We start from the raw sequence: 109503 nt of genomic DNA on the forward strand, positions 1-109503 counted from the left end.
AGGTCATCGTCAAGATTAAATTCCGAAACCCCATTTGCGAAAGCAGGTGGGGTTTTGTTTTGGGCGCTCGGAAAGTATTGAGAGGTTCGCTCGTCGGCCTGCACGACGATTATCCCCGACAAATTTGCACAGTTATTTCTGAAACAGACCACTAGAATAGGCACCTAACCTTTTTTAGAGTACGAGCCCTATCTATGCCCGATCCAGTTGATGCCATTGAGGTATCGGATCTACCACTGGACGATCTGGTGGCATGCCATGAGTGCGACTTGCTGATGCGTAAACCCGCGCTCGCCCTCGGTGAAAAAGCCCAATGCCCACGTTGTGGTTACGAGTTGTACGCTCACCGCCACAATGTCGTGGAGCGCAGCCTCGCCTTGGTGCTCGCCGCGTTGTTGTTGTACATCCCCGCGAACTTTCTGCCGATCATGCAGCTCAATCTACTCGGGCAGTCCTCGGAGGATACCGTCTGGAGCGGCGTAGTCGGCTTGTTCGATACCGGCATGCAAGGCGTTGCAGCCGTCGTATTCCTGTGCAGCATGGCGATTCCTTTGCTCAAGCTACTGTGTCAATTGACCGTGCTACTCAGCATTCGTTGGAAGGTCGGGCGAAGTTACGGTCTGCTGCTATACCGCATTTACCATCACATGAAAGATTGGGGGATGTTGGAGGTCTACCTCATGGGAGTGCTGGTGGCGATCGTCAAACTCGCCGACATGGCCTCCATTACGATAGGCCTGGGTCTGGTCTGCTTCGTCAGTTTATTAATGGTTCAAGTTCTGCTTGAGGTGGTGATGTCGCCCCACCAAATCTGGCAAGCGCTTTCAGGAGAGGATGATCATGCGGGCGATTGATGCAGGCATTCTGATTTGTACCGAATGCCATGAATTGAACAAACAAGAACCGGATGCGGACGAGCAGACCTGCACCCGTTGCGGTGCGCTCGTGCATGCACGTCGCCCCAATAGCCTCACGCGTACCTGGGCCCTGCTGATCACCGCCGCGATTCTGTATATCCCCGCCAACCTGTTACCGATCATGACCATCAATTCACTCGGCCAGGGCAGCCCCAGCACCATCATGTCCGGGGTGATAGAACTGGTTCAGCACGGTATGTTTCCCATCGCCGCTGTCGTATTTATCGCCAGTATCCTGGTACCGACATTCAAGCTGGTGGGCATTGGTCTGCTACTGTTTTCGGTGCAGCGTCACCAACCGCTGTCCGCGCAACAACGTATTGTGATGTACCGTTTTATCGAGTTCATTGGACGTTGGTCCATGTTGGACATCTTCGTGATCGCCATTCTGGTGGCGGTCGTAAACTTTGGACGGCTTGCCAGCGTCGAGGCTAACCTCGGTGCGGCGGCGTTCGCCAGTGTGGTGATCTTGACGATGCTTGCCGCAGTAACTTTCGATCCCCGACTGATTTGGGATAACACGGAGTCGGACGACGACCATGAGTGATTTGCCTAAAGCTAAAACACGCCCAGCTTCCAACTGGTCGGCCATTTGGGTGTTGCCCCTGATCGCCTTGATCATCGGTGGCTGGCTGGGATGGCGCGCCTATTCACAACAGGGCATCGAGATCCAGGTGCGCTTCGAAAGCGGCGAAGGTATTCAGGTCAACAAGACTGAAGTGGTCTACAAAGGCATGCCGGTGGGCAAGGTCAAGGCGCTGGCCCTGGACGACGAAGGCAACAATCGCGGGGTGATCGCCACCATCGAGATGAACAAGGATGTCGATCAATACCTCAAGACCAACACGCGCTTCTGGTTGGTCAAGCCCAGTGTCAGCCTTGCCGGCATCACCGGTCTGGAAACCCTGGTTTCGGGTAACTACATCGCCGCCAGCCCTGGCGATGGCGAGCCGACACGCAAGTTCAAGGCGCTGTCCGAGGAACCGCCGTTATCGGACGCCAAACCCGGTCTGCACCTGACCATCAAGGCCGACCGTCTCGGTTCGTTGAACCGTGGCAGTCCCGTGTTCTACAAACAGATCCAGGTCGGCCAGGTCAAAAGCTACCTGCTGTCCGAGGACCAGAGCACCGTCGAAATCAAGGTCTACATCGAGCCGACCTACGCCAGCCTGGTGCGTAAACACACGCGCTTCTGGAACGCCAGCGGCATCAGCATCGACGCCAACCTGTCCGGCGTAAAAGTGCGCAGCGAATCACTCTCCAGCATCGTCGCTGGCGGTATCGCTTTCGCCACACCCGAAAACCGCAAAGACAGCCCACCCACCGATCCGAGCCTGCCCTTCCGTCTGTACGAAGACTTCGATGCCGCCGCCGCCGGCATCCGCGTCAAGGTCAAGCTCACCGACTTCGAGGGCTTGCAGGCTGGACGTACGCCGGTGATGTACAAAGGCATCCAGGTCGGTACCCTCAAAACCCTGAAGATAGACCCGGACCTCTCCAGCGCCAACGCGGAGCTGACCCTCGACCCCTTGGCCGAAGACTATCTGGTACAGGACACCCAATTCTGGGTGGTCAAGCCTTCCATCTCCCTGGCCGGCATCACAGGCCTGGAAGCGCTGGTAAAAGGTAACTACATCGCTGTTCGTCCGGGTGACAAAGGGACTGCACCCCAGCGCGAATATGTGGCCCGCGCCAAGGCGCCACCGCTGGATCTGCGCTCCCCGGGCCTGCACATGGTGCTGTTCACCGACAGCCTCGGGTCTTTGGATGTCGGCAGTCCGATCCTCTACAAACAGGTCAAGGTCGGCTCGGTGCAGAGCTACCAGTTCTCGCGTAAGAACAAGCAACTGGTGATCGGTGTTCACATCGAGAAGGAATACGAAAACCTGGTGAACGGCTCAACGCGGTTCTGGAATGCCAGCGGTGTCACGCTGACCGGAGGTCTTACTGGTGGCATCCAGGTCAAGAGTGAATCCCTGGCCAGCCTGATGGCCGGGGGCATCGCCTTCGAAACGCCGGAGCCAAACGTACCGCTGAAAAAGCGCATCCCGCGTTTCCGCCTGTTCGCTGACCGCGAGGCCGCGAATCAACACGGTACGCTGATCACTCTCAAGGTTGACCGCGCTGATGGCCTGCGCCCTGGCACTGCCGTGCGTTTCAAAGGCCTGGATGTGGGCAAGGTCGAAAGCGTCGACCTCAGTGCCGACATGCAATCGGTGCTGCTCAGTGCACGTATTACCCAAGTGGCGGACCGAATTGCGCGCGTCGGCACTCAGTTCTGGATCGTCAAGCCTGAGTTGGGCTTGATGAAGACTTCCAACCTGGAAACCCTGGTCACCGGTCAGTACATCGAAGTGCAGCCGGCAGCGAAAAGTGCAGGCCCACAAAAGAGTTTCGTCGCCCTGGACCAACCGCCCGAAGCCGTCCATCAGGAACAAGGCTTGAGCCTGGTCCTCAGCGCCGCGCGGCGTGGATCGCTGAAAGAGGGCGTACCGGTCACCTACCGCGAAGTCACCGTGGGCAAAGTCACCGGCTACGAGTTGGGCCAGACCGCCGACCGCGTGTTGGTGCACATTCTGATCGAGCCCAAATACGCGCCGCTGGTGCGCAGCGGTAGCCGCTTCTGGAACACCAGTGGGTTTGGCCTGGACTTCGGCTTATTCAAAGGCGCGACCGTACGCACTGAGTCTCTGGAAACCCTGGTCGCCGGTGGCATTGCCTTTGCCACCCCGGACGGCGAGCGCATGGGCAATGCTGCGCGACCGCAGCAGACCTTCCCGCTGTTCGACAAGTTTGAAGATGAATGGCTGACCTGGGCGCCTAAAATTCCGCTCGGTAAGTAGACCCAGGCGCCGCCATCGGGGGCTTGCTCCCGATGAGACCGGCACAGACACAAAAAAGGCCCCTGGATTCTCCCCAGGGGCCTTTGTGTTTCAGCGGAAAAAATTAAACCTCATCCAGCTCCGGTTCATCCGCCTGCACATTCACAGTGGCCTTCACCACATCGTGACGACGGATGTACTTCCAGTCCGCCTCATCGATGTAGATCCCGTTCGGCCCGCTGCCGCCTTCCAGGTCGATCGCCACCTGGGCGGACACCTGTGGCTTCACACTGGCCAGAATCGGCACAAAGCCCAGTTGCAGGCTGGTTTCCAACAGCGCTGCCTGGTTCTTTTCATCGATGTCTGCCGCTTCATCGAGGTAGTACGGCAAACGCACGCGCCCGGCCTGGTCGCGGTCCATCAAGTGCAGCAACAAGTACATGTTGGTCAGCGCCTTGATGGTCATGGTCGTGCCGTTGGAGGCCGCGCCATCGATGTCGGTGTGAATCACCGGCTGGCCATGCACCTTGGTGATTTCGAACGCCAGCTCGAACAAATCCTTGAGGCCCAGTTGGTTATGGTTGGCCGCCACCAGGCGGGCCAGGTACTCCTTGGCCTCTTCGTTCTTGTTGTCTTGCTCGGCGCTCTGGCTGAGGTCGAATACCGACAGGGTTTCGCCTTCTTCATACTGACCGGCACTGTGGATAATCTGGTCGATATGCTTGAGCGCTTCCTTGTTCGGCGCCAGTACGATGCGGAAGCTTTGCAGGTTGGACACCTGGCGCTTGTTGATCTCGCGGTTGAACAACGCCAACTGGTGTTCCAGGCTGTCGTAGTCGCTGCGGATATTGCGCAAGGTCCGTGCGATATCGGTGACGGCTGCGCGGCGTGCCTTGCCCAGCGTCAGCGCCTCGTCGGTACGGTGTGCATAGGCGTTGATCAGCAGTTGCAGGCGGCGCTCGACGTCGTCCTCGCTGTCGAACTTGGCCACCCCCTTGAGACGCACCTGAGCATACAGCGCCTCGATCTGGCCATCGGCGCGCAGCAGGCCCTGCCAACTGTCCTGATAGTCGTTGAGCAGCGGCAGCAGGTTGTCCATGGAATCGTCGACCGGGTCCATGAACGGCGTGCCGAACGGCAGGTCCGCCGGCAGCAACTGGCGACGGCGCAAGGCGTCATCCAGCGTTCGTTGCTTGGCTTCCATATCACCGATCTGGCGACCGACCAGTTGCAGCTTGGCCGACAGTTGCTGGACGCGTTCGGTGAAGGCGTCGCTGGAGCGCTTCAATTCATCCTGCGCCGCTTCCATCTGCGCCAGGTTTTCCAGCTTCTCGCCTTCTTCGGCGCTCAGGGTTTGCGCGCGACGGAAGTCTTCCAGGGCCTTTTGCGCATCCAGCACTTGCTGATACAGCGCTTCGGTCTGGGTCTTGCTCGCCGCGCGGTCAGACGCTACCGCCTGCTGCGTCTTGAGCTGCTTGAGTTCTTTCTCCAGACGTTCCTTCTGGTCACGCAAGGCCGCGCGGTCCGCCAGAGCCTGCAATGCCGGCGGCTCGATGTGCGAGATGTCAATGGACAGCCCCGGCACTTCAAAGCGCTCACCCTTGAAACCATCGAGGATCTGCTCCAGGGATTTGACCCACTGGCCGTCCTCATCCAGCGTGATGCCATGCTCGCCCAACGGCAGGCTGAACAACGCGCTGTTGAACAGGCGCATCAGGCGCTCGACATCCTGCTGCGAGAATTCTTCGCGCAGCTTGGCGTAACTGTTGTTATCCGCGTGATCGAGTTGCTGCCTGACCGACTTCAACCGTTTTTCCAGGTCGCGCAGACGCTCGTCCAGATCTTCGGCGCTGAACTGCCGCGACTGTGCCAGAGCACCCGCGAGTTCATCGTGAGCATCCTTGGCCGCCAGCAATTGCTGTTCCAGCACTTTCACGTCATCGACCAGGGCAAAGCGATGCTTGAGCACCGACAGCTCGCCCAGCCAGCGCTGGATGCCGCTGATTTCGCGCTCCAGGCGCATCAGCTCCTGGGTACCGCCACGCTGGTCGTTCTGCAGCGCGTCCTGCTCGTTGCGGTAGTGCTCGGCCTGGATAGTCAGCTCCTCCTTGCGTGCACTTGCGTAGTCCGACCAGGTGCCCAGCAGCGAATCCAGCAGCGGCGACAGGCGATGCAGTTTGCCGCGCAGGATGTCGCGCTGTTTCACGCCATTGGCCAGTGCCTCGACCAACGGGCCGGCGGCGACCAGTGAGTTGTAGTCCTGTTCCATGCGTCGTACATCGCGGAAGGCTTCTTCACATGCGGCGATGTAATCCACGCTGCCGGAACGCAGGCTGTGTTCGAAGGCATCCAGAAACAATTGCTTGAGCTTGGCCGCGGTGATTTCGCGCATGTGCAGCAGGTTGATAAACAGCGCGCGGAAGGTCTTAAGGCTCTGTTCGCTGGTGGAACGCAACGGGATCAGTGTCAGGTCCAGCGGGATTGACGTGTGGCCGCCGACCAGCAAACGGCGCAGTTCATCGGGCTTGAGTTCGTAGGCTTTCAGGCCTTCGCGCTCAAGGTTGGTGAACAGCTCTTTCTGACGCAGGCAGGTGTCGTTCTTCTGGTAGTGAGCCAGGTCCAGCTTGCCCGCGTAGGCAAAGAACTGGTGACCGAAACCGCCGCCGGGGCCGCGACCGACCACGCCAATGACATGCGGGCCATGGGGCAGGGAGACTTCCACCAGGATGTAGCTGGTGTCGGTAGCAAAGTAGAAGCGTCGCGATTGTTCCAGGGTGTACTTGCCGAAACTCATGTCCGACATGCGCGCCAGGATCGGGAACTGCAAGGCGTTGATCGACGCGGATTTACCCAGGTTGTTGGCGCCATACACCGACAACGGTTCTTCCAGCGGGAACAAACCCAGGCTGTAACCGGCGGTATTCAATAGGGCGAAGCGGCGGATGCCGTAGCGTTCCTTGCTCATGCATCGGTCTCCTGTTCTTCGGCAATGGCGCGGGCCAGGGCGTCTTCTTCGCTTTCGTCTGCAAAGTCGCTCAAGTCGAGCGGGTCATCGGTCTTCAGCAGTTTTTCATCGCTGTCTTCGTCGATGATCACTGGCGCAGGCAACGGCAACACACTGTGCACGCTGGCCGCCAGGTCACGGTCCTGCTGCACCGACAGGCACACGTCGAGGAAACGGTGCATGGGCGGCAGGAAGCGATAGATGCCGCTGTCTTCGCTGGCAAAACCCAGCTGGGTCATGCGGCGCATGATTTTTTCTTCGAGTTCTTCCTGGGTCTGCACTTCGGCCTGGATAAACAGGTCGCGGTATTTTTCCAGCAGGGACGGCAACTCATCGCGGCCCAGGCTGCCACCGTCGAGCACGGCGATCGGGTCACGGCCCTGATCGGCCAGGTGCTCGACGATGATGAAGGTGAACAGCGCCAGGCGCTGGGCGGTCTTGTTCACCTGCGCGCTGGCGATGGCGGAGTCCGGTACGAAATAGTAGAAACCACGGGTATCGCAGACCAGCTCAAAGCCCAGCGCTTTGAACAGCGTGCGGTACTGGTCCTGGAAGTTCGACAGTTGCGTGTACAGCTCCGGGTCACGGCGGCTGACGTGGTAACCCTTGAACAGCTCGCGAAAGATCGGCGCCAGTTGGGACAGTTCGGAAAGATCAAGATGCATAAGGGGTGCTCGCAGAAGTCTCGGCCGCATCAGGGCTGGCCGGGAGCAGGGCGAATGAGCGCAGGCTGACCTGATGCTCGTGTGTGTGGTAGTCGCGGCGTTCCAGGCGCTCGCGTTTGAAGCGTTTTTCCCGCGAGAGGCGCGAGAACCAGTACAGCAATTCGTCGGTGGCGCCGTCCGGTTCCTGCTCCAGCAGCCAGGTCATCAGGTCCGGCATTGGCAGCGCGTCTTCGCAGCGCTCGAGCATTTCCTTGACCGTGCGCGGCGCGCGCTGGGCTTCGCCCTTGTGGGATTTGTGCGCCTTGGGAAAACGCGCCGGTTTCGGCTCGAAATTCGCCAGTGCATACACATAGGCTTCGACCTGGCTGGCACTGCCGAGGAACGTACTTTGCGGCCGGGTGAACATCGGCATCGCGGCCTGTGGGACCGCATCCAGCCCTTTACGGCGGATGGCCGATAAGGCGAGCGCTGCGCCACGGGTGACGGCATTGTGCCGGCGCGCCTCTTCACGCAGTGGCAGCAGCAGCTCCCGCGCATGGCGCAACGTCAACTGGGCGCTGGTCTGCATTTCGAGGATGCGCGCGTGGGTGCGCAGCAGCATGTCGTCGTCCACTAGGTGGCCGAGGCGCTGTTGCTCGGTGAGCATGCGCAGCAGTACGTTTTCCACCTTGCGCACGCCTTGCTCGAAGGCGCCGTCGGCGTTCACCAGTTGGATCATTGGTTCGACGTATTCGTCCCAGGTTGCCAGGACTTCGGCGTAACGCTGGCGCAATGGGATCTGGCGGTCGCTGGTCTTGGCGCGGTCGGCCACGGCGGCGAGGGCCTGTTCGTCGTTGGCGAGTTTTTTCAGTACATCGCGCACGCGCATGTCCAACAGGCGCAGTTGACGGGCCAGGTCGTGGCCGTCGCGGATGTCGAAGGCATCCTGGATATAACCGGCCAGGCGCTCGAGGTGGCGCAGGTAGGCTTCAATCTCCAGGCACAGGCCGAGCCGGTGCTCCTTGCGCAGGTACGCCAGGAAGTCGTGGATTTGTGCGTTGAGCTCGAAACGGTTCGGGCTCTTGGCGACGGGCACCAGGATATCCAGGCGGATCCACACGTCCAGCAGGCTGGTGATGTCCTGGGGCGTGCTGTCCAATTGTTGGGCGGCCAGTTGCGCGCGCAGCTCGCCGAGGCTCAGGGTGCCTTGGTCGAAGTGTTCGCACAGTGGCTCAAGTAAGGCCCAGTGTTCGGCGAGGGCGCGCAGGACGCGCTTGGGTTCGATCATGGGAATGGCCGGCTGGTTGGCGATTAAAAGTCGCGATTGTACTGCATCAGGCGCGGGATTTATCCACAGCCGGTCAGTGCGCAGTGGGCGATTGTTACCGAACAGCGGTAGAATCCTCGCTCTTAACTTATCCACAAGTGGCCGAGCTGTGCTTATCGAGTCCCGACGTCGCGCTTACTTGACCGCCATGCAGGTGGTCAACTGGCTGCCCCGCACTGAACTGCCGTTTGCCGCGCCGTCGCGGCCGCAGCTGCTGCAGGCGCTTGAGCCCTATGAGGCGTTCGAGTCGTCGGGCGAGGAGGCCGCCGCGCCGGTGGCGCTGGTCAAGCCTGAGGCCCAGGCGCGCCCGGTGGTCGAGCGGGCCAGGATCGAGGTGCCGCGCCCGTCCGCCGTGGCCAAGCCTGTGGTTGCCGAAGAGGCTGTCACGGTGGTCAAGGCGCCCGTCGTGCCGCCGCCGCGCTTTGCCCTGCAATTGCTGCGCGCCGGTCGCTGCCTGCTGTTGGTGGAATTGCCCACCGGCGAGCGTTTCCAGACCCGCGACCCTGCCTACATGCTGCTCAAAGACATGTTGCGCGCCGCCGGCCTGCCCGACAGCCCGCAAATTGTCGGCGACCCGGTGCGCTGGCCGCTGCTGGTACGCGGCAACATGGACCAGGGCCCCGAAGCGGCGCGAGATTTTGTACAGGGTTTTGTTTCGGCGCGCCTGGAAGACGAACCCTGTGTGTGCCTGTGGCTGATCGGCCTGCCCGCCGTACGGTTTGCCGGCGAGGCGAATGCCGAAGCCTGGTACCGCGAGCTGCAGGTCGAAGGCCTGGGTTCGGTGTGGGCCCTGCCGGGCCTGGAATTATTAATGGAAGAGCCACAGCGTAAGGCTGATGTCTGGCAAGCCATGCGCCGGCTGATGGCGCGCTGGAAAACAACCGATGAGTGAGGCTTTATCTTTCCGCCCGATGACCGAGGCCGACCTCGATGCCGTGCTGAAAATCGAATACGCGGCGTTCAGCCATCCCTGGACGCGCGGGATCTTTCTCGACGGGCTGGGCAAGTACCAGATCTGGCTGATGTTCGAAGGTGAGCAGCAGGTGGGGCACGGCGTGGTGCAGATCATCCTCGATGAGGCGCACCTGCTGAACATCACCGTCAAACCGGAAAACCAGGGGCGTGGTCTGGGGCTGGCGCTTTTGGAGCACCTGATGTCCCGCGCTTACGCAGCGAACGCTCGGGAGTGCTTCCTGGAGGTGCGTGACAGCAATACCGGCGCGTTTCGCCTGTATGAGCGCTATGGCTTCAACGAGATTGGCCGTCGGCGGGACTATTACCCCGCGGTCGGTGGCCGCGAAGATGCGGTGGTCATGGCTTGCACGCTCGTCGATTAAACACAGCGCCAATGTGGGAAGGGGGCTTGCTCCCGATAGCGGTGTATCAGTGACCTATCAGTCCCTGACCCCTGCTATCGGGAGCAAGCCCCTCCCACATTTCAATCAGCGCTTGCCGTTGAGCGGGTCCAGATCGGCCAGCTCGGCCTCATCCAATCCGTTTCCGCCGCCGATGTCATCTTCACCAACGACGCTCAAGTCATAGTCCGCCGCGTTATCTTCACCTTCCTCCCGCGCATCCCGCGCACCGTCCTCATGGATCAGCGTTTCCGGGCTCATATCGTCATCGGTCGACTCATGGTCATCCGTCGACGCCCCGGTCAGCCCAGCCTCGCGTACCCGTTCGCCGGGCATCAGATGGTCGCGTTCGCGGCGCGGCAGTTCGTCGCCGATTTCCGCTGTCTGGTCCTGCTCGTCAAAATCCAGCTCACGCATCTCACCCATGCGGTCTTCATTGTCATCAATCGGTTCGGGCTGGGTAGCGCCGTAGGGACGTCGTGATTCAGTCATGGCCAATCCTCATACTGTGGGGCATATAGTGTGTGGACAGGCACAGCTACCCAAAGATTCAAGCTGATTGGCGTTCGGCGTGACCTGGACGACGGGTCGTCAGTCACACACCTGCGCATCATTCCTGAGGCTTTCCTGATGAACGAACTACAAGACCTGCTTGATAACAACGAACGCTGGGCGGATGCGATCAAACAGGAAGATCCCGAATTCTTCGCCAAGCTCGCCCGCCAGCAAACCCCGGAATACCTGTGGATTGGCTGCTCCGATGCCCGCGTACCGGCCAACGAGATCGTCGGCATGCTGCCGGGTGATCTGTTCGTACACCGCAACGTCGCCAACGTCGTGCTGCACACCGACCTCAACTGCCTGTCGGTGATCCAGTACGCGGTCGATGTACTCAAGGTCAAACACATCCTCGTGACCGGCCACTACGGCTGCGGCGGCGTGCGGGCCTCGATGCAGGACCGCCAGTTCGGCCTGATCGACGGCTGGCTGCGTACCATCCGTGACCTCTACTACGAAAACCGCGACGTGCTGGCTCAGTTGCCAACCGAAGAGGAGCGCGTGGACCGCATGTGCGAGCTGAACGTGATTCAGCAGGTGGCCAACGTCGGTCATACCAGCATTGTGCAAAACGCCTGGCACCGTGGGCAGAGCCTGTCGATCCATGGCTGCATCTACGGCATCAAGGATGGTCGCTGGAAGAGCTTGAACACGACCATCAGTGGCTTCGAGCAACTGCCGCCGCAATATCGCCTGCGCCCGTTGGGCGAAGCCTAAGGCCGTTTGCGCATCCGCCACTGAGCCATGAACGCCTGCCCTTCGGCGTTCAACGACTCCTGGCTGCCGGTGATCCAGCCCCGGCAGTTCAGCTCGCCGCATTGGCAGGCGAACTGCCGGAACAGGGCGTCCTCGGTGCTGGCGTAGTCCAGGGTCAGCAGGGCGCCGGCGGCGATGGGCACCAGGGTCCAAAGCTCCAGGTAGGTGGTGTCGAAGAATACATTCGGGTTGCAGGAATGCTGCAACCGGCCGCAGAACCAACAATCGTACAAGTGGATGCGTGGCGATAGCTGCAGCGTGTGCAGACGGCGTTCGCCCACGGCATAGCCGGAGACTTTGGCGATGCGTATACGCCCGTCCAGGGCTCGGCGAGCCTTGATGCCACCCTCCTTGTCAGCCGCGGTCGGCACGACCCGAAATAACTCGGTCGACGGGTAGCCGTGTTCAATCAACAGCGTCTTGAAGGGGTAAAGACAGTCACTGACAGCGGTATTGGCCTTATCCAGGGGGCGAGTCTTCATAACTCTCCTTGGTTAGGCTGCATCGACCTGCGAGTGGTGCTTGACTTCCAGTCTTGCAGCGGATGGACTCAGCTCAAGACTCGCTTAACTTGGATCCGATTTCTACTGTCAAATATGACAGTAGAAGTCGATCGTTTTTTGTGCGGCTTATAGCGCTGGAACCGTGATTGTGGGGGTTGGCGCTGCGTTCTTCAGCTGTTTCAACTGAGTTTTGATCGCTGGCGTAGCGCATTTGGCATTCGCCTGCTCCGGGCTCAGCTCGCGCACCGAGGTGTAGAACAACTCGCAGGTCTGCTCCTTGCGCGTGACTTGCCAGGTGTTCATGCAGGCCTTGAGCAGTACATTCGGGTCGCTCGCCGGCTTCTGGCCCATTCCCGCCTGCCAGCAAGCGGCGCTCAAATCCTGGCCCATCACCTTCAAGCCGGCATCGTCGGCCTTTTGCTCGTTGCCTTCATAGGTCGCGGGGTCGGCGGCATACCAGATATAGCTGGGATGGTTAGAGCCCAATACCGAAACGCTTCTGCCGGTTTCCGGGCTGATCTGCGCCAGGCCCAGTACGCCTACGGTTTGCCCGTATTGCTGTTTGATCCAGTTGCGCACCGGCGCGCCGAACGCCACCATCGGCAACGAGCCGGTGGGGCGCAGGCTCAGTTCCTTGACCATGCGCGTCTGGTAATCGGTGAAATAGCTGTAGACACCCTCCAGGTCTTTGCCCGCGTTGGACGGCGCCGCGATGGGAGCGATATCGATGATGGTCTGGTAGGCCGCTGTCTCGGCCATCGGTACGCCGTTGTCGGTGAGCAACGCGGCCCAGCGGTCGGTGGTTTTGGATTCCAGATAATCCTGGGCCTGGGTCAGCGAGTAGTCCGGTGGGAAGTGCAGCAACTCAATACTCTTGCGATTTTCCAGGGCCATGCCCAACGGCAGGAACAGGTACCAGTTATAGGCCCATTTGCCATCGCTGTTGAGTTTGCTGGCGCCCTGGTAGGCGAGGTCGGCGGTATCGAGCAGCATCGTCAGGGGCTGGCCATAATTGTCGGGCACGCCGCTGAAGGTGGCCGTTATCTGTCCCTCATGGACCTTGACGCTGACCTTGGCTCGGCTGTAGCCGTCGCGCTGCACACTCTGGTTCAGGTAGTGCTCGGCGGTCTGCTCCAGCGTCCAGGGCCGAACACAGATCACGTTGCAATTATTGGGATAAGCGAACAACTGGGTGACGCGTTGCGTGCTGCCCAGGGGTACTTCGACGTCCGCCTGTACGACCGCACTGGCCATCAGTGCGGCCAGGGCTAGGGACAGCCTGGTCGGTTTGAACATAATTGATTCCTTGTCAGCGAAAGCCCGTCTGCGCGGGTTGAAGGCCCACTCCCACACAGTAGCGGTTGACCAGGAAAACCGCGTGCTAAATCGCCGGGCATGTCGCTATTGGATAAGCGTCCTATAGGTTAAACAGCAGCGCATTAGTCAAATCGCCCATGGGCTTCTGTCCGCGTGCAGTCATGGCATCATCGCGCTGCTTGAGGCCATCCAGGGTCTCCAGTCCGAATACCCGGGTGATCAAACGCAGGATCGACGCAGTGTCGTACACCGTATGGTCCACCGTGCCTTTTCGCGCGAACGGCGACACCACCAGCGCCGGAACCCGTGTGCCTGGGCCCCAGCGGTCGCCTTTGGGCGGCGCCACGTGGTCCCACCAGCCGCCGTTTTCATCGACCGTCACCACCACCACCATGTTTTTCCACTGTGGGCTTTCCTGCAGCACTTTCAAGGCGCGCGCGATATGGCGGTCGCCCGAGGCCACGTCGGCGTAACCGGCGTGCATGTTCAGGTTGCCCTGGGGTTTGTAGAAGGTCACGGCCGGCAGCTTGCCCGCCTGTGCGTCGGCAAAGAATTTGTTGGTGCTGGACTCATCGCCCAGGCCGGCGTCGCGCAGGCGCTTGTTACGCTCGGCGCGGTTCTCGGGCCCCTGTTGCTTGAAATAGTTGAACGGCTGATGGTGGTACTGGAAATTCGGGATTTTCGGGATGCCGCCCGAGTCCTTGAATTGATCCAGCGTCGCCTGCCAGGCGCCCGCGTACCAGGCCCAGTCCACGTTCTTTTTCGACAGCTTGTCGCCGATGTGCTCGTGGGTTTGCGGCACCAGCACGTTGGGCAGGTCGGCCTTGGCGTAGTCCGGTTTTTCCGGGTCGCGAATCCAGGTCGGCCAGTACGGCGGGGCCAGGGTATTCACGGCGTAACCGTCCGGGGTCAACGCGCTGGGGCCGAACTGCGGCGGGCCGGCCATGGCGCTGGCCGGGGATTTTTCCAGAGGCTTGAGGCGCGTGTCGGTCGGGTCGTCGCTTTGCAGCGTGGCGATCTGCGCCTTGGCCACCGATTGCGCGGCATTCGGGTAGACCGGTGCGGTGGCGCTGATCAGGTATTGATGGTTCAGGAACGAGCCGCCGAACGCACCCTGGAAGAAGTTATCGCAGAGCACAAATTCCTTGGCCACGTCCCACAGGCGCAGGGCGTAACGGCTCTGGGCGTAATGGCCCATCACCAGGCCGCCGGAATCGGCCCAGGCGACAAAACCGTCGTTCTTGCCGCCGTTGATCTGCATCTGGTTCTGGTAAAACACGTGCCATAGGTCGCGGGTGACCAGGCTCAAGGGCAGGTCTTCACCATTCGGGCCTTTGAGGGCATAGGGCGCGTTGGGCAGGTTGTCCTGAAATTGCACTTCGCTGGGGTACGTGACCCCGTCCACCGTTTGCGGGCCGACCTGCAGTACGCCGCCCCAGGACGGGGGCAGGGTGGACAAGACGCTGCCATCGCGGTCGCGTTGCTGGTAATCGTTGGCCTTAAGGGCCGACAGTGGTTTCTCAACGCCTGGGAAGTCAGCAAATAAATTATTGAAACTGCGGTTCTCGGCATAGATCACCACCACGGTTTTCACCTGGTCGCGCAGGGCTTTGTCCAATTCTTGTGGGGTCAGCGGCCGCGTCACCGGTTTGCCCGGTGTTTCGCTGGTATTGCCGCAGGCACTCAAGGTCGCGCCAACCCCCAGCACCGCCGCGCCTGCGAGGAAGCGTCGACGGCTGGTGTCTACCGCCGGTTGGATGGCGGAATCGGAGGAAGGGCGGTCTTCGTGCTCATCACTCATTGCGGAGAGTCCTTGGCGAGTTGTTGCAAGATATTTCGCAGGACGGTAGCAATGCAATGTGACGGAATTAAGGCAGCCTCAAGTCCCAAGCTTCAAGCGGCAAGCTTGAAGCTGACAACTTGAAGCTTTTCGCTGCTTCTAAGGCATCACCGGCGGCAAATACTTCAACGTCGTCCCCAGCGCCCACAACAAAAACAGCACCAACGGCGTGTGCACCAGCAACTGCACAAACGAAAATCCGATCAAGTCCCGCGCTTTCAGCCCCAGCACGCCCAGCAGCGGCAGCATATAGAAAGGGTTGATCAAATTCGGCAGCGCTTCGGCGGCGTTGTAGATCTGTACCGACCAGCCCAGGTGGTATTGCAGGTCATTGGCCACTTGCATCACGTATGGCGCTTCGATGATCCACTTGCCGCCGCCCGACGGGATAAAGAAGCCCAGCACCGCCGAGTACACGCCCATCAGCAGCGCGTAGGTATCGTGTGATGCGATGGAGGTGAAGAAGGTCGAGATATGGTGCGCCAGGGTCTGGCCGTCGCCGCCCTTGACCACGGTCATCAGTGCGGCGATCGAGCCGTACAGTGGGAACTGGATCAGCACACCGGTGGTGGTCGGCACCGCACGGGCCACGGCATCGAGGAAGCTGCGCGGGCGCCAGTGCAGCAGTGCGCCGACCATGATGAACAGGAAATTATAGGTATTGAGCCCCGAAATCGCGCTGATTGCCGGCTTGGTCGAGAACTCATGGAACAGCCAACCGGCCGCCAGCAGCGCCAGCAAAATCGTCAGCAGCGGGCTGTGTTCCAGCCATTCGCCGGGGCGGCTCGGCGCTTGTGGCTTGGGCAGGTTGAAGGCCGGGTCGACACCGCAAGCCTTGGCGTCTCGTGCGCTGTTCGGGCCGGGCGCGGTGGCATAGGCGATGATCAGCGACACCACGATCAACGCCAGCAGCAGTACGCCGGATTGCCACAGGAAGATGGTCTCGGTGAAGGGGATCATCCCCGTGATCGACAAGATCGACGGCGGCAAACTGCCCGGGTTGGCCTGCAACTGCGCGGCCGACGACGACAAGCCCAGCGCCCACACGGCACCGAGGCCCAGATAAGCCGCGGCACCGGCCGCGCGGTAGTCCATGCGCAAATCGGTACGGCGGGCCAGCGCGCGTACCAGCAAGCCGCCGAACACCAGGGACAGGCCCCAGTTGAGCAGTGAGGCGACCATGGAAATCAACGCCACCCATGCCACGGCGGAGCGGCCGTTTTTCGGGATGCGCGCCAGGCGGTCAATCAACTTCACTGCCGGCGGCGAGCTGGCGACCACGTATCCACCGATCACCACAAAGGCCATCTGCATGGTGAACGGGATCAGGCTCCAGAACCCATCGCCAAACGCCTTGGCGGCGTCGGTCGGTGCGGCGCCCATGCCCAGGGTCGCCACGGCGACGATGATCACCGCAAGCGCGGCGAATACCCAGGAGTCAGGGAACCAGCGCTCGGCGAAATTGGAGCAGCGCAGGGCAAAACGGGCATAGCGGCTTTCTTCGATAGCGTCGGCCACGAGACATACCTCTTGTAATTATTAGGATGGCGGCAGTTTTCGCGCATGTTCCTCCACGTCAATTGATATGGGAATGCAGTTATCTTCATCGATCCATGAGGAAAACAAATATATCTGCCGCGATTGCCATCACCCGGCTCAGCTCATAACCTGCACGCCATTTTTGTTTGTCTGCCGAGCCTTGCCATGACTGCCACCTTTTCCCCGCAGGCGCAGCGTTTCTCTCGCTCCGACTACAAAACCCTGGGCCTGGCCGCCCTGGGCGGGGCCCTGGAAATCTACGACTTCATTATTTTCGTGTTTTTCGCGCTGACCCTCAGCCAACTGTTCTTCCCGCCCGAAATGCCCGAGTGGCTGCGCCTGCTGCAAAGCTTCGGCATCTTCGTCACCGGCTACCTGGCGCGCCCGTTGGGCGGCATCCTGATGGCGCACTTTGCCGATCACTTGGGACGCAAGCGCGTGTTCAGCCTCAGCATCCTGATGATGGCGTTGCCCTGCCTGCTGATCGGGATCATGCCGACCTACGCGCAAATCGGTTATTTCGCACCGTTGATCCTGCTGGTACTGCGCGTGCTGCAAGGCGCTGCGGTGGGTGGCGAAGTGCCCAGCGCTTGGACCTTCGTGGCCGAGCACGCACCACGCCATCATCGGGGTTATGCCTTGGGGTTCCTGCAAGCCGGCCTGACATTTGGCTACCTGCTCGGCGCACTGACGGCAACATGCCTGGCGCAAATCTTCACCCCCGCCGAAATCCTCGACTACGCCTGGCGTTTTCCCTTCCTGCTCGGCGGTGTGTTCGGCGTGATCGGCGTGTGGCTGCGCCGCTGGCTCAGCGAAACCCCGGTGTTCCTCGAAATGCAGGCGCGCCGCCAGGCAGCCGCTGAGCTGCCGCTGCGCACCGTACTGCGCGACCACCGCGCGGTGTTGTTGCCGGCGATGATTCTCACCTGCGTGCTCACCTCTGCCGTGGTGGTCCTCGTCGTCATCACCCCGACCATGATGCAAAAAACCTTCGGCATGAGCCCCAGCTACACCTTCGCCTTGAGCGCCTTGGGCATCGTGTTCCTGAACATCGGCTGCGTGCTCGCCGGCCTGCTGGTGGACCGCATCGGTGCCTGGCGCGCGGTACTGGTCTACAGCCTGTTGCTGCCGGTGGGGGTGTTTATCCTGTACGCCAGCCTGATCAGCGGCGGCGTCTGGTTGGGCGCGGCCTATGCCGTGGCGGGCTTGAGTTGCGGCGTGGTGGGCGCGGTGCCGTCGGTGATGGTCGGGCTGTTTCCGGTGCAGGTAAGGGTGTCGGGGATCTCCTTCACCTACAACATTGCCTATGCGCTGTGGGCGAGCACCACGCCGCTGATGCTGATCGCGCTGATGCCCACCAGCCCGTGGATTTGCGTGGGGTATTGCGTGGTGATGGGGGCGGTGGGGGTGGGGAGTGTGGCGCTGTTTGGCAAGCGCCACGCGTTGGCTGCCTAGGGGTAGTCAAGTCAGAAAATGCCAAAGCACCAACGTCCCCACCAACCCGACCACCGACACAATCGTCTGCAACACCGACCACACCCAGATCGTCTGTTTCAACTGCAAGCCAAAGTACTCGCGCACCATCCAGAACCCGGCGTCGTTGACGTGGCAGAAGAACACCGAGCCTGCGCCAATTGCCAGCGCCACCAGTGAGCTTTGGGTGGCCGCCAACCCGGCCATCATCGGTGCGAGGATACCGGCCGTGGTGGTGGTCGCGACGGTCGCCGAGCCGGTGGCCTGGCGCAGTGCAACGGCGATCAGCCAGGCCAGCAGCAGGTACGGCATGTGTGCGCCTTCGGCGACTTTGCTGATGGTCTGGCTCACGCCGGCGTCAAGCAGGGTTTGCTTGAGGCCGCCGCCGGCGCCGATGGTCAGCAGCAGCACGGCGATGGGCGCGAGGGCCTTGCGCAGGGTGTTGCCGACGTCGGTGCGCGGCATGCCGGCGGCCCAGCCCAGGCAGATCACGGCGGCGATTACCGCCAGGCCGAGGGCGATCAGCGGTTCGCCGAGGAACTTCAGGGTCAGGCCGACGGGATTTTCCGCCGGCAGCGCGACTTTGGCCAAGGTGCTGCCCAGCATCAAGATCACCGGCAACAGAATGATCAGCAACGACACGCCAAAACTTGGCTGGCGCGGGGCCTTGGGCGGGGCGCTGAACAGTGCGCCAATGTCCGCCGGTTCATCCACTAGCAGGCGCTTGGACAGCCAATTGCCATAGATCGGGCCGGCAAGTATCACCGCCGGTACCGCCAGGCAAAAGCCCAGCAACATGGTCAGGCCCAGGTCGGCGTGCAATGCGCCCACCGCGATCAGCGGCCCCGGATGCGGCGGCATCAAGGCGTGCAGGGTGGTCATGCCCGCCAAGGCCGGAATGGCGATTTTCAGCAACGGCTGGTTCGAACGTTTGGCCATCACGAAGATGATCGGCACCATCATCACCAGGCCCACTTCAAAAAACAGCGGCAAACCGATCACCATCGCCACCAGCGCCATCACCCACGGTAATGACTTGCCCTTGCCCAACCCCAGCAGGGTCGTGGCGATGCGGTCGGCTGCGCCAGACTCGGCCATCAGCGCGCCGAGCATCGCGCCCAGGGCGATGATGATCCCGGCTTCACCCAGGATCGCCCCGGCGCCTTTGCTGAAGGCCTTGGCCACTTCCTCCGGCGGCAGCCCGGCGCCGACACCGGCGATAAAGGTGCCGATCAGGATCGACAGGAACGGCGGCAACTTGGTCGCACTGATCAGCACGATGATGCTGGCGATGGCCAACAGTACGCAGAACATCAAGCGGGTGTCGTGAACCATCCACGCAACAGTCGATAACTCCAAGATGGGACTCCTCATCGAACAGGTTAGGGAAATTGTTTCTTTATGTTTCTTGGTTGAAAAGCATACCTGATAACGCCTGACACAGAGCCCTTGCTGTCGACTTTGTAATCGTTGCTCCACCGCCCTGATAAGTCGCGACCGCTACCTTTTCCGGGCTTGGACTTTATGGTCGTGGAACTCTCGTTATGGCAATTTTCGTTAAAAAACTCATAGGGGCGACGCTGCTGTGGGCGGTCATCGGCGCTGCCCAGGCGCAACCCCTGACGCTCGATGCCGCCCTGCAAACCGCTTTCGCCAACAACCCGGACCTGGCCGCCGCGCAATGGGAAATCGACATCGCCGCCGGTGATCGCCAACAGGCCGGGCTGATCCCCAACCCGGTCGCCTCCTGGCAGGCCGAAGACACCCGGCGCAACAGCCGCACCACCACCGTCACCCTCAGCCAGACCCTGGAACTGGGCGGCAAACGCGGCGCGCGCATCGACGTGGCCTCTCGCGCCCAGGACGCCGCAGGATTGACCCTGCAACAGCGTCGCAACACGTTGCGCGCCGATGTGATCGACAGCTATTACCTCGCCCTTCGCGCCCAGGAGCGCCTCGACCTCGCACAACGCTCCCTGGCCCTGGCCGAACGCGGCCTGGTGGTCGCTGACAGCCGCGTCGCCGCCGGCAAGTCATCCCCGGTGGAAGCCACCCGCGCGCAGGTGCAGGTGGCGGAAATTCGCCTGGAAGTCAACCGCGCGCGCATCGACCTCACCGACGCTTATCGGCGCGTGGCGGCCAGCACCGGTAACGCCGCCACCGACTTCGAGTCCGTTGCCCCGCCAAGCCAATCCACACCGGCGTTGCCGTCCGCGGCGCAATTGCTCGCGCGCCTTGAACAAACCGCTGAACTGCGCCTGGCCGAGCTGCAGATCATGCAAAGCGAAGCCAATGTGGGCCTGGAAAAAGCCCAACGTATTCCTGATGTAGACGTGTCCATCGGCAGCCAATACGACGCCAGCGTGCGCGAGCGGGTGAACCTGGTCGGCGTATCCCTGCCGATCCCGCTGTTCAACCGCAACCAGGGCAATGTGCTTGCTGCCACGCGCCGTGCGGACCAGGCCCGTGACCTGCGCAACGCCACCGAACTGCGTCTGCGCACCGAAACCCGCCAGGCCCTGGACCTGTGGCAAACCGCCGAGAGCGAAGTGCGCGCCTTCAACCAGCAGATCCTTCCCGCCGCTCAACGCGCGGTGGACGCCGCCAGCCGTGGCTTCGAGATGGGCAAGTTCAACTTCCTCGATGTGCTCGACGCCCAACGCACGCTGATCGCCGCGCGCACCCAATACCTGGCCGCCACCGCCCAGGCCACTGACGCCTGGTTGCGCCTCGAACGAATTTACGGCGACCTCACCCTTTTTTGATTTTCGGGAGATCTACATGCACAACAAACACGGCGTGATGGTTGCCGTCGTCCTGGGCCTGCTGCTTTCGAGCGTTGCACACGCCGACGAAGACGAGCGCGCAATCGAACTCACCGCGCAGCAAATCGAGGCCGCCGGCATACAACTGGATCAGGCCCGACCGCGGCCGATCAATACGCTGCTGACACTGCCGGGCGAGGTGCGTTTCGACGAGGACCGCACCTCGCATATCGTGCCGCGTGCGGCCGGTGTCGTGGAGGCGGTGACGGTCAACCTCGGTCAATCAGTGGAAAAAGGTCAGCTGTTGGCAGTGATCGCCAGCCAGCAGATTTCCGATCAGCGCAGTGAACTGGTCGCCAGCGAGCGGCGGCTTGAACTGGCGCGTACCACCTTCCAGCGCGAGCGTCAGTTGTGGCAGGACGGAATTTCCGCCGAGCAGGATTACCTGCTGGCGCGCCAGGCCCTGCAAGAAGCCGAAATCGCCCTGAACAATGCCCGCCAAAAGATCGCCGCCCTCAGCGGCAGCCGCGTGCGGGTGGGCGGAAATCGCTATGAGCTGCGTGCGCCCTTCGCCGGTGTGGTGGTGGAAAAACACCTGGGCGTCGGCGAAGTGGTGAGTGAAACCAGCAATGCCTTGACCCTCTCGGATCTGTCCCAGGTGTGGGTCACGTTCGGCGTGTTTCCCAAGGACCTGAACCAGGTTCGCGTCGGCAAACCGGTGACTGTCAGCTCCACGGAAATGGGCACCGAGGTACGCGGCACTGTGGCCTATGTCGGCAGTTTGCTCGGCGAGCAGGCGCGCACCGCCACCGTGCGCGTCAGCGTGCCCAACCCGCACGCTGTCTGGCGTCCAGGGCTGTTTGTCAGCGTGCAATTGGCTACCGACACCACGCAAGCGAAGGTCACCGTGCCGCAGGCCGCTATCCAGACTGTCGAGGACAAACCCTCGGTGTTCGTGCGCACCCCAGCGGGTTTTATCACCCGTCATCTTGAACTGGGCGTCAGTGAAAACGGCTATGTCGAAGTGCGCCAGGGCCTGGACGCCGGCGAGCAGGTGGCGACGGTTGGCAGCTTCATCCTCAAGTCCGAGTTGGGCAAAGGCTCGGCCGAGCACGCCCATTGATCCTGCGAGTGAGTTCTCATGTTTGAGCGCCTTATCCAATTCGCCATCGAGCAACGCATCGTCGTGCTGCTGGCGGTGCTGTTGATGGCCGGTGTCGGCATCGCCAGCTATCAGAAATTGCCCATCGACGCGGTGCCTGACATCACCAATGTGCAGGTACAGATCAATTCGGCGGCGCCCGGTTTTTCGCCGCTGGAAACCGAGCAGCGCATCACCTTTCCCATCGAGACCGCGATGGCCGGTTTGCCGGGCCTGCAACAGACGCGTTCGCTGTCACGCTCGGGTCTTTCCCAGGTCACGGTGGTATTCAAAGACGGCACCGACCTGTTCTTCGCCCGCCAACTGGTCAACGAACGCCTGCAAGTGGCCCGAGAACAATTGCCCACCGGCATCGAAACGGCCATGGGACCGATCTCCACCGGCCTCGGGGAAATTTTCCTGTGGACCGTGGAAGCCACGGACGGCGCGCGCAAGGAGGACGGCACGGCCTATACGGCGACGGATCTGCGGGTGATCCAGGACTGGATCATCAAGCCGCAACTGCGCAACGTGCCGGGCGTGGCCGAGATCAATACGATTGGCGGCTTCGCCAAGGAATACCAGATCGCCCCCGACCCCAAGCGCCTGGCGGCCTACAACCTGACGTTGACCGATCTGGTCACGGCTCTGGAGCGCAACAATGCCAACGTCGGCGCCGGCTTTATCGAGCGCAGCGGCGAGCAACTGCTGATTCGCGCACCGGGGCAGGTGGCGTCCATCGACGACATTGCCAATATTGTCATCACCTCTGCCGATGGCACGCCGATCCGTGTGCGCAATGTGGCGCAGGTCGAGATCGGTCGTGAACTGCGCAGCGGCGCCGCCACCGAAAACGGCCGTGAGGTGGTACTCGGCACGGTGTTCATGTTGATCGGCGAAAACAGCCGCACGGTGTCCCAGGCAGTGGCGGAAAAACTCGAAGCCATCAACCGTTCGCTGCCGGAAGGTGTGGTGGCCGTCACCGTTTACGACCGCACCCACCTGGTGGAAAAAGCCATCGCCACCGTGAAGAAGAACCTCTTCGAAGGTGCGCTGCTGGTGGTGGCGATTCTGTTTCTGTTCCTGGGCAATATCCGTGCGGCGTTGATCACTGCGATGGTGATCCCCCTGGCGATGCTGTTCACCTTTACCGGCATGTTCACCAACAAGGTCAGCGCCAACCTGATGAGCCTCGGCGCACTGGATTTCGGCATTATCGTCGACGGTGCGGTGGTGATCGTCGAGAACGCGATCCGCCGCCTGGCCCACGCGCAACGACGCCATGGCCGCCTGCTCAGCCGCAGCGAACGCCTGCATGAAGTGTTCGCCGCCGCCAAGGAAGCGCGGCGTGCGCTGATCTTCGGGCAACTGATCATCATGGTCGTTTACGTGCCGATCTTTGCGCTCACCGGGGTGGCCGGAAAAATGTTCCACCCCATGGCGTTCACGGTGGTGATCGCCTTGTTGGGGGCGATGATTCTCTCAGTGACCTTCGTGCCCGCGGCCATTGCGTTGTTTGTCACCGGCAAGGTCAAGGAGGAAGAAAACGCGGTGATGCGTGGCGCGCGGCGCGTGTACGCCCCGGTGCTGGATTGGGTGATGACCCGCCGACCGCTGGTCTTCGGCCTGGCCATGTTGACTATCGTCGCGTCGGGCGTGGTGGCCAGCCGCATGGGCAGTGAATTCATCCCCAGCCTCAGCGAAGGCGACTTTGCCCAGCAAGCCCTGCGCGTGCCTGGCACCAGCCTTACGCAATCGGTGCAGATGCAGCAGCAGCTTGAAAAAATATTGCTGGCCCAAGTGCCGGAAATCGAGCGTGTGTTTGCACGCACGGGCACCGCGGAGATCGCCTCCGATCCGATGCCGCCGAATATTTCCGACAGCTACGTGATGCTCAAACCCAAGGACCAATGGCCTGATCCGAACAAATCCCGCGAAGCGCTGATCGCCGATATCCAGCGCGCCAGTGCGATCATGCCGGGCAGCGCGTATGAGCTCTCGCAACCGATCCAGTTGCGCTTCAACGAGCTGATTTCCGGGGTGCGCAGCGATGTAGCGGTGAAGGTGTTTGGTGATGATATGGCGGTGCTCAACAGCACCGCCGGGGAAATTGCCGAGACGCTGCAAACGCTCAATGGCGCCTCCGAAGTGAAGGTGGAACAGACCTCCGGCCTGCCGGTGCTGACGATCAATATCGACCGCGACAAGGCGGCTCGCTTTGGCCTGAATGTCGGCGATGTGCAGGACACCATTGCCGTGGCCGTCGGTGGTCGGCGGGCCGGTACGTTGTACGAAGGCGACCGGCGTTTCGATATGGTCGTGCGTTTGTCCGACGCGCTGCGCACCGATATCGACGGGCTGTCGCGGCTGTTGATTCCGGTGCCGGCGCTGGCCGGGAGTACGTCCGGGCGGTTGGGCTTTATTGCCTTGTCCGAGGTCGCCAGCCTGGACCTGATGCTCGGCCCCAACCAGATCAGCCGTGAGAACGGCAAGCGCCTGGTGATCGTCAGCGCCAACGTGCGCGGACGTGATATCGGCTCGTTTGTGGCGCAAGCCGAAGCGGCGATCAATGCCCAAGTGAATGTGCCGGCCGGCTACTGGACCACCTGGGGCGGCCAGTTCGAACAGCTCAAGGAGGCCTGCGAACGTTTGCGCATCGTGGTGCCGGTGGCGCTGCTGCTGGTGTTCGGGTTGCTGTTCATGATGTTCAATAATCTCAAGGACGGCCTGCTGGTGTTCACCGGGATTCCGTTCGCGTTGACCGGTGGGATCATGGCCCTGTGGCTGCGGGATATTCCGCTGTCGATCTCGGCGGGGGTGGGCTTTATTGCGTTGTCCGGCGTGGCGGTGCTCAACGGCCTGGTGATGATTGCATTCATCCGCAACCTGCGCGAGGAAGGGCGCTCGCTGGCGATGGCGATCAACGAAGGCGCGCTGACCCGATTGCGCCCGGTGTTGATGACTGCGTTGGTGGCGTCCCTGGGTTTTATCCCCATGGCCCTGGCCACCGGCACCGGTGCCGAGGTGCAGCGGCCGCTGGCGACGGTGGTGATTGGCGGGATTATTTCCTCGACGCTGTTGACCCTGCTGGTGCTGCCGGCGTTGTATCAATGGGTGCATCGTCGTGAAGAGGAGGCGGCCTGACCTCTGAAAACGCCGCGCCGTTCCTCCCACCCTGATCCGGCGCTGTTTGCAGGTTCCGGGGAAACACCAGGTTGAACCGTGTGAAACGTCCGGGCTGGCTGTTGACGTCGGCGTGCCCCTGATGCAAATGCATGATCGACTGGACGATGGCCAGCCCCAGCCCGGTGCCGCCTTCGGCGCGGGTGCGGCTGCTGTCGGCGCGGTAAAACCGTTCGAACAGGTGCGGCAGGTGCTGCGCTTCAATGCCCCGGCCGGGGTTGCCCACCGACAGCGTGACGTTCTGGTCGTAGGTTTCCACCAGCAACAACACACTGGCGCCACTGGGCGTATGGCGAATCGCGTTGGACAGCAGGTTGGAAATGGCACGCTGGATCATCAGGCGATCACCCTTCACCCGGGCGTCGCCGCGCAGATTGAGGGTCACCTGCTTGTCCTCGGCACTCAGGGCAAACAGCGCCATTACCCGCTGTGCTTCTTCACCCAGCGACACCGCAGTGAACCCGGCCCGCGCCGCCGGATGGCTGACCTGGGCCAGAAACAGCATGTCGGAAACGATGCGCGACAAGCGCTCCATTTCCTCCGTACAGGATTCCAGCCCGGCCTTGTATTGCTCCAAGGGACGTTCGCGAGACAGGGTCACCTGGGCCTTGCCCATCAGGTTGGTCAGTGGCGCACGCAGTTCGTGGGCCAGGTCATCGGAGAACTGCGACAGCTGTTGCACCCCCGCATCCAGGCGCTTGAGCATCACGTTGAAGCCCTGGGCCAGCTCGGCCAGTTCCTTGGGCAGGTTATCCACGGACAAGCGATGGGTCAGGTCTTGGGTGGTCACTTGCGCCGCCACCTGGCTGAACTGTTTCAACGGCGCCAAGCCACGTTGTACCAGCCACCAGGCGCCGATGCCGATCAGGATCAGCAGCAACGGCACGGCGATGATCGTGGAGCGCAGGTAGGCGCTCAGCAATGCGTCATCGTCGGAGCGGTCCAGCGACAGCAACACTCGCACCGGCTCGCCGCCGCGCAAGGGCATCAGGTGCGTGGCGCTGAGGATGCGATTGCCGCTGCTGTCCGTCCAGTTCAGGTAAGTCAGGGTTGTGCTGGCGGGGGCGTCGCGCAACAACGGCTGCTGCGGTTTGGCACCGACGCTGAGCAGCACCGGTGCGTCGGGCTGGATGCCGGTGATGGTCAGGTAAATATTGTCGTGGCCCATCACCAGGTCCAGCAGCGAATGGGGGCGGGCGGCGATGTCGAGGGGCGTGAGGTCCTGGCGCAGGCTGTGCTCCAACTGTTGCAGTTTGTTCTCCAGGCCCTTGCGCGCCAGATTCTCCAGCTCGTGGGTCAGGGCCAGGTACGCCAGGGTGGCCAGCAGCAGCACCAGCCCGGCGCCCATCAGGCTGACCGTCAAGCCCAGGCGCATCGACAGGCTGCTGGTCTTCATTGACGCGCTTCCAACACATACCCCACGCCGCGAATGGTGTGGATCAACTTGACCTCGCTCTGGTCATCGACCTTGGCCCGCAGGCGGCTGATAGAGACCTCCACCACGTTGGTGTCGCAGTCGAAGTTCATGTCCCACACCAGGGAAATGATCTGGGTGCGCGTCATCACTTCGCCGGTCTGGCGCATCAACACATGCAGCAGGGCGAATTCCTTGGTGGTCAGGTCGATGCGCCGGTTGCCGCGATAGGCGCGATGGCGGCGCGGGTCCAGTTCCAGGTCCGCGACGCGCAGCACCTCCGGCAACGGGATATGTTCGCTGCGGCGCAGCAGGGTGCGCACGCGAGCGAGCAACTCGGGGAATTCGAAGGGCTTGACCAGGTAATCATCGGCGCCCATGTCCAGGCCCTTGATCTTGTCGGCCAGACGGCCGCGTGCGGTCAGCATCATCACGCGCTGATCACCGTCTCGGCGCAACTGCTCCAGCACCTCCCAGCCGTCGGTGTTGGGCAGGTTCACGTCGAGTATCACCAGTTCATAACGGTGTTGCCTGGCCAGGTGCAGACCGTCGACGCCACTGGGGGCACAGTCGACGACGTAACCGCTTTCGGACAGGCCTTGTTGCACATAGTCGGCAGTTTTTTGCTCGTCCTCAACCACAAGGATACGCATGGGGATTTACCTTCAAATCAAACGAAAGGGGCATGGCCTCATAGATGCGTCCGGCGATGCTGTCGGAAAACCCTGAAGCCTAAAGTAGCTTTAGGGTCAAGCCATGTAGGAAAGGTGCGACGATTCGTCGCCAGGCCAGCGCCCAAAAAAACGCCCCGATAACGGGGCGCATAAAGCTCATCTCTGTTCCAAAGGAGCTACACAAAAGCCGCAGAGATGAAGTGTGTAGATTGAGCAGTCTAGAAAGTGCAACTTAACAAGAAGGTGAAGCGGATATTACAGTTCTGAAAGACTTCAACCTGTGAAGAGATGTAGCGCATTGGCAAATGAATGTAAGCGCACGACTTAGAGCACAGCCAATGGGTATTCGATAATGACGCGAACTTCTTCCAGGTCTGACTCAAATGCACTTGAACGCACGGTGGCTTGGCGCAACCTGAGCGAAAGATCTTTCAAGTTGCCACTTTGCACCACGTACTTGGCTTCGATATCTCGCTCCCAGCGACGCTGATCGGCCAGCGGGTTACCGGCCGCATCGCGGCGCATATACACCGCATTCGCGTTGCTGTAGTCGGCCCCGGTGCCTTTGCCGTAGCGGGTCATGAACGACAGGCCGGGAATGCCGAAGGCTTGCATGTCCAGATCGTAGCGCAGCATCCACGAGCGTTCCTTGGGGGCGTTGAAGTCGCTGTACTGGATTGAGTTATTGAGCAGGATCGAATCTGACTGGCGCAGGTAATCGAAGTCGTTATCGCCGTTGTTGCGCTGGTGCGACACGGCCAGGCTGTGGGCGCCAAGCTTCACCCCGAGCCTTGCGCTCCAGATGTTGTTGTTCAGCGCTCCACGCAGTTTCCTGCCGTCGTCCGACACGTTGTAGTAGTTGAAATCGCCGAACAACGAAACCTCGTCATTCAGCGGGTAAGTGGCGGCGCTGCCGAAATAGTACTGGTTCCAGGCGTCCTTCAGACGGCTGCCGTACAGGCTGACGCTCAGGTGCTGGTTGAGCTGGTAATCGCCGCCGGCATAACCGAACCAGGGCGCATCCACCGGGCCGGCATAAAACGTCACGAACCCTTTGTTCATGCCGCTTTGGCTGGGCTGGCTCATGCCACTCAGGCGCCCACCCTGCAGGGTCAGCCCGGCCAGGCTGGTGTTCTGCGCGGTCACCCCGCGAAAACTCTCCGGCAATACCCGCGAGTCGCCGTAGGCTACCACCGGTGTGGTCGGGAACACGTCACCGGCCTTGATCACCGTGTCCAGCACGCGCATTTTTACGGCGCCGCCGACTTTGCTGTAGCGGCTTTCGGGATGGTTGTCGCTGTCCACCGGCATCACGCTGAACGAGCCTTTGCCGCCGCTGCGGCCGCTGCCCGAATCCAGCTTCAACCCGACCATGGCAAAGGCATCCAGGCCAAACCCCACACGGCCTTGGGTAAAGCCGGATTCGAAGGTGCCGATCAGGCCCTGCGCCCAGGCCTCTGAATAGCCATTGCCGGTGGGGCTGGACTGACCCTTGCGGTCATCGCGATTGAAATAAAAATTGCGCATCAGCACATTCATGCGACTGCCTTCGACAAAACCTTCAGGCCGCTGCTCCACCGCCACAGCGGACAGCGGCAGTGCCGCACACAATGAAAGAGGGAAGGTCAGGCTACGGATGCTCATGGGGTCGCTCCTCAGTGTTGGCAGTTATCAGCGTCTATGGAGGTGGGCGTTCTTATTGATCTGGCCCGGACTGATAGTTGCAAACGGCGAATAACAACGACATGGCGCGAACATTACAATGTTGGAAACTTTCGCCCACCTGACAAATAAGTAATCTTGTGGTGAATATAGTGAAAGGATGGGCGGGTTAGTCTCCGTATTGAACTTTTCAATCAGGAACTCACCATGATTATTTATAAAGTTGCCTTGGGCATATTAACCGCCATCCTGTCATTCGCCGCGATGGCCGAAGGCGGAGGGGATCGTACCTTCGCGCTGATGATGGAACGCAACGAAAAAGCCATGGCCGCGTACGCCGAGAAACAAGGCAAGCCGGCGCCCGTGGTACAGACGTACCGCTATGGCATGGAGTTGGACATTGCCAAGGTGGTCAACGTGACGCCGCCGATTCGCGCATGCAACGCGGTGCCTTCGCGCATGACTTACGAAGACTCCAGCGGCAAGCTCATTACCCTGCAATATCAAGTGATGGGCTTATGCCGCAACCATGGCAGTTAATGTCGGGCAGTCGCTCTGTACTCTCAGACATGTGGGCGCAGATTTGCCTGCGATGGCATAGGTGTCTGAACATCTACGTTGGGACTATCAGCGCCCGAGCATCTTCACCCAGCGTGACGGCGGCATGCCGTACGTGCTGCGAAACTGTCGGGTCATATGGCTCTGGTCGCTAAAGCCGGCGGTCATTGCCGCATCCACCAATGAATGACCCTGGGCCAGCAGGCTGCGCACCAGGTCGAGCCGGCGCATGGTCAGGTAGCGGTAGGGGCTGGTACCGAACAGCACACGAAAATCCCGCGACAAGGCCCAGCGGTCGCGGCCGGCGTGGTCGGCCATTTCATCCAGGGTGATGCTGCGGCCCAGGGCGCTGTGGATAAATTCCCGGGCACGCTCGGCCGCCAGGTAATCGAAGCTCTTGCGGCTCACGATCGCTCCCGAGGCAGCGCTGAGCGCCTGGGCCAGGTCGAACAGGGCGTCCTGCTCCTGCAACGAATCGATCGGGCAATCCAGGCTCTGCAGCAGTACTTCGCTGGCGCGGAACAGCCTTGGGTCGGTGGATAAACCGCCAGGGACAAACGGCAACGGCTTGCCGCCGAGGATCTGCTGGATCAGCGCCGGCTCCACATAAATCATCCGGTACTTGAAGCCTTCCTCGCTGCCCGCACGGCCATCGTGGATTTCGTCGGGATGAATCACCATGGTCGTGCCCGGCAGGCTGTGGGTCGTGCCGCCGCGATAGTGAAAACTCTGCACGCCGAACAGCGTACGCCCGATGGCGTAGGTGTCATGGCGATGCGGGTCGAAGGCGAAACCGGCAAAGTACGCCTCGATACGGTCCAGGCCGCTGGCGTGCGGGGCGCGGTGCAGCCAGTCGAGCGTGTGGGTCGGGTTGCCCATGGTGACTTGTCACAAAAAGAGGTGGAAACACGTTAACCCAGTCTGCAGGTCGTTGTCTGCCGGGGTCTTGTACGATTGTGCAGGCGCTGGGCGAGGCCTATGATCCTGGCTCGTGCATTGCGCTGATGGAGCTGACTGCCATGGATTTTCTCAACCCTGTCTATGTGGCCCCGCTGGTCTCGCTGGCCCTTCTATGGACCGTGGCGGTGGTCACACCCGGCCCCAACTTCTTCAATACCGCGCAACTGGCCGTGAGCTGTTCGCGTCGCCATGGCGTGGTGGCGTCGGCCGGAGTGGCTACGGGCACGATCATGTGGGGGCTGGCGGGCGGCCTGGGGATCAAGTCGCTGTTTACCGCCGCGCCGTTGTTGTACCTGGCGTTCAAGATCATCGGCGGTTGCTACCTGATCTACCTGGGGCTGAAGCTGTTCAAACGCTCGGCCCCGGCCATGGGGCAGCGCCTGTTGCCGGATGAGCCTGCGCGTTCGCTGTTCTCTGCCTGGCGCCTGGGTTTACTGGGCAACCTGTCGAATCCCAAGGCTGCGTTGTTCGTTGCCACCATCTTCGCCTCCACCATGCCGCCGTCGCCCTCGCCGATGTTGCTCACCCTGGCGGTGATCATCATGGCCACTTTGTCGTTCAGCTGGTATTCCAGCGTGGCCCTGTTTTTTTCCAGCCAGCGCATGGCCAACGTGTACAGCCGTTCGCGCAAGTGGCTCGATCGCTTTGCCGGCGGTTGCTACATGCTGTTCGGCGCACATCTGGTAGCGAATCGCTGACGGCCCGTGGTAAGAAGCCTTACGTTCAATAGTGAGGCTGGGTCATGAGTAAGGTGCGGGTAGGGATTATTTTCGGGGGCCGTTCGGCGGAACATGAAGTCTCGTTGCAGTCGGCGCGCAATATCGTCGATGCGCTGGACCGTTCGCGCTTCGAGCCGGTGTTGATCGGTATCGACAAGGCCGGCCACTGGCACCTCAACGACACCTCGAACTTCCTGCTCAACAGCGAAAACCCGGCGCTCATTGCCCTCAACCAATCCAACCGCGAACTGGCGGTGGTGCCCGGCAAAGCCAACCAGCAAGTGGTGGAAACCACGGGCCAGGGCGTGCTGGAACACATCGACGTGATCTTCCCCATCGTCCACGGCACCCTCGGCGAAGACGGTTGCCTGCAAGGCCTGCTGCGCATGGCGGACTTGCCTTTCGTCGGCTCCGACGTACTCGGCTCGGCCGTGTGCATGGACAAAGACATCAGCAAACGCCTGCTGCGCGACGCCGGCATTGCCGTTACTCCGTTTATCACCCTGACCCGCCGCAACGCCGCGCACACCTCTTTTGAGGCCGCCGTGAACAGGCTCGGCCTGCCGATGTTCGTCAAACCGGCCAACCAGGGCTCTTCAGTCGGCGTGAGCAAAGTCGGCAGCGAAGCCGAGTACCACGCCGCGGTTGAGCTGGCTCTGGGGTTCGATGAAAAAGTGCTGCTGGAGTCCGCCGTTCAGGGCCGTGAAATCGAATGCGCGGTGCTGGGCAACGACAACCCCATCGCCAGCGGTTGCGGTGAGATCGTGGTGAGCAACGGCTTTTATTCCTACGACAGCAAATACATCGACGACCAGGCGGCTCAGGTGGTGGTGCCGGCGGATATCAGCCATGAGGCCAGCGAGCGAATTCGTCGCCTGGCACTTGAGGCGTTTGAAGTACTGGGCTGTGCAGGTTTGGCGCGGGTCGATGTATTCCTCACCGATGATGGCGAAGTACTGATCAATGAAATCAACTCACTGCCCGGTTTTACCCGTATCAGCATGTACCCCAAGCTGTGGCAGGCGGCGGGAATGAGCTACAGCGAGCTGGTGAGCCGCTTGATCGAGCTGGCGCTTGAGCGGCATACGGGGCGCAAGGGGTTGAAGATCAGTCGCTGATTCTTAAAGAAGAGGCCAGTAACGCCATCAGGCGTTACTGAGGACCTCACGAAAAACATCTGGTCGGATGGTGGCAATGTGCAGCAGTGAACGTGCTGCGCCCGAGGGTGAGCGCCGGCCTTGCTCCCATTCTTGAAGCGTTCTTACAGAAACCCCCAGCAACTCGGCGAATTTGGGTTGTGATAAGCCTGTTTTACTTCTTGCTTCGGCAGCTTGAGTGGTTTCTACGTGATGGACGCCGCCATGACGGCCCGCCTTTACGTCCACGATGGCAGCGAGCAATTCCTCGCCAATATTGCGCTTGGCGTCGCGTTCTCTCAGTTGTTTCTCAGTGAGTGGCATGGTTCATTTCCTTCGCGATTTTATACAGGACATGCGCTGGAATATTCTCGGTGGCGCCTTTGCCATAAATCAGCAGTGCTACCAGTGATCCGCAAATCAGCTGCGCGGTATAGACAATTCGCACCGACCCACTTTTTCCTCGCCCCTCGAGGTTCCAACGTACTTTTCGGCAGCCGCCGGAGCCAGGTACAACCGTCCCCGCATCAGGATGGCTGGCTAGAAACGCCATGAAAATGCCCCGTTCTTCCTCGGTCCAGTAATCGGGCCACAGCTTGCTGAATAGCGGAGACTCTATGATCGTTAACACGCGAAATTCTACGTCTTTGACGTAGCCTCTGGCAAGAAAGTGCGAGCCAGAAAATCGCAGGTGAAAAGTTGCTGCTCAAGGTGCTTTTTATCGCAAAAAATGACATGGCACTTTGTATTTTGGGCTCTGCGTCGGACCTGAGAGCGAAGGTTATAGGAGTCATGTCACGGGTCAGTACGACCAATCCACGAATACAACAACGTCTTCGCCTCCTCCGGGTGATGCGTTCTTCGGCGGTAGCTGGCAAACATCGTTGAAGTGCAGTAGGTACACACCTCACTCACCTCGATCTGTTCCCGTCGAACCCCGGCCGCTTGCAGCAGCATGAGCCCATATCCGCTCAAGTCAAACCAGGCACTTCGTGCTTGCCGCGCATGCGGTGGGGTGATCTGCGGTGACAATAACGGCTGGGGTTGCGCAACGCTCCATGGCGCTTCGCCGTCACGCCACACGTGCCCTTGATCCATCTGGAACTCGGTAATAAACCCTTCGCTCACTTCATAGCAGCAGGGCTTGATCGACGGCCCGATTGCAACCTGCAGCTGGTCGGCCGCAACCCCTACATCGGCAAAACGTTGCAGCGCATTCGCCACGATCCCGCGTTGCAGTCCCTTCCAGCCGCCATGAATCGCCGCCACATGCTGACCGTCTTGCGATGCGAGCAGAACGGGCAGGCAATCTGCGGTGATCACTGCGACCGGCTGATGGGTGTGCGTAAGCACCCCATCGGCTTCGACCGTATTGGCCACCAGCCCTGCCTGCCACTCAATCACTGCGGCACTGTGCACCTGCTTGCAAATGAACAGGTCATCCGGACGCAGCGGATCGTTGATCGAACAGAAACCGTGATCGACGCCTGCAATGGCGCCGAGATTTTTTGCCTGGTGCAAGGGAATACCTCCGCTCGATAACCTCAGTCGCCGACCGCTTCGCCTTCACGTCGTGGGTCGGCACCACCGCTCAACGATACTTTCCCCTGCGCATCCCGCGTACGAACAATCGCCTGGATACCGCTGGTCATCTCAATGTCGCTCAAGGCGTGGCCTTTGTCCTTGAGCGCCTGTTTCAACCCTGGGCTGAACAAGCCGGCTTCCAGCTCCGTAGGCCCATTGCGGCTGCCGAAGTTGGGCAGGCTGACGGCGGCTTGTGGGTCGAGGTTCCAGTCGAGCATCGCCACCAGGGATTTGCTCACGTACTCGATGATCTGCGAACCGCCGGGCGAGCCGACCGCCGCCAGTAATTCACCGCTCTGACGGTCGAACACCAGGGTCGGCGCCATGGCCGAGCGCGGGCGTTTGCCGGGTTGGACACGGTTGGCTACGGGCTGGCCGTTTTCTTCAGGGATAAACGAAAAATCGGTCATCTGGTTGTTCAGCAAAAAGCCCTGGACCATTACATGGGCGCCAAACGCGGCTTCCACCGTGGTGGTCATCGACACGGCACCGCCCTGGTCATCCACCGCCACCACTTGTGAGGTGGAGATGCGCAGTGGCGAACGGTCCGGCGCGTACGCCACTTGGATTCCGGCCGGCTGGCCGGGTTTGGCAATGCCTATGCTGCGCTCGCCAATCAAGGTGGCTCGCTGGGCCAGGTAATCCGGCGCGACCAGACCGGCGACCGGCACTGGCGTGAAGTCCGCATCGGCCACATACAGCGCACGGTCGGCGAAGGCCAGGCGGCCGGCTTCGGCCATCAGATGCACCGCGCCGGGGGTGGGTTCCAGCCCGGCAGGGGAGGCGTTCTTCAGCGGTTTCATCGGCGCGATGGCCAAGCGTGGGTCGCGGGCTTCCAGCGCCTGCAACGTCCCCAGGATCTGCGCCACGGCAATCCCTCCCGACGACGGCGGCGGCATGCCGCAGACTTTCCATTGTTTGTAATCGGTGCACAGCGGCGCGCGTTCCTTGGCGACGTAGCCCTTGAGATCCACCTGGGACAGGCTGCCCGTATTGCGGTGGCCCTGCACTTTGCGGGCGATCTCATCGGCAATCGCACCGTGGTACAGCGCGTCCGGCCCTTCCTTGGCGATGCGCTTGAACACGGCGGCCAGCGCCGGGTTTTTCAACAGCGTACCGGTGGCCTTGGGCGTGCCGTCGGCATTCAGAAAGTAGGCGGCCATCTCTGGCGACTGTGCGATATAACGGTCGGCGGCGATCAAGCTGTGCAGGCGCGGGGAGATCGCGAAGCCCTGCTCGGACAAGCGAATCGCCGGCTCGAACAGCGTGGCCCATTGCAGGCGGCCGGTCTTCCCGTGCGCCATTTCCAACGCGCGCAACACACCGGGCGTGCCCACCGAGCGCCCGCCAATCTGCGCATCGCTGAAGGCCATCGGCGTGCCGTCGGCGTTCAGGAACAACCGCTCAGTCGCCCCGGCCGGGGCCGTTTCGCGGCCGTCATAAGCGTGCACTTGGTTCCCATCCCACAGCATGATGAACGCGCCGCCGCCGATGCCGGAGGACTGCGGCTCCACCAGCGTCAACACCGCTTGCATCGCAATGGCTGCATCGATCGCCGACCCGCCTTGGCGCAACATCTCACGCCCGGCTTCGGCGGCCAGCGGGTTGGCGGCGGCGGCCATATGGCGTGTGGCGTGCTGGGTGGTCAGATCGGTGCGATAGCCTGAGCCCAGCTCCGGTGCCGGTGGCTGTTCGTTGACCGGGGTGTGGCAGGCGGCAAGGGCCAGGGCTGTGGCAGCGATGGACAAGTGACGGCGGGAAATCGAAAACACGCGCTGAACTCCGTTCATTTCTAAAATGATCTGTTGTCCTTGGGGAGCTGCTTTTACAGGTAGATCTGGCCTTGCAGATACAGCACGGCCTTGCCGGAAATGATCACGCGGTCGCCCTTGAATTCGCAGCGCAACTGGCCACGCCGTTTGCCGCCTTGCTCGGCCGTGAGTGTTGTCTTGCCCAGGCGTTCGGCCCAGAACGGCGCCAGCGAGGTGTGCGCCGAACCGGTGACCGGGTCTTCATCGATGCCCACATTCGGCCCGAACCAGCGCGAAACAAAATCAAACTGTGTGCCTTTGGTTGTCACCGCAATGCCGCGTTTAGGCAGGCCCTTGAGGCGCGAAAAATCCGGCTTCAGCGCCGCAAGCCGGGCTTCGCTGTCCACCAGCACGATGTAGTCATCGGTGCCGAACACTTCGGCGTGTTCAATCCCCAGGGCGTCGAGCATCCCGGCCGGCGGCTCGCAGCGCTCGGGCTGCCTGACCGGGAAATCCATCGCCAGTTCATCGCCATCGCGCGTGACCCGCAGCTCACCGCTGCGCGTGGCGAAACGCAGCACTTCAGGCGCATTTTGCAACCGGTGAATCAACACCCACGCTGCCGCCAAGGTGGCATGACCGCACAGATCGACCTCGACTTGCGGGGTAAACCAGCGCAACTCATAGAACCCGTCACGAGGCACGAAGTAAGCGGTTTCGGAGAGGTTGTTTTCAGCGGCGATGTTTTGCAACTGATCATCGGGCAGCCACTCGGTAAGCGGACACACCGCCGCGGGGTTGCCGCCGAAGGGGTGTTGGCTGAAGGCGTCGACTTGATAGATGTCCAGTTTCACCGTGGTGCACTCCGTGTGTGGGGAGGCTGGACACTAACAGCGGGGTCAAGCGAGCGTCAAAATACAGATGGGCGGTTTTTTTGAGCGCTTCTGTCACATTGAGGTTCATGCGGGCGCAGGGCGTGAGTCGATGGTGGTGGGGCGTAACGATGCGAGTATGCCCCAGCCTTTTCTGCAGGCATAAAAAAACGGCCTACCTTTCGGTAAGCCGTTTTTAGTACTTGGTGGCTACACAGGGACTTGAACCCCGGACCCCAGCATTATGAATGCTATGCTCTAACCAACTGAGCTATGTAGCCAAGTGGCGCGCATTATTCGCTTCGGGCGCCGATGCGTCAAGTGTTTTGTTGAGAATTTTTTCTACGCTTTCAATTGTTTAACCCAAACCTGGCTAAACGGCGACGAGAGGCGGGGTGGACGTCGGTTCCATAGGGGCATCGATCGATGTCGGCGCGAGGGAGCCTGATCGAGTTGGGCAGATATCCCTGCCGCCCAACACGTGGCTTGCCTTACGAATGCAGCGAGGTGTGGGTGATGCGCTTGAGCTGTTCACGCGCCCGAGACAGGCGTGAGCGAACCGTGCCGATAGGAATGTCCAGTGCGTCGGCCGTGTCCTGGTAACTGCCGTCGGTTTCCAGCGAGGCGTACAGCGTTTTGCGCATTTCCGTGGGCAGGTGGTCGATGGCGTTCAGGGTTTTTTCAAGACGCCGGTTGACCTCGAATTCCCAGTCCAGATTGTGGTTGTCCTCTTGCCCATGCCACAACGACTCATCGAATTCACAATGCACCGGCTTGGCATACAGGCGCCGGAAGTGGTTGCGGATCAGATTCTGCGCGATGCCGCACATCCAGGTACTGAGCGTGGCAGTGCCGCTGAAACGCTCGCGGTTGCGCCAGGCTTCAAGGTAAGTCAATTGCAGAAGATCGTCCGCATCTTCCGGGTTCAGAACACGCTTGTGAATGAAACGGCGTAGTTTCTTTTGCTGGTCGTCTGTCAGGTGAAGCATGAATTGAGGCGAGCTGCCAACTAGGTGCGCTAAAGCTTCAATAGGGATATTCATGATTTTTTCCTTAGGGTAGACGCGGTCGAAATGGTTTCGACGGGAAGCCCTTTTGCACCGGTTGTGCCAAATGAAAAAATCGTTCAACTTATTGATTTGTATAAATAAATATCTTGAATTAAGCGTTTTTTGCGCAACGCTTTGCAAAGTGCGCCGTGAGTTTGTGCGGGTATTTTCACAGGCGGTGAGATTGTTGATTTCGATGGAACCAGGTGGGCGGGGCTTGCCACACAGAGACACACTCTTCCTGTTCTGGCTTAACCATGAAAGTCGAATCCAGCAACGATATGGAGCAGATTCAGCGCCTGGACCCGTCTCGTATCGGCCCTGTCGAAGCGCCAACCCCCGCGAAGGGGAGCGAGGACATTGCGCTGATCTTCAGTCAGGACGTGGCGGCCGACGCTAACGCCTTCCCCAAGCGGTTCATGCCGATACGGGTGCCTCCCGTTGAGCAGCTCGCGCAGCTCTATGACATGCTCGGACATCCGGCCCAGGCGAGCCTGGCGGTGGTTGCTCGGCGCATGCGCATTCAGTTATTGCAACAACCGGCTCTGGACAAGTTGCTGGACCTCGGCGGGGGCGATCCGGCGCGTACCTTCGTGGTACTCAAGCAGGTGGCCGCGCAGGCGCAGGACGAAACCCGCAGTGCGCAAGCGGCACTGGCGAGGGATGCCATTGCCAGGCTGGAGATGCGTTTCAAACGGGAAATCCAGGCCGGCCTGAACATTGCCGCGGCGCTGCAACGGGCCACGGATGACCCGCAGGAGCGCCAGGCCATACGCACGTTGTATTACGCCAGTGTGGTCACTCGCCAATCCCTGTCGACCATGATGCACGCGCTGCTGGGCATGTATGGGGGCGAGCGGTTTGTCGACGGCCTCAACGTGATGCGCCGGGCCTTGGCCGATGATGTCGCGGCACATGCACCGTCGGTGCCTGATGTGCGCTTGCGTGCGCTTCTCAGGGGGCTGCAGAGCTGCGGTCAGCTGGGCGCGGTGTTGGCCAATTGCCGGGCACTGATCCTGCGCCTTGGCGCGCAGGAGGAACCGGTCGGTTTGCTGCAGCGCCTGCTGGGCTACGCCGGCAGCGGCATCGAGTCAGCTGAAGTGCAGCGTCTGGCCTACGACCTGGGCGGCGATTTGTCGGTCGATCAACTGGTTTGCCTCAACAGCCTGTATCCGGTCATCCAACGTTTGCCCCTGGCGTTGTGGGACGACAGCCGCAGTCGTCAAGAGGCTCTGCGTAGCTTTCTGCTGGTGATGGACGAGTTTGCCCGCGTCGAACGTGGGCGCCTGCAATTTTTCGACAAGACGAGGGTCGACGGGTGAGTGCGTTGGCCGCCGTCAACGGTGTGTTGCTCACGATAGCGCGGCGCGCCGAGGTGCTGGGTGCCGTGGTGGTCCTGGCCATCGTGTTCATCTTTATCGTGCCGCTGCCCACCTGGCTGGTGGATATCCTGATTGCGCTGAACATCTGTATTTCCTGCCTGTTGATCGTGCTGGCGCTCTACCTGCCCGGGCCGTTGGCGTTTTCTTCTTTCCCTTCGATTCTGCTGCTGACCACCATGTTTCGCCTGGCGCTGTCGATTGCGACCACGCGTCTTATTCTGCTGGAGCAGGACGCCGGTGATATCGTCGAGGCCTTCGGCAATTTTGTGGTCGGGGGCAACCTCGCGGTGGGGATGGTGATCTTCCTGATCCTGACCCTGGTCAATTTCCTGGTGATTACCAAGGGCTCGGAGCGGGTCGCCGAAGTGGCGGCGCGTTTCAGCCTGGATGCGATGCCGGGCAAGCAGATGTCCATCGACAGCGACCTGCGCGCCGGGTTGATCGACGGTGTGCAAGCGCGGGACAAGCGTGAGCAGTTGTCGCGTGAAAGCCAGTTGTTCGGGGCCATGGACGGCGCCATGAAGTTCGTCAAGGGCGATGCCATTGCCGGTTTGATCATCGTGGTGGTCAACCTGTTGGGCGGTTTCTCCACTGGCATGTTCCAGCATGGTTTGAGCGCCGGTGAGTCCATGGCGCTGTATTCGGTGCTGACCATCGGTGACGGCCTGATTGCACAGATACCCGCGCTGCTGATCTCCCTGACCGCCGGCATGATCATCACCCGCGTGGCGCCGGACGGGCGCAAAGGCATCAGTAACATGGGGGCGGAAATTGCCCGGCAAATGACCAGCGAACCCAAGAGCTGGATGATTGCCTCGGTGGGGATGCTCGCGTTTGCGGCCGTGCCTGGCATGCCGACAATGGTGTTCATTTTTATTTCCATGATGACCGGAGGCCTGGGTTACTACCTGGCCCGGCAGCGTGAGCGCCAGGAGCGTCCGTCAGCCGAAGCCCCTGCTGCGGTGCGGCCGGAGGAGAACGGTGAAGAAGACCTGCGTGGCTTTGATCCGTCGCGGCCGTACGTGTTGCAGTTTCATCCTTCTGTGTATGCAACGCCTCAGGTCATTGAGATCGTCCAGAAAATCCGCCAGGCGCGGAATACGCTGGTAGCCAATATCGGCTTGACGTTGCCACCGTTTGAAGCTGAGTTCATCGAGTTGCTGGCGCCGGACGAGATGCGTTTTTGCGTCCATGAGGTACCGGTGATGCAAGCCACCTTGAGCGACCGCATCGCCGTAGCGCACGACGCGTTGGCGTCACCGCCGGACGATGCCGTGCACGGGCTGCCTGAGCGCGATGAGGAAGGCTGGCTATGGCTGGCGCCCGAACATCCCTTGCTTGACGATCCGCAGGTGGAGCGCTTCACCGCGCAAAGCCTGATCGTCGAGCGAATGACACGCGCGATGATGCTCAGCGGGCCGCGTTTTCTCGGGATACAGGAGAGCAAGGCCATTCTCAGTTGGCTGGAGCACAACCAGCCGGAACTGGTGCAGGAGCTGCAGCGGATCATGCCGCTTTCGCGGTTTTCGGCGGTGCTGCAGCGCTTGGCCGGTGAAGGGGTGCCGTTGCGTGCCGTACGCTTGATTGTCGAGTCGTTGATCGAGTACGGCCAGCATGAGCGCGAGCCGGAGGCATTGGCTGATTACGCGCGCATCGCGCTCAAATCACAGATCTACCACCAGTACAGCGAGGCCGATGGACTGCATGCCTGGCTGCTCTCGCCGCAAACCGAAAATATCTTGCGCGATGCCTTGCGCCAGACCCAGACCGGGGTGTTCTTTGCCCTCGATACTGATCACAGCGCGGCGTTGGTCAACTTGCTCAACCAGGCGTTCACCGCGCGTCCCAAAAGCAAGAGCGTGATATTGGTTGCGCAGGATCTGCGCAGTCCCTTGCGCACCTTATTGATGGACGAGTTCAACCATGTGCCGGTGTTGTCCTTTGCAGAGCTTGGGAGTCATTCCAAGGTAAAGGTGCTGGGGCGTTTTGACGTGGGCCAGGATGAGTTGATGCGCGGAGCCATGGCATGAGCGTAGTGCTGCCCACCGCGCAGGGGAGGGTGCGCTGATGTTCGAGCTTCGAGTACTCGATGGCCTGCACCAGGGCGCGGCGTTGCCCTTGTTTGGCGAACAATGGAGCCTGGGGGCCAGTGCGGACGCCGATCTTCTCTTGAAGGACCCAGGTATCGCCGAGCATCACGCGAGCCTGCGGTTGGCCGTAGGACGCTGGTCGGTACAGGCTGAAGCGGGGCTACTACAAGACAGTAACGGTCTTATGTTGGCCCAGATCAGCGACCTGGCGCTCAATACGCCTTTTTTCATTGGCCCTGTGCGCCTGTGTGTCATGTTGGCCGATCAGCCCTGGCCACAATCCCCGGCCGCCGAGCGTGCGGGGCCAGCTCCCGTCTCCGTGAAGCACGCGCCGTTGGCGCCGGTGTTGTCCTCCATTTCGATGCTGCAACAAAAGCGCATTATCAGTCTTGTGCTGGTGTGTGCCGTGATCATCGTGGGGGCCGGCATTGCCTTTACCGGTGAGCGCCAAGCCCAGGCGTCGCTGATGCCCGTGGTGATTAAAAGGCCTGGATTGGACTCACCCTTCGAGGTGCGCCAGCAGTTGTTGAAGATGCTCGGCGAGCGCGAGTTGGTCCAGCGTGTCAGCTTGCAGGTGATCAATGAACAGGTTGCCCTCAATGGCGAAGTCTCCCAGGAGGAAGTGGACTTGGTCGCGCGCATGCTCGACCGTTTTGCCGAGCGGTTCGACACGACTGTGCCGGTAATCAGTCGGGTCCGGGTCCGCGACGGCGCGCTGCCGTTCAAGATCTTGCAGATCGTTGGCGGAGCGAACGGCCACGTCGTACTCGAGGAGGGCACGCGACTGTTTGTGGGCGACGAAGTGGATGGCCTGCGTTTGGTCTTGATCGATAACGGCAAAGTGATTTTTGATGGCGCACATCGGTATGAGGTGCGCTGGTGACCCCCGCACTGCAAGAGCGCCTTGAGGCCTGGCAACGCAAGCAGTCACAGGCGTTGATCGCCTTCGCGCCGGTTACGGCACGTGGTCGTATCCAGCGGGTGAGTGGCATGTTGCTGCAATGCCGGCTGCCGCAGGCACGTATCGGTGATCTGTGTCGAGTCGAAAAAAATCCCGGCGATGACATGCTGGCCGAAATCATCGGGTTTGATCAGCAGGATGCGGTGCTCAGCGCGCTGGGCAATCTGGAGGGCGTGCGTGTCGGTGCCAGTGTGGAGCGCCTGGGGGTGCCACACCGGGTGCAGGTCAGTGACGAGCTGTTGGGGCAGGTATTGGATGGGTTTGGGCGTCCGATTGCGGGCGACGGTCCCAGTGCGTTCGCCGACGCGCAGGCATCCGATGCGACCCCAGTGCTGTGCGAGGCGCCTTTACCCACGGAGCGACCACGAATCAACCGCGCGTTGGCCACCGGGGTCCGTTCGATTGATGGCCTGATCACGTTGGGCGAAGGCCAGCGCGTCGGGCTGTTTGCCGGCGCCGGCTGCGGCAAGACCACCTTGCTGGCCGAGATCGCGCGTAACGTGGAGTGCGATGTGATCGTGTTCGGCTTGATTGGTGAGCGGGGCCGGGAGTTACGCGAGTTTCTTGATCACGAACTGGATGATCAGCTGCGTGCCAAAGCCGTGCTGGTATGCGCCACCTCCGATCGCTCCAGCATGGAACGGGCGCGCGCCGCGTTCACGGCAACGGCCTTGGCCGAAGGTTTCCGGCGCAAGGGCCAGCGAGTGTTGTTGCTGATCGACTCCTTGACCCGTTTTGCCCGGGCCCAGCGCGAAATCGGCCTGGCCGCCGGTGAGCCGCTGGGGCGCGGCGGCTTGCCGCCTTCGGTCTACAGCCTGTTGCCGCGCTTGGTGGAACGTGCCGGATTGACGCGTGAAGGCGTAATCACGGCGATCTATACGGTGCTGATCGAGCAGGACTCGATGAACGACCCGGTGGCCGATGAAGTGCGTTCGCTGCTTGACGGGCATATCGTACTGTCGCGCAAGCTGGCCGAGCGTGGGCACTACCCGGCCGTGGATGTGCTGGCGAGCCTTTCACGGATCTTGAGCAACGTCGCGCGATCGGCCGATATCCAGGCGGGTACCGCGTTGCGACGTTTGTTGTCGGCGTATCAGCAGATCGAGCTGATGCTCAAGCTGGGGGAGTATCAGCCTGGCAGCGATGCCTTGACCGACCTGGCGGTGGACAGCCGCCAGGCGGTCGATGGTTTCCTGCGCCAGGACTTGCGTGAGCCGTCACCGATGCTGGCGACGCTGGACCAGCTCAAGACGCTGACCGCCCATGTCCCATTCTGAAGAACTACTGGGGGAGATCGAGACCCTGCGGCGTTTGCGTCGGCATCGAGCGGACCTTGCCGAGCGCGCCCTGCGCGAGGTCAAACGCGCCCAGCAGGCGCTGGTCGCCCATATCCAGCAGGCCGAGCAAGCGCTGGACAAAGCCCGGCAGGAAGAAATCCGACAAAGTGCCCAACTGCTCGATCAGTACCAGGGCCAGGTCCTGAGCCTGCAAGCGCTCAAGTCCTGGGGGGCACAGGAGCGCTCGTTATCGGCCAGTACCCAGCGAGACCAGGGGCAGCTGGAGGCGTTGCAACGCCAGCAGGTGGAAAAACAGGCCCAGGTGGGCAGTGCCCAAAAGCAGGCTACCGAATGCCTGCGACAGGTGGAAAAACTTCAGGAGTTGTCCCTGATGCTGGCTGAGGAGCCCACATGACTGAGGTTTCAAACAAACCCACTGAACGTGCACGCTTGCGTGAGCTGCACGAGGAGCGCGAGCCGGGCGCCCTGGGCCAAGTGCCTTGGGAGCAGGGACGATTGTTCGCGCAGCTGTTTACCCTTGGCGATGAAGGCGCGGGCGCGCAGTCCTTTGCGTCGGGAGAGATGGCTTCGGCCGGTATCGCGATGATCGAGGCGCTCGCCGAGCAACTGGCGCCGCGCGTGCTGGCAGGTGCTCAGTGGCCGCTTCACGCGGTGTTGTACCTGCCGCGGCTGGGGCGAATCAACAGCGTTGTGCGGCGTGAGCAAGGTACGTGGTCCATCGACCTGGATGCCGAACTCGAGGCGACGTCGCGCTGGCTCAGCGGCGTGCGGCAACCGTGCCAGGAGCGATTGGCCGCGGCGCTGGGGCAGTCGGTCAGTCTGCATCTGCCTGTCTTCGGCTCGGCATGATGATGCCGCCGCTGACAGTACCCCTGGTTAGAGAAGACAGGGTAGCAGCGCTTCGTCGACTGGGACGCGGCTTGCGCCTGCCATTCAGTGTGGCCGGACAGAAAGGCGAGTTGCGTCTGGAACCCGGCCGTGAACCGGCAGGTGCGCAGGTGTTGTGTTTCGAAACGGCATGCGGTGTGTTGGCGTTGGCAGAGGCCGGACCATTGCTCAGCCTGATGGGGGAATGCCCGGTCACCTTGGCCCAGGCCGGCAACGATCCGGATTCCTGGTTCTGGGCGTTATTCCAGCACTATCTGAGCCCCGAGGTGCGAACCCTGTTCGGTTATTTTCGCCTGCTGCAGACCGATTGCCCTGCGGGGTTCGGTTGCCGAGTCAGTGTGAGTCTGGATGCCTCACGGGTCGTGGGTTATGTGTGGCTGACGCCCGAAAGCCTCCTGATGTTGAGCGAGGCCGCACCCTGGCGCTCCATCGCCGCTCCCCTGCCGGCGAAATTTCAATTGGCAATTGCCGTAACCCTGGGACACCTGCGACTGACGATTGCGCAGGCATTCAGCCTGCGCCCGGGTGATGTGCTGGTGTTGGAGGCGGCGCTTTTCCAGGTGCAGGGTCGCGGTCATGTGCAAGTTGGCAGGCGTCGGCTGCATGGCGACATTGACGATGAAACCGGCACGGCGTGCCTGACCCTTACTTCTATCGAGGAAACGTTTGTGGACGAGCATTTTACGGCGCCCGATTACTCGGAGCCTGTGGAGGATGAGCCCGTGGTCGATGTATTCGGACACGAGCCGTTCGACGAGTTGAGCATGGCGCTCACGGTTCGCTGTGGAACACTGAACCTTACCCTGGGCGAGTTACGCAACCTGGGGCCTGGCTCGGTACTGGGCATCACGGGCTACGCGCCTGGCGTGGCCGGTCTTTATTACGGCGACCGGCCGATTGGCCAGGGGCAGTTGGTTGAAGTCGACGGCCGCCTGGGGTTGCAGGTGTCCCGCGTGTTGTTCGGTCGATGATGCTTCAGGGGCTTGATCCCCTCGTACTCGCGATGTTTCTGGGGGCACTCTCGTTGATGCCCATGCTGTTGATCATCTGCACATCGTTCCTGAAAATTGTGATTGTGCTGATGATTACGCGTAATGCCATCGGTGTGCAGCAGGTGCCGCCCAGCATGGCCATCAATGGCATCGCGTTGGCGGCGACGCTGTTTATCATGGCGCCGGTGGGCTATGAAATCGCCGAGAGCATCAAGGTTTCGCCGCTTGACCTGAGCAATGTGCAAACGGTGTTGCAAACGGGGGGCGAAGCCATCATGCCGCTGCGCGCATTCATGCTGCGCAATGTCGACCCGGATGTGCTGACGCATCTGCTGGAGAACACTGCGCGTCTCTGGCCGGCGCAAATGGCCGAGGAGGTGCAGCGCGAAGACCTGATCCTGCTGATTCCTGCTTTTGTACTGTCGCAACTGCAGGCGGGGTTCGAGATCGGTTTCCTGATCTACATCCCGTTCATCGTGATCGACCTGATCGTCTCCAACCTGCTGCTGGCGCTGGGCATGCAAATGGTCTCGCCGATGACCATTTCCCTGCCGCTCAAACTGCTCCTGTTCGTACTGGTGTCCGGGTGGTCGCGGCTGCTCGACAGCCTGTTCCTTTCCTATCTCTGAGTGGCCTATGGAACCGATCGTGCTGTTCAAGCAGGGCATGTTGCTGGTGGTGGTGTTGTCGGCGCCGCCGCTGATCGTGGCCGTGGTGGTCGGCGTGCTGACCTCGCTGGTGCAGGCGCTGATGCAGGTGCAGGACCAGACGCTGCCCTTTGGCGTCAAGCTGGTAGCGGTGGGCGTCACGTTGATCATGACCGGTCGCTGGATTGGCGTGGAGTTGATTCAACTGATCAACCTGACCTTCGAAATGATCGGCCGCTCGGGCCAGAACTGAGGGCTTGCCTGTGCTGCTGTATCTTGAGTTCCTGCCCAGCCTGGTCGTTGGCATGGCGCGTATCTACCCCTGCGCCTTTCTGGTGGCCGCGTTTTGTTTTCAGCATATACGCGGCATGCCCAGGCATACGATTGTGATGGTCATGGCGCTGATGCCCGCCCCCGGAATTCACGCGGCGCTGGAGGGGCTGGACTACTCGGCACTGATGCTCAGCGCTCTGGTGCTCAAGGAAATAGCCCTGGGGTTGCTGCTGGGGGTGCTGCTGTCGATGCCGTTCTGGATGTTCGAGTCGGTGGGGGCATTGCTGGATAACCAGCGCGGAGCCTTGGCCGGCGGGCAGCTTAATCCCTCACTGGGGCCGGACGCGACACCGGTCGGGCACTTGTTCAAGCAGTTGGCGATCTTTCTGTTGATGGTCACCCTGGGCTTGGGGGCGTTGACCCAAGTGATCTGGGACAGCTACCGCATATGGCCGCCCACGGCGTGGTTTCCGCTTCCGGCGGCCAATGGGATGAGCCTGTTTGTCGACCTGCTGGGTGACACCTTCACGCATATGATGCTCTACGCAGCGCCCTTCATCGCGGTCCTGCTGTTACTGGAGTTCGGCATTGCACTGCTGGGGGTCTACAGCCAACAGTTACAGGTGAGTACGCTGGCGCCACCGGTCAAGTGCCTGGCGGGCATCGGGATTCTATTGCTCTACTTCGCGCTGCTGCAGGACTTGATCGTCGGCAGGATGAGCCAACTGAGCGACCTTAAACACTCACTGGGACTGTTGTTCCGGGCGGCGATGCCATGAGTGACTCCGGCGAGAAAAAACACCCGGCGTCCGCCAAGAAACTGCGTGACCAACGCAAAAAAGGCCAGGTCGCTCAAAGCCAGGATGTGGGCAAGTTGTTGGTGCTCACGGCCATCAGCGAAATTGCATTATTCACCGCCGAGACGAGTTTGCAGCGTTTCCAGCAACTGATGGTGCTGCCGATGTCGCGCCTGACTCAGCCCTTTGTAAGAACGCTGGAAGAAGTGCTGTTGGAGGGCCTGCTGGTATTTTTCTCATTTGCCCTGCTGATGGTGGGGGTGGCAATCACGGTTAAGCTGATCAGCAGTTGGATGCAGTTCGGAATCTTATTTGCCCCAGAGACCTTGAAGCTCGATTTCAAACGCCTTAATCCGCTCAGCCAACTCAAGCAAATGTTCTCTGCCCAGTCGCTGATGAACCTGCTGATGAGCATCGCCAAAGCGTTTCTGCTGGGGTTGGTCGTTTACCTGGTGGTCTGGCCTTCCTTGGGAGCGCTGATCAACCTGGCGACCAGCGATCTGCAAAGCTACGTGTTGGCGCTGATCGCGCTGTTTCGCTATCTGCTGCATGCCTGCCTTGGGCTGTTACTGGTGCTGGCGCTGATCGACCTGGCGTTGCAGAAACATTTCTTCGCCAAGCGCATGCGCATGACCCAAGTCGAGGTCGTCAAAGAGTACAAGGACATGGAGGGCGATCCTCATGTGAAAGGCCAGCGCCGCTCGCTGGCTTATCAATTGGCGCAGGAGGAACCGAAGGTCAAGCTGCCCAAACTGGAGGAGGCGGACATGCTGGTGGTCAACCCGACGCACTTTGCCGTGGCCTTGTATTACCGCCCCGGTAAAACGCCGCTGCCTTTACTGGTGGATAAGGGGACTGACGCTGGCGCGCGTCGGTTGATTGCCCGTGCAAAAGCGGCTGACGTGCCCGTGATCCAGTGTGTGTGGCTCGCCAGGACGCTGTATACGAAAAAACGGGGTGCCAACATTCCCCGTGAAACCTTGCAGGCCGTGGCGTTGATCTACCGAACCTTGCGTGAGCTGGATGATGAAGCCAAGCGTGAGACCCTCCAATTGCCGGAACTTGACCAACGTTAGTCACCCCAAGCAGCAGTCGGCCAGGCACGTGCCTTGGGTGAGCGGCGGCGCCGCCCACCCGGCGTTCTCAGCGTTCCAGCGACACCGTCTGATAATCCGCTCGCTCCCCGGCGGGGCCAGGCTCGACGCGCATTTGCGGCGGCCACCAGATCACCAGCTTGTCCTTGTTCGACTGTGGGCGAGAGCAGGAGTCGCCCTTGCAGGTCGGTGTACAGCCGGCGGCAAGCAGCGCTGCGCCGATCAGGGTGACGTAAAGCAAACGGTGTTTCATCGCACGGCCTTTTGGGGTGGAGTGATCAGGGAGGGGCGGTGCACGTCGAGGTGTTCATCCTTCGACACTGGGCGCATGGCGATAAACACCTCCGCTTCCTCTCCCGGCTTGAGCCAGGCATTTGGCCAGACGGCAACTGCCAGCGTCTGGGAATTGCTGCATTCCTTTTCATCGATACGCACATTGCGCGTGAACTGGTTACGCACTACCACCACCGCTACGTTGTACTGCGGGCCGGCATACCACTGGCTGCGTTCGCTGTTCAGCGCCAGCAAATTGCGGGTGTTGCACAAGGTGCCCAGTTCCAGAGGCATCGGCGAGGTCTTGAAGCCTCTGGGGACTTCGCCGCTGACCAGGTGTGCCAGGGTGCTGGTGATATCGCTGCGGCTGATGACCGGTTGGTGCGGCGCCAGGCGTCTGGCCAAGGGATCGAGCGCTGCCTGCAGCTCGACTTGATCGTCCGCGGGCAAGTAGCGCGAGGGGTCGGACTGATCGCCGATGACGCGCGGGGTAAGAATGAACAGCCGTTCGCGTCGGTTGTTCTGGCGTTCGGTCGAGGAGAACAGCGCCTTGCCCAGCAGCGGTATATCGCCCAGCAGCGGGACCTTGCGCTGTTTGTCGCTACTTTCCGTGACGTGGAACCCTCCGACGACCAGCGAGCGCTTTTCCGCCATGACGGCCTGGGTGCTGACCTTGCCTCGACGGACATCCGGGCCCAGGCGGTCCGGATTGGATTCGTCAAAGTTGCCGTCCTCGATATCCACCGCCAGATGGATCTGGTGCCCGCCGCGGCTGGTGATGACCCTGGGCACTACCTGAAAACTGGTACCCACGGTAATCGGTAGAATGGTCGCGTTCTCGCGACCGGCCGTCAGGTACTGGGTGCGGTTGAAATCGATGACCGCGGGCTGGTTTTCCAGGGTCAGGACCGAGGGGTTGGACACCATGGTTGCCAGCCCGCGGGATTCCAATGCGCGCACATCGGCGTAGAAACGGTCGCGGTGCTCGATCGACAATTGCGAAGAGGTGCCGGGCGCCATGTTGACGCCGCCACGGAAGCGACTGTTCTGGAAGCCCCACTTGATGCCGAATTCGTGCAATTGCGTGCGCTCGATGTCGAGGATGATCGCATCGATTTCCACCAGCTTGCGCGCGACGTCGAGCTGGCTGATCAGTTCGCGGTACATGGCCTGGCGTTCCGGCACGTCATAAATCAGCACCGCATTGTTGCGCACATCGGCTTCTACGCGGATCCGGCTGGTGTTGACCTGTGCCCGAGGCGTGATCGCCATGCCGGTGTCGACAGGCGCGGTGCCGGCGTTTGTGCCCAGCATCTGCCCCAGCAGCGGGTTACCCAGGCGTGGAAAAGCGGGCATTACAGGTGCGGGCTGGGACTGTGCGGCGGAATGTTGTGCCAGCCCCGAGAGCGTCGAAGTTGAGCGTGGCTCCAGCAGGCCGCGCAGCATGGTGGCAACGCCTGGGAGGGTGATCTTTTCGCTGCGGTACTCTATTTGACGGTCCGCGGCGTTGGCGAACTTCAACGGGTAGGTCAGCACGCTTTGCTTTTCATCCGAGGAACGGCGCTGGGTACTGAAATGCTTGATCTGTTCGATATAGCGCCGCGGACCGGAAACCAGGACGACACCGTCCTCGGGCAACTCGCCCCAGCCGAAGCGGCTGTCCAGCAGGCCGATATCGGTCAGTGCCTGCTTGAGGTCGGAGATGGTCCCGGAGGACACCTCCAAGCGTGCCGATTCTTGCTGGTCCAGGGTGCTGATATACAGCGTGTTGTTGTAGAGGTACCACTGGAAGCGGTGCTCTACCCCCAGTCGATCAAGCATCGACTGCGGCGTATTGGCGCGTATCTTGCCATTGACGTTACCTTCCAGCAGCCCCTCCACCTGCAGTTGCGTGCCAAAGGTCTGGGCAAAGTCTTCAAGCACTTCGCGCAAGGGTTTGTGTTCGGCTTCATAGGCGTAGGCGGTGTTTTTCCATTCGGGGGGGATGGCGGCCAGGACGCTCTCCGAGGGTATCAGCAGCCAGGGGAGTGTGAGCAGGCATTGCAAGATGGCAAGCCCTGACGATGTTCCGGGCAAGTTAGTACGCATGCGGGTATCACTGTGGGTCTTGTTATACATAGTGTTCTCTGGTTAATACGGCAGCGAACGTAACGAGGTAGTTTGGATTTATGAGTCGGTATGGCAAGGCGCGCGACCGTCGAGCCCCACGTATCGCTTTGGTTGAACAGGGTTTCGAGTCTGTTGAGACACCCATGTCTCATGATTGCCGTTGTGCACGCGCGCACTGGACCAACCAGAGCGCGCCACAGTCGGGCGCATGGACGAGCGAGCCTTGAAAGTGATTCTGGCAGACCGCATCTAATCGCAGCCGCCACCGCAAGGGCGTGCGATCAGGTCGACGTGACGTCATGCTGAACGCAGATCAACAGGTGTAGCCATGGCGTTTCAGAATGATTGCGTCGTTGTTCTCGAGGACGAGCATCTGTGCGGCGTCGCCAACCAGCTAGATCAATAAGTTGATCTTCCGACTTATGGCACGCCGTCCAATGCTGTTTTGAACAGCATATGGTTAACCCGGCTGTATTCGTTAAGCGCCCAGTCGGAGTGATGTCTCTTAAACATGCTCTCGTAAAAAATCAGCATGTCCTCAGAGGTCTCCGTAGGGGCCTGCTCGATGGTTTTATAACGTAGTGTGTCAACCTTGACTTGACCTAGAAGCTCACGTTTGAAGCCGTTATAGAAGTCCATGATTCTCTCCTGATAGACCTCACCTCTGTGGTCAGTACTGGCTATTCAGTTCCAAGTTGATTGCGCCAAACCAGATAATGGAGAGTGATCATCCTGTTTGGAAAGGGAAGCGAGCATGGAAGCCCAACTTATGTGAAAGTCACCTTCATCGGTTTTCAGTATGAGGGTGTGCGTGCTGATGGTGTCGTCTGGCTGAAGTTTCCAATGCGCTGCGTTATGGGTGGCGAGGCAATGTTTGTATGTCTCGATCTCATGTGGATGACACAACAGGAGCGCATTAACCTGCGGTACTTGGCTTGCCAGCAATTGCTTGAGCAGTGCTGCCAGGCGTTGTGGCTGAGGCGTCTCGTCAAGCAGGTGCCTGATCGCCTGGTTGGCGACCTCTGTGATATAGCGCTCCAAGTTGTCGCACATCGCTTTTCGCTCGTTTTCCCATTGAATCATCTGTGCGTTGGCGCGTTGCCAGAACTCTAGGCTCGCCTGCTCCAGAAGCACCTCACGGCTGTGTTGTGCACGGTTGAGCAGCGCATCGGCCTGAGCCTTTGCATGGGTTAACAGTTGTTCGGCTTGGGTGCAGTCAGCGAGCACTTCTCTGGGAATCAGGTTGTGCGGCAGGCCATGGACGTCCGGGGAGCAAGTGATTTTGCGTCGGCAGAGCATCGTCAGTTTTCCATTCCGTGGGGCGCAGGCACCAGGCTATTGTTTGAAAATGTTGTCATGCGCCACACCACGGCCTGCCACAGGGTATCCAGGCGACTCGCATCGCCGGTGTATGGGCGGTGGCTTTTTTCCAGATCGAGCACTCGCGCAAAGGAAAAGCGCAATCGCAGGCGTTGCCAGACTGGAGGCTCAACCCATATACGTAACAGCTGCAAAGGATCATCTGAAGGTAATAGCGTTTGCGGCGGCAGGGCCTTGGCAATCCGCTTGCACCATAGGTGATGGTCCTCCTGCAGGTGTGTGGTCTTTTGAGGGCTACAAATGCTGTCAATCAGGTCCAGCACGAAATCGAGTTCAGGGGACGACGCCAGGGCCAGCTTAAGCAGTGTGGGGTGGGGAGCAGGAGGCAGGCCGGGGGCAATTCCTTCGACGGTACATTTTACTGGGGCGTGGATAAGGCATCGCGCGTTGATTGCCGGATCGCCGTGGGTACGCCAGTCATCGTGCGCGGACCTCCAAGGAGCCGCCCACCATTGCGCCCAACTCAGGTGCTCACTCATTGGCTGGCAGAGTGCGAATTATCGGAGGAGCCGGCCGCCGCTTGGCCTACCTGCTTTCGCCGGTTGCGTAGGAAGAACAGCGCGGCCGTAGTAAGCACTAGGGCGAGCAACGTAAAGGTAACACTGCCGCGCCAAAAGCCGAGGTCATCTGCGGGTATCAAGAACGGCCCGAAATAAGCCAGCTGCCTCTGCTCTTGATAGGCGGTTGCAGGCACGAAGACCACCGTGAGCTTTTGCGGGTTATCCACCGTAGTGGACATTCCCGGGATGCTGCTGGCAACCATTCGGCGAACGCGCGAACGGATATTATCGGGGTCCAGCCGCGGATCATGCTTGATGAACACCGAAGCAGATGCAGGTTGCACCGGTTCTCCCGGCGCGATGCGCTCTGGAAGCACCACATGCACCCGGGCTACGATGACACCATCAATGTTCGACAAGGTCGCCTCAAGTTCCTGGGATAAGGCATAGATATACCGAGCCCGCTCCTCCAGTGGTGTTGAAATGACGCCGTCCTTGCGAAACGTATCGCCCAATGTGGTACGTGCGACCTTTGGGAGTCCCACCGCCTCCAACGTACGCACGGCACGACCGATATCGACGGCATCGACGACCACGACAACACCGTCTTTAGCAGGCACTTTTTGTGCGCGGATATGCTTGTCAGCCAATTCGGCAATGACCTCGTTGGCTTCTTGTTCGGATAATTGGCGGTGGAGTTCGACGCGCTCACTGCAACCGTTCAGCAAGAAGGCCAGTAATAAAAGCTGAAGCGCGGGGAGGAGGGACTTCATGCCCATCTACTGCAATTTGCTGATTTTATCGATGCCTTGAGCGGTTTTCCCGACGCCTTTCACCAGAATGTGAGTCAGCAGCAAGGTATTGGAAAGCTGGCTGGGGTAGTCCCGCATCGCACGCTCGTTATTTTTTTTACTCAGGGCGCGCAAACTTTTACTCATGCGTTCTGTTGATTGGGTGAGCGCGTCTGACGCGTCTGCCAACAGGTTAGTCTTGTCAGCGCGATGCGTGGCAGCAGTCGGGGCGGTTGGCTGTGCTAGGGCTGAGGTGAAGAGATGTATATCGGCAGACGGTGTGGGTGAGTATTCAACTGATCTGTTTGCGCTGCTAGCGTCGTCATGCCCTGCGGAAAAAACGGTTTTGATTTGCATGCCAGACCTATTGCATCAAGGGCTTGGGAGGGCGACGCTTGGTAAACGTCGCCGGTGTAGAAAACTCCCCCCGACTGATTGCCTCGGGGAAGTTAGCCGTTTTTAACGGAAGCTGTCAGCGACACTTTTCAGGCCGACTTGCCACCTGGCTTCTCGAGCCAGCTCTGCGATCTTTTTGTTGTCTTCTTTAGACCCTGCGGTGGTTTCTTCCAAATCTGGTGCTGAACCATAACGATTGTTTGTGTTTGCCTGATAAGGGTTATAGCCCGGGTTGCTGGATATCGACATTAAGTGTTCTCCATTGAAACCTGCAATAAAGGTAGTGGGTTTGCCAGTTTGATTCATGAAGTTTAAATCGTTGCTGGCAATAACTATGTGGTCGGTAGCGTGGATGGCGTTCCTGATTTTTTTCTGCAAATGTTTCGAATTGTTATGCGCTGGAAGCTTAATCTAACGAAATACGAAGTTGTTTCATTCGGTAGTAAAGAGTGCGTTTGGCCACACCTAACTCTACTGCCACACTGTCCACATTGTGTTCGTGCCGCAGCAAAGACTCTTCAATCAGCGTCTTTTCAATCTGTTGCAGCTGGCCCTTGAGGCCCATCCCTGTTTCTTCATTGGTCGTAGCTGTCCCACAAAGCGGCGGCAGTCCGAGCACGAAGCGCTTGGCGGCCGAGCGCAATTCACGCACGTTACCCAGCCAGGAATAGCCAAGCAGCTGCGCCAGCAGTGTGCTGGTCGGTGAGGGGGGTGGGCGTTCGAATCTATCCGCCTCATGCCTGAGCATGCTCAAGAATAAGGGGATAATGTGTTCACGGCGCTTACGCAGGGGGGGAGCTGGATGGTGACCACATTCAGGCGAAAATAAAGATCACGTCTGAACGTTCCTCGCTCGACCATTTTATGCAGCTGCTGCTGGGCAGACGCTATAACGCGCATATCCACCGGAATAAAGCGGGTCGAACCCAAGCGCTCAACGCCACGTGCCTCCAATACTCGCAGTAGCTTGGCTTGTAGCGAGAGCGGCAAACTGTCAATTTCATCCAGATACAAGGTTCCAAGGTGCGCGGCTTCGATGAAGCCTGCCCGTGATTGCACTGCGCCGGTGTACGCGCCGCTGTTGACTCCGAACAGTTGACTTTCTGCCAGGGTCTCCGGAATGGCCGCGCAGTTGACTGCGACAAAGTTGCCCCGTCGCCCTGATAAACGATGGATTCGTTGTGCCAAGGTATCTTTGCCTGTACCCGTTTCTCCCAGCAACAGGATGTCAACGTTGAGGGTGGCAGTGCTGCTCAAGGTATTTTCAATGTCAGCGTCTTCAATGAGTGAAGTGTTCGTCTCGTATTCCATGTGGTCAAGCGCCGACATCGAATGATTACTCCATACTCGCTCTTGCTTCACTATTGACAACGTGCTTGCTCTGCACAATAGAGTGAATTTTATAACACTTGTCACTGGTTCTTAGTGTGATTTGTTGCCTAAGTCGTGTGGGATAATTTTGATAATTTCCGACTTTTGTTTGTATTGGTTGAAAGGGTGTGTGGTGGTGCAGGATAATTCCGAAAATTATCTATGTTTAGGCTGAAATATTTTGGTGTAGTGTTTGAAAAAAACGTCGCCAACAAAAAAGCCGATGCACTGCATCGGCTTTTTTGTGGGCGGCGAAAATGACGGCTGACGTTTAGACGTTAAAGCGGAAATGCATCACATCGCCATCTTTAACAATATATTCCTTACCTTCCAAGCGCCATTTACCGGCTTCCTTGGCACCAGCTTCACCCTTGAACTGGATAAAGTCGTTGTAGGCAATCACCTCGGCACGGATAAAGCCCTTTTCGAAGTCAGTGTGAATCACGCCCGCTGCCTGCGGTGCGGTGGCACCCACCTTGACGGTCCAGGCGCGGACTTCTTCGACACCGGCGGTGAAGTAGGTCTGCAGGTTGAGCATTTCGTAGCCGGCGCGGATCACGCGGTTCAGGCCAGGCTCTTCCAGGCCCAGGGCCTCGAGGAACATGTCTTTCTCTTCGCCGTCATCGAGCTCGGCGATTTCCGCTTCGATCTTGTTGCACACCGGAACCACGATGGCGCCTTCTTCGTCGGCGATGGCCTTGACCACATCCAGCAGCGGGTTGTTCTCGAAGCCGTCTTCAGCGACGTTGGCGATGTACATCACCGGCTTGGTGGTCAGCAGGTGGAAACCTTTGATCACGGCCTTCTCATCAGCGCCCATGTTCTTCATCAAGCTGCGCGCAGGCTTGCCTTCGGTGAAGTGAGCGATCAACTGTTCCAGCAGGCCCTTCTGGACCACTGCATCCTTGTCGCCGCCCTTGGCGTTACGCGCGACTTTCTGCAGTTGTTTCTCGCAGCTGTCGAGGTCGGCGAAGATCAGTTCCAGGTCGATGATTTCGATGTCGCGTTTCGGATCGACGCTGTTGGAGACGTGGATCACGTTCTCGTCTTCAAAGCAGCGGACCACGTGGGCGATGGCATCGGTTTCGCGAATGTTGGCCAGGAACTTGTTGCCCAGGCCTTCACCTTTCGAGGCGCCGGCGACCAGGCCGGCGATGTCGACGAATTCCATGGTGGTCGGCAGGATGCGCTTGGGATTGACGATGACCGCCAGTGCGTCAAGACGCGGGTCAGGCATCGGTACAATACCGCTGTTGGGTTCGATGGTGCAGAAGGGGAAGTTCTCCGCCGCAATACCGGACTTGGTCAAAGCGTTGAACAAGGTGGATTTGCCGACGTTGGGCAGGCCGACGATGCCGCAATTGAATCCCATGGTGTTTCCCCTCGGTAAGAGTCAGGCCTTCTGGCTGTGCAGGTTTTTCATCGCGCGGTTCCATTCACCGGCGAAGATATCCGGCAGCACGCCGAGGGCAAAGTCGATGCTGGCATCGAGTTTTTCCTGTTCGGCGCGTGGCGCACGACCCAGGACGAAATTTGAAACCATACTGGCAACGCCTGGGTGGCCAATGCCGAGCCGCAGGCGGTAGAAATTATTCTGATTACCCAACTGCGCGATGATGTCGCGCAGGCCGTTGTGCCCACCGTGCCCGCCGCCCAGCTTGAGCTTGGCAACGCCGGGCGGCAGGTCCAGTTCGTCATGGGCCACCAGGATTTCTTCGGGTTTGATCCGGAAGAAGCCCGCAAGCGCCGCGACAGCCTGGCCGCTGCGGTTCATGTAGGTGGTGGGAATCAGCAGTCGAACATCCTGACCCTGGTGCGAGAAGCGCCCGGTCAGGCCAAAATACTTGCGATCGGCCGCCAGGTTTACGCCCTGGGCATGGGCGATACGCTCAACAAAAAGGGCCCCCGCGTTATGCCGGGTCTGTTCGTATTCGGCGCCTGGATTTCCCAGGCCAACGATCAGTTTAATGGCAGTCACGACAGGGGCCCTTCCTTTGGAGTTGTGGATAACATCGCCGACCTGGGTGCGGCGAAAGTGGATGACAGGAGCTCACTTATCCAGAGATAAACTTCGCGTTGTCGCCCGCTTTCTCGCTACGTTCCGGTCCGCGATGTTGCCTCAAGCTCCGGCAATACAGAGTGAATTACTCTGCAGCGCCTTCTTCAGCTTCCGGTGCAACGCGTGGAGCGTGTACGTTTGCAACAGCTTTGTCGTCACCGTGAGCCAGTGCAACGAACTCAACGCCTTTAGGGGCTTTGAGGTCGGACAGGTGAACGATTGCGCCGATTTCCAGAGCCGACAGGTCGACTTCGATGAACTCAGGCAGATCTTTCGGCAGGCAGGTCACTTCGATTTCGTTCAGGACGTGAGAGATCTCGCCGCCTTTCTTGACCGGAGCTTCTTCACCAACAAAGTGTACTGGAACGATAGCGGTCAGTTTCTGACCTGCTACGACGCGTACGAAGTCAGCGTGCAGTACGTGACCCTTGGACGGGTGACGTTGCAGGGCCTTGATGATGACGTTCTGCTTTTTGCCGCCAACGTTCAGTTCGATAACGTGGCTGTAGGCAGCATCGTTTTCGAGCAGTTTGGCAACTTCTTTAGCCAGCATGCTGATGGATTCAGGGGCTTTGTCGCCACCGTACACTACAGCTGGAACCAGGCTTGCGAGACGACGCAGGCGGCGGCTCGCACCTTTCCCCAGGTCGGAACGCAGTTCAGCATTCAAAGTAAAGTTGTTCATGTTGTATCTCCAAATTAACCACATTCGCCCCAGCGTTTGCGACCAGCGCTAAAGGCGATATGGGCAAAAAAGCCCCGCCCCAACAGAGTGCTGGGGCGGGGCGCTTTTCGTCAGGTTGATGTCGCCAAGGTTTGACCCTTAACGGAACATCGCGCTGATCGATTCTTCATTGCTGATACGGCGAACCGCTTCGGCAACGACCGGTGCGATATCCAGTTGACGGATACGCGCACAGGCTTGAGCTGCGGCGGACAACGGGATGGTGTTGGTCACCACCAGTTCGTCCAGCACGGAATTCTCGATGTTCTCGATCGCTCGGCCCGACAGCACAGGGTGTGTGCAGTAGGCGAAAACTTTAGCCGCACCGTGCTCTTTCAAGGCTTTAGCCGCGTGGCACAGGGTGCCGGCGGTGTCGACCATGTCATCAACCAGAATACAGGTACGCCCTTCGACATCACCGATGATATGCATCACTTCAGAGTGATTGGCTTTCTCGCGGCGTTTGTCGATGATCCCGAGATCCACGCCCAGGGATTTGGCAACGGCCCGTGCACGCACGACGCCACCAATGTCCGGGGACACGATCATCAGGTTTTCAAAGCGCTGATCTTCGATGTCGTCCACCAATACGGGGGAGCCGTAGATGTTATCTACCGGAATATCGAAGAACCCCTGGATTTGGTCAGCGTGCAGGTCAACCGTGAGAACACGGTCGATGCCTACCACGGTGAGCATGTCAGCCACGACTTTCGCGCTGATAGCTACACGTGCGGAACGCGGACGGCGATCCTGACGGGCATAACCAAAGTAAGGGATTACAGCTGTGATTCGAGTCGCTGAGGAGCGGCGGAAGGCATCAGCCATCACGACGAGTTCCATCAGGTTATCGTTGGTCGGAGCGCAGGTCGGCTGAATAATGAAGACGTCTTTACCGCGAACGTTTTCATTGATCTCGGCTGTAATTTCGCCGTCGGAGAATTTACCGACAGAGATGTCACCGAGAGGGATATGCAGCTGACGTACGACACGTCGAGCCAGATCGGGGTTGGCGTTCCCCGTAAAGACCATCATCTTGGACACGCGCAGTACCTAGAGGCTGAGGGTAACCTGGATGAGTATAGAAAATGGCAGGGGCGGCTGGATTCGAACCAACGCATGGCAGGATCAAAACCTGCTGCCTTACCGCTTGGCGACGCCCCTGTATCTGTTGCAACGAGTACCCAGTACTCGATTCCTTTTAGAGCAGACTTTGCAGCTTGCGATGCAACATCGAAACGTTGCTTCCCTTTGCTACAAACCCTGTAAGGGTCTCTGTAAGAAGGGCCGAGACTTTATCAGCTTCAGCTTTGCTTGGGAAGCCCCCAAACACACAACTTCCAGTTCCGGTTAATTTTGCTTCGGTAAATTTACCTAACAAATTCAAAGCGTTACGTACTTCTGGATAACGCCTTGCTACAACCGGTAAGCAGTCATTTCGACTGTTTCCCTTGGGAACGGGGCGCACTTTAATGGGAGAAGAGTTACGTGTCAACAACGGATCTGAAAAAATTTCTGCTGTACTTACAGATACTTGCGGGACAAGCACGACATACCACGGCTCTTCGGGGAATTCCGGGGACAGTTTCTCCCCGACGCCCTCGGCAAAAGCCGCGTGTCCGTGCACGAAAACCGGGACGTCGGCGCCCAGGGTAAGGCCCAGCGCGGCCAGGCGATCCTGGTCCCAGGCCAGTTGCCACAAGTGATTCAAGCCCAGCAATGTGGTCGCGGCATTCGAACTGCCACCACCGATCCCGCCCCCCATGGGCAGGATTTTATCGATCCAGATGTCGATGCCGAGCGGGCAGCCGGATTGTTCCTGGAGTTTTCTTGCCGCCCGCACGATCAGATTGCTGTCGTGGGGCACGCCTTCGAATTCGGTGTGCAACCGGATCACGCCATCGTCGCGCACGGCGAACGTCAGCTCATCGCCATAGTCGAGAAATTGAAACAGCGTCTGCAACTCGTGGTAGCCGTCTTCGCGGCGTCCGAGGATGTGCAGCATCAGGTTCAATTTGGCCGGGGAGGGCAGGGTCAGTGTTTCTACGCTCACGTCATTGCCCCAGCTTGCGCGGTTGCCAGTCCTTGATCACCAGCGTGACGTCCAGGTCGGTGCCATGCAGCTTGATGCGCTCAGGCAGCCAATAGCCGCTTTGCTGCACATAACTGAGGTATTCGACCTGCCAACCATCCTGTTCCAGGGTGGCCAGGCGGCTGTCGCCATTGAGGCTCAGGCGGCTCTTGCTGTCTGGTGCAGGCAGGCCGCGCACCCACCACACCAGGTGCGAGACGGGCAGTTTCCAGCCGATCTGTTCTTCCAGCAAGGCTTCCGGCGAAGTCGCTTCATAGCGGCCCTGATTGGCCACCTCCAGGCTGACTTGCCCCGGGCGACCGGTCAGGCGGGCCGCGCCACGACCCAACGGGCCCGACAAGCGAATATCGTAGTAGTCCTGGCGTTGCAGCCAGAACAAGGTGCCGCTGCCGGAGTCCTTGGGGGCGCGAACCCCGACTTTGCCTTCGATCTGCCAGCCGTCGATGCTGGCGAGCTGATCCTTGTGCTGCTTCCATTGCGCCGGGTTGCCCTGGCCTTCAACGGATTCACGGCTGCCGATGCCCGCGCAACCGGCGAGCAGGGCGATAAGGCTGAATACTGCAATGTGGCGAAAGAACATAAGCTTAAAGAGTCTCGGAACCGGTCAGGCGCTTGATGGTGCCGCGCAGGATGGGGCTTTCGGGTTGTTCCTTGAGGAACTTCTCCCAGATTTGGCGTGCTTCGCGCTGCTTGCCATTGGCCCACAGCACTTCGCCCAGGTGAGCGGCGACTTCCTGGTCGGGGAAGCGTTCCAGCGCCTGGCGCAGCAAGCGTTCCGCTTCATCCAGGTTACCCAGGCGGTAATTCACCCAGCCCAGGCTGTCGAGCACGGCCGGGTCTTCGGGGTTGAGCTTGTGCGCCTGTTCGATCAGCACCTTGGCTTCGTCATAGCGCGTGGTGCGGTCGGACAGGGTGTAGCCCAAGGCATTGAGCGCCATGGCGTTGTCCGGGTCGCGCTTGATGATCAGGCGCAGGTCTTTTTCCATCTGCGCCAGGTCATTGCGTTTTTCCGCCTGCATGGCGCGGGTGTACAGCAGGTTCAAATCGTCGGGGAATTGCAGCAAGGCTTGCTGCAGCAGTTTCCAGGCGCGCTCGCCCTGATTGTTGGCCGACAGGGTTTCGGCCTGGATCAGGTACAACTGGATTGCGTAATCCGGCTCGGCGTCGCGGGCCGCGGCCAGGCGTTTTTCGGCCTCGTCGGTGCGGCCGTTGCTCATCAGGATATCGGCCTGGCGCAACTGGGCCGGCAGATAGTCGTTGCCGGGGCCGACCTGAGCGTATTCGAGCAGCGCGGCCTGCGGGTCGTTGCGCTCTTCGGCGATACGGCCGAGGTTCAGGTGCGCCGAATCCACATGGCTTTCGCGTTCGATCAGCTCTTGCAGGTAACCCTTGGCCTCATCCCAGGCCTTGGCCTCCAGGCACACCAGCGCCAGGGAATAACGCAGTTCGTCGTCGTCCGGGTACTGCTGGACCAGATTGGCGAACTGCACTTTGGCATCCTCCATGCGGTCCTGTTCGACCAGCATGCGCGCATAAGTCAGGCGCAGGCGCTTGTCGTCCGGGTACTTCTTGATGCTTTTTTCCAGCAGCGGAATCGCTTCCTTGCCACGATTGAGGTTCTGCAGCAGGCGCGCGCGCAGCAGGATCGGTGCGACTTCGCCCTCTTCCGGCGGGTTCTGCTCCAGCAGCTTCAGGGCTGCTTCGGCTTCGTCATCCTGTTGCAGCAGCAGTGCCTTGCCGAAAATCAGCTGGCTGTTCTTCGGATGCTTTTGCAGCAGGCGGTCGAAACTCTTCATCAGCCCGTTGCGGGTGTCCTGGTCGGTGTCGGCGGCCGACAGCGCGAGGAAGTCGAAATGCGTGTCGCCCTTGCCCTGCAGGACCTTCTCCATATAAACCATGGAGTCGTCGTAACGCCCGGCCCGCGCCAGTTGAATGGCCGCCGCGCGCTGCGCTTCCAGATCGTCCGGCGCGTTCTTCGCCCAGATCAGCGAGGTGTCCAGCGCGGCCTGATCGGCGCCCAGGTATTCGGCGATGCGAAACGCCCGCTCGGAAATCCCCGGGTCCTGGGTGTTGATGGCCTGGGTCACGTAGTTGTCCAGCGCAATATCGAAGCGATTGCGCTGGCCGGCCAGTTCCGCACTCAGCAGGCTGAACACCGTTTCTTCAGTAAACGAGGAGTAAACCTTGGGCTTTTCAGGGGCGGGGGTGCTGTCTTCTACCGGCGGCGTACCGTCCGGCGACACGGGTGCCATGGCCTGGCAGCCGCTGAGAAAGACAAAAGCAAGGAGCAACGCGGAAGATCTATTCATATAGGAAGAGGACGACTAACCTGCGGTCGGATCATCATGACACAAGCCTTCGGCCAAACATAACCGAGACTCAGTGGATACCTTTTATAGGCACAAGGTATAGGGACAATAGACGACGGTGGTTGTTCTGAATCTATCGAAGTAGGACAATTGTCGGCTTCCCGACATCATCAGCGATATTGAATGGCCTTCCTCGCACTCGGTATTAACCACAAGACTGCCTCCGTAGACGTGCGCGAGCGCGTGGCGTTTACGCCAGAGCAGTTGGTTGAGGCCTTGCAGCAGCTCTGCCGGCTCACCGACAGCCGCGAAGCTGCGATCCTTTCAACCTGCAATCGCAGTGAGCTTTATATAGAGCAGGAACATCTTTCGCCGGATGTCGTGCTGCGTTGGCTGGCCGATTACCACCATTTGAGCCTCGATGACCTGCGCGCGAGCGCTTACGTGCATGAAGACGATGCGGCAGTTCGTCACATGATGCGTGTGGCCGCCGGTCTCGATTCGCTGGTACTTGGCGAGCCGCAGATCCTCGGCCAGATGAAATCCGCCTATGCCGTAGCGCGCGAGGCCGGTACCGTCGGCCCGCTGTTGGGGCGCCTGTTCCAGGCCACGTTCAATTCGGCCAAGCAGGTGCGCACCGACACTGCCATTGGTGAAAACCCGGTGTCCGTGGCGTTTGCCGCGGTGAGCCTGGCCAAACAGATTTTCAGCGACTTGCAGCGTAGCCAGGCCTTGCTGATCGGTGCCGGTGAAACCATCACCCTGGTTGCCCGCCATCTGCATGATCTGGGGGTCAAGCGCATCGTGGTCGCCAACCGCACCCTGGAGCGCGCGAGCATCCTGGCCGAACAGTTTGGCGCCCACGCCGTGCTGCTGGCGGATATCCCGGCCGAACTGGTGCGCAGCGATATCGTGATCAGCTCCACCGCCAGCCAGTTGCCTATCCTTGGCAAGGGCGCGGTGGAAAGCGCGTTGAAGCTGCGCAAACACAAACCGATCTTTATGGTGGATATCGCCGTTCCGCGGGATATCGAGCCCGAAGTCGGCGAGTTGGACGACGTTTACCTCTATAGCGTCGATGATTTGCACGAAGTGGTCGCCGAAAACCTCAAGAGCCGCCAGGGCGCTGCCCAGGCCGCCGAGGAGATGGTCAGTACCGGCGCCGAAGACTTCATGGTGCGCCTGCGTGAACTGGCGGCGGTGGACGTGCTCAAGGCGTATCGTCAACAGGGCGAACGCCTGCGTGACGAGGAGCTGATCAAGGCCCAGCGCTTGCTGGCCAACGGCAGCAGCGCCGAAGAAGTGCTGATGCAACTGGCCCGTGGCCTCACCAACAAGCTGCTGCATGCGCCCAGCGTACAATTAAAAAAGCTTACCGCCGAAGGCCGCCTCGATGCGCTGGCCATGGCCCAGGAACTCTTTGCCCTCGGTGAGGGCGCGTCAGAAAGCTCTTCGGATAAAAAACCGCAATGAAAGCGTCACTGCTCAATAAACTGGACGTGCTCCAGGACCGTTTCGAAGAACTGACCGCCTTGCTTGGCGACGGCGAAGTCATCTCCGATCAGGCCAAGTTCCGCGCCTATTCCAAGGAGTATGCGGAAGTTGAGCCTGTCGTGACCACCTACGGGCAATGGCTGAAAACCCACGCCGACCTTGAAGGCGCCCAGGCGCTGCTCAAGGACAGCGACCCGGACATGCGTGAAATGGCCGTGGAAGAAGTCCGCGAAGCCAAGGACAAGCTGATTGCGCTGGAAGGCGACCTGCAACGCATGCTGTTGCCCAAGGACCCCAACGACGGGCGCAACGTGTTCCTCGAAATCCGCGCCGGTACCGGTGGCGACGAGGCGGCGATTTTTTCCGGCGATCTGTTCCGCATGTATTCGCGCTATGCCGAGCGGCGTGGCTGGCGGGTAGAGATCCTGTCGGAGAACGAAGGCGAGCATGGCGGCTATAAAGAAGTCATCGCGCGGGTCGAAGGCGAGAACGTCTACGGCAAGCTGAAGTTCGAATCCGGCGCCCACCGCGTACAGCGAGTACCGGCGACCGAATCCCAAGGGCGGATCCACACCTCGGCGTGCACCGTGGCGGTGTTGCCCGAGCCGGACGAGCAGGAAGCTATCGAGATCAACCCGGCGGACCTGCGTGTCGACACCTACCGCTCGTCGGGCGCCGGTGGTCAGCACGTCAACAAGACCGACTCGGCGATCCGCATCACCCACTTGCCGTCGGGCATCGTGGTGGAATGCCAGGAAGAGCGTTCCCAGCACAAGAACCGTGCGCGGGCCATGTCCTGGTTGTCGGCCAAGCTCAACGACCAGCAGACCAGTGCCGCCGCCAATGCGATTGCCAGCGAGCGTAAATTGCTGGTGGGCTCGGGCGACCGCTCCGAGCGTATTCGTACCTACAACTTCGCCCAGGGCCGGGTCACCGACCACCGGGTCAACCTGACCCTGTACTCCCTCGACGAAATTCTCGCCGGCGGTGTGGATGCGGTCATCGAGCCGTTGCTCGCCGAATACCAGGCCGATCAACTGGCAGCGATAGGTGAATAAATGACCATCATCGCCAGTCTGTTGCGCGCCGCGGACCTGCCGGACTCGCCCACCGCGCGCCTGGATGCCGAACTGTTGCTGGCCGCTGCCCTGGGCAAGTCGCGCAGCTATCTGCACACCTGGCCCGAAAAAATCGTCAGCAGTGAAGACGCGCTGACTTTCGCCGGCTACCTGCAACGCCGTCGCGCCGGTGAACCGGTGGCTTACATTCTCGGTCAGCAAGGTTTCTGGAAACTCGACCTGGAGGTCGCGCCGCACACGCTGATCCCGCGCCCGGACACCGAATTGCTGGTGGAGGCCGCGCTGGAGTTGTTGCCGGCCACGCCGACTCGAGTTCTCGACCTGGGCACCGGCAGCGGCGCCATCGCCCTGGCCTTGGCCAGCGAGCGCCCGGCCTGGCACGTCACCGCCGTCGATCGCGTGCTCGAAGCCGTGGCCTTGGCCGAACGCAATCGCCAGCGCCTGCACCTCCATAACGCCATGGTGCTGAACAGCCATTGGTTCAGCGCCCTGCAAGGTCATCGCTACGACCTGATCATCAGCAACCCGCCGTACATCGCCGAGAACGACCCGCACCTGGTGGCGGGCGACGTGCGTTTCGAGCCGGCCAGTGCGCTGGTGGCAGGCCGTGATGGTCTGGACGACCTGCGCTTGATCATCAACGAGGCCCCGGCGCACTTGAATGCCGGCGGTTGGTTGCTGCTCGAACACGGTTATGACCAGGCTGAGGCCGTGCGTGACCTGTTGCTGACCCAAGGTTTTGAGGATGTTCACAGCCGCATCGACCTGGGCGGTCACGAACGCATTACCCTGGGACGCCGCCCGTGCTGACCGATCAGGAGCTGTTGCGCTACAGCCGCCAGATACTGTTGCAGCATGTCGACATCGACGGCCAGTTGCGCCTGAAAAAGGCCCGCGCGTTGATCGTCGGCCTGGGTGGCCTGGGCGCGCCAGTGGCGCTGTATCTGGCGGCCGCCGGCGTGGGCGAGCTGCATTTGGCTGACTTCGATACCGTCGACCTGACCAACCTGCAACGCCAGATCATCCATGACACCGACAGTGTCGGGCAGACCAAGGTCGATTCGGCCATGCGCCGCCTGACAGCGATCAACCCTGATATCAGCCTGATTCCTCATCGCCGTGCACTGGATGCTGACTCCCTGGCGGCGGCCGTGGCGGCGGTGGACGTGGTGCTCGATTGCAGCGACAACTTCGCCACCCGCGAAGCGGTCAACGCCGCCTGTGTTGCGGGTGCCAAGCCGTTGATCAGCGGCGCGGCGATTCGCCTTGAGGGGCAATTGTCGGTGTTCGACCCGCGCCGCGCCGATAGCCCGTGCTACCACTGTTTATATGGGCATGGCAGCGACACCGAACTCACCTGCAGCGAAGCCGGCGTGGTCGGTCCGTTGGTGGGCCTGGTGGGTAGCCTGCAGGCGCTGGAGGCCTTGAAGTTGCTGGCCGGTTTCGGCGAACCGCTGGTGGGCCGCCTGTTGCTGATCGATGCCTTGACCACGCGGTTTCGCGAATTGCGCGTCAAACGTGACCCTGGCTGCAGTGTCTGCGGGACGCCACATGGTTAAGGACGCGCCGATCGGTGTGTTCGATTCCGGTGTCGGCGGTGTGTCGGTGCTCGATGAAATCCAGCGGCTACTGCCTCACGAATCGCTGTTGTATGTCGCCGATGGCGGGCATATCCCCTACGGCGAGAAAACCCCAGCCTTTATTCTTGAGCGCTCCCGGCGGGTTGCCGAGTTTTTCCGCGAAAAAGGCGCCAAGGCATTTGTGATCGCCTGCAACACGGCGACCGTCGCGGCGGTGGCCGACCTGCGCCAGGATTTCCCCGACTGGCCGCTGGTTGGAATGGAACCCGCCGTCAAGCCCGCCGCCGCCGCCACCCGCGCTGGCGTCGTTGGGGTGCTGGCCACCACCGGCACCCTGCAAAGCGCCAAGTTCGCGGCCTTGCTCGACCGTTTCGCCACCGATGTGCGGGTGATCACCCAGCCGTGCCCCGGCCTGGTTGAATTGATTGAAACCGGCGACCTCACCAGCCCTGCCTTGCGCACGCTGTTACAGGGTTACATCGACCCGCTGCTCAGCGCCGGCTGCGACACCATCATTCTCGGTTGCACCCACTATCCCTTCCTCAAGCCGCTCCTGGCGCAAATGCTGCCCTCCAGCATCACTCTCATCGACACCGGCGCCGCCGTGGCCCGCCAACTCAAGCGTTTGCTGGGGGAGCGCGACCTGTTGGCCGTCGCAAATCCAGCGCCTGCGCAGTTCTGGACCAGCGGGGATGTGTGTCATCTCAGAAATATCCTACCGACACTATGGAAACATCCCGGAGTTGTGCGAAGCTTTGGCTCGTGAAAATTTCGTGAAAATTCGCTGAACTTCTGGTTGTGAGTCAGCTTCTATAGCGAGATTGCCTGTAAAAAATCACACCTTTTCCGTTTTCAAAGGACTGTTTCTTATGAAGCGCTTGTTCTGTTTGGCCGCGTTTGCGGCCGTCGTGGTGGGACACTCGGTTTCGGCCCAGGCTGCCGGCCTGGAATTTGGCGTGGGAAGCACCAGCGACTCCACCATGACGTACCGGCTTGGCTTGACTTCAGACTGGGATAAAAGCTGGTGGCAGAGCGACGTGGGCCGTTTGACCGGCTATTGGAGCGGCGCCTACACCTACTGGGAGGGTGACGAGCGGGCCGGCGCCAGCAGCCTGTCCTTCTCGCCGGTCTTTGTGTATGAGTTTGCCGGGCAGTCGGTCAAACCCTACATCGAGGCCGGGATCGGGGTGGCGGTGTTTTCCCGCACCAAACTGGAAGACAACAACATCGGCCAGGCCTTCCAGTTCGAAGACCGCTTGGGTTTCGGCCTTCGGTTTACTGGCGGACATGAAGTGGGCATTCGCGCCACGCATTACTCCAATGCCGGGATCAGCAGCAACAACGATGGCGTAGAGAGCTACTCGCTGCACTACACCATGCCGTTGTAATTCCTCAGAACACTGCAGGTCCCCTGTGGGAGAGGGCTTGCTCCCGATAACGGTGGTTCAGTCACTGGATTGCTGGCTGAAACACCTATATCGGGAGCAAGCCCCCTCCCACATTTGATCTTCATCAGTCTTTAGATCAGCGGTAGGCCGTGGCGATTCCTTCGCGCTCGTCCAGGCACTCCGGTGCACCCATCTCGAATTCCCGGCAAATCAGCGGCCGCCGTTCATAAATCGTGCACATCATCGTGTCTCGATCCAGCGCCGCGCACCAGCCGTCGTCCAGGCGCAGCATCACTTCGCCGCCCCAATCATCCGTGTCGATATAGCGCTCCGGCACGCCGGTGTCGGTGATCAGCATCACTTCCAGCTGGCAGCAGCAGGCCGCGCACGTTGAGCAAGTGACGGCGGGTTCGGTGATTTGGGTGTGGGGTATGGTGTTCATAGGCGCGCAGTGTAAGGCAAGCCAGGGATATGCGTATGAATGCTCTGACGGACGTCAGCGTGCCAGCCGATGAAGCCCGACGAATACCCCGGCCCACAGCACGGCCAGCAAGGCCATCGTCGGCCCCAGCCCGTAGCCGAACTCTACGCCAGCCAACTGGCTTCCGGCGTAATAGGACAACGGCCCGCCGACAGCGCCCAACAACGCCGCGCGCCACCAGGGCCTGGCGCTCCAGGCCAGGCAATGGTGCAGCGTGGTCGCCAGCAACGCCCACAGCAACATCAACCAGAAAGGAATCAACGGCCCCGGTTCGCTGAAGTGGAAGACGCCCAGGCTGCGCAGCAGCGTATCCAACAGCGTGCCTGCCAGCGTGACGCCGATGATCAATACACCGTCCTCGGCGGCCGAACTTATCCACAGCAGGTGGATGATCAGCACGGCCACTGCGACCAGCAGCCATGGGCTGTCACCGCCGAGTACACAGGCAAACCAGCCGCACTGGAACAGCGCGGCATTGGCCAGGGTTTTAAGCACTGAAACGCCCCAGCAGCGGCGGGGTGATCGCCGAGGGCTTGGCCAGCAATAACTGCGCGGTGCCAATGGTGCGCTCCATGAAGCCGCCTTCGCAGTAGCACAGGTAGAACTCCCACAAGCGCAGGAAGTATTCGTCGTAGCCCAATTGGGCGAGGCGGCCGTGGGCGCGGCGAAAGTTCTCGTGCCACAGACGCAGGGTGCGTGCGTAGTGCAGGCCGAAGTCTTCCATGTGCAGCAGGTTCATGTCGGTGTCGCGGCTGACGATGTTCAACATGTTCTGCACACTGGGCAGGGCGCCGCCGGGGAAGATATAGCGCTGGATGAAGTCGACGTTGTTTTTGGCCTGTTCGAAGCGTTGCTCACGGATGGTGATGGCCTGCAGCAGCATCAGGCCGTCGCTCTTGAGCAGATGCGCGCATTGCTTGAAGTAGGTCGGCAGAAAGCGATGCCCCACCGCTTCGATCATCTCGATGGACACCAGCTTGTCGTACTGGCCGGTCAGATCGCGATAGTCCTGCAGCAACAGTGTGACCTGGCCCTGCAAGCCCAAGGCTTCGATGCGCCGTTCGGTGTAGGCGAATTGCTCCTTGGACAAGGTCGTGGTGGTGACCTTGCAGCCGTAATGCTGCGCCGCATACAGCGCCATGCTGCCCCAGCCGGTGCCGATTTCCAGCAGGTGGTCGGTGGGTTTGAGGGCGAGCTTCTGGCAGATGCGCTCCAGCTTGTTCAGTTGCGCTTGTTCCAGGGTGTCGTCGGCGTTCAAGAACTGCGCGGCCGAATACATCATCGTCGGGTCGAGGAATTCTTCGAACAGGTCGTTGCCCAGGTCGTAGTGGGCGGCGATGTTTTTCTGCGAGCCCTTGCGCGTGTTGCGGTTCAGCCAGTGCAGCCCTTGGGTGAGTGGCCGAGCCAGGCGCGCCAGGCCACCCTCCAACGCGTCGAGTACGTCGAGGTTGCTGACCATCACGCGGACCACGGCGGTCAGGTCCGGACTGCTCCAGTACCCGTGGATAAACGCCTCGCCAGCGCCGATGGAACCGTTGGCCGCCACCAGCCCCCAGACTGCCGAATCGACGATCTGGATTTCTCCCAGCAACTGCGCTTCCCGTGCGCCGAAAACTTGCCGCTCGCCGTCCTCGATCACCACCAACTGCCCGTGGCGCAATTGGCTGAGTTGACGCAGCACACCTTTGCGCAGCAGCGCGGTGGTCATACTGTTGACGTTCAGGCGGTTGGCCTTGACCGATAAGCTAGGGGATTTCATGGCGGCGATCCTTGGTGTAACCGACGGCTGTGCGAGAGGCGCCATCGGCGGCCCGGTGGGAAAAAATCGGTGTGCGCTTGAGCAGCAGACGCAGGGCCTGCCAGTAAATCGCCAGGCAGGTCTTGGCGGTCATCCACGGGAAATGCCGCAAATAGCGATGCAGGCTGGCGCGATTCAATGCTTCTTTTTGCAGGCTCAGGGTGGCGTCGAAGACTTTCAGTTCGCCCTGCCAGTCGGCCATGTGCACGCCAAGTCGCGCAGCGGGCGGGCTGAAACTCATGCGGTATTCCAGGTCGCGGGGTAAAAACGGCGACACATGAAAAGCCTTGGCTACGGCGAAGTGTTGGTGCTCGTCGGCGCCCAAGGCTTGGGCCGGCAGCACATAGTGGTAGCGCTCACGCCATGGGGTGTTGGTCACTTCACACAGGATCGCGGCCAGTTGCCCATCGGCCTCGAAGCAGTAGAAGAAACTCACCGGATTAAAAGCCAGGCCCCAACTGCGGGCCTGGGTCAGCAGGCAGATAACGCCCTGGGGTGTATGGCCCAGGGCCTTGCCGACTTCCTGGCGCACGGCATCGCTCAAACTCATGCCATGGCGCGTCAATTCACGCAGGTAATCCTGCTGGCGAAAGCCGAAAGGCGCGAACAGGCTGCGTCCGGCCAGAGGGGACAGCCCAAGCACGGCGTCTTCTTCGCTCAAATCCAGGTACAGCAGGCCGATGCGGTAGCGAAAGGCGTGAGCCTTGGGCGCAAACCGACGATGGGCGATCCAGCCGCTGTACAAGGCGCTGTTCACAGGGCTTCCCCAAACGCCTGGGCCACGCGCAAGGCGCTGACTACGCCGTCTTCATGGAAACCGTTGGCCCAATACGCGCCGCAATAAAAGGTGTGTTGTGCGCCGGCCAATTCTTCCCAACGGCTTTGCGCGGCCACCGCCGCCAGGCTGTATTGCGGGTGGGCGTAGGTATAGCGCGCCAGGACTTTCAGCGGGTTGATCATCGCCGTCTGGTTGAGGCTGACGCAAAACGTGGTGGCGCTGTCGATGCCTTGCAGGATGTTCATGTCGTAGGTCACGGCCGCCTGGGTCTGCGTATGGCTGCCCAGTCGGTAATTCCAGCTGGCCCAGGCCAGTTTGCGGTCGGGCAACAGGCGGGTGTCGGTGTGCAGCACCACGTCGTTGTCGGCGTAGGGCAGGGCACCGAGGATTTCCTGTTCGGCCTGGCTCGGGTCGACGAGCAACGCCAGTGCCTGGTCGCTATGGCAGGCGAACACCACCTTGTCGAAGGCCTCGGTGCCGGCGGCGCTGTGGATAATCACGCCGTCGGCGTTGCGCTCCACCCGGTGTACGGGACAATTGAGGCGGATATGCTGGCGAAAGCTGCGTGTCAGCGGCTCGATATAGCGGGAGGAGCCACCTTCGATCACGCACCATTGCGGGCGGTTGTTCACCGACAGCAAACCGTGGTTCTTGAAAAAACGCACAAAAAACTGCAACGGGAAACCCAGCATGTCCGCCAGGGACATCGACCAGATCGCCGCGCCCATCGGCACGATGTAATGCCGCACAAACCGCTCGCCGTAACCGCCGGCGGCGAGGTAGTCGCCCAGGGTCATCTCGGCGTTGATGCGTTGCTCCTGCAAGTCCCTTGGCGCCTCGCGGTTAAAACGTAGAATGTCGCGCAACATGCCCCAGAACCCTGGCGACAGAATATTGCGCCGCTGGGCGAACAGGCTGTTGAGGTTATTGCCGTTGTACTCGAACCGCGTGCTTTCGTCGCACACCGAAAAGCTCATCTCGGTGGGTTTGAATCGCACGCCAATCTGCCCCAGCAGGCGGATAAAGTTGGGGTAGGTCCAGTCGTTGAACACGATAAAACCGGTGTCCACCGCGTAGCTTTTGCCTTCCACCGTGACATTGACCGTATGGGTATGCCCGCCGATGCGGTCACCCGCTTCAAACAGCGTGATGTCGTGCTGGCGATCAAGCAGATAGGCGCTGGTAAGCCCGGCGATGCCGCTGCCGATGATGGCGATCTTCACAGGTCGTCCTTCTTCGGCGGCGGGCTGCGCAGCATGCGTTTGCCGATGATCAGTTGGGCGCGGTTGGGCAGTTTCGACAGCGGCCACAGGGTGGCGATGAACATCGCGGGGAAGGCGATTTCCAGCGGACGTTTCTCCAGCTTGGCGAAGATGTGCCGAGCGGCTTTGTCGGCCGGCCAGCTCAGGGGCATCGGGAAATCATTGCGCTCGGTCAGCGGGGTGTCGACAAAGCCTGGGCTGATCACGGTGACGTCGATGTTCTCCGGCGACAGGCTGATGCGCAGGGATTCGAACAGGTAGCGCAGGCCGGCCTTGGACGCGCCATAAGCTTCGGCGCGGGGCATCGGCAGGTAGGTCACCGCGCTGGCGACCCCCACCAAATGCGGGGTAAGCCCTGCGCGTAACAACGGCAGCGCCGCTTCGATGCAATAACTGCTGGCCAGCAGGTTGGTGCGCACCACATGCTCGATGATCGAGGCATCGAACTGCCGCGCATCCACGTATTCGCAGGTGCCGGCATTCAGGATCACCGTGTCCAGCGCGCCCCAGGCGGTCTGGATCTGCTCGCCGATTTCACGCACGGTCTGGCTGTTGGTCAAGTCGCCGGCCACCACCAGCACTTGGCCGGGGTAGCGTTGGGCGAGGGCTTCAAGCGGCTCCCGCGACCGCGAGCTCAGCGCCACATGGGCACCGCTGTCGAGCAATTCCACGGCCAGGGCGGCACCGATGCCACTGCTGGCGCCGGTCAGCCAATAACGGCGGGGCGACGTTGCGTTCATCCCATTCTCCTTTTCAGCCAACGGACGACCCGGCCCAATACCGGCAAATGTTCGTAGAGCAGGGCGCCCGCATCGAAGTAGTCGCGATGGTGGTACACCTTGTTGTCGCGCCACATCAGGTGCGAGCAGCCCTCCACCCGGATGACTTGGCCGTTGGCCAGGCGTGGGTGGCAAAAACTCATTTTCCAGCGCAGGTAGCCTTCGCCTTCGGCAACCTGATCGAAGCCATGAAAATCGAAACGTAGCTGTGTGACGTTGCTGTACAACGATTCGAAATAACCGTGCAGCGCGTTCAGGCCGTGTAACGCGTGCAGCGGGTCGGTGAACGCGATGTCCCGGCTGTACAGGCTGTCGAGCAGGCGCAGGTTGTGCTTGTCCAGCGTGGCGAAGGTGTGCGCGAAGCGCGGCAGGAAATCACTCATGCTCGGCCACCTCCTGGCGTGAAGGCAGGCTGCGGAAGGCGGCCAATGCGCGCTCGCGGGATTTTTTCAAGTCGACGATGGCGCGCGGGTAATCCGCCATGCCAAACAGCCCGCCGACCGCTTCGGGGTTGTGGACGTCCTTTTTATTCAACGCGGCCAGCTCCGGTAGCCAGTGCTTGATGAACACGCCGTCGCTGTCGAATTTTTCCGATTGGCTCAAGGGGCTGAAAATCCGGAAGTACGGCGCCGAATCGGTGCCGGTGGACGAACTCCACTGCCAGCCACCGTTGTTGGCCGCCAGATCGCCGTCGATCAGGTGGCGCATGAAAAAGCGCTCGCCTTCGCGCCAGTCGATCAGCAGGTTCTTGGTGAGGAACATCGCCACCACCATGCGCAGGCGGTTGTGCATCCAGCCGGTTTCCAGCAATTGGCGCATCGCGGCATCGATGATCGGCAGGCCGGTGCGCGCTTCTTGCCAGGCCGCCAGGTCCTTGGGCGCATGGCGCCAGGCCACGGCCTCGGTTTCGGGGCGGAACGCACGGTGGCGCGACACCCGCGGGTAGCCCACCAGAATGTGTTTGTAGAACTCGCGCCAGAGCAGTTCGTTGATCCAGGTGATAGTGCCGATGTCGCCGCTTTCGAACTCACCCTGGTTGCTTTGCAGCGCGGCATGCAGGCACTGGCGCGGCGAAACCACGCCGGCGGCGAGATACGCCGACAGCTGGCTGGTGCCGGGTTTGGCGGGGAAGTCGCGTTCGTCTTTGTAGTAGCTGATCTGCTGCTCGGCAAACGCGTCCAGGCGCCGCCGGGCTTCGTCTTCACCTGCGGGCCACAGCGCGCGCAGGCAGTCGCTCGGTGGTTCGAAGCCGTCGACGGTTTGCGGTACCGGGTCACTGTTGAAGGCTAGTTTTTGCTGGGCCTTGGGCGTGGCCACGATGCGCGGCAAGGCGCTGTGCAGGCGCGAATAACAGACCTTGCGGAACTGGCTGAACACCTGGAAATAGGTGCCGGTCTTGGTCAGCACGCTGCCCGGCTGGAAAAGCAGTTGGTCCAGATAGCGGTGGAAAGTCACGCCGCAGGCTTCCAATTGCTGGGCTACCGCCGCATCGCGACGGTTTTCGTGGATGCCGTATTCCTCGTTGACGTGCACCGACTTCACTGACAGTTCCCGGCACAGTTCGCTGACTACGGCGGGCACCTGCTGCCAGGTTGCAGCGCTGCGGATCAGCAGGGGAATGTTCAACTCGCCGAGGGCCAGGCTCAGTCGTTGCAGGTTGCGCAGCCAGAAATCCACTTTGCACGGCGCATCGTCATGGGCCCGCCACTGCTCGGGCGTGATCAGGTACACGGCCGCTACCGGGCCGCGCTGGCTCGCGGCGGCCAGGGCGGTGTTGTCGTGAAGGCGCAGGTCGGTGCGCAGCCAGATCAGATGCATTACAGGAGTCCACGCTGGATCAGTTGCTGGTGGGCCGCCAACGCATCTTCGGCGACGAACAATTGCGGGATGTCATGGGTTAACACGGCCAACTCGGTCTGGTGGATGCACACCGCGGGCCCGACCAGCACGGTTGGGCAGTCGATGCCGCCCAGCAGTTTGTTCAACGCCGGCAGGTTCAGGGCCTTGCTCGAATACAGCAGCACCGCGCGCGGTTGCAGGTGCTCCACCGCCAGGGCAAGTTCGCCGGCGGGCAATGGCCAGTCGAAGACTTCCACCGGGCAATCGGCGCTGCTGGCCAGCCAGGCGCTGAGCCACAGGTGCGGCTCCAGGGGCAGGTCGGACTGGTTGACCAGCAGCAATGGCGTGCCCTGCAATTGGCGATTGTTGTGGTAAATGCGCGCACCGAACTTGCTGCGCAGCCAGGACAGGAAAAACACCCGTTCCATTTGCGCTCCGAACTGGCCTTGCCAACGCTGTTCAAGCTCGTTGATCAACGGCAGCAGCAGTTGCTCGCAGAGGGTGCGCGGCGGATACAGCGCCATGGCCTGGTTGAAGGCGTCGTCGACCCGGCGCTCGGCCAGTTCGCTGATGGCGGTGACCAAGGTCTGGCGCAGGGCGTGCCATTCATTTTCGACGGCGTCGGGGCTGGCCTGGGCCGAGTCGATCAGGGCTCTGACCTGGCTGACCGGCACGCCACGGTTGAGCCAGGTGAGGATGGCATGGATACGTTGCACATGTTCGGCGCTGAACAGCCGATGGCCCTTGGGCGTGCGCTGCGGCACGACCAGGCCATAGCGGCGTTCCCATGCGCGCAGGGTCACGGCGTTGACGCCGGTCTGGCGCGCCACTTCACGGATCGGCAGCCAGCCATCCTGGAGGGCTTGGGCGATGTCTTCGCCGGGTTCGTCTTGCGGGGCAGGCTTCATGGTCTAGATCGCATTGCGCAGGCTGAGGTTTTCCGGGTGCGGCTGCAGGTACGCCTGCTGCGCGATGTAGCGGTCCGGGTGTTGGCGAAAGTGATGCTTGAGCAGCGTCAACGGCACCACCAGCGGCACGATACCGTGGCGGTACTGGCCGATCACGGTTTGCATTTCCTGCTTGTCGTCGGCGCTGATGGCTTGCTTGAGGTAGCCGCTGATGTGTTGCAGCACATTGGTGTGAGTGCCGCGTGTGGCGCACTTTGTAAGGCCGGTCATCAAGTCGCTGAAGTAGCAGGAGGCCAGTGCTTCAAGGTCGGTGCTTTTGTCCATGCCGCCCAGTACGTGGCCGAGGCTTTTATAGTGCGCCGGGCTGTGGGCCATCAGCAGGTATTTGTAACGGGAATGAAAGGCCAGCAGGCGGTGACGGGTAAGTCCTTCTGCCAGCAACTGTTGCCAGCTGGCATACACGAACACGCGAGTGAGGAAATTTTCCCGCAGCACCGGGTCATTCAGCCGGCCGTCTTCTTCCACTGGCAGGTTGGGGTGGCGCGCGCAAAACGCCTGGGCATAGATGCCACGCCCACCGCCATCCACAGGGGCGCCGTTTTCGCGGTAGACCTTGACCCGCTCCAGGCCGCACGACGGCGACTTCTGCATGAAGATGTAACCGCACAGATCGGTGTGCTCAAGTGCCATCTGTTGGCCGTATTCATCCAGCGGCTGGGTGACGTTGAGTTCACGGTGCACGGTGCCGACCGCCTGCGGTTGGACGGGGTCGCCCACCAGGCGGATGGTTTCGCGAGGGATGCCCAGGCCGATGGCGACTTCGGGGCACAGTGGCACGAAGTCGAAATACTCGGCGAGCGTCTGGCTGCACAACAGCGATTGTTTGTGCCCGCCATTGAACCGCACATTCTCACCCAGCAGGCAGGCGCTGATACCGATCTTGGGTTTTGCGGTGCTGGACATGGGCAAACCTCTGCAAAAATTCCTGTACAGGTTTAAGGGGCTGTACAACTAATTGCATCATAGGTTTGATGCTGTACAAGTCAAATTATTTGTACAGGTTTTTGCGGCCAGATTATTTCCAGCCCATTTTCCAGCAGTCGGGGTTTTGCAGGGTTTGCCACGCCATACGCTCAGTGCGAAGGGTCATGACAGCCTGCAGTTCGATTTCCAGTACCGTGTTTTCCTCGTCACGAAACAGTTCCGTGACGAGAAAGTGTTTTTCTTTGTTTTGCGGGGACGTGGCTGTCCATTTCGACAGCAGCAGCTTGGCCGGGTTGATGCGATTCATTGCAGGTGCTCGATCAAACGTCGCGCCGCTTCCTGGCCGCTGAGCCACGCGCCTTCGACTCGACCGGACAGGCACCAGTCGCCGCACACATATAGGCCCAGGTCGGCGTCGGCGAGTACGCCAAACTCATGGGCGTTGGCCGGTCGCGCATAGAGCCAGCGGTGCGCCAGGCTGAACGACGGCGCGGGCATGGCGCTGTGCAGCAGCTCGGCGAAAGCGCCGTGCAGGTGTTCGATCACGGCCTCCTTGGACAGGTCCAGGTGCGCCTTGCTCCAGGTGCTGGTGGCGTGCAGTACCCACGTGTCCAGAGCGGTGTCGCGTCCGGGCTTGCTGCGGTTGCGCGCCAGCCAGTCGAGCGGGCTGTCTTGCACGAAGCAGCCCTCCATGGGCGTTTCCAGCGGTTTGTCGAAGGCCAGCGCGATGGCCCAGGTGGGGTCCATTTTCACCCCGGCGGCGGCACTCGCCAGTTTCGGCGCGGCGGCCAGCAGCGTGGTGGCCTGCGGCGCCGGCGTGGCAATGACCACATGGCTGAAGGGCCCGTGATGCCCGCCGTCGGCATCGAGCAGGTTCCAATGTTGCGTGCCTTGGAATACGTCGGTGATGCGGCAGCCGAACTCGACCGGCAGGTCGTCGAGCAGGGCGCGGGTGATGGCGCTCATGCGCGGCGTGCCGACCCAGCGGATTTGCTCATCGGGAGAGGGTGTGAGTTGGCCGGATTTGAAATTGTACAGCTGGGGCTTCCATTGCTCGGCCCAGCCGTTGCTTTGCCAGCGTTGCACCTCGTTGACGAAGCGCCGGTCGCGGGCAGTGAAATATTGCGCGCCCATGTCGAGTGCGCCGGCATCACTGCGCTTGCTGGACATGCGGCCACCACTGCCGCGGCTTTTATCGAAAAGTTGTACGACGTGCCCGGCTTCTTGTAACGCTCGGGCGGCGGAGAGACCGGCGATGCCGGTACCGATGATCGCGATGGGGACAGTCATGGGAGGCCTCGTTTACCGTTGGGTACAGACTACGCCGACACCAATAGCTGTACAATATCGTTTTTTGGTATAAGTTTTGGCGTACCTGATCGTGTGGCGTGACCTATGGTTAAAGCTAAGGCTAAAACCAACGTTACGCCCGATTATTAAATTGATCCCTGCTTATTAAAATAGACCAGTGATCGGCGGCGAACGTTACATGAGGAGTGTCCCATGCATATTTTGCTGACCGGCGGTACCGGTTTGATCGGTCGCCAGCTCTGCCAACACTGGCTCGCCCAGGGCCATCGCCTGACGGTCTGGAGCCGCCGCCCCGAAACAGTCGCCAGGCTCTGCGGTGCCCAGGTGCTTGGCATCGGCGAGCTGCGCGAAGTGATCGGGACGGTGGATGCGGTGGTCAACCTCGCCGGCGCGCCGATTGCCGACCGCCCCTGGACGCACAAACGCAAGGCGTTGTTGTGGAGCAGCCGTATCGGGCTCACCGAAACCCTGTTGGCATGGCTGGAAGGCCTTGCACAGAAACCGGCGGTTTTGATCTCCGGTTCTGCGGTGGGTTGGTACGGCGACGGCGGCGAGCGTGAATTGACCGAAGCCAGCGGCCCGGTGCTGGACGATTTCCCTAGCCAGCTCTGCATCGCCTGGGAAGAAACCGCCCAGCGCGCCGAAGCCCTGGGGATGCGTGTGGTGATGGTGCGTACCGGCCTGGTGCTGGCGGCCGAGGGCGGCTTTTTGTCGCGGCTGTTGCTGCCGTTCAAACTGGCGCTGGGCGGGCCGATAGGCACGGGTCGGCAGTGGATGCCGTGGGTGCATATCAAGGATCAAATCGCCCTGATTGATTTTCTTCTGCACAAGGATGATGCCAGCGGTCCTTATAATGCCTGCGCGCCACACCCGGTGCGTAACCGCGAGTTCGCCAGGACCCTGGGCCAGGTGTTGCACCGCCCCGCGTTCATGCCCATGCCGGCGTTTGCGCTGAAGGTTGGCTTGGGGGAGTTGTCCGGTTTATTGCTGGGCGGGCAGAAGGCGGTGCCCGAGCGCTTGCTGGCCGCCGGTTTCACTTTCCAGTTCACTGAGTTGCGTGCGGCCTTGGACGACTTGTCCAGCCGCCTCTAGCCATAGGATGTTGCATGACGGATCACGCGTTGTTACTGGTCAACCTGGGTTCACCGGCGTCCACTTCGGTGGCCGATGTACGCAGCTACCTGAATCAGTTTTTGATGGACCCTTACGTGATTGACCTGCCATGGCCGGTGCGGCGCCTGCTGGTGTCGCTGATCCTGATCAAGCGCCCCGAGCAGTCGGCCCATGCCTATGCATCGATCTGGTGGGACGAGGGCTCGCCGCTGGTGGTGCTCAGTCGCCGCTTGCAACAGCAGATGACCACTCGATGGACCCAGGGGCCCGTGGAGTTGGCGATGCGTTACGGCGAGCCGTCGCTGGAAACCACGCTCACCCGCCTGGCCGCACAGGGTATTCAGAAAGTCACCTTGGCGCCGTTGTATCCGCAATTTGCCGACAGCACCGTGACCACGGTGATCGAAGAGGCGCGCCGCGTGGTGCAAGAGAAAAAACTGCCTGTGCAGTTCTCGATCCTGCAGCCGTTCTACGACCAGCCGGAATACCTCGATGCCCTGGCGGCGAGCGCACGGTCGTACGTCGAGCAGGATTACGATCATTTGCTGCTGAGTTTCCACGGCTTGCCCGAGCGCCATCTGACGAAGCTCGACCCGACCGGCCAGCATTGTTTCAAGGACGCCGACTGCTGCAAGAACGCCTCTGCCGAGGTGCTTGCCAAATGCTACCGGGCGCAATGCTTCAGCGTTGCGCGTGACGTTGCCAAGCGTCTGGGCTTGCCGGACGGTAAATGGTCGGTGGCCTTCCAATCGCGCCTGGGCCGTGCGAAGTGGATCGAACCCTACACCGAGGCGCGCCTGGACGCACTGGCTCGGCAAGGCGTGAAAAAGCTGCTGGTAATGTGCCCGGCGTTTGTTGCCGACTGCATCGAGACCCTGGAGGAAATCGGCGATCGTGGTCGTGAGCAGTTCCGTGAGGCGGGGGGCGAGGAGTTGGTGTTGGTGCCGTGCTTGAATGATGACCCGCAGTGGGCGGTGGCGCTCAATACGCTGTGTGAAAGAGCGCCTCTTTCACTGTAATTGAGCCTGGCGCCCCTCCCACATTTTGATCCGTGTTACAGATTGAGGGTCAGGCTGACCGTGAAGTTGCGCGGTTCACCGGGGTTGACCCAGTAATTGCTGTAGGACCGCTCGTAGTATTTTTCATCAAACAGGTTGTTGAGGTTCAGGCCCACGGTCACGTTTTCGGTGGCCTTGTAATGAGCCAGTAAGTCCACGGTGTGGTAGGCCGGCAGTTCAAAGCTGCCGCCTGCTTCGCCCGAGCGGTCGCCCACATAGGTGAACGCCGCGCCCAGGTCTGAACCGCGCAACGCGCCATCCTGGAATTCATACACGCCCAACAGACTGCCGCTGCGCTTGGCCACGCCGAGGATGCGGCTGCCCGTTGGAATGGTTTTGTCCCCCTTGGTCACTTCGGCGTCGATGTAGGCGAAGGCGCCGATCACACGTACTGCGTCGGTGAGTTGCCCGGTCAGTTGCAGGTCAACGCCCTGGCTGCGCGCCTTGCCCATGGCACGGTTGGTGTTGGTGGCGGGATCCAGCGCCAGTACGTTTTCCTTTTCGATATGGAACGCGGCGAGGGTGGTGCTGAGGCGGTCGTCGAACAGCTCGCTCTTGATCCCCACCTCATAACCCACGCCTTCTTCGGGCTTGAAGGTGTTGCCGGTCGCGTCCAGGCCACTGTTGGGCTTGAACGAGGTCGAGGCATTGGCGAACACGCCGATTTCGGGCGTGAGCTGGTAAAGCAAGCCGGCGCGCTGGGTGAGGGCGTCGTGGGTTTGTCGGCTCTTGGCGTGGTTGCGGGTGAAATCGTCGGTGCTTTGTTCGAAGTGCTCCAGGCGCGCGCCGACCATGCCACGCAGGCGCTCGGTGAAGACAATCTGGTCCTGCAGGTTCAGCGCGTGGCTTTTGGTCTGTTCGAAGAAGTCGGTGCCGGAGCGCGCGCCGTTGGGCTTGGGCTGGCCATAGACTGGGTTGTAGAGGTCAATGGGGTAGCTGCCCGCGATCGCGGTTACGCGTTCCTTCTTGCGGTAATCCTCGTATTCGGTACCCACCAGCAGTTCGTGCTGCCAACTGCCGATATCAAACAGGCCGCGCAGTTCCAGTTGCGTGATGCTGTCATGCCAGCCCGTGGAGCGTTCGCGGTAGCGGCGGTTGAGGGTGTGGCCGTCTGCGTTCAGTGCACGGTTTTCCGAAGCGTCGCCCCACAGGCTGCCCTGTTTGTAGTGGCTGGCCAGGCGCAGTTTCCAGGCGTCGTTAAGGTGATGTTCCAGCGTGGCCTGGATGCGGTTGTTGTGGTTGTCGATGTCGCCGTCGTTGGGTTCGCCAAGGAAGGTGGAGCGGGATACGCCGGGGGCGTCGACGATGCCGCGATCAAAGGTGGAGCTGTGGCGCACGAATTCGCTTTCCACCAGCAGGTGAGTGTCCGGGTCCAGTTGCCAACTGAACGAGGGCGCGACGAACACACGTTTGCTCTGCACGTGATCGCGGAAGCTGTGGTTGTCTTCCACGGCCAGGTTGACCCGTGACAGCACATTGCCCTCGGCGTCCAGCGGTGTGTTGACGTCGAGGGCGGTGCGATAGCGGTCCCAGCTACCGGCACTGGTTTGCAGGGTGGTGAAGGCTTGCGGCTGGGGCTTCTTGGTGACGATATTCACCGTGCCGCCCGGATCGCCACGCCCATACAAGCTGGCGGCGGGGCCTTTGAGCACTTCGATGCGCTCGATATTGGCCGCATCCGGCGTGCTCGGGTAGCCCCGGTTGGCGCTGAAACCGTCCTGGTAGAACTCCGAGGTGGTGAAGCCACGCACGCTGTATTCGTAGAGTGTCAGGCCGCCGAAGTTGTTTTGCTTGGACACGCCGCCGGCAAATTCCAGGGCGCGTTCCACATTGGTACTGCCCAGGTCCTTGAGTACCGTGGCGGGAATCACGCTGATGGATTGTGGGATATCGCGCAGAGCCGTGTCGGTTTTTGTCGCGCTGGCCGAGCGGGTGGCGCGGTAGCCGTTGACCGGGCCTGTCGCGGACTCATAAGCGTCGGAGGTGACGCTGATGGTATCGAGTTCCAGGGTGTTTTCTTCGGCGAAGGCGGGGTCCAGCAGCAAACCCAGGGCAAGGCCAGCCAAGGGGGCAATTCTTCGAGACGGCATGATAGAGCGTTCCAATGTCGATATTGAAACAATATAACATGTCTAATGAGAATGAATTGCCTTGAAATATAAGGTGCCCGCACAGGAGCACCTGGAACCGCGGCTTATTCCTCTTCTTTCACCGGTGCCGGCGGCGGACGCAGGCCGATTTCCGCTGACAATTTGATCTCTTTACCGTTGCGCATCACCAGGATCGCCACCTTGTCGCTTGGCTTGATCCGTGCCACCTGGTTCATTGATTTGCGTCCGTCGCCGGCCGGTTCGCCGTTGATGTTGAGGATCACATCCCCCAGTTGCAGACCGGCTTTCTGCGCCGGACCGTCGCGGAAGATCCCTGCGACCACGATGCCAGGACGCCCGGTCAGGCCAAACGACTCGGCCAATTCCTTGGTCAACGGCTGGACTTCGATCCCCAGCCAGCCGCGAATCACCTGGCCGTGCTCGATGATCGACTTCATCACCTCCATCGCCAGCTTCACCGGGATGGCAAAACCGATGCCCTGGGAGCCGCCTGACTTGGAAAAAATCGCCGTATTGATGCCGGTCAGGTTGCCATTGGCATCCACCAGCGCGCCGCCGGAGTTGCCGGGGTTGATCGCGGCGTCGGTCTGGATGAAATCTTCGTAGCTATTTAGCCCCAGCTGATTACGCCCGGTGGCGCTGATGATGCCCATGGTGACGGTCTGGCCCACGCCAAACGGGTTGCCGATGGCCAGCGCCACGTCACCTACCCGCAAGCCATCGGAGCGGCCGAGGGTAATGGATGGCAGGTTCTTCAAGTCGATTTTCAACACGGCCAGGTCGGTTTCCGGATCGCTGCCCACCACGCGGGCCAGGGTTTCGCGGCCGTCGCGCAGGGCCACCACGATCTGGTCGGCGCCGGTGGTTACGTGGTTGTTGGTGAGGATGTAGCCTTCAGGGCTCATGATCACGCCGGAACCCAGGCTGGACTCCATGCGTCGCTGCTTGGGACCGTTGTCGCCGAAATAGCGGCGGAACTGCGGGTCTTCAAACAACGGGTGCGCCGGTTTGTTGATAACTTTGGTGGTGTACAGGTTGACCACGGCCGGCGCGGCGATGACCACCGCATCCGCGTAGGTCACCGGGCCTTGTACCACCGTAGTGGTTTGCGGGGCCTGTTGCAGGTATACATCAAGGCTTGGTAAGCCCACCCACTGTGGGAAACGCTGAATAATCAGCATCGCGATCAGCACGCCAGCCAACAATGGCCATCCAAAAAAACGCAGTGCCTTGAGCATCAAGTAAGTCCTGACAGGTTGCAGGGGGCGGGAGAGCGCCCATAATGTCGCGCATTATACGAGGCTGCGAGCACCTCGGAACCGGATATTTAGGAGTCTTTTATGGCCGTCCCCCTGACCACCCTCGTTGAGGAAGCGGACCGCTACCTCGCCAGCGCAAAAATTGCCGATTATTGCCCCAATGGCCTGCAGGTCGAAGGTCGTCCGCAGGTGATGCGCATCGTCAGCGGCGTGACCGCAAGCCAGGCCCTGCTGGACGCCGCTGTCGAAGCCGAGGCCGATCTGATCCTGGTGCACCATGGCTATTTCTGGAAAGGCGAAAGCCCCTGCATCACCGGCATGAAGCAACGCCGCCTGAAAACGTTGCTCAAGCACGACATCAGTTTGCTGGCCTACCACCTGCCGCTGGACCTGCACCCCGACGTCGGCAATAACGTGCAACTGGCCCGCCAATTGGATATCACCGTCGAAGGCCCGCTGGACCCAGGCAACCCCAAGATCGTCGGCCTGGTCGGCTCGCTCGCCGAGCCCCTGTCGCCGCGCGATTTTGCCCGCCGTGTACAGGACGTCATGGGGCGTGAGCCGCTGTTGATCGAAGGCAGCGAGATGATCCGCCGCGTCGGCTGGTGCACCGGCGGTGGCCAGGGTTATATCGACGACGCGATTGCCGCCGGCGTCGACCTGTTCCTCAGTGGTGAAGCCTCCGAGCAAACCTTCCACAGCGCCCGCGAAAATGACATCAGCTTTATCGCCGCCGGCCATCACGCTACCGAGCGCTACGGCGTGCAGGCGCTGGGCGATTACCTGGCCCGGCGCTTTGCCCTGGAGCATTTATTCATCGACTGCCCCAACCCGATCTAATTAACCCCAATCTGGGAGGGGGCTTGCCTGCATTGCAGGCCAAACTCAGGGGCATATTCATATACCGTTTCGATCTAGCCAGCTCCCTGAATAGAAGCAGGTGCTGTGCTAGCATGCCCCGCTCGAACACGGCCCGCTTGGCCGTCCATAAGATCGTTTTTCCGTGAGTAACCATGGTCGACAAACTGACGCATCTGAAACAGCTGGAGGCGGAAAGCATCCACATCATCCGCGAGGTCGCCGCCGAGTTCGACAACCCGGTGATGCTCTACTCGATCGGTAAAGACTCCGCCGTGATGCTGCATCTGGCACGCAAGGCCTTCTTCCCGGGCAAGTTGCCGTTCCCGGTGATGCACGTCGACACCCGCTGGAAATTCCAGGAGATGTACAAGTTCCGCGACAAAATGGTCGAAGAGCTGGGCCTGGACCTGATAACCCACATCAACCCCGATGGCGTGGCGCAGAACATCAACCCGTTCACCCACGGCAGCGCCAAGCACACCGACATCATGAAGACCGAAGGCCTCAAGCAGGCCTTGGACAAGCATGGTTTCGACGCCGCCTTCGGCGGTGCCCGTCGCGATGAAGAGAAGTCCCGCGCCAAAGAGCGCGTGTACTCGTTCCGTGACAGCAAACACCGCTGGGACCCGAAGAACCAGCGCCCGGAGCTGTGGAACGTCTACAACGGCAACGTCAACAAGGGTGAGTCGATCCGTGTGTTCCCGCTGTCCAACTGGACAGAGCTGGACATCTGGCAGTACATCTACCTCGAAGGCATCCCGATTGTGCCGCTGTACTTTGCCGCCGAGCGCGATGTGATCGAGAAGAACGGCACGTTGATCATGATCGACGACGACCGCATCCTCGAACACCTGTCCGACGAAGACAAAGCCCGTATCGTCAAAAAGAAAGTACGTTTCCGCACCCTTGGCTGCTACCCATTGACGGGCGCGGTGGAGTCCGAAGCCGAGACGCTGACGGACATCATTCAGGAAATGCTCCTGACGCGAACTTCCGAGCGCCAGGGCCGTGTCATCGACCACGATGGCGCAGGCTCGATGGAAGATAAAAAACGTCAAGGCTATTTCTAAGGGGCTGTCATGTCGCACGTATCTGATTTGATCAGCGAGGACATCCTCGCCTACCTGGGCCAGCACGAGCGCAAAGAGATGTTGCGCTTTCTGACCTGCGGCAATGTCGACGACGGCAAGAGCACCCTGATCGGGCGCCTGCTGCACGACTCCAAGATGATCTACGAAGATCACCTGGAAGCCATCACCCGTGATTCGAAAAAATCCGGCACCACGGGCGATGATATCGACCTGGCGTTGCTGGTCGACGGCCTGCAGGCCGAGCGTGAGCAGGGCATTACCATTGATGTTGCCTACCGCTACTTCTCCACCGCCAAGCGCAAATTCATCATCGCCGACACCCCCGGCCATGAGCAGTACACCCGTAACATGGCCACCGGTGCGTCCACCTGTGACCTGGCGATCATCCTGATCGACGCCCGCTACGGCGTGCAGACCCAGACCCGTCGCCACAGCTATATCGCCTCGTTGCTGGGCATCAAGCACATCGTGATTGCCGTCAACAAGATGGACATCAATGGCTTCGACCAAAGCGTGTTCGAGTCGATCAAGGCCGATTACCTGAAGTTCGCCGAAGGCATCGCCTTCAAGCCGAGCACCATGGCGTTCGTGCCGATGTCGGCGCTCAAGGGCGACAACGTGGTGAACAAGAGCGAGCGTTCGCCTTGGTACACCGGCCAGTCGCTGATGGAGATCCTCGAAACCGTCGAGATCGCCAACGACCGCAACTACACCGACCTGCGTTTCCCAGTGCAGTACGTCAACCGTCCGAACCTGAACTTCCGTGGTTTTGCCGGCACCCTGGCCAGCGGCATCGTGCACAAGGGCGACGAAGTCGTGGTATTGCCGTCGGGCAAGAGCAGCCGCGTCAAATCCATCGTCACCTTCGACGGTGAGCTGGAGCACGCCGGCCCAGGCCAGGCCGTGACCCTGACCATGGAAGACGAGATCGACATCTCCCGTGGCGACCTGCTGGTACATGCCGACAACGTGCCGCAGGTGACCGACGCCTTTGACGCCATGCTGGTGTGGATGGCCGAAGAACCGATGTTGCCGGGCAAGAAATACGACATCAAGCGCGCCACCAGCTACGTGCCGGGCTCCATCACCAGCATCGTGCATCGCGTGGACGTGAACACCCTGGCCGAAGGTCCGGCGAGTTCGCTGCAGTTGAACGAGATCGGCCGGGTCAAGGTCAGCCTCGACGCCGCCATCGCCCTGGACGGTTATGACAGCAACCGCACCACCGGTGCGTTTATCGTCATCGACCGTTTGACCAATGGCACCGTGGCCGCCGGTATGATCATCGCGTCGCCAGTGTCCCATGGCAGTGCGGCGCATCACGGCCAGTTGGCCCATGTCGCCACCGAGGAGCGCGCCCAGCGTTTCGGTCAGCAGCCGGCCACCGTGTTGTTCAGTGGTTTGTCGGGTGCCGGCAAGAGCACCCTGGCCTATGCGGTTGAGCGCAAGCTGTTCGACATGGGCCGCGCGGTGTTCATCCTGGATGGCCAGAACCTGCGTCACGACCTGAACAAAGGCTTGGCCCAGGACCGTGCCGGCCGCACCGAGAACTGGCGTCGTGCGGCTCACGTCGCGCGTCAGTTCAACGAAGCGGGCCTGCTGACCCTGGCCGCGTTCGTCGCCCCGGATGCCGAAGGCCGTGAGCAGGCCAAGGCGCTGATTGGTGCCGATCGTCTGCTGACCGTGTATGTGCAGGCGTCGCCGCTGGTGTGTGCCGAGCGTGATCCGCAAGGTCTGTACGCTGCCGGCGGGGATAACATTCCGGGTGAATCCTTCCCGTACGACGTGCCGTTGAATGCCGATCTGGTAATCGACACCCAGGCCCTGTCGCTGGAAGAAAGCGTCAAGCAAGTGCTGGAGCTGTTGCGTCAGCGCGGCGCGATCTAACACTCGCGGCGGTCAAATGTGGGAGGGGCGCAAGTCGAATCGTCGCACCGCCCCTCCCACATTTTGATCATCTTTTGTCTGGGAAATCGGTGTGCAGTTTTTCCAGTAACTGATCCTTCTCTTCCCACAAACGGTTGATCCAGCCTTGGAACGCCAGCCTGTACTCAGAATCCTGCTCATAGTTCTTGCCGATAAACTCAGCCGGAATCTGCACCTCTTCAAACTGCACCACCACGTCCTTCACCTTGCCGCAGAGCAAATCCCAATACCCTGGACGTCCGCCGGGGTAGTGAATGGTCACGTTCACCAGTGATTTGAGCTGCTCCCCCATGGCATCCAGCACAAACGCGATACCGCCGGCCTTTGGCTTGAGCAGATAACGGAACGGCGAGTTCTGTTGGGCGTGCTTACCCGGCGTAAACCGCGTGCCTTCGGCAAAGTTAAAGATGCCTACCGGGTTGTCGCGAAACTTCGCACAGGTCTTGCGCGTAGTTTCCAGGTCCTTGCCCTTCTTCTCCGGGTGCTTCTCCAGATAAGCCTTGGTGTAGCGCTTCATGAACGGAAAGCCCAGCGCCCACCAGGCCAGGCCAATCACCGGGACCCAGATCAGCTCCTGCTTGAGAAAGAACTTCAGCGGGCGAATACGGCGGTTGAGCACGTATTGCAGCACCATGATGTCGACCCAGCTCTGGTGGTTGCTGGTCACCAGGTATGAGTGCTGATAGTCCAGGCCCTCAAGGCCTTTGAGGTGCCAGCGAGTGCGTTGCACCAGGTTCATCCAGCCTTTGTTGTTGGTCACCCAGGCTTCGTGAGTGTGATTCATCAGCCATTCGCTGAAGCGTTTGGCAAACGGCAGCGCCTTGAACAGCGCGACGATAAACAGGAACGAACACAACAGGATCGTGTTCAGCGCCAACAACAGCGATGCGATTACCCCGCGCACGGCGGCAGGTAGAAAATCCAGCATTTAGATATCCATAGGTCGGTTGGCGGCTTGGATCGCGGTCAGGGCGATGGTGTACACGATGTCGTCCACCTGCGCGCCGCGCGGCAGGTCGTTGACCGGTTTGCGCAGCCCCTGGAGCATCGGCCCCAGGCTTACGCAATCGGCGCTGCGTTGCACGGCTTTGTGGGTGGTGTTGCCGGTGTTCAGGTCGGGGAACACGAACACCGTGGCCTTGCCGGCGACCAGGCTGTTGGGGGCCAACTGCCGCGCCACATGTTCGTTGGCGGCGGCGTCGTATTGCAGCGGGCCGTCGATCAGCAGCGAGCTTTGCTGTTCATGGGCGAGCAGGGTGGCTTCGCGGACTTTCTCCACTTCCTCGCCACTGGCCGAATCACCGCTGGAATAGCTGATCATCGCCACGCGCGGGGTGATGCCGAACGCCGACGCCGAATCGGCGCTTTGCAGGGCGATTTCCGCGAGCTCCGCGGCGCTCGGGTGCGGGTTCATCACGCAGTCGCCATACACCAGCACCTGCTCGGGGAACAGCATGAAGAACACCGACGACACCAGCGTGCAGCCCGGCGCCGTTTTAATCAGTTGCAGGGCTGGGCGGATGGTATTGGCGGTGGAGTGGATAACCCCGGACACCAGACCGTCGACTTCATCCAGCGCGAGCATCATGGTGGCGATCACCACGGTGTCTTCCAGTTGCTGCTCGGCCATCGGCGCGTTGAGGCTCTTGCTCTTGCGCAGCGCCACCATTGGCTCGACATAGCGCTGGCGGATCAGGTCCGGGTCGAGGATTTCCAGGCCTTCAGGCAACTCGATGCCCTGAGCGCGGGCCACCGCTTGCACATCCTCGGGTTTGGCCAGCAGCACACAACGGGCAATGCCCCGGGCCTGGCAGATGGCGGCAGCCTGTACGGTCAGCGGTTCGCTGCCTTCGGGCAGTACGATGCGTTTGTTGGCGGCCTGGGCGCGCTGGATCAACTGATAGCGGAACACCGCCGGCGACAGGCGCATTTCCCGTGGCGTGCCGCACCGCTGGTGCAGCCAGCGCGCGTCGAGGTGGCTGGCGACGAAATCGGTGATGATCTCGGCCCGCTCGCGGTCGTCGATCGGGATTTCCTTGTTCAGGTTGTTGAGCAGATTGGCGGTCTCGTAAGAGCCGGTGCTCACCGACAGAACCGGCAACCCAGCCTGGAACGCGCCGCGGCACAGCTCCATGATGCGCGGGTCGGGCAGGGTATCGCTGGTCAGCAGCAGGCCGGCCAGGGGGACGCCGTTGATCGCGGCCAGGCTGACGGCGAGGATGATATCGTCGCGGTCGCCGGGAGTTACCACCAGCACGCCGGGCTTGAGCAGCTCCACAGTGTTGCGCATGGTGCGCGCGCAGATGATGATTTTGGTCATGCGCCGGGTTTCATAGTCGCCGGCGTTGAGGATCTGCGCGCTCATCAGGTCGGCCACGTCGCGGGTGCGTGGCGCATTGAGTTCCGGTTGGTAGGGAATACAGCCGAGCAGGCGGAAATCCCCACTGCGCAACAGCGGCGAATGTTCTTTAAGGCGCGCCGAGAAGGCTTCCATGCTCTCTTCGGTGCGCACCTTGTTAAGGATCACGCCGAGGACTTTCGGATCTTTAGGGCCGCCGAACAGTTGCGCCTGCAATTCCACGCGGCCGGAGAGTTCGGTGAGCACTTCGTTTTCCGGCGCCGAGACCAGGATCACCTCGGCGTCCAGGCTCTTGGCCAAGTGCAGGTTGACCCGTGCCGCATAGCTGGCGCTGCGCGTCGGCACCATGCCTTCGACGATCAGCACATCCTTGCCCACCGCGGCCTGCTGATACAGCATGATGATTTCTTCGAGCAATTCGTCGAGCTGGCCGTCGCCGAGCATCCGCTCGACATGGGCCAGGCCCAAGGGCTGCGGCGGTTTGAGGCCGTGGGTGCGTGCCACCAGTTCGGTGGAGCGTTCGGGGCCGGTGTCGCCGGGGTGCGGCTGGGCAATCGGCTTGAAAAAGCCGACTTTCAGCCCGGCCCGCTCAAGGGTACGCACCAGCCCAAGGCTGATGGAGGTCAGGCCCACACCAAAATCGGTGGGCGCGATAAAAAAAGTCTGCATGCGAATTCTCTTGAGGTGCATGGCTTCGGTGGCGCTCTATGGCTGAGTGCCTACCGGGAATCAAGCGCCAAGGTTATCGTTATTCGGCCCCTGCGCACACCAGCCACAGGCGAAGGGTTGGCCTATTTTTTCCAGGCGCTGCGCGGGGTCGAGCACCCAGGCGCGCGATTGCCAGGGCGGCTGGTGGCGCAGGTGCTGGGTATGACCGCAAGACAGCTCGGCTACCCAATGAAGGTCGTCGTCCTGATGGAAGCCGGTGATCGTCGAGACCGTTGGTCGGTCCCGTTTGTCCGGGTTCTGTTCGCTTTCGGGCAAATCCTTGTTTAGACTTGTCCGTTCTTCATTCTTATGCAAAAGGTCTCGCCCCATGACGATCGCCGCTAACAAGGCTGTCTCCATCGACTATACCCTGACCAACGACGCTGGTGAGGTCATCGACAGCTCAGCCGGCGGCGCGCCGCTGGTCTACCTGCAAGGCGCAGGTAACATCATCCCAGGCCTGGAAAAGGCGCTGGAAGGCAAAGCAGTCGGTGATGAACTGACCGTTGCCGTAGAACCTGAAGATGCCTACGGCGAATACTCCGCCGAACTGGTCAGCACCCTGAGCCGTAGCATGTTCGAAGGTGTTGATGAGCTGGAAGTGGGCATGCAGTTCCACGCTTCGGCGCCGGACGGCCAAATGCAGATCGTCACCATCCGCGATCTGGACGGCGACGACGTGACGGTCGACGGCAACCACCCGCTGGCGGGTCAGCGCCTGAACTTCCAAGTGAAGATCGTGGCCATCCGCGACGCCTCCCAGGAAGAAGTGGCTCACGGCCACGTCCATGGCGAAGGCGGTCACCACCATTGATTGATATTTTGATCAGGTGGTAGCAAAAACGCCCCGACTGGTTCGGGGCGTTTTTTTATCTGAAATTCACCGCATTCCAGAAAACAAAAATGCCCCGGACCTTTCGGTACGGGGCATTTCTTAACTGTTTCACAACCTGGGTTGCGTTGCAGTTGTTACCACTTAGGCTGCAGCAGCAACGTTCAGAGCCTTGATGTGGCCATTCAGGCGGCTCTTATGGCGAGCGGCCTTGTTCTTGTGGATGATGCCTTTATCGGCCATACGGTCGATAACAGGCACAGCCAGAACGTAAGCTGCTTGAGCTTTTTCAGCGTCTTTGGTGTCGATGGCTTTAACTACATTCTTGATGTAGGTACGAACCATGGAACGCAGGCTGGCGTTGTGGCTGCGACGCTTCTCAGCCTGTTTTGCACGTTTTTTGGCGGAAGGTGTGTTGGCCACCGTCGAGCTCCTCGAAAGACTTTTTAGGAAATAGCAAACAAAATAGGCCGCGAATCATGCCGATGACTTGACGGGTTGTCAAGGGCGGCTGATGCGAACTGCTGAGTGGTCGATCTGAAGAGGCGGGTGATTTATTTCCGGCGCTTGACCTGTAAACTCGCGAGCTTTGGCTCTGTGCTGTTGCAGGCGCGCAGTATCGCATAAGTGGGCGCTTAGTTCGCCTGCTGTTTATCTATAGGCGCAAACTCTTTCAATGAATCTGCTCAAATCGTTGGCCGCCGTCAGCTCTATCACGATGATCTCCCGGGTTTTGGGATTTGTGCGTGACACCCTGCTGGCGCGCATCTTTGGGGCCAGTATGGCCACGGATGCCTTCTTTATTGCCTTTAAATTGCCCAACCTGCTGCGGCGGATTTTTGCCGAGGGGGCGTTCTCCCAGGCTTTCGTACCGATCCTGGCGGAATACAAAACCCAGCAGGGCGAGGAGGCGACCCGCACCTTTATTGCCTACGTCTCGGGCCTGCTTACCCTGGTGCTGATGCTGGTGACGATTGCCGGCATGCTCGCGGCGCCCTGGGTTATCTGGGCCACGGCGCCCGGTTTTGCCAACACCCCGGAAAAATTCGCGCTGACCACAGACCTGTTGCGCGTGACCTTTCCTTATATATTGCTGATCTCGCTGTCGTCCCTGGCCGGGGCCATCCTCAACACCTGGAACCGTTTTTCGGTGCCGGCGTTCGTGCCGACCTTGCTTAACGTCAGCATGATCATCTTTGCGCTGTTCCTCACGCCGTATTTCGATCCGCCGGTGATGGCCCTGGGCTGGGCCGTGCTGGCCGGTGGCCTGGCGCAATTGCTCTACCAACTGCCGCACCTGAAAAAGATCGGCATGCTGGTGCTGCCGCGCCTGAACCTCAAGGACACCGGCGTGTGGCGCGTGATGCGCAATATGCTGCCGGCGATCCTGGGCGTGTCGGTCAGTCAGATATCCCTGATCATCAACACTGCGTTCGCCTCGTTACTGGTGTCGGGCTCGGTGTCGTGGATGTACTACGCCGACCGTCTGATGGAGCTGCCGTCCGGCGTGCTCGGCGTGGCTCTCGGCACGATTCTGCTGCCGACCCTGGCGCGCACCTACGCCAGCAAGGACCGCCAGGAATACTCACGCATCCTTGATTGGGGCCTGCGGCTGTGCTTCGTCCTGGTATTGCCCTGTGCTTTGGCCCTGGGAATCCTCGCCGAGCCGCTGACAGTGTCGCTGTTTCAGTATGGACAATTCGACGCCCATGACGCCCTGATGACCCAGCATGCACTGGTCGCCTATTCCGTCGGTCTGCTCGGCATTATCGTGATCAAGGTGCTGGCGCCAGGGTTCTATGCGCAGCAGAACATCCGTACGCCGGTGAAAATCGCGATCTTCACGCTGATCGTCACGCAACTGCTCAACCTGGTGTTTATCGGCCCGCTGGCCCACGCCGGTCTGGCCCTGGCGATCAGCGCCGGTGCCTGCATCAACGCCGGCCTGCTGTTTTATCAACTGCGCAAACAGCAGATGTTCCAGCCGCAGCCGGGTTGGGGGGTATTTGCCCTCAAGCTGCTGGTGGCGGTGGCAATGATGTCGGCGGTATTGCTCGGCCTGATGCATGTGATGCCGGCCTGGAGCGAGGGCCATATGCTGGAGCGCTTCATGCGCCTGGGCGTGCTGGTCGTCGCTGGCGTGGTGGTGTACTTCGGGATGTTGCTGCTGCAGGGTTTCCGCCTGCGGGATTTCAATCGCAAGTCGCTGAGTTAGAGAGTTTGCCGCGATAAAGCGGCTGTTTTATCGATTCGATCCATTTGCCCTGCGCTGTTGCCTGTCGTCCGGGGCCGGGTGTGGTTATAATCGACCACTTTATGAGCAAGAAGCGCGTTATGCAGCTGGTTCGAGGTCTCCACAACCTGCGCCCCGAGCATCGGGGCTGCGTCGCCACTATTGGCAACTTTGACGGTGTTCACCGTGGCCACCAGGCTATCCTGGCCCGGCTGCGCGAGCGTGCGGTCGAGTTGGGCGTGCCCAGCTGCGTGGTGATTTTTGAGCCTCAGCCGCGGGAGTATTTCGCCCCCGAAACGGCGCCGGCCCGGTTGGCCCGCTTGCGGGACAAACTGCAACTGCTGGCTGAAGAAGGTGTGGACCGCGTCCTCTGCCTGGCTTTCAACCAGCGTTTGCAGAGCCTCAGCGCCGCCGAGTTCGTCGACCGTATCCTGGTAGATGGCCTGGGCGTACAACACCTGGAGGTCGGCGACGACTTCCGTTTTGGTTGCGACCGGGTCGGGGATTTCGAATTCCTGCAACACGCGGGTATTGCACAGGGCTTCACCGTCGAAGCCGCGCAAACCGTCGAACTCGATGGCCTGCGCGTGAGCAGTACCCAGGTGCGTAACGCCCTGGCCGCTGCCGACTTCGCCTTGGCCGAGCGTTTGCTCGGCCGCCCCTTCCGCATTGCCGGTCGGGTCCTGCACGGCCAGAAGCTGGCGCGCCAACTGGGCACGCCAACCGCCAATGTGCAACTCAAGCGCCGTCGTGTGCCGCTGACCGGCGTTTATCTGGTGAGCGTCGACATCGACGGCCAATCGTGGCCGGGAGTCGCCAATATAGGCGTCAGACCCACGGTTGCGGGTGATGGCAAGGCCCACCTGGAAGTTCACCTTTTGGATTTTGCCGGTGATTTATACGACCGGCGTTTGACGGTGGTTTTCCACCAAAAGCTGCGTGAAGAGCAGCGTTTCGCCTCCCTCGAGGCGTTGAAAACGGCGATCAATGCGGATGTCGCCGCCGCCCGTGCACTAGCCGCACCTAGCGCCCATCGCTAACCGAAGAGCCTTAAATGACCGACTATAAAGCCACGCTAAACCTTCCGGACACCGCCTTCCCAATGAAGGCCGGCCTGCCACAGCGCGAACCGCAGATCCTGCAGCGCTGGGACAGTATTGGCCTGTACGGAAAGTTGCGCGAAATTGGCAAGGATCGTCCGAAATTCGTCCTGCACGACGGCCCTCCTTATGCCAACGGCACGATTCACATCGGTCATGCGCTGAACAAAATTCTCAAGGACATGATTCTGCGTTCCAAGACCCTGTCGGGTTTCGACGCACCGTATGTCCCGGGTTGGGACTGCCACGGCCTGCCGATCGAACATAAGGTCGAAGTGACCTACGGCAAGAACCTGGGCGCCGATAAAACCCGCGAGCTGTGCCGTGCCTACGCCACCGAGCAGATCGAAGGGCAGAAGTCCGAATTCATCCGCCTGGGTGTGCTGGGTGACTGGGACAATCCGTACAAGACCATGAACTTCAAGAACGAGGCCGGTGAAATCCGCGCCTTGGCCGAAATCGTCAAGGGTGGTTTCGTGTTCAAGGGCCTCAAGCCCGTGAACTGGTGCTTCGACTGCGGCTCGGCCCTGGCTGAAGCGGAAGTCGAGTACGAAGAGAAGAAATCCTCGACCATCGATGTGGCCTTCCCGGTGGCCGACGAGGCCAAGCTGGCCCAGGCATTCGGCCTGGCCAGCCTGAGCAAACCGGCGGCTATCGTGATCTGGACCACCACCCCGTGGACCATCCCGGCCAACCAGGCGCTGAACGTGCACCCTGAGTTCACCTACGCCCTGGTGGACGTCGGCGACCGTCTGTTGGTGCTGGCCGAAGAAATGGTTGAGTCGTGCCTGGCCCGTTACGAGCTGCAAGGTTCGGTGATCGCCACCACCACTGGCTCGGCGCTGGAGCTGATCAATTTCCGTCACCCGTTCTATGACCGCCTGTCGCCGGTGTACCTGGCCGACTACGTCGAGTTGGGCTCGGGCACCGGTGTGGTTCACTGCTCGCCGGCCTACGGCGTCGACGACTTCGTGATCTGCAAAAAGTACGGCCTGGTCAACGATGACATCATCAATCCGGTCCAGAGCAACGGCGTCTACGTGCCGTCTTTGGAGTTCTTTGGCGGCCAGTTCATCTTCAAGGCCGACCCGGCAATCATCGACAAGCTGAGCGAAGTCGGCGCGTTGATGCAGACCGCTACCATCAAGCACAGCTATATGCACTGCTGGCGCCACAAGACCCCGCTGATCTACCGCGCCACCGCGCAGTGGTTCATCGGCATGGACAAAGAGCCGACCAGCGGCGACACCCTGCGCGTGCGCTCGCTCAAAGCCATCGAAGACACCCAGTTCGTCCCGGCCTGGGGCCAGGCGCGCCTGCATTCGATGATCGCCAACCGCCCGGACTGGTGCATCTCCCGCCAGCGTAACTGGGGCGTGCCGATCCCGTTCTTCCTCAACAAGGAAAGCGGCGAGCTGCACCCGCGCACCGTTGAGCTGATGGAAGTTGTGGCCCAGCGCGTTGAACTAGAGGGTATCGAAGCCTGGTTCAAGCTGGACGCCGCCGAACTGCTGGGCGACGAAGCGCCGCAGTACGACAAGATCAGCGACACCCTGGACGTGTGGTTCGACTCGGGCACCACCCACTGGCACGTGCTGCGTGGTTCGCACCCGATGGGCCACGAGAGCGGTCCGCGCGCCGACCTGTACCTGGAAGGCTCCGACCAGCACCGTGGCTGGTTCCACTCCTCGTTGCTGACCGGTTGCGCCATCGACGACCACGCCCCGTACCGCGAACTGCTGACTCACGGCTTCACCGTCGACGAGACGGGCCGCAAGATGTCCAAGTCGCTGAAGAACGTGATCGAACCGAAAAAAATCAACGACACCCTGGGCGCCGACATCATGCGCCTGTGGGTGGCATCGACCGACTACTCGGGTGAAATCGCCGTGTCGGACCAGATCCTGGCCCGCAGCGCCGATGCCTACCGCCGTATTCGTAATACCGCGCGTTTCCTGCTGTCGAACCTGACCGGTTTCAACCCGGCCACCGACCTCCTGCCGGCCGAGGACATGCTCGCCCTGGACCGTTGGGCCGTGGACCGTACCCTGTTGCTGCAGCGCGAGTTGCAGGAACACTACGGCGAATACCGTTTCTGGAACGTGTACTCGAAGATCCACAACTTCTGCGTGCAGGAGTTGGGTGGTTTCTACCTGGACATCATCAAGGACCGCCAGTACACCACCGCCGCCAACAGCAAGGCGCGTCGTTCGGCGCAGACCGCGCTGTACCACATCAGCGAAGCGCTGGTACGCTGGATCGCACCGATCCTGGCGTTCACCGCCGACGAACTGTGGGAATACCTGCCGGGCGAGCGCAACGAATCGGTGATGCTCAACACCTGGTATGAAGGCCTGACCGAACTGCCGGCCGACTTCGAACTGGGCCGCGAATACTGGGAAGGCGTGATGGCCGTTAAAGTCGCGGTGAACAAGGAGCTGGAGGTTCAACGTGCGGCCAAGGCCGTGGGTGGCAACCTGCAAGCCGAAGTCACCTTGTTTGCCGAAGAAAGCCTGACCGCTGACCTGTCCAAGCTGAGCAACGAACTGCGCTTCGTGCTGATCACCTCCACTGCGAGCCTGGCCCCATTCGCCCAGGCCCCGGCGGACGCCGTGGCCACTGAAGTGCCGGGTCTCAAGCTCAAAGTGGTCAAGTCGGCCTTCCCCAAGTGCGCCCGTTGCTGGCACTGCCGTGAAGATGTCGGCGTGAACCCGGAACACCCGGAAATCTGCGGTCGTTGCGTCGACAACATCAGCGGTGAAGGCGAGGTTCGCCACTATGCCTAATGCAGCCAGTCGTTTCGGACGTCTGGGCTGGCTCGTACTGAGCGTGCTGGTCCTGGTCATTGACCAGGTCAGCAAGGCTCACTTCGAAGGCTCCCTGGAAATGTTCCAGCAAATCGTGGTGATCCCGGATTACTTCAGCTGGACCCTGGCCTACAACACCGGCGCCGCCTTCAGCTTTCTCGCCGATGGCGGTGGCTGGCAGCGTTGGTTGTTCGCGGTTATCGCGCTGGTGGTCAGCGCGATACTGGTGGTCTGGCTCAAGCGTCTTGGGCGCGATGACACCTGGCTGGCGATCGCCCTGGCCCTGGTGCTGGGCGGCGCGCTGGGTAACCTGTACGACCGCATTGCCCTGGGCCATGTGATCGACTTTATCCTGGTGCATTGGCAGAACCGTCATTATTTCCCCGCGTTCAACTTTGCCGACAGTGCCATCACCGTCGGTGCAATCATGCTGGCGCTGGACATGTTCAAAAGTAAGAAAACCGGAGAGACCGTCAATGACTGATCAGGTATTGGCTGAGCAACGCATCGGCCAGAACACGGAAGTCACTTTGCATTTCGCACTGCGCCTGGAAAATGGCGACACGGTCGACAGCACGTTCGACAAAGCCCCGGCGACCTTCAGGGTCGGCGACGGCAACCTGCTGCCGGGTTTCGAAGCGGCATTGTTCGGTTTCAAGGCCGGCGACAAGCGCACCTTGCAGATCCTGCCGGAAAACGCCTTTGGCCAGCCCAACCCGCAAAACGTACAGATCATCCCGCGTTCGCAGTTCCAGAACATGGACCTGTCGGAAGGCCTGCTGGTGATTTTCAACGATGCGGCGAATACTGAATTGCCTGGCGTGGTGAAAGCATTTGATGACGCGCAAGTGACCATCGACTTCAACCATCCGTTGGCCGGTAAAACCTTGACGTTTGACGTTGAAATCATCGACGTTAAAGCGCTCTGACTGACGACGCACAATTAAAAGTGTGGGAGGGGCGGTGCGACGTCAATGTTGCACCGCCCCTCCCACCTTTGATCTTAATTATCAGTTGAGTAGCGTCAATCCTGATCCATAGTAGCTGCGAGACACGAGGCACAGCATGCAAATCAAACTCGCCAACCCCCGTGGCTTCTGCGCCGGCGTGGACCGGGCGATCGAAATCGTCAATCGCGCCCTGGAAGTCTTCGGGCCGCCGATTTACGTGCGTCATGAGGTCGTCCACAACAAGTTCGTGGTCGAAGACCTGCGCGCACGTGGTGCCATCTTCGTCGAAGAGCTCGATCAGGTGCCCGACGACGTAATCGTTATCTTCAGCGCCCACGGCGTGTCCCAGGCTGTGCGTACCGAAGCGGCAGGCCGTGGCCTGAAAGTCTTCGATGCAACCTGCCCGCTGGTCACCAAGGTGCATATCGAGGTCGCCCGCTACAGCCGCGACGGCCGCGAGTGCATCCTGATCGGCCATGCCGGCCACCCGGAAGTGGAAGGCACCATGGGCCAGTACGACGCCAGTAATGGCGGCGCGATTTATCTGGTGGAAGACGAAAAAGACGTCGCCGCCCTGCAGGTGCGCAACCCCGAACGCCTGGCCTTCGTGACGCAGACCACCTTGTCCATGGACGACACCAGCCGTGTGATCGACGCCCTGCGCACGCGCTTCCCGGCCATCGGTGGGCCGCGCAAGGATGACATCTGCTATGCCACCCAAAACCGCCAGGATGCAGTCAAGCAACTGGCCGACGAGTGCGATGTGGTGCTGGTGGTCGGTAGCCCCAACAGCTCCAACTCCAACCGACTGCGCGAATTGGCCGAGCGTATGGCGACACCGGCATACCTGATCGACGGTGCAGAAGACCTGCAGCGCGGTTGGTTCGACGGCGTCGAGCGTATCGGCATTACCGCCGGTGCCTCGGCCCCGGAAGTGTTGGTGCGTGGTGTTATCCAGCAACTGCACGCCTGGGGCGCGACCGGCGCTGATGAGTTGGCTGGGCGTGAAGAGAACATTACTTTCTCCATGCCCAAGGAGCTGCGGGTGCGCTCGCTGCTCTGACGGCCACGGTGCCGTCGCCGCGGCACAATGCCTGCTCAGCTCTATCGCTGCGCAGGCTGATGCGCCCGCTGGGTGCCAGCACCACCTGGTGCAGACTCTGCGCCGAATCTACTGTGCACACGTGCAAGGTGCCCGCACGGAACCCCCCGCCTGCAAATACCGGTTCGCCCAACCCGCTGAAGCGTACCTGGCGCTTGACCGGTCCGTTGCCGACTATCGGGATGCGCCCGTTGTCCTGATGCTCCAGCAGCACCGGATTGTCTTCGTCCAGAGGGCCGCGCCCGCTGATATCCACGATCACCCGCCAGCCCCGGCTCCAATCGTCGTGCCGGGCATGGATCACCACCGCCCGATTGCGCGCAATGGCTTCAGTACGTGCCAGGCGAAGGCCGTTCGCCAATGAGTGTGCTGCGCTGTACCGCTGCTGTGACTCCAGCAAACCCTTGAAACTGGGCACTGCCAAGTGCGCGAGGATGCCGCTTACGAGTAGCCCGAGCAGCAGTTCGATCAGGGTAAAACCACGTTGTCGCATGGGCCGTCCCTCCGTGGACGTGAGTCAATATTCAGTACAGCCCTAGGTATAGCGTCCAGCCGCTGGCGCCGAGTGATGGCATTTATGTCCAAAGTATTTCCCTTTGTTCCGCCGACGGCACGGCTGGAAAACCGCCGCTAGTCTTGGGTCGCACGGCAGAATTTACCTGCTTCTTTTTGGCCTTCGACATGGATGGCGACGATAATGCTTGACGGCCTGAACCTGTTTTCCCTGCGCACTTTCCCTCGGCTTCAAGGCGGCATGACGCTGATTGAAGTGCTGGTTGCGGTGCTGATCCTTGCCATCGGCCTGTTGGGCGCTGCGGTGATCCAGCTCAATGCGCTCAAATACACCGACAGCTCAAGAATGACCAGCCAGGCCAGTTTTATCGCCTACGACATGCTCGACCGAATCCGCGCCAACGCCGGGGCCGATTACTCATGGAGACGGGGCGAACGCGCGCCGGCCGATAGCGCCGCCGCCAGCGTGCGCGACCTGGACTTGCATGATTTCGAGACCAATATCCTGGGCTTTGCCGGAGAGAGCGCCAAGGGCACGGTGGCGATCAGCGCTGACGAGGTGACCGTCAGCATCAGTTGGGATGACAGCCGAGGTACCAACAGGCCTGGCGCGCGGGAAACCTTCGCCCTCACCAGCCGTATCGGCGATCAGTCGCAGGTGGGGCAGTGAGAAGCACAAATCGAGGTTTCAGCCTGGTGGAGCTGCTGCTGGCCCTGGCTGTCGGGCTGTTGCTGGTACTGGGGATCGGCCAGGTGTTGATCAGCTCGCGGGCGACCCATGCCAGCCAGCAAGCCGCCATGTTATTGCAGGATGACGCGCGGTTCGTGCTGGGCAAGATGATCCGCGACATTCGCCAGGCGGGCATGTTTGGCTGCCTGGCCACGGCGTTTATCGAGAATGCCCCGGCGGCGTTCGAACGGCCGATTGGTTGGACTGCCGCTGGCAGTGTGACGTCGCTGACGCTGATAACCGCCGATCGGGGTGAAGGTGGCGACAAGCCTGACTGGACGGTGTTGTCCGATTGCGTCGGTACGGCTCAAGCCTATGCCGGGAACGCACCTGCACCTGCGCCTGGGCAGATTCGTTTTGCCGTACGTCAGCTCACTTACACCTTTGAGACGGGCCAGTTGAAGGTCAGCACGCCTGCCGCGCCGGCCAAGGCGGTGTTGGTGGATAACGTGCGGGCATTCGACATCAGTTTTGGCATGGCCGCCAAAATGGATTCCACGCAGGTCGTGCGCTATGACAGTCGCCCGGCCAACGAGGCCCTGATACGCAGCGTGCGCATCCGCATGACGTTGCAGGACCCGGCAGATCGGGTAAAGGATCAAACCTACAGCGTCGTGGCGGCGCTACGAAACCGTTTGGGGTAGGGCGTCCATGAAGTTTTTCAATAATTTGCATTCGTTGCAGAGGGGGATGGCACTGCTGATCAGTCTGGTGTTTCTGCTGCTGTTATCACTGCTCGGGCTGTCGTCGATGCAAGGCGCCGTGGCGCAGCAAAAGAACAGCGGCAGCTTCTGGCATCGTAACCAGTCACTTCAGGCGGCAGAAAGCGGTTTGAGGCGGGGGGAGGGGGACGCGCAGCGAGCGGGGGGCGCATGGCCGCAATGTTCGTCAATTGTGGCCTGTGCGCCGCCGCCGGAAGCGTTTTCGGTGACTGGCGCCGGGACGGACCCTGTTTCGACGGTTGCCTGGTTTGCCTTCAAGGGCGGCGTCTACGCCGTGCAATCCCTGGGCGCTGGCGTCGGGGTGGCGAATCTGCCGCCGCGCGTTTCTGCGAGGTTGTACCGGGTGACGGCGGTCGGGCTCAGTGGTCAATCGCGTACGGTGCTGGAGAGCCTGTATGCGCAGGTGGAGGAGGATGGTCCGCGTTTTCGACGGGTGTCATGGCGGCAACTTCAATAAGGAGCAATGGGATGGGCAGGGACAGCCAGGGTTTCACCCTGATCGAGCTATTGATCGCCGTGGCGATCATCACGGTGTTGGCCGCGGTTATTTACCCCGGTTATACCGGCCAGGTAAAAAAAGCTTATCGCGCAGAAATTGTCGCCCTTCTGTTGGAGCAGGCCCAGCATCTGGAGCGGTTTTATACGAGGAACGGCACTTTTATTGACGCAGGCAACGTCAGTACCGGCAATGATCGCTATAGAATCACCGTTGCATTGAACCCTTTGGATTTCCTCCTGGTGGCGACACCGGTCGGTGGATCCATGATGGTTGGCGACGCCTGTGGTGACTTCAGCCTGACCAGTACCGGTGCGCGGGAGAATCCGGGGGCGGCGCCTGAAATGTCGCGCCGCACGTGCTGGGGGCAATGATGAGGATGCTCGATCATTGGGCGCCGGGTGCGCTTGTTCCTTTTTATCGACTGGATCGAATGATGGCTAAGCAACAGCAAGTGGTGATCGTCGGTGGCGGAGTCATCGGTTTGTTGACGGCATACAACCTGGCAACCCAGGGGCAGGCGGTAGTGCTGCTGGAGCGCGCGGGTGTGGGGCAGGAGTCGTCGTGGGCGGGTGGCGGTATTGTTTCGCCCCTGTATCCGTGGCGCTACAGCCCGGCGGTTACCGCGCTGGCCCACTGGTCCCAGGATTTTTATCCGCAACTGGCTGAGCGACTGTTTGCCGCCACCGGCGTCGACCCAGAGGTGCATACCACTGGCTTGTACTGGTTGGACCTGGACGACGAAGCCGAGGCGCTGGCCTGGGCGGCCCGGGAAGGTCGCCCGTTGAGCAAAGTGGACGTGTCTGCCGCCCACGACGCAGTGCCGGTGCTGGGTGGCGGGTATGCCCGGGCGATCCATATGGCCAACGTGGCCAATGTGCGCAACCCGCGTCTGGTCAAATCGCTCAAGGCCGCGTTGCTGGCACTGCCCGGCGTGACCCTTCATGAGCAGTGCGAAGTCAGCGGCTTTGTCCTGGACGATGGCAATGTAGTGGGAGTGAATACGCTCGATGGCCCGATCCTGGGCGATCAAGTCGTGCTGGCGGCAGGTGCGTGGAGTGGTGAGTTGCTGGGCACGTTGGGCTTGTTGTTGCCGGTAGAGCCGGTCAAGGGGCAGATGATCCTGTACAAGTGCGCTGCGGATTTCCTGTCATGCATGGTATTGGCCAAGGGGCGTTATGCGATCCCGCGACGCGACGGGCATATCCTGATTGGCAGCACCCTCGAGCATGAAGGCTTCGACAAGACCCCCACTGAAACCGCGCTGGAAAGCCTCAAGGCTTCGGCTGTAGAGTTGATTCCCGCTCTGGCGGACGCAGAGGTGGTCGGGCATTGGGCCGGCTTGCGGCCCGGCTCGCCGGAGGGCATTCCCTATATCGGCCAGGTGCCGGGCTTCAAGGGGCTGTGGCTCAATTGCGGGCATTACCGTAATGGCCTGGTGCTGGCGCCGGCGTCCTGCCAGCTGTTTGCCGACTTGTTGCTGGACCGTGCTCCAATCATCGATCCGGCGCCTTACGCGCCCGAAGGTCGCCTCAACGCTGGATAGACTTGGGCCCTTGTTCCAGATGCGCCTGGGTGCAGTACCACTCCTGGCGCAAGCTGAGGGCGCGATCCTGCGGCAGGTGCACCCCGCAATGGGCGCAACGCACCATCAATGCCGCACCGGGTTCGCTGGCGCGTTGCTGTTTAGCCGCAGGGCTTTTGAACTTGCGCCAGAACCACACCGCGGCAGCAATAACGGCAATCCAGAACAGAAGACGAAGCATGATGAGCAGTTTCTCGACGAGGAATGCGCCAGTTTAGCAAGGACGTGGCAGGCGCACAGAGCAATAATGCTCACCCACAAAAAAGGGAGCCTCAAGGGGCTCCCTTTTTACGTGGTCTCGACTGATCAGTCGAACACGCCGAAGGTCATGTAGCTGAACCACGAGCGGTCCTGGTTGTTGCCCAGGGCTTGCGGTTCTTGCTCTTCGATCACGTCGCCGTTCTCATCATGCGGTTTGAGATCGGCCGGGATGGCTTCCTTGGCGTCCTGATACTGCTTGATCACATCCTGGTTGGCGCGGGTTTCGCCCGGCGGCAACGGTGGGCGGGACTCGATCAGGCCAAGGGTGTATTTGCTCAGCCACGAACGGTTGTCCGCTTCGGCAACCTGCGGCACGAACTGGCCGTCTTTCAGGCTTGGGTGATCGGGGTAGTTGAGCTTCAGGGTTTCCAGGCTAGTGCTGGCCAGTTCGTCCAGATGCAGGCGCTGGTAAGCCTCGGTCATCACGGCCAGGCCGTCACCCACCGAAGGGGTTTCCTGGAAGTTCTCGACCACGTAGCGACCACGGTTGGCGGCTGCGACGTAGGCCTGGCGGGTCAGGTAGTAATGGGCCACGTGGATTTCATAGGAGGCCAGCAGGTTGCGCAGGTAGATCATGCGCTGCTTGGCATCCGGTGCGTAGCGGCTGTTGGGGTAGCGGCTGGTCAGCTGGGCGAACTCGTTGTAGGAGTCGCGGGCAGCGCCCGGGTCACGCTTGGTCATGTCCAGCGGCAGGAAGCGCGCCAGCAGGCCAACATCCTGGTCGAACGAAGTCAGGCCTTTCATGTAGTAGGCGTAGTCGACGTTCGGATGCTGCGGGTGCAGGCGGATAAAACGCTCGGCGGCGGACTTGGCGGCTTCCGGCTCGGCGTTCTTGTAGTTGGCGTAGATCAGCTCAAGCTGGGCCTGGTCAGCGTAGCGCCCGAACGGATAGCGCGACTCCAGTGCCTTCAGCTTCGCTGTGGCGCTGGTGTAGCTATTATTGTCCAGGTCTTTCTGAGCCAGTTGGTACAGCTCGACTTCGCTCAGGTTTTCGTCGACGACTTCCTTTGTTGACGAGCAAGCAGCAGTCATGGCGAGGATGGCGATCAGCAGCAGGTGTTTCACTTGCATGGCGGCTTGCGTCCCTATGACGGCCGCTGTCTTGGGCGGGGCCGTCCTGTTATGATGAGCGCCCCGTTGAAAGCCTCGGGGCAAAAGACGCCGTATTTAACCACAAGCGCGCAGCCGAAACCAAAGGCTGTGCCACGCCTAGTCTGAGCATGTCCGATAAAATTGAACTTCGCGCAGAGGTGCCGTCCGAATTGGGCGGCCAACGCCTCGATCAAGTCGCCGCACAATTATTCGCTGAGCACTCGCGCTCGCGCCTTTCCGCCTGGATCAAAGACGGCCGCCTGACTGTGGATGGAGCGGTTATCCGCCCGCGAGACATAGTCCATGGCGGTGCGATTCTTGAGCTGACTGCCGAGCAGGAAGCCCAGGGAGAATGGGTCGCCCAGGACATCGAGCTGGATATCGTCTATGAAGACGACGACATCCTGGTCATCAACAAACCCGCAGGCCTGGTGGTTCACCCGGCGGCCGGGCACGCTGATGGCACCTTGCTCAATGCCCTGTTGCACCACATCCCCGACATTATCAATGTGCCGCGTTGCGGCATCGTGCACCGTCTGGACAAGGACACCACCGGCTTGATGGTCGTGGCCAAGACCATTCAGGCACAAACGCAGTTGGTAACCCAATTGCAGAGCCGCAGCGTCAGCCGGATCTACGAGTGCATCGTGATCGGCGTGGTCGTGGCCGGTGGCAAGATCAACGCCCCGATCGGCCGTCACGGCCAGCAGCGCCAGCGTATGGCGGTGATGGAAGGTGGCAAGCAGGCCGTTAGCCACTATCGGGTACTGGAGCGTTTTCGTTCCCATACCCATGTGCGGGTCAAGCTGGAAACCGGTCGTACTCACCAGATTCGCGTGCACATGGCCCACATCAACTTCCCGTTGGTCGGCGATCCTGCCTACGGTGGTCGCTTCCGCATTCCGCCTGCGGCCAGCCAGACCATGGTTGAATCGCTCAAGACGTTCCCGCGCCAGGCATTGCATGCACGCTTCCTGGAACTGGATCATCCGACGAGCGGTCAGCGCATGAGCTGGGAATCGCCACTGCCGGACGATTTTGTCTGGCTGCTGTCGCTGCTCAAGCAGGATCGCGAGGCGTTTGTCGGATGAGTGACTGGCTGATACCTGACTGGCCCGCGCCGGCTTGGGTTAAAGCTTGCGTCACCACGCGCGCGGGCGGCGTCAGTCAGGCGCCGTTCGACAGCCTCAACCTTGGCGATCATGTCGAGGACAGCCTTGAGGCCGTCCTCGAGAACCGCCGTCGTCTTACCGAAGCCTTTAGTATTCAGCCGGCCTGGCTGCGCCAGGTCCATGGCGTGACGGTGGTCGAAGCCGACCCTGGCCGCACGCCTGAAGCCGATGGCAGTTGGACCAGCACCCCAGGCATCGCCTGCACTGCGATGACCGCTGATTGCCTGCCCGCGCTGTTCTGCAACCGTGCGGGTACCCGCGTCGCGGCGGCCCATGCCGGTTGGCGCGGGCTGGCGGCGGGTGTGTTGGAAGCTGCTTTTGAAAGCCTGGACGCAGAGCCTGCCGATGTTTTGGTCTGGCTGGGCCCGGCAATCGGTCCGCAGGCTTTCGAAGTGGGCCCGGAGGTGCGTGAAGCCTTCATGGGGCAACTGCCGGGTACCGTCGACGCCTTTGTGCCGAGCCGCAACCCTGGCAAGTTCATGGCCGACATCTATAAGCTGGGGCGCCTGCGCCTCGCCGCGCGGGGTGTCACGGCTGTCTACGGTGGCGGTTTGTGCACGGTGACCGACCCGCGTTTCTTCTCTTACCGCCGCAGCCCGCGCACCGGTCGGTTTGCCTCCCTTATCTGGCTGGAACGCTAGACTCTCCTGATCCATATCAAGCATCGCCCGCTTGAATCCTCCAGAATCCACCCCATCTATAAGGGTATCTGGCAGGTTTCTTCATTCAGGAATGTTTTATAGCTCCGGCCTGCTCAAAAGGAAGGTGACTAATGCGTATTGATCGTTTAACCAGCAAATTGCAGTTGGCCTTATCGGACTCCCAATCCTTGGCGGTCGGCCTCGACCACCCGGCCATCGAGCCTGCGCACTTGATGCAGGCGCTCCTGGAGCAGCAAGGTGGTTCTATCAAACCTTTGCTGATGCAGGTGGGCTTTGACGTCAACAGCCTGCGCAAGGAGTTGAGCAAAGAGCTCGACCAACTGCCGAAAATCCAGAACCCGACCGGCGACGTGAACATGTCGCAGGACTTGGCGCGCCTGCTTAACCAGGCCGACCGCCTCGCCCAGCAAAAAGGCGACCAGTTCATCTCCAGCGAACTGGTGCTGCTCGCCGCCATGGACGAAAACAGCAAGCTCGGCAAGTTGCTGCTGGGTCAGGGCGTAAGCAAGAAAGCCCTGGAAAATGCCATCAACAACCTGCGTGGCGGCGACGCGGTGAACGACCCCAACCACGAGGAGTCGCGCCAGGCCCTGGACAAATACACCGTCGACCTGACCAAGCGGGCCGAAGAGGGCAAGCTCGACCCGGTGATCGGCCGTGACGATGAAATCCGTCGCACCATCCAGGTCCTGCAACGTCGCACCAAGAACAACCCGGTACTGATCGGTGAGCCTGGCGTGGGTAAAACCGCGATTGCCGAGGGTTTGGCCCAGCGCATCATCAATGGTGAAGTGCCGGACGGTCTCAAAGGCAAGCGCCTGCTGTCCCTGGACATGGGGGCGTTGATTGCCGGCGCCAAGTTCCGTGGCGAGTTCGAAGAACGCCTGAAATCCCTGCTCAATGAACTGTCGAAGCAGGAAGGGCAGATCATTCTGTTTATCGACGAACTGCACACCATGGTCGGCGCCGGTAAAGGCGAGGGCTCCATGGACGCCGGCAACATGCTCAAGCCCGCCCTGGCACGAGGCGAGCTGCATTGCGTCGGTGCGACCACGCTCAACGAGTATCGCCAGTACATTGAAAAAGACGCGGCCCTCGAGCGGCGGTTCCAGAAAGTGCTGGTGGAAGAGCCGAGCGAAGAAGACACCATTGCGATCCTGCGTGGCCTGAAAGAACGCTACGAGGTCCACCATAAGGTGGCGATCACCGACGGCGCGATCATCGCGGCGGCCAAATTGAGCCATCGCTACATCACCGACCGTCAGTTGCCCGACAAGGCCATCGACTTGATCGACGAAGCGGCCAGTCGTATTCGCATGGAGATCGACTCCAAGCCGGAAGTGCTCGATCGTCTGGATCGGCGCCTGATTCAACTGAAAGTCGAATCCCAGGCGCTGAAAAAGGAAGAGGACGACGCGGCGAAGAAACGCCTGGAAAAACTTCAGGAAGAAATCCTGCGTCTGGAGCGTGAGTATTCGGACCTCGAAGAAATCTGGACCTCGGAAAAAGCCGAAGTGCAGGGCTCTGCTCAGATCCAGCAAAAGATCGAACAGTCGCGCCAGGAGCTGGAAGCCGCACGCCGTAAAGGTGACCTGAACCGCATGGCCGAGTTGCAGTATGGGGTCATCCCGGACCTGGAGCGCAGCCTGCAAATGGTCGACCAGCACGGCAAGGCTGAAAACCAGCTGCTGCGCAGCAAGGTGACCGAGGAAGAAATCGCCGAAGTCGTCTCGAAGTGGACCGGCATTCCGGTGTCGAAAATGCTCGAAGGCGAGCGTGACAAGCTGCTGAAGATGGAGCACCTGTTGCACCAACGTGTGATCGGCCAGGAAGAGGCGGTGGTGGCCGTGTCCAACGCGGTGCGGCGTTCCCGGGCCGGCTTGTCCGATCCTAACCGTCCGAGCGGCTCGTTCATGTTCCTCGGCCCGACCGGCGTGGGTAAGACCGAGTTGTGCAAGGCCCTGGCCGAATTCCTCTTTGATACCGAAGAGGCCATGGTGCGGATCGACATGTCCGAATTCATGGAAAAACACTCGGTGGCGCGTCTCATCGGTGCCCCACCAGGCTACGTGGGCTATGAAGAGGGCGGTTACCTGACCGAGGCCGTGCGGCGCAAACCTTACTCGGTGATCCTGCTGGATGAGGTCGAGAAGGCGCACCCGGATGTGTTCAACATCTTGCTGCAAGTGTTGGAAGATGGCCGGTTGACGGACAGCCACGGGCGTACCGTGGACTTTCGCAACACGGTGATCGTGATGACTTCCAACCTGGGTTCGGCGCAGATCCAGGAGCTGGTAGGGGATCGTGAGGCGCAGCGTGCCGCTGTCATGGATGCGCTCACCAGTCATTTCCGCCCGGAATTTATCAATCGGGTCGACGAAGTGGTGATCTTCGAACCGTTGGCGCGGGATCAGATCGCCGGTATCACCGAGATCCAGCTGGGCCGTCTGCGTGGTCGCCTGGCTGAGCGCGAGCTGTCGCTGGAACTCAGCCGCGAGGCGTTGGACAAGCTGATCGCGGTCGGTTACGACCCTGTGTATGGCGCACGGCCTCTGAAACGTGCGATCCAGCGCTGGATCGAGAACCCGCTGGCGCAGTTGATCCTGTCGGGCAGCTTTATGCCTGGCACCAGCGTCGAGGCGACTGTGGAGAACGACGAAATCGTCTTCCACTAAGTCTGGATTGCACTGCTATAAGAGAAGGCCCTGCATCGCCGGGCCTTTTTTTTCGATAGGGCGTTGAACTGTAAGGCAAAGGCTTGTAAAGTGCGCCCCGCAGCAACGTCAGCCCACGGGTTTCTTCTCCCCAAGAAGAAATCAGAAAGAAGCGCAAATCATTGTCTTAAAAGCAATTTAAAGGGTTGACAGGGTTTTTTAAGATTGTAGAATAGCGCGCCTCAGAGACGCTAACGTAGCGATACGGACAGGGTCGAAGAGGAAGGTTACACAGCAGTAAAATTGAAATATGTAGTTCCGTGATAGCTCAGTCGGTAGAGCAAATGACTGTTAATCATTGGGTCCCAGGTTCGAGTCCTGGTCACGGAGCCAATTTCAAATCGGGGTATAGCGCAGTCCGGTAGCGCGCCTGCTTTGGGAGCAGGATGTCGGGAGTTCGAATCCCCCTACCCCGACCA

105 protein-coding genes, 4 tRNA genes and 1 pseudogene are annotated in these 109503 nt (G+C 60.6%); 52 read left to right on the forward strand and 58 right to left on the reverse strand.

The window, feature by feature from the left end:
- Positions 1-194: 194 nt before the first annotated feature.
- Genes V6M90_RS24375 through V6M90_RS24385 form a run of 3 tightly spaced genes read left to right on the forward strand, consistent with a single transcriptional unit; the run spans position 195 to position 3760 of the window.
- Positions 195-854 carry a paraquat-inducible protein A gene (locus V6M90_RS24375; RefSeq protein WP_332847262.1) on the forward strand — a complete coding sequence of 220 codons (660 nt, stop codon included), beginning with the start codon at positions 195-197 and terminating at the stop codon, positions 852-854.
- Positions 841-1464 (forward strand): paraquat-inducible protein A, encoded by a 624-nt coding sequence (locus V6M90_RS24380; protein WP_003171534.1) that lies wholly within the window; start codon positions 841-843, stop codon positions 1462-1464. The genes V6M90_RS24375 and V6M90_RS24380 overlap by 14 nt, the downstream gene beginning before the upstream one ends.
- Entirely contained in the window at positions 1457-3760 is a 2304-nt protein-coding gene (locus V6M90_RS24385) for a PqiB family protein (RefSeq protein WP_141064299.1), read from the forward strand. Before V6M90_RS24380 ends, V6M90_RS24385 begins: the two co-directional genes overlap by 8 nt.
- A gap of 103 nt (positions 3761-3863) precedes the next feature.
- Here V6M90_RS24385 and mksF read toward each other — a convergent pair whose 3' ends face one another.
- From mksF to mksB, 3 genes are read right to left on the reverse strand one after another with little or no spacing between them, the layout of a single operon-like run.
- Positions 3864-6704: an Mks condensin complex protein MksF gene (mksF, locus tag V6M90_RS24390; protein ID WP_003171537.1), complete on the reverse strand. Its 2841-nt coding sequence runs from the start codon at positions 6702-6704 to the stop codon at positions 3864-3866.
- Positions 6701-7408, reverse strand: coding sequence for an Mks condensin complex protein MksE (gene mksE, locus V6M90_RS24395; RefSeq protein WP_003171538.1), 708 nt, complete (start codon positions 7406-7408; stop codon positions 6701-6703). The genes mksF and mksE overlap by 4 nt, the downstream gene beginning before the upstream one ends.
- Complete coding sequence (gene mksB / locus V6M90_RS24400; RefSeq protein ID WP_003171539.1) at positions 7398-8675, reverse strand: Mks condensin complex protein MksB; 1278 nt, start codon at positions 8673-8675, stop codon at positions 7398-7400. Before mksB ends, mksE begins: the two co-directional genes overlap by 11 nt.
- Positions 8676-8862: 187 nt before the next feature.
- On the opposite strand from mksB, the gene V6M90_RS24405 reads away from it, so the two are divergent.
- On the forward strand, positions 8863-9606 hold the full coding sequence (locus tag V6M90_RS24405) for an energy transducer TonB (protein WP_332847286.1): 744 nt from the start codon (positions 8863-8865) through the stop codon (positions 9604-9606).
- The gene (gene rimI / locus V6M90_RS24410; protein ID WP_003188286.1) at positions 9599-10051 is read left to right on the forward strand and encodes a ribosomal protein S18-alanine N-acetyltransferase; all 453 of its coding nucleotides are present in this window, start codon (positions 9599-9601) and stop codon (positions 10049-10051) included. Before V6M90_RS24405 ends, rimI begins: the two co-directional genes overlap by 8 nt.
- Positions 10052-10156: 105 nt before the next feature.
- Here the strand turns inward: rimI and V6M90_RS24415 are convergent, their stop codons facing one another.
- Positions 10157-10561 carry a hypothetical protein gene (locus V6M90_RS24415; RefSeq protein ID WP_003171542.1) on the reverse strand — a complete coding sequence of 135 codons (405 nt, stop codon included), beginning with the start codon at positions 10559-10561 and terminating at the stop codon, positions 10157-10159.
- A 138-nt stretch (positions 10562-10699) separates the two neighbouring features.
- Here V6M90_RS24415 and can point away from each other — a divergent pair, with 138 nt between their 5' ends.
- Positions 10700-11344, forward strand: coding sequence for a carbonate dehydratase (gene can, locus V6M90_RS24420; RefSeq protein ID WP_003188288.1), 645 nt, complete (start codon positions 10700-10702; stop codon positions 11342-11344).
- On the opposite strand, the gene V6M90_RS24425 is transcribed toward can, so the two are convergent.
- From V6M90_RS24425 to V6M90_RS24440, 4 genes are all read right to left on the reverse strand, one after another.
- Positions 11341-11865 carry an SET domain-containing protein gene (locus V6M90_RS24425; RefSeq protein ID WP_003171544.1) on the reverse strand — a complete coding sequence of 175 codons (525 nt, stop codon included), beginning with the start codon at positions 11863-11865 and terminating at the stop codon, positions 11341-11343. The two genes, can and V6M90_RS24425, sit on opposite strands and share 4 nt — an antisense overlap.
- Before the next feature lie 147 nt (positions 11866-12012).
- On the reverse strand, positions 12013-13182 hold the full coding sequence (locus V6M90_RS24430) for a hypothetical protein (protein ID WP_332847263.1): 1170 nt from the start codon (positions 13180-13182) through the stop codon (positions 12013-12015).
- Between the two features lie 121 nt (positions 13183-13303).
- Positions 13304-15004 carry an acid phosphatase gene (gene acpA, locus V6M90_RS24435; protein WP_332847264.1) on the reverse strand — a complete coding sequence of 567 codons (1701 nt, stop codon included), beginning with the start codon at positions 15002-15004 and terminating at the stop codon, positions 13304-13306.
- Positions 15005-15142: 138 nt separating this feature from the next.
- Positions 15143-16561 carry a short-chain fatty acid transporter gene (locus V6M90_RS24440; protein WP_003171547.1) on the reverse strand — a complete coding sequence of 473 codons (1419 nt, stop codon included), beginning with the start codon at positions 16559-16561 and terminating at the stop codon, positions 15143-15145.
- A 186-nt stretch (positions 16562-16747) separates the two neighbouring features.
- Here V6M90_RS24440 and V6M90_RS24445 point away from each other — a divergent pair, with 186 nt between their 5' ends.
- The gene (locus tag V6M90_RS24445; protein ID WP_332847265.1) at positions 16748-18037 is read left to right on the forward strand and encodes an MFS transporter; all 1290 of its coding nucleotides are present in this window, start codon (positions 16748-16750) and stop codon (positions 18035-18037) included.
- A gap of 6 nt (positions 18038-18043) precedes the next feature.
- On the opposite strand, the gene V6M90_RS24450 is transcribed toward V6M90_RS24445, so the two are convergent.
- Positions 18044-19414 (reverse strand): GntT/GntP/DsdX family permease, encoded by a 1371-nt coding sequence (locus V6M90_RS24450; protein WP_042944133.1) that lies wholly within the window; start codon positions 19412-19414, stop codon positions 18044-18046.
- 185 nt (positions 19415-19599) lie between these two features.
- On the opposite strand from V6M90_RS24450, the gene V6M90_RS24455 reads away from it, so the two are divergent.
- From V6M90_RS24455 to V6M90_RS24465, 3 genes are read left to right on the forward strand one after another with little or no spacing between them, the layout of a single operon-like run.
- On the forward strand, positions 19600-20820 hold the full coding sequence (locus tag V6M90_RS24455; protein ID WP_332847266.1) for a TolC family protein: 1221 nt from the start codon (positions 19600-19602) through the stop codon (positions 20818-20820).
- A gap of 16 nt (positions 20821-20836) precedes the next feature.
- Positions 20837-21943, forward strand: a complete 1107-nt coding sequence (locus V6M90_RS24460) for an efflux RND transporter periplasmic adaptor subunit (RefSeq protein WP_332847267.1) — start codon at positions 20837-20839, stop codon at positions 21941-21943.
- Between the two features lie 18 nt (positions 21944-21961).
- On the forward strand, positions 21962-25105 hold the full coding sequence (locus V6M90_RS24465) for a CusA/CzcA family heavy metal efflux RND transporter (RefSeq protein WP_332847268.1): 3144 nt from the start codon (positions 21962-21964) through the stop codon (positions 25103-25105).
- Here the strand turns inward: V6M90_RS24465 and V6M90_RS24470 are convergent.
- The 3 genes from V6M90_RS24470 to V6M90_RS24480 form a co-directional block, all read right to left on the reverse strand.
- Complete coding sequence (locus V6M90_RS24470; protein ID WP_141064304.1) at positions 25023-26540, reverse strand: heavy metal sensor histidine kinase; 1518 nt, start codon at positions 26538-26540, stop codon at positions 25023-25025. The two genes, V6M90_RS24465 and V6M90_RS24470, sit on opposite strands and share 83 nt — an antisense overlap.
- Positions 26537-27211, reverse strand: coding sequence for a heavy metal response regulator transcription factor (locus V6M90_RS24475; RefSeq protein WP_003171555.1), 675 nt, complete (start codon positions 27209-27211; stop codon positions 26537-26539). The genes V6M90_RS24470 and V6M90_RS24475 overlap by 4 nt, the downstream gene beginning before the upstream one ends.
- Positions 27212-27556: 345 nt before the next feature.
- The gene (locus V6M90_RS24480; RefSeq protein WP_003171558.1) at positions 27557-28876 is read right to left on the reverse strand and encodes an OprD family porin; all 1320 of its coding nucleotides are present in this window, start codon (positions 28874-28876) and stop codon (positions 27557-27559) included.
- 225 nt (positions 28877-29101) lie between these two features.
- Between V6M90_RS24480 and V6M90_RS24485 the strand changes: the two genes are divergently transcribed.
- The gene (locus V6M90_RS24485) at positions 29102-29434 is read left to right on the forward strand and encodes a DUF2790 domain-containing protein (RefSeq protein WP_003171559.1); all 333 of its coding nucleotides are present in this window, start codon (positions 29102-29104) and stop codon (positions 29432-29434) included.
- Between the two features lie 87 nt (positions 29435-29521).
- Here V6M90_RS24485 and V6M90_RS24490 read toward each other — a convergent pair whose 3' ends face one another.
- Positions 29522-30331 carry an AraC family transcriptional regulator gene (locus tag V6M90_RS24490; RefSeq protein ID WP_003171560.1) on the reverse strand — a complete coding sequence of 270 codons (810 nt, stop codon included), beginning with the start codon at positions 30329-30331 and terminating at the stop codon, positions 29522-29524.
- A gap of 140 nt (positions 30332-30471) precedes the next feature.
- Here V6M90_RS24490 and V6M90_RS24495 point away from each other — a divergent pair, with 140 nt between their 5' ends.
- Both V6M90_RS24495 and ddlA read left to right on the forward strand, forming a co-directional pair.
- Positions 30472-31110 carry a LysE family transporter gene (locus tag V6M90_RS24495; protein WP_332847269.1) on the forward strand — a complete coding sequence of 213 codons (639 nt, stop codon included), beginning with the start codon at positions 30472-30474 and terminating at the stop codon, positions 31108-31110.
- Between the two features lie 44 nt (positions 31111-31154).
- The gene (ddlA, locus tag V6M90_RS24500; protein ID WP_003171562.1) at positions 31155-32249 is read left to right on the forward strand and encodes a D-alanine--D-alanine ligase; all 1095 of its coding nucleotides are present in this window, start codon (positions 31155-31157) and stop codon (positions 32247-32249) included.
- Positions 32250-32276: 27 nt separating this feature from the next.
- Here the strand turns inward: ddlA and V6M90_RS24505 are convergent, their stop codons facing one another.
- The 7 genes from V6M90_RS24505 to V6M90_RS24535 all read right to left on the reverse strand — a co-directional run bounded on the left by V6M90_RS24505 (position 32277) and on the right by V6M90_RS24535 (position 37517).
- Positions 32277-32591 carry a helix-turn-helix domain-containing protein gene (locus tag V6M90_RS24505; protein ID WP_042944135.1) on the reverse strand — a complete coding sequence of 105 codons (315 nt, stop codon included), beginning with the start codon at positions 32589-32591 and terminating at the stop codon, positions 32277-32279.
- On the reverse strand, positions 32578-32820 hold the full coding sequence (locus tag V6M90_RS24510; protein WP_232291286.1) for a hypothetical protein: 243 nt from the start codon (positions 32818-32820) through the stop codon (positions 32578-32580). The genes V6M90_RS24505 and V6M90_RS24510 overlap by 14 nt, the downstream gene beginning before the upstream one ends.
- A 242-nt stretch (positions 32821-33062) precedes the next feature.
- Positions 33063-33788, reverse strand: coding sequence for a polyphenol oxidase family protein (locus V6M90_RS24515; protein WP_003171564.1), 726 nt, complete (start codon positions 33786-33788; stop codon positions 33063-33065).
- 23 nt (positions 33789-33811) lie between these two features.
- Positions 33812-35641 (reverse strand): gamma-glutamyltransferase, encoded by a 1830-nt coding sequence (gene ggt, locus V6M90_RS24520; RefSeq protein WP_141064308.1) that lies wholly within the window; start codon positions 35639-35641, stop codon positions 33812-33814.
- Between the two features lie 35 nt (positions 35642-35676).
- On the reverse strand, positions 35677-36456 hold the full coding sequence (locus V6M90_RS24525) for a PhzF family phenazine biosynthesis protein (RefSeq protein ID WP_141064309.1): 780 nt from the start codon (positions 36454-36456) through the stop codon (positions 35677-35679).
- Positions 36457-36678: 222 nt separating this feature from the next.
- Positions 36679-36755, reverse strand: a tRNA-Met gene (locus V6M90_RS24530).
- A gap of 210 nt (positions 36756-36965) precedes the next feature.
- Positions 36966-37517 (reverse strand): RNA polymerase sigma factor, encoded by a 552-nt coding sequence (locus V6M90_RS24535; protein WP_003171568.1) that lies wholly within the window; start codon positions 37515-37517, stop codon positions 36966-36968.
- 263 nt (positions 37518-37780) lie between these two features.
- Here V6M90_RS24535 and sctW point away from each other — a divergent pair, with 263 nt between their 5' ends.
- The 11 genes from sctW to sctU are packed head-to-tail and all read left to right on the forward strand — an operon-like array spanning position 37781 to position 47927.
- Positions 37781-38845, forward strand: a complete 1065-nt coding sequence (gene sctW / locus V6M90_RS24540; protein WP_332847270.1) for a type III secretion system gatekeeper subunit SctW — start codon at positions 37781-37783, stop codon at positions 38843-38845.
- Positions 38842-40935, forward strand: a complete 2094-nt coding sequence (sctV, locus tag V6M90_RS24545; RefSeq protein WP_332847271.1) for a type III secretion system export apparatus subunit SctV — start codon at positions 38842-38844, stop codon at positions 40933-40935. Before sctW ends, sctV begins: the two co-directional genes overlap by 4 nt.
- 37 nt (positions 40936-40972) lie before the next feature.
- Positions 40973-41878 carry an FHA domain-containing protein gene (locus tag V6M90_RS24550; RefSeq protein WP_003171573.1) on the forward strand — a complete coding sequence of 302 codons (906 nt, stop codon included), beginning with the start codon at positions 40973-40975 and terminating at the stop codon, positions 41876-41878.
- Positions 41875-43233, forward strand: coding sequence for a FliI/YscN family ATPase (locus V6M90_RS24555; protein WP_003171574.1), 1359 nt, complete (start codon positions 41875-41877; stop codon positions 43231-43233). Before V6M90_RS24550 ends, V6M90_RS24555 begins: the two co-directional genes overlap by 4 nt.
- Positions 43220-43648, forward strand: coding sequence for a type III secretion system stalk subunit SctO (gene sctO, locus V6M90_RS24560; protein ID WP_332847272.1), 429 nt, complete (start codon positions 43220-43222; stop codon positions 43646-43648). The genes V6M90_RS24555 and sctO overlap by 14 nt, the downstream gene beginning before the upstream one ends.
- Positions 43645-44103, forward strand: a complete 459-nt coding sequence (locus tag V6M90_RS24565) for a type III secretion system HrpP C-terminal domain-containing protein (protein WP_305428390.1) — start codon at positions 43645-43647, stop codon at positions 44101-44103. Before sctO ends, V6M90_RS24565 begins: the two co-directional genes overlap by 4 nt.
- Positions 44100-45113 (forward strand): FliM/FliN family flagellar motor switch protein, encoded by a 1014-nt coding sequence (locus V6M90_RS24570; RefSeq protein WP_042944138.1) that lies wholly within the window; start codon positions 44100-44102, stop codon positions 45111-45113. Before V6M90_RS24565 ends, V6M90_RS24570 begins: the two co-directional genes overlap by 4 nt.
- Positions 45110-45763: a type III secretion system export apparatus subunit SctR gene (gene sctR / locus V6M90_RS24575; RefSeq protein ID WP_042944139.1), complete on the forward strand. Its 654-nt coding sequence runs from the start codon at positions 45110-45112 to the stop codon at positions 45761-45763. Before V6M90_RS24570 ends, sctR begins: the two co-directional genes overlap by 4 nt.
- 7 nt (positions 45764-45770) lie before the next feature.
- Positions 45771-46034: a type III secretion system export apparatus subunit SctS gene (sctS, locus tag V6M90_RS24580; protein WP_003171579.1), complete on the forward strand. Its 264-nt coding sequence runs from the start codon at positions 45771-45773 to the stop codon at positions 46032-46034.
- Between the two features lie 10 nt (positions 46035-46044).
- Positions 46045-46833, forward strand: coding sequence for a type III secretion system export apparatus subunit SctT (sctT, locus tag V6M90_RS24585; RefSeq protein WP_332847273.1), 789 nt, complete (start codon positions 46045-46047; stop codon positions 46831-46833).
- Positions 46830-47927 carry a type III secretion system export apparatus subunit SctU gene (gene sctU / locus V6M90_RS24590; RefSeq protein WP_332847274.1) on the forward strand — a complete coding sequence of 366 codons (1098 nt, stop codon included), beginning with the start codon at positions 46830-46832 and terminating at the stop codon, positions 47925-47927. Before sctT ends, sctU begins: the two co-directional genes overlap by 4 nt.
- 67 nt (positions 47928-47994) lie before the next feature.
- On the opposite strand, the gene hrpT is transcribed toward sctU, so the two are convergent.
- The 17 genes and pseudogenes from hrpT to V6M90_RS24675 form a co-directional block, all read right to left on the reverse strand.
- A complete protein-coding gene (gene hrpT, locus V6M90_RS24595) occupies positions 47995-48198 on the reverse strand; it encodes an HrpT family type III secretion system protein (RefSeq protein ID WP_003171582.1) in 204 nt (67 codons plus the stop codon).
- On the reverse strand, positions 48195-50336 hold the full coding sequence (sctC, locus tag V6M90_RS24600) for a type III secretion system outer membrane ring subunit SctC (protein WP_003171583.1): 2142 nt from the start codon (positions 50334-50336) through the stop codon (positions 48195-48197). The genes hrpT and sctC overlap by 4 nt, the downstream gene beginning before the upstream one ends.
- 411 nt (positions 50337-50747) lie before the next feature.
- Positions 50748-50966, reverse strand: a complete 219-nt coding sequence (locus V6M90_RS24605) for a hypothetical protein (protein WP_332847276.1) — start codon at positions 50964-50966, stop codon at positions 50748-50750.
- A 45-nt stretch (positions 50967-51011) separates the two neighbouring features.
- The gene (gene sctL, locus V6M90_RS24610) at positions 51012-51626 is read right to left on the reverse strand and encodes a type III secretion system stator protein SctL (protein WP_003171587.1); all 615 of its coding nucleotides are present in this window, start codon (positions 51624-51626) and stop codon (positions 51012-51014) included.
- 2 nt (positions 51627-51628) lie between these two features.
- Entirely contained in the window at positions 51629-51970 is a 342-nt protein-coding gene (locus V6M90_RS24615; protein WP_258317843.1) for a type III secretion protein, read from the reverse strand.
- Positions 51971-52182: 212 nt separating this feature from the next.
- The gene (gene sctJ / locus V6M90_RS24620; protein WP_003171589.1) at positions 52183-52980 is read right to left on the reverse strand and encodes a type III secretion system inner membrane ring lipoprotein SctJ; all 798 of its coding nucleotides are present in this window, start codon (positions 52978-52980) and stop codon (positions 52183-52185) included.
- A 6-nt stretch (positions 52981-52986) separates the two neighbouring features.
- Positions 52987-53355 (reverse strand): EscI/YscI/HrpB family type III secretion system inner rod protein, encoded by a 369-nt coding sequence (locus tag V6M90_RS24625; RefSeq protein WP_332847277.1) that lies wholly within the window; start codon positions 53353-53355, stop codon positions 52987-52989.
- A 102-nt stretch (positions 53356-53457) separates the two neighbouring features.
- Complete coding sequence (locus tag V6M90_RS24630; RefSeq protein ID WP_157135705.1) at positions 53458-53700, reverse strand: hypothetical protein; 243 nt, start codon at positions 53698-53700, stop codon at positions 53458-53460.
- Positions 53701-53800: 100 nt separating this feature from the next.
- Positions 53801-54723 (reverse strand): annotated as a pseudogene (locus V6M90_RS24635) (sigma 54-interacting transcriptional regulator).
- Positions 54724-55036: 313 nt separating this feature from the next.
- Positions 55037-56137 carry a redox-regulated ATPase YchF gene (gene ychF, locus V6M90_RS24640; protein ID WP_332847278.1) on the reverse strand — a complete coding sequence of 367 codons (1101 nt, stop codon included), beginning with the start codon at positions 56135-56137 and terminating at the stop codon, positions 55037-55039.
- Between the two features lie 21 nt (positions 56138-56158).
- On the reverse strand, positions 56159-56743 hold the full coding sequence (pth, locus tag V6M90_RS24645; RefSeq protein ID WP_003171596.1) for an aminoacyl-tRNA hydrolase: 585 nt from the start codon (positions 56741-56743) through the stop codon (positions 56159-56161).
- Positions 56744-56909: 166 nt separating this feature from the next.
- Positions 56910-57509, reverse strand: a complete 600-nt coding sequence (locus V6M90_RS24650) for a 50S ribosomal protein L25/general stress protein Ctc (RefSeq protein WP_003171597.1) — start codon at positions 57507-57509, stop codon at positions 56910-56912.
- Between the two features lie 138 nt (positions 57510-57647).
- Positions 57648-58589, reverse strand: a complete 942-nt coding sequence (locus tag V6M90_RS24655) for a ribose-phosphate pyrophosphokinase (protein ID WP_003171603.1) — start codon at positions 58587-58589, stop codon at positions 57648-57650.
- Positions 58590-58634: 45 nt separating this feature from the next.
- Positions 58635-58709: transfer RNA gene (locus tag V6M90_RS24660), tRNA-Gln, on the reverse strand.
- A 37-nt stretch (positions 58710-58746) separates the two neighbouring features.
- A complete protein-coding gene (gene ispE / locus V6M90_RS24665; RefSeq protein ID WP_332847279.1) occupies positions 58747-59598 on the reverse strand; it encodes a 4-(cytidine 5'-diphospho)-2-C-methyl-D-erythritol kinase in 852 nt (283 codons plus the stop codon).
- 1 nt (position 59599) lies between these two features.
- The gene (gene lolB, locus V6M90_RS24670) at positions 59600-60217 is read right to left on the reverse strand and encodes a lipoprotein insertase outer membrane protein LolB (protein WP_003171605.1); all 618 of its coding nucleotides are present in this window, start codon (positions 60215-60217) and stop codon (positions 59600-59602) included.
- A gap of 4 nt (positions 60218-60221) precedes the next feature.
- Positions 60222-61946 carry a tetratricopeptide repeat protein gene (locus tag V6M90_RS24675; protein ID WP_003171607.1) on the reverse strand — a complete coding sequence of 575 codons (1725 nt, stop codon included), beginning with the start codon at positions 61944-61946 and terminating at the stop codon, positions 60222-60224.
- 183 nt (positions 61947-62129) lie between these two features.
- Between V6M90_RS24675 and hemA the strand changes: the two genes are divergently transcribed.
- From hemA to V6M90_RS24705, 6 genes are all read left to right on the forward strand, one after another.
- Complete coding sequence (hemA, locus tag V6M90_RS24680; RefSeq protein WP_003171608.1) at positions 62130-63419, forward strand: glutamyl-tRNA reductase; 1290 nt, start codon at positions 62130-62132, stop codon at positions 63417-63419.
- Positions 63416-64498 carry a peptide chain release factor 1 gene (gene prfA / locus V6M90_RS24685; RefSeq protein WP_003171609.1) on the forward strand — a complete coding sequence of 361 codons (1083 nt, stop codon included), beginning with the start codon at positions 63416-63418 and terminating at the stop codon, positions 64496-64498. The genes hemA and prfA overlap by 4 nt, the downstream gene beginning before the upstream one ends.
- A complete protein-coding gene (prmC, locus tag V6M90_RS24690) occupies positions 64499-65329 on the forward strand; it encodes a peptide chain release factor N(5)-glutamine methyltransferase (RefSeq protein ID WP_141064317.1) in 831 nt (276 codons plus the stop codon).
- A complete protein-coding gene (locus V6M90_RS24695; RefSeq protein ID WP_141064318.1) occupies positions 65323-66078 on the forward strand; it encodes a molybdopterin-synthase adenylyltransferase MoeB in 756 nt (251 codons plus the stop codon). Before prmC ends, V6M90_RS24695 begins: the two co-directional genes overlap by 7 nt.
- Positions 66071-66865, forward strand: coding sequence for a glutamate racemase (gene murI, locus V6M90_RS24700; protein WP_003171612.1), 795 nt, complete (start codon positions 66071-66073; stop codon positions 66863-66865). The genes V6M90_RS24695 and murI overlap by 8 nt, the downstream gene beginning before the upstream one ends.
- Before the next feature lie 103 nt (positions 66866-66968).
- On the forward strand, positions 66969-67487 hold the full coding sequence (locus V6M90_RS24705) for an acyloxyacyl hydrolase (protein ID WP_003171613.1): 519 nt from the start codon (positions 66969-66971) through the stop codon (positions 67485-67487).
- Between the two features lie 136 nt (positions 67488-67623).
- Here the strand turns inward: V6M90_RS24705 and V6M90_RS24710 are convergent, their stop codons facing one another.
- The 12 genes from V6M90_RS24710 to V6M90_RS24765 form a co-directional block, all read right to left on the reverse strand.
- Positions 67624-67929 carry a YkgJ family cysteine cluster protein gene (locus tag V6M90_RS24710; protein ID WP_003171615.1) on the reverse strand — a complete coding sequence of 102 codons (306 nt, stop codon included), beginning with the start codon at positions 67927-67929 and terminating at the stop codon, positions 67624-67626.
- Between the two features lie 54 nt (positions 67930-67983).
- Positions 67984-68463: a DUF2878 domain-containing protein gene (locus V6M90_RS24715; RefSeq protein WP_003171616.1), complete on the reverse strand. Its 480-nt coding sequence runs from the start codon at positions 68461-68463 to the stop codon at positions 67984-67986.
- Entirely contained in the window at positions 68456-69727 is a 1272-nt protein-coding gene (locus V6M90_RS24720; RefSeq protein ID WP_003171617.1) for an SAM-dependent methyltransferase, read from the reverse strand. Before V6M90_RS24720 ends, V6M90_RS24715 begins: the two co-directional genes overlap by 8 nt.
- Positions 69714-70523, reverse strand: coding sequence for a DUF1365 domain-containing protein (locus V6M90_RS24725; protein WP_332847280.1), 810 nt, complete (start codon positions 70521-70523; stop codon positions 69714-69716). The genes V6M90_RS24720 and V6M90_RS24725 overlap by 14 nt, the downstream gene beginning before the upstream one ends.
- The gene (locus V6M90_RS24730; protein ID WP_141064322.1) at positions 70520-71767 is read right to left on the reverse strand and encodes an NAD(P)/FAD-dependent oxidoreductase; all 1248 of its coding nucleotides are present in this window, start codon (positions 71765-71767) and stop codon (positions 70520-70522) included. Before V6M90_RS24730 ends, V6M90_RS24725 begins: the two co-directional genes overlap by 4 nt.
- Complete coding sequence (locus V6M90_RS24735; RefSeq protein ID WP_305428399.1) at positions 71764-72546, reverse strand: SDR family NAD(P)-dependent oxidoreductase; 783 nt, start codon at positions 72544-72546, stop codon at positions 71764-71766. Before V6M90_RS24735 ends, V6M90_RS24730 begins: the two co-directional genes overlap by 4 nt.
- Positions 72543-72968 carry a nuclear transport factor 2 family protein gene (locus tag V6M90_RS24740; RefSeq protein WP_141064323.1) on the reverse strand — a complete coding sequence of 142 codons (426 nt, stop codon included), beginning with the start codon at positions 72966-72968 and terminating at the stop codon, positions 72543-72545. Before V6M90_RS24740 ends, V6M90_RS24735 begins: the two co-directional genes overlap by 4 nt.
- Entirely contained in the window at positions 72961-74403 is a 1443-nt protein-coding gene (gene phrB, locus V6M90_RS24745; RefSeq protein ID WP_003171625.1) for a deoxyribodipyrimidine photo-lyase, read from the reverse strand. Before phrB ends, V6M90_RS24740 begins: the two co-directional genes overlap by 8 nt.
- The gene (locus V6M90_RS24750) at positions 74403-75332 is read right to left on the reverse strand and encodes a MerR family transcriptional regulator (RefSeq protein ID WP_003171626.1); all 930 of its coding nucleotides are present in this window, start codon (positions 75330-75332) and stop codon (positions 74403-74405) included. The genes phrB and V6M90_RS24750 overlap by 1 nt, the downstream gene beginning before the upstream one ends.
- Before the next feature lie 3 nt (positions 75333-75335).
- Positions 75336-76295: a YbgA family protein gene (locus tag V6M90_RS24755; RefSeq protein WP_003171627.1), complete on the reverse strand. Its 960-nt coding sequence runs from the start codon at positions 76293-76295 to the stop codon at positions 75336-75338.
- A 112-nt stretch (positions 76296-76407) separates the two neighbouring features.
- Positions 76408-76623, reverse strand: a complete 216-nt coding sequence (locus V6M90_RS24760; protein WP_003171629.1) for a TIGR02450 family Trp-rich protein — start codon at positions 76621-76623, stop codon at positions 76408-76410.
- A complete protein-coding gene (locus V6M90_RS24765) occupies positions 76620-77606 on the reverse strand; it encodes an NAD(P)/FAD-dependent oxidoreductase (RefSeq protein ID WP_003171630.1) in 987 nt (328 codons plus the stop codon). The genes V6M90_RS24760 and V6M90_RS24765 overlap by 4 nt, the downstream gene beginning before the upstream one ends.
- Before the next feature lie 213 nt (positions 77607-77819).
- On the opposite strand from V6M90_RS24765, the gene V6M90_RS24770 reads away from it, so the two are divergent.
- Together V6M90_RS24770 and hemH are read left to right on the forward strand one after the other, a co-directional pair.
- Positions 77820-78719, forward strand: coding sequence for a TIGR01777 family oxidoreductase (locus V6M90_RS24770; RefSeq protein WP_003171632.1), 900 nt, complete (start codon positions 77820-77822; stop codon positions 78717-78719).
- Between the two features lie 14 nt (positions 78720-78733).
- On the forward strand, positions 78734-79759 hold the full coding sequence (gene hemH / locus V6M90_RS24775) for a ferrochelatase (protein WP_003171634.1): 1026 nt from the start codon (positions 78734-78736) through the stop codon (positions 79757-79759).
- A gap of 35 nt (positions 79760-79794) precedes the next feature.
- On the opposite strand, the gene V6M90_RS24780 is transcribed toward hemH, so the two are convergent.
- The gene (locus V6M90_RS24780) at positions 79795-81888 is read right to left on the reverse strand and encodes a TonB-dependent siderophore receptor (RefSeq protein WP_305428402.1); all 2094 of its coding nucleotides are present in this window, start codon (positions 81886-81888) and stop codon (positions 79795-79797) included.
- A 104-nt stretch (positions 81889-81992) separates the two neighbouring features.
- Positions 81993-83147, reverse strand: coding sequence for a Do family serine endopeptidase AlgW (algW, locus tag V6M90_RS24785; RefSeq protein WP_003171637.1), 1155 nt, complete (start codon positions 83145-83147; stop codon positions 81993-81995).
- 102 nt (positions 83148-83249) lie between these two features.
- Between algW and V6M90_RS24790 the strand changes: the two genes are divergently transcribed.
- The 3 genes from V6M90_RS24790 (at position 83250) to cysN (ending at position 87007) form a co-directional block, all read left to right on the forward strand.
- A complete protein-coding gene (locus V6M90_RS24790; protein ID WP_332847281.1) occupies positions 83250-84008 on the forward strand; it encodes a Nif3-like dinuclear metal center hexameric protein in 759 nt (252 codons plus the stop codon).
- Positions 84009-84181: 173 nt separating this feature from the next.
- Positions 84182-85099, forward strand: a complete 918-nt coding sequence (gene cysD, locus V6M90_RS24795; protein ID WP_003171640.1) for a sulfate adenylyltransferase subunit CysD — start codon at positions 84182-84184, stop codon at positions 85097-85099.
- Between the two features lie 9 nt (positions 85100-85108).
- Positions 85109-87007, forward strand: a complete 1899-nt coding sequence (gene cysN / locus V6M90_RS24800; protein WP_332847282.1) for a sulfate adenylyltransferase subunit CysN — start codon at positions 85109-85111, stop codon at positions 87005-87007.
- 67 nt (positions 87008-87074) lie between these two features.
- Here the strand turns inward: cysN and V6M90_RS24805 are convergent, their stop codons facing one another.
- From V6M90_RS24805 to V6M90_RS24815, 3 genes are read right to left on the reverse strand one after another with little or no spacing between them, the layout of a single operon-like run.
- On the reverse strand, positions 87075-87974 hold the full coding sequence (locus V6M90_RS24805; RefSeq protein WP_332847283.1) for an acyltransferase: 900 nt from the start codon (positions 87972-87974) through the stop codon (positions 87075-87077).
- A complete protein-coding gene (pta, locus tag V6M90_RS24810) occupies positions 87975-90074 on the reverse strand; it encodes a phosphate acetyltransferase (RefSeq protein ID WP_141064327.1) in 2100 nt (699 codons plus the stop codon). It abuts the gene before it with no gap.
- Between the two features lie 60 nt (positions 90075-90134).
- Positions 90135-90473, reverse strand: coding sequence for a DUF3565 domain-containing protein (locus tag V6M90_RS24815; protein ID WP_078823208.1), 339 nt, complete (start codon positions 90471-90473; stop codon positions 90135-90137).
- On the opposite strand from V6M90_RS24815, the gene V6M90_RS24820 reads away from it, so the two are divergent.
- The gene (locus V6M90_RS24820; protein WP_003171645.1) at positions 90442-90927 is read left to right on the forward strand and encodes an FKBP-type peptidyl-prolyl cis-trans isomerase; all 486 of its coding nucleotides are present in this window, start codon (positions 90442-90444) and stop codon (positions 90925-90927) included. The two genes, V6M90_RS24815 and V6M90_RS24820, sit on opposite strands and share 32 nt — an antisense overlap.
- Before the next feature lie 162 nt (positions 90928-91089).
- Here V6M90_RS24820 and rpsT read toward each other — a convergent pair whose 3' ends face one another.
- Entirely contained in the window at positions 91090-91368 is a 279-nt protein-coding gene (gene rpsT / locus V6M90_RS24825; RefSeq protein ID WP_003171647.1) for a 30S ribosomal protein S20, read from the reverse strand.
- Between the two features lie 253 nt (positions 91369-91621).
- Between rpsT and murJ the strand changes: the two genes are divergently transcribed.
- From murJ to ispH, 6 genes are all read left to right on the forward strand, one after another.
- Positions 91622-93160: a murein biosynthesis integral membrane protein MurJ gene (gene murJ / locus V6M90_RS24830; protein ID WP_003171648.1), complete on the forward strand. Its 1539-nt coding sequence runs from the start codon at positions 91622-91624 to the stop codon at positions 93158-93160.
- A 119-nt stretch (positions 93161-93279) separates the two neighbouring features.
- A complete protein-coding gene (gene ribF / locus V6M90_RS24835) occupies positions 93280-94218 on the forward strand; it encodes a bifunctional riboflavin kinase/FAD synthetase (protein ID WP_042944146.1) in 939 nt (312 codons plus the stop codon).
- A 14-nt stretch (positions 94219-94232) separates the two neighbouring features.
- On the forward strand, positions 94233-97064 hold the full coding sequence (gene ileS / locus V6M90_RS24840; RefSeq protein ID WP_003171651.1) for an isoleucine--tRNA ligase: 2832 nt from the start codon (positions 94233-94235) through the stop codon (positions 97062-97064).
- On the forward strand, positions 97057-97569 hold the full coding sequence (gene lspA, locus V6M90_RS24845; protein WP_003171652.1) for a signal peptidase II: 513 nt from the start codon (positions 97057-97059) through the stop codon (positions 97567-97569). Before ileS ends, lspA begins: the two co-directional genes overlap by 8 nt.
- 7 nt (positions 97570-97576) lie before the next feature.
- The gene (fkpB, locus tag V6M90_RS24850; protein WP_181408625.1) at positions 97577-98014 is read left to right on the forward strand and encodes an FKBP-type peptidyl-prolyl cis-trans isomerase; all 438 of its coding nucleotides are present in this window, start codon (positions 97577-97579) and stop codon (positions 98012-98014) included.
- Positions 98015-98150: 136 nt separating this feature from the next.
- Entirely contained in the window at positions 98151-99098 is a 948-nt protein-coding gene (gene ispH / locus V6M90_RS24855; RefSeq protein ID WP_003171655.1) for a 4-hydroxy-3-methylbut-2-enyl diphosphate reductase, read from the forward strand.
- Here ispH and V6M90_RS24860 read toward each other — a convergent pair.
- Positions 99052-99630 carry a GspH/FimT family pseudopilin gene (locus V6M90_RS24860; protein ID WP_042944148.1) on the reverse strand — a complete coding sequence of 193 codons (579 nt, stop codon included), beginning with the start codon at positions 99628-99630 and terminating at the stop codon, positions 99052-99054. The genes ispH and V6M90_RS24860 overlap by 47 nt on opposite strands.
- Positions 99631-99834: 204 nt before the next feature.
- Between V6M90_RS24860 and pilV the strand changes: the two genes are divergently transcribed.
- The 5 genes from pilV to thiO all read left to right on the forward strand — a co-directional run bounded on the left by pilV (position 99835) and on the right by thiO (position 103144).
- On the forward strand, positions 99835-100320 hold the full coding sequence (pilV, locus tag V6M90_RS24865) for a type IV pilus modification protein PilV (RefSeq protein ID WP_003171658.1): 486 nt from the start codon (positions 99835-99837) through the stop codon (positions 100318-100320).
- Complete coding sequence (locus V6M90_RS24870) at positions 100317-101024, forward strand: PilW family protein (RefSeq protein ID WP_332847284.1); 708 nt, start codon at positions 100317-100319, stop codon at positions 101022-101024. Before pilV ends, V6M90_RS24870 begins: the two co-directional genes overlap by 4 nt.
- A gap of 7 nt (positions 101025-101031) precedes the next feature.
- Positions 101032-101559, forward strand: a complete 528-nt coding sequence (locus V6M90_RS24875; RefSeq protein WP_141064332.1) for a pilus assembly PilX family protein — start codon at positions 101032-101034, stop codon at positions 101557-101559.
- Positions 101560-101570: 11 nt separating this feature from the next.
- A complete protein-coding gene (locus V6M90_RS24880; protein WP_141064333.1) occupies positions 101571-101972 on the forward strand; it encodes a type IV pilin protein in 402 nt (133 codons plus the stop codon).
- Between the two features lie 62 nt (positions 101973-102034).
- Complete coding sequence (gene thiO / locus V6M90_RS24885; RefSeq protein WP_042944151.1) at positions 102035-103144, forward strand: glycine oxidase ThiO; 1110 nt, start codon at positions 102035-102037, stop codon at positions 103142-103144.
- On the opposite strand, the gene V6M90_RS24890 is transcribed toward thiO, so the two are convergent.
- Entirely contained in the window at positions 103131-103364 is a 234-nt protein-coding gene (locus V6M90_RS24890) for a PP0621 family protein (RefSeq protein WP_003171665.1), read from the reverse strand. The two genes, thiO and V6M90_RS24890, sit on opposite strands and share 14 nt — an antisense overlap.
- Before the next feature lie 125 nt (positions 103365-103489).
- Entirely contained in the window at positions 103490-104515 is a 1026-nt protein-coding gene (locus tag V6M90_RS24895; protein WP_003171666.1) for an outer membrane protein assembly factor BamD, read from the reverse strand.
- Positions 104516-104664: 149 nt separating this feature from the next.
- On the opposite strand from V6M90_RS24895, the gene rluD reads away from it, so the two are divergent.
- The 5 genes from rluD to V6M90_RS24920 all read left to right on the forward strand — a co-directional run bounded on the left by rluD (position 104665) and on the right by V6M90_RS24920 (position 109503).
- Positions 104665-105627 carry a 23S rRNA pseudouridine(1911/1915/1917) synthase RluD gene (gene rluD, locus V6M90_RS24900; RefSeq protein ID WP_003171668.1) on the forward strand — a complete coding sequence of 321 codons (963 nt, stop codon included), beginning with the start codon at positions 104665-104667 and terminating at the stop codon, positions 105625-105627.
- Positions 105624-106349: a peptidoglycan editing factor PgeF gene (pgeF, locus tag V6M90_RS24905; RefSeq protein ID WP_332847285.1), complete on the forward strand. Its 726-nt coding sequence runs from the start codon at positions 105624-105626 to the stop codon at positions 106347-106349. The genes rluD and pgeF overlap by 4 nt, the downstream gene beginning before the upstream one ends.
- Positions 106350-106480: 131 nt before the next feature.
- Entirely contained in the window at positions 106481-109045 is a 2565-nt protein-coding gene (gene clpB / locus V6M90_RS24910) for an ATP-dependent chaperone ClpB (RefSeq protein ID WP_003171671.1), read from the forward strand.
- A 296-nt stretch (positions 109046-109341) separates the two neighbouring features.
- Positions 109342-109417 (forward strand) — tRNA-Asn (locus V6M90_RS24915).
- A gap of 9 nt (positions 109418-109426) precedes the next feature.
- Positions 109427-109503, forward strand: a tRNA-Pro gene (locus V6M90_RS24920).

The sequence above is a fragment of the Pseudomonas lactucae genome (genome assembly GCF_036688725.1).
In the GTDB taxonomy this organism is placed as follows: Bacteria; Pseudomonadota; Gammaproteobacteria; order Pseudomonadales; family Pseudomonadaceae; genus Aquipseudomonas; species Aquipseudomonas lactucae.

Excerpts from the sequence above, each read along its gene's own strand:
- V6M90_RS24485 (WP_003171559.1), top strand. The coding sequence starts at position 29,102 with ATGATTATTTATAAAGTTGCCTTGGGCATATTAACCGCCATCCTGTCA.
- rluD (WP_003171668.1), top strand. The coding sequence starts at position 104,665 with ATGTCCGATAAAATTGAACTTCGCGCAGAGGTGCCGTCCGAATTGGGC.
- prfA (WP_003171609.1), top strand. The coding sequence starts at position 63,416 with ATGAAAGCGTCACTGCTCAATAAACTGGACGTGCTCCAGGACCGTTTC.
- ychF (WP_332847278.1), bottom strand. The coding sequence starts at position 56,137 with ATGGGATTCAATTGCGGCATCGTCGGCCTGCCCAACGTCGGCAAATCC.
- cysN (WP_332847282.1), top strand. The coding sequence starts at position 85,109 with ATGTCGCACGTATCTGATTTGATCAGCGAGGACATCCTCGCCTACCTG.
- lolB (WP_003171605.1), bottom strand. The coding sequence starts at position 60,217 with ATGTTCTTTCGCCACATTGCAGTATTCAGCCTTATCGCCCTGCTCGCC.
- V6M90_RS24380 (WP_003171534.1), top strand. The coding sequence starts at position 841 with ATGCGGGCGATTGATGCAGGCATTCTGATTTGTACCGAATGCCATGAA.
- V6M90_RS24565 (WP_305428390.1), top strand. The coding sequence starts at position 43,645 with ATGACTGAGGTTTCAAACAAACCCACTGAACGTGCACGCTTGCGTGAG.
- algW (WP_003171637.1), bottom strand. The coding sequence starts at position 83,147 with ATGCTCAAGGCACTGCGTTTTTTTGGATGGCCATTGTTGGCTGGCGTG.
- V6M90_RS24605 (WP_332847276.1), bottom strand. The coding sequence starts at position 50,966 with ATGGACTTCTATAACGGCTTCAAACGTGAGCTTCTAGGTCAAGTCAAG.
- V6M90_RS24755 (WP_003171627.1), bottom strand. The coding sequence starts at position 76,295 with ATGTCCAGCACCGCAAAACCCAAGATCGGTATCAGCGCCTGCCTGCTG.
- sctW (WP_332847270.1), top strand. The coding sequence starts at position 37,781 with ATGAAAGTCGAATCCAGCAACGATATGGAGCAGATTCAGCGCCTGGAC.
- V6M90_RS24780 (WP_305428402.1), bottom strand. The coding sequence starts at position 81,888 with ATGCCGTCTCGAAGAATTGCCCCCTTGGCTGGCCTTGCCCTGGGTTTG.
- sctR (WP_042944139.1), top strand. The coding sequence starts at position 45,110 with ATGATGCTTCAGGGGCTTGATCCCCTCGTACTCGCGATGTTTCTGGGG.
- mksF (WP_003171537.1), bottom strand. The coding sequence starts at position 6,704 with ATGAGCAAGGAACGCTACGGCATCCGCCGCTTCGCCCTATTGAATACC.
- thiO (WP_042944151.1), top strand. The coding sequence starts at position 102,035 with ATGGCTAAGCAACAGCAAGTGGTGATCGTCGGTGGCGGAGTCATCGGT.
- clpB (WP_003171671.1), top strand. The coding sequence starts at position 106,481 with ATGCGTATTGATCGTTTAACCAGCAAATTGCAGTTGGCCTTATCGGAC.
- V6M90_RS24705 (WP_003171613.1), top strand. The coding sequence starts at position 66,969 with ATGAAGCGCTTGTTCTGTTTGGCCGCGTTTGCGGCCGTCGTGGTGGGA.
- hemH (WP_003171634.1), top strand. The coding sequence starts at position 78,734 with ATGACGGATCACGCGTTGTTACTGGTCAACCTGGGTTCACCGGCGTCC.
- V6M90_RS24550 (WP_003171573.1), top strand. The coding sequence starts at position 40,973 with ATGTTCGAGCTTCGAGTACTCGATGGCCTGCACCAGGGCGCGGCGTTG.
- V6M90_RS24425 (WP_003171544.1), bottom strand. The coding sequence starts at position 11,865 with ATGAAGACTCGCCCCCTGGATAAGGCCAATACCGCTGTCAGTGACTGT.
- V6M90_RS24860 (WP_042944148.1), bottom strand. The coding sequence starts at position 99,630 with ATGCGACAACGTGGTTTTACCCTGATCGAACTGCTGCTCGGGCTACTC.
- V6M90_RS24740 (WP_141064323.1), bottom strand. The coding sequence starts at position 72,968 with ATGAGTGATTTCCTGCCGCGCTTCGCGCACACCTTCGCCACGCTGGAC.
- sctU (WP_332847274.1), top strand. The coding sequence starts at position 46,830 with ATGAGTGACTCCGGCGAGAAAAAACACCCGGCGTCCGCCAAGAAACTG.
- V6M90_RS24790 (WP_332847281.1), top strand. The coding sequence starts at position 83,250 with ATGGCCGTCCCCCTGACCACCCTCGTTGAGGAAGCGGACCGCTACCTC.
- phrB (WP_003171625.1), bottom strand. The coding sequence starts at position 74,403 with ATGCATCTGATCTGGCTGCGCACCGACCTGCGCCTTCACGACAACACC.
- ddlA (WP_003171562.1), top strand. The coding sequence starts at position 31,155 with ATGAGTAAGGTGCGGGTAGGGATTATTTTCGGGGGCCGTTCGGCGGAA.
- V6M90_RS24445 (WP_332847265.1), top strand. The coding sequence starts at position 16,748 with ATGACTGCCACCTTTTCCCCGCAGGCGCAGCGTTTCTCTCGCTCCGAC.
- ribF (WP_042944146.1), top strand. The coding sequence starts at position 93,280 with ATGCAGCTGGTTCGAGGTCTCCACAACCTGCGCCCCGAGCATCGGGGC.
- cysD (WP_003171640.1), top strand. The coding sequence starts at position 84,182 with ATGGTCGACAAACTGACGCATCTGAAACAGCTGGAGGCGGAAAGCATC.
- V6M90_RS24710 (WP_003171615.1), bottom strand. The coding sequence starts at position 67,929 with ATGAACACCATACCCCACACCCAAATCACCGAACCCGCCGTCACTTGC.
- V6M90_RS24630 (WP_157135705.1), bottom strand. The coding sequence starts at position 53,700 with ATGAATCAAACTGGCAAACCCACTACCTTTATTGCAGGTTTCAATGGA.
- V6M90_RS24760 (WP_003171629.1), bottom strand. The coding sequence starts at position 76,623 with ATGAATCGCATCAACCCGGCCAAGCTGCTGCTGTCGAAATGGACAGCC.
- murI (WP_003171612.1), top strand. The coding sequence starts at position 66,071 with ATGGTTAAGGACGCGCCGATCGGTGTGTTCGATTCCGGTGTCGGCGGT.
- V6M90_RS24675 (WP_003171607.1), bottom strand. The coding sequence starts at position 61,946 with ATGAATAGATCTTCCGCGTTGCTCCTTGCTTTTGTCTTTCTCAGCGGC.
- V6M90_RS24505 (WP_042944135.1), bottom strand. The coding sequence starts at position 32,591 with ATGCCACTCACTGAGAAACAACTGAGAGAACGCGACGCCAAGCGCAAT.
- V6M90_RS24405 (WP_332847286.1), top strand. The coding sequence starts at position 8,863 with ATGCAGGTGGTCAACTGGCTGCCCCGCACTGAACTGCCGTTTGCCGCG.
- V6M90_RS24480 (WP_003171558.1), bottom strand. The coding sequence starts at position 28,876 with ATGAGCATCCGTAGCCTGACCTTCCCTCTTTCATTGTGTGCGGCACTG.
- sctC (WP_003171583.1), bottom strand. The coding sequence starts at position 50,336 with ATGTATAACAAGACCCACAGTGATACCCGCATGCGTACTAACTTGCCC.
- ispH (WP_003171655.1), top strand. The coding sequence starts at position 98,151 with ATGCAAATCAAACTCGCCAACCCCCGTGGCTTCTGCGCCGGCGTGGAC.
- hemA (WP_003171608.1), top strand. The coding sequence starts at position 62,130 with ATGGCCTTCCTCGCACTCGGTATTAACCACAAGACTGCCTCCGTAGAC.
- V6M90_RS24625 (WP_332847277.1), bottom strand. The coding sequence starts at position 53,355 with ATGCAAATCAAAACCGTTTTTTCCGCAGGGCATGACGACGCTAGCAGC.
- mksE (WP_003171538.1), bottom strand. The coding sequence starts at position 7,408 with ATGCATCTTGATCTTTCCGAACTGTCCCAACTGGCGCCGATCTTTCGC.
- pta (WP_141064327.1), bottom strand. The coding sequence starts at position 90,074 with ATGCAGACTTTTTTTATCGCGCCCACCGATTTTGGTGTGGGCCTGACC.
- murJ (WP_003171648.1), top strand. The coding sequence starts at position 91,622 with ATGAATCTGCTCAAATCGTTGGCCGCCGTCAGCTCTATCACGATGATC.
- V6M90_RS24875 (WP_141064332.1), top strand. The coding sequence starts at position 101,032 with ATGAAGTTTTTCAATAATTTGCATTCGTTGCAGAGGGGGATGGCACTG.
- ileS (WP_003171651.1), top strand. The coding sequence starts at position 94,233 with ATGACCGACTATAAAGCCACGCTAAACCTTCCGGACACCGCCTTCCCA.
- can (WP_003188288.1), top strand. The coding sequence starts at position 10,700 with ATGAACGAACTACAAGACCTGCTTGATAACAACGAACGCTGGGCGGAT.
- V6M90_RS24430 (WP_332847263.1), bottom strand. The coding sequence starts at position 13,182 with ATGTTCAAACCGACCAGGCTGTCCCTAGCCCTGGCCGCACTGATGGCC.
- sctS (WP_003171579.1), top strand. The coding sequence starts at position 45,771 with ATGGAACCGATCGTGCTGTTCAAGCAGGGCATGTTGCTGGTGGTGGTG.
- V6M90_RS24475 (WP_003171555.1), bottom strand. The coding sequence starts at position 27,211 with ATGCGTATCCTTGTGGTTGAGGACGAGCAAAAAACTGCCGACTATGTG.
- sctL (WP_003171587.1), bottom strand. The coding sequence starts at position 51,626 with ATGCTCTGCCGACGCAAAATCACTTGCTCCCCGGACGTCCATGGCCTG.
- hrpT (WP_003171582.1), bottom strand. The coding sequence starts at position 48,198 with ATGAAACACCGTTTGCTTTACGTCACCCTGATCGGCGCAGCGCTGCTT.
- V6M90_RS24570 (WP_042944138.1), top strand. The coding sequence starts at position 44,100 with ATGATGATGCCGCCGCTGACAGTACCCCTGGTTAGAGAAGACAGGGTA.
- V6M90_RS24495 (WP_332847269.1), top strand. The coding sequence starts at position 30,472 with ATGGATTTTCTCAACCCTGTCTATGTGGCCCCGCTGGTCTCGCTGGCC.
- V6M90_RS24510 (WP_232291286.1), bottom strand. The coding sequence starts at position 32,820 with ATGGCGTTTCTAGCCAGCCATCCTGATGCGGGGACGGTTGTACCTGGC.
- V6M90_RS24895 (WP_003171666.1), bottom strand. The coding sequence starts at position 104,515 with ATGCAAGTGAAACACCTGCTGCTGATCGCCATCCTCGCCATGACTGCT.
- V6M90_RS24720 (WP_003171617.1), bottom strand. The coding sequence starts at position 69,727 with ATGAAATCCCCTAGCTTATCGGTCAAGGCCAACCGCCTGAACGTCAAC.
- V6M90_RS24415 (WP_003171542.1), bottom strand. The coding sequence starts at position 10,561 with ATGACTGAATCACGACGTCCCTACGGCGCTACCCAGCCCGAACCGATT.
- V6M90_RS24765 (WP_003171630.1), bottom strand. The coding sequence starts at position 77,606 with ATGACTGTCCCCATCGCGATCATCGGTACCGGCATCGCCGGTCTCTCC.
- rimI (WP_003188286.1), top strand. The coding sequence starts at position 9,599 with ATGAGTGAGGCTTTATCTTTCCGCCCGATGACCGAGGCCGACCTCGAT.
- sctO (WP_332847272.1), top strand. The coding sequence starts at position 43,220 with ATGTCCCATTCTGAAGAACTACTGGGGGAGATCGAGACCCTGCGGCGT.
- pilV (WP_003171658.1), top strand. The coding sequence starts at position 99,835 with ATGCTTGACGGCCTGAACCTGTTTTCCCTGCGCACTTTCCCTCGGCTT.
- sctJ (WP_003171589.1), bottom strand. The coding sequence starts at position 52,980 with ATGAAGTCCCTCCTCCCCGCGCTTCAGCTTTTATTACTGGCCTTCTTG.
- V6M90_RS24805 (WP_332847283.1), bottom strand. The coding sequence starts at position 87,974 with ATGCTGGATTTTCTACCTGCCGCCGTGCGCGGGGTAATCGCATCGCTG.
- V6M90_RS24465 (WP_332847268.1), top strand. The coding sequence starts at position 21,962 with ATGTTTGAGCGCCTTATCCAATTCGCCATCGAGCAACGCATCGTCGTG.
- V6M90_RS24460 (WP_332847267.1), top strand. The coding sequence starts at position 20,837 with ATGCACAACAAACACGGCGTGATGGTTGCCGTCGTCCTGGGCCTGCTG.
- lspA (WP_003171652.1), top strand. The coding sequence starts at position 97,057 with ATGCCTAATGCAGCCAGTCGTTTCGGACGTCTGGGCTGGCTCGTACTG.
- V6M90_RS24650 (WP_003171597.1), bottom strand. The coding sequence starts at position 57,509 with ATGAACAACTTTACTTTGAATGCTGAACTGCGTTCCGACCTGGGGAAA.
- V6M90_RS24880 (WP_141064333.1), top strand. The coding sequence starts at position 101,571 with ATGGGCAGGGACAGCCAGGGTTTCACCCTGATCGAGCTATTGATCGCC.
- V6M90_RS24455 (WP_332847266.1), top strand. The coding sequence starts at position 19,600 with ATGGCAATTTTCGTTAAAAAACTCATAGGGGCGACGCTGCTGTGGGCG.
- V6M90_RS24820 (WP_003171645.1), top strand. The coding sequence starts at position 90,442 with ATGACGATCGCCGCTAACAAGGCTGTCTCCATCGACTATACCCTGACC.
- mksB (WP_003171539.1), bottom strand. The coding sequence starts at position 8,675 with ATGATCGAACCCAAGCGCGTCCTGCGCGCCCTCGCCGAACACTGGGCC.
- V6M90_RS24770 (WP_003171632.1), top strand. The coding sequence starts at position 77,820 with ATGCATATTTTGCTGACCGGCGGTACCGGTTTGATCGGTCGCCAGCTC.
- V6M90_RS24535 (WP_003171568.1), bottom strand. The coding sequence starts at position 37,517 with ATGAATATCCCTATTGAAGCTTTAGCGCACCTAGTTGGCAGCTCGCCT.
- V6M90_RS24490 (WP_003171560.1), bottom strand. The coding sequence starts at position 30,331 with ATGGGCAACCCGACCCACACGCTCGACTGGCTGCACCGCGCCCCGCAC.
- V6M90_RS24470 (WP_141064304.1), bottom strand. The coding sequence starts at position 26,540 with ATGAAGACCAGCAGCCTGTCGATGCGCCTGGGCTTGACGGTCAGCCTG.
- V6M90_RS24735 (WP_305428399.1), bottom strand. The coding sequence starts at position 72,546 with ATGAACGCAACGTCGCCCCGCCGTTATTGGCTGACCGGCGCCAGCAGT.
- V6M90_RS24815 (WP_078823208.1), bottom strand. The coding sequence starts at position 90,473 with ATGGAGACAGCCTTGTTAGCGGCGATCGTCATGGGGCGAGACCTTTTG.
- prmC (WP_141064317.1), top strand. The coding sequence starts at position 64,499 with ATGACCATCATCGCCAGTCTGTTGCGCGCCGCGGACCTGCCGGACTCG.
- V6M90_RS24385 (WP_141064299.1), top strand. The coding sequence starts at position 1,457 with ATGAGTGATTTGCCTAAAGCTAAAACACGCCCAGCTTCCAACTGGTCG.
- V6M90_RS24375 (WP_332847262.1), top strand. The coding sequence starts at position 195 with ATGCCCGATCCAGTTGATGCCATTGAGGTATCGGATCTACCACTGGAC.
- V6M90_RS24750 (WP_003171626.1), bottom strand. The coding sequence starts at position 75,332 with ATGAAGCCTGCCCCGCAAGACGAACCCGGCGAAGACATCGCCCAAGCC.
- ggt (WP_141064308.1), bottom strand. The coding sequence starts at position 35,641 with ATGAACGGAGTTCAGCGCGTGTTTTCGATTTCCCGCCGTCACTTGTCC.
- V6M90_RS24890 (WP_003171665.1), bottom strand. The coding sequence starts at position 103,364 with ATGCTTCGTCTTCTGTTCTGGATTGCCGTTATTGCTGCCGCGGTGTGG.
- acpA (WP_332847264.1), bottom strand. The coding sequence starts at position 15,004 with ATGAGTGATGAGCACGAAGACCGCCCTTCCTCCGATTCCGCCATCCAA.
- pgeF (WP_332847285.1), top strand. The coding sequence starts at position 105,624 with ATGAGTGACTGGCTGATACCTGACTGGCCCGCGCCGGCTTGGGTTAAA.